Genomic DNA, 85573 nt, shown 5'->3' on the forward strand with positions numbered 1-85573 from the left:
GGGAGTGTCAGTCGACATCTTTGTCGCCTGACACACCGCTTTCGCGAGCAAGCCCGCTCCCACAGGAGTTGTGTGAGCAAATGCTGAGCGATCAGCTATGAACCCGGATGCACCGGCAACACCACCAACGCCTCCAACCCACCCGTCGACCGATTGCGCAGTGTCAGTACACCTCCGTGTTCCAGCACAATCGCCCGCGCCGCCGACAACCCCAAACCAACGCCCCCGGTGCTTTTGTTCCGCGAGCCTTCCAACCGGAAGAACGGCACGAACACTTGTTCAAGGCTGGCATCCGCAATCCCCGGGCCACGATCCAGCACGTTGATCCGCACCTCGCCAGCTCCGGGGATCAGTTCAATCGCCGGCTCACTGCCGTACTTGATCGCGTTATCCAGCAGATTGGTCATCACCCGCTTAAGCCCCAACGGTCGCCCGAAATACACCCACCGCAGCGGCCCACTGAAAGCAATCTCGACGCCCTGATCCCGATAATCATCCAGCAACGTTTGCAGCAGTTCCGCCAGATCAAACTGGGTCGCCGGCTCAAGCCGCGCATCATCGCGGAAGAACTCCAGCGCCGAGTTGATCATCGCCTGCATTTCATCCACGTCACGAAACAAGCGCTGCTGTTGCTCGCTGTCTTCAATGAATTCCCCCCGCAAGCGCATCCGCGTCAGGGGCGCGCGCAGGTCGTGGGAGATGGCGGCGAGCATTTGCGTGCGGTCGCGGATGAAGTGCTGCAACTGGGCCTGCATGGCATTGAACGCGAGAATCGCCTGGCGGATTTCGTGGGGGCCGAGCGGTTCGATCGGCGGTGCGCGGAAGTCCACACCGAAGCGCCGAGCGCCTTCGGCGAAGTGCTGCAAAGGCGTGGCGAGGCGCCGGGTGGCGATCAGCGCGACCAGTGCGGTGGAGATCAGCACCAGCAGGATCACGATCAGGTAGCGTGGCGTTTCGTCGAGCCCCCAACTGCGCGAGGGCGCGGAGAACATCAGCCATGTCGAATCCGATAGCTCGATCAGCAGCGCGTAATGCGCGTCCGCCGTGTGTTCCGTCCAGTCGGCCGGTTCATAGGCTTCGATGCGCCGGTCAGGGGTTTTGAGCATGGGCTGCAGAATGGTCGAGCCGATGCCGGACTTCGGATCTTCCACGGCTGGCAAATTGAGATCGTGCCTATCAGGATGCCAACTGACGGTGAAGCCGTTCTCGCTGGCGGCTTGCGCCAATGAGTTGCGCAGGGGCGCCGGGGCGGCCTCGACGACACGGGTGATGGCAGCGGCTTTTTCCAGCAAGCCGGTTTCGGTCAGCGGCGGACGCGCCCACACGCCGGCCAGTTGGATAAACAGCCCATTGAGCGCCAGTGAAATGAGCATGGCCAGGATGATCGTCAACGCGATCCAGCGCGCCACCGTATCTTGCGGCCAGTCTCGGGCGCGTATCCGCTTCAACCCGATCATCGCCGCGTCACGCTGGGCGTGAACAGGTAACCGCCATTGCGCACGGTACGAATCATCGCCGGCCGTTTGGTGTCGGACTCGAGTTTGCGCCGCAGGCGGCTGACTTGAACGTCGATGCTGCGATCGAATGCCTCATGACAATGCCCACGCGCCAGGTCCAGCAATTGCTCGCGGGTGAGGATGCGCTGGGGGTGTTCGACGAAGACCAGCAGCAAGTCAAACTCACCGGCCGACAGCGGAATCATCACGTTGTCCGGCGAGCGCAGTTCACGTCGCGTGACGTCCAGGTGCCAGTCGGCGAAGTCGATCAGCGGCCGTGGCCGTTCCTGCAATACCGGACGGCGCTCGTCCACGCGGCGCAGCACGGCGCGCACTCGCGCCAGCAGCTCACGGGCGTCGAAGGGTTTGGTCAAGTAATCGTCGGCACCCAGTTCCAGGCCGACCACCCGATCACTGAGTTCACCCATGGCGGTGAGCATGATCACCGGTATTGCGTATCGAATCCGCAGTTGCTGGCACAGGATCAGCCCGCTGTCCCCCGGCAACATCACATCAAGAATGATCAGGTCTGGCAGCTGTCGCTCGATGGCCGCCCACAGCGATGCGCCGTCGGTGGCGACTTCGACGCTGTAGCCGTGCTGCACAAAGAATTTTTTCAGTAGATCGAGAACCTCAAGGTCGTCGTCCACAATTAAAAGGCTGTTCACCGAAGGTCACTTAAGGGGCGAATGGAACCGCCATCTAAAACCATTCACGGCTGCGCGTCATTTATTTCAATCCTGCAATAAAGCGTCAGCGACGCAATAAACCAGACATCTTTGCGCAAGGCTTGGGGCCCAGCATCTCGGCGAATTCCTCCCGAGAATCGCGTCCATGTTGCCTTTCAATTGTGCTCCCTGGCTGACCCGCAACACCTCGATTGCCGTGCTGGCCGCCGGGTTGGCGGGTTGCAGCAGTCAGCCGCCGTCCACCGATGTGAGTTGCGCCGACATCGCCTATTCGGTGAACGACCCCGCCGAACCGTTCAATCGCGGGGTCTTCGCGTTCAATCAGGTGGTCGATGACTATGCCCTGGCGCCGGTCGCTCGCGGCTATCGCTACTCGCCAGATTTTTTCCAGACCGGTGTGCATAACTTTGTGGCGAACTTCGGCGAGCCCAAGGTGTTCATCAATGACCTGCTGCAAGGCAACCCGATGCGCTCGGCCAATACGCTGGGGCGTTTCGTGCTGAACACCACGGTCGGTGTAGTGGGCTTGATCGACGTCTCCGGCATGGCCGGCATCCCGCGTCACGACGCGGACTTCGGCCAGACGTTCGGCGTGTGGGGCATCGGCAACGGGCCGATCGTCGAACTGCCTTTGCTCGGCACTTCCAACAGCCGCGACGCCGTCGGCCGCGTGCTCGGTTTTGTGGTCGATCCGTTTGGCAGCAACAGCGACACCGTGGACACCTTGGCCACGATCAGCACGGTCGGCGGCTTCGTCGATGGCCGCGCAGAAGCCTTACCGCTGACCGATAGCCTGCAAAAACTGCCGGACTACTACAGCGCGTTACGCAACGTGGTCGCCGAGCATCGTGCCGCTTACGTCGCCGATGGCAAACAAGGCTCGGCGCAGACAACCAAACATCAATGCACAGGAGCACCGGCCGATGGTTTCTGAAGGCAATAGCCTGACGCTGCAACAACGGGTCATCCAGCACGACCCGGCCACTCTGCACTGTCGGGAAATTACCCTGCGCCTGTCAGAGGACTGTCGCCATCTGGTGCTCAGCCGCTACACCGAACACTATGGCCCGGCGCTGGTGCGATGGATCGAGCGTAGCCACACGGTGTCCGTGACAGACTTGTTTCGCTGGCTTGTGGCCAATGGCGAGACCGATGTAATGACGGCGGGCAGCGAGCAGTTGCCTTGACTGTCAGATTCGAGCCCGTTGCCATTCATTGACGTCAGCTGCGTTATCATCGCGCGCTTCTCTGTTTCAGAAACCCGGATGTCCATGTCTTTGCCGCTGCCTGACGATCACCAATCCCTGCCACCTGTCCTGGTCGGGCCGCTGTTGCGGCGTCTGGAGCCCACGCGGCTGGTGATGTGGCTGGTGGGGTCGCGGGCGTTGTCGCTGACGTTGCGTCTGCAAGATCGCGACGCGATCCACCTCGACGCGATTCAGTGCACAGTCATTGCGGTGGGCACCCAGGCTTTTGTTCATTTGATCGATGTGTCGCTGGACGCCGCCCTGCCCTGCGACACGTTAATCGAATACGACCTGCTGATTGACGACGCAGGCACAGGCATCGCCGATTGGGCCCCGCACTTGCTGTACGGAGACGCCCGTTGCCCCAACTTCGTCCTGCGTAAAAAGGCCGATCATCTGCTGCACGGTTCTTGCCGCAAACCTCACCACCCAGCCCCGGACGGTTTGCTGTGCGTCGATCGTTTGCTGGAAGCCGAGCCGGATGCACACAAACGCCCGGCGCTGTTGATGATGAGCGGCGATCAGGTGTATGCCGACGATGTCGCGGGGCCGATGCTGCGAGCCATCCATGCCTTGATCAAACGCTTGGGGCTGTTCGAAGAGCACCTCGAAGGCGCGGTAGTCAGCGACAGCGCCAAGCTCTACGAGCACCCCGCCAGCTACTACCATCGTGCGGATTTGTTACCGGCGCTGGAGAGCAACGAAACCCTGCGCGAGCGATTTTTCGGTGGGGCGCGTAAGCCGATTTTCACCAGCAGCAGTGCCGACAACCATCTGGTGACGTTCGCCGAAGTCATGGCCATGTACCTGCTGGTCTGGTCGCCGACACCCTGGACATTGATCGCCCCGCAACCGCCGGCGCTGACACCTGCAAGACGCGAGCGTTATACCCTTGAGCAGACGCGCATCGATGGCTTCAAGGCCGGTCTCGGAGGCGTCGCCCGAGCACTCGCGCACCTGCCGTGCCTGATGATTTTCGACGATCACGATATTACCGATGACTGGAATCTTTCCGCGCAATGGGAGGAAACGGCCTACGGCCATCCGTTCTCCAGGCGCATCATCGGCAACGCACTGCTTGCTTATATGCTGTGCCAAGGCTGGGGCAACAACCCGGATGCGTTCGGCGCGATGCTGAAGAAGGCTGTCGGATTGAGCGCCACCGGGCATGACCGCTACCTCGACAGTGACATTCAGGACGAGCTGATTGACGAACTGCTGAGATTTCAGAACTGGCATTACGTGCTGCCCACCAGCCCGGCCATCGTCGTACTCGACACCCGCACCCGGCGCTGGCGCAGCGAGATGAACCTCAAGCAGCCTTCGGGTTTGCTGGACTGGGAAGCCCTCAGCGAACTGCAACAGGAACTGCTCGATCACCCCTCGGCCATCATCGTTTCACCGGCGCCGATCTTCGGCGTCAAACTGATCGAAACCGTGCAGCGCGTCTTCAGCTGGTGCGGTTATCCCCTGCTGGTGGACGCCGAAAACTGGATGGCCCATCGCGGTGCGGCCCAGGTGATCCTGAACATTTTCCGACACTCGCGCACGCCCGGTAACTACGTGGTGCTGTCGGGCGATGTGCATTATTCCTTCGTCTACGAAGTACTGATCCGACACCGCAAGGCCGGCCCGCGCATCTGGCAGATCACCAGCAGCGGCATCAAAAACGAATTCCCGCCCGCGCTGCTGGAGTGGTTCGACCGCCTCAACCGCTGGCTCTACTCGCCGCGCTCGCCGCTGAACTGGCTGACCAAACGCCGACGTATGCGCATTGTTCCCCATGTCCCGGAACATGCTGAAGCAGGTGAACGGCTGTGGAATTCGGCGGGGATCGGGCAAGTGTTCTTTAATGAAAAAGGACAGCCGCAGGAGATCTATCAGCACAACTCAAACGGCTCGCCGAAGACGCGGATGGTTGCGCCTGACAGCGAAGACTGAACGCTGAAGGCTGATCGTTGATCGTTCCCACGCTCTGGTGGGAACGATCGGTTAACGGCCCCCTTACGTGATCGGTGTCGCTCATGAACCTCACCCGAACCCTGATCATCGGCAACTCCGGTTCCGGCAAAAGCTGGCTGGCCGAACGACTGGCCAAGCACCTGCAAGTGCCGTGGGTCGATCTCGATTCGATTCACTGGTTGTCCGACGAACACAGCATCGCCCGCCCCCGTGCCGAGGCGCTGGGCATGGCACGAGTGATGGCCAGTGAAGAGCGCTGGGTGATCGAAGGCGTTTACGGCTGGATCATCAGCGAACTCTTGCCTCGGGCGACAGCACTGATCTGGCTGTGCGTTGAAGATGAGGAATGTGTTGCCAATGTTCGTCAGCGAGAGGCGCAGCGAGACAAGAATGACGAGTTGTTGATTGCGTTGCTCGACTGGGCCGGCAGCTATCGTATGCGCGAAGATTCCAGTGGATTTGCCGCGCATGAGCAACTGTTCGAAAGGTTTGGCGGTTCGAAACTCAAGCTCAGGGATCGAACCGAAATCACAACTTTCGCGAACACCGTGTTGCAAGCCAGCTAACTCACAGTGTTTCGATCGTTCCCACGCTCCGCGTGGGAATGCCTCTTGTGACGCTCTGCGTCACGCTTTTTGGGACGCGGAGCGTCCCGGGCTGCATTCCCACGCGGAGCGTGGGAACGATCAACCACTATTGAGATAAGTCTTAGGCCGCGCTCACCGCCCGGCAAACCCCTCTGACAATCATCTCCACTTCCCGCTCATCAATCGTCAGCGGCGGCAGCAAGCGAATGGTTTTGCCCCTTGTCACGTTGATCAGCAAGCCGTGGTCCCGTGCAGCGATCAGGGTCAGGTCGCGAATCGGCTGTTTGAGTTCGATTCCAATCATTAAACCCTGGCCGCGGATCTCCAGGATGTTCGGGTCGTCCGCCAATTCGATGCGCAATCTGGCGAGCAAACGCTCGCCCTGAAGTTTGGCGTTTTCCAGCAGCCCTTGTTCTTCGATGATCTCCAGCACCGTGCAACCCACGCGGCAGGCCAGTGGATTGCCGCCGAAGGTGCTGCCGTGACTGCCGGGGGTAAAGAGATCGGCGGCTTTGCCCCGGGCCAAACAGGCGCCGATGGGAATACCGTTGCCCAGGCCTTTGGCCAAGGTCATGACGTCTGGAACGATGCCTTCGTGCTGAAAGGCAAACCACTGGCCGGTGCGGCCGATGCCGGTCTGGATTTCGTCGAGCATCAGCAGCCACGCGTGCCGCGTGCAGCGTTCGCGAATGGCTTTCAGGTAACCGGGTGGGGCCATTTGGACTCCGCTTTCACCCTGAATCGGCTCCATCAGGATCGCCACGATGCGCGGGCCGTGGGCTTGCTGCACCTTGTCCAGCGCCTTGAGGTCGCCGAATGGCACCTTGACAAAGTCCCCCGGCAACTCGTTGAAGCCCAGGCGCACGGCCGGGCCATCACTGGCGGACAAGGTGCCCAGAGTGCGGCCATGAAAGGCGTTCTCCATGACCACCACCAGCGGTTGTTCGATGCCTTTGTGCCAACCGTACAACCGAGCAAGTTTCAGCGCGGTCTCGTTGGCTTCGGCACCGGAGTTGTTGAAGAAGGCTCGCTCCATGCCCGCCAATTGCGTCAGTTTCTGCGCCAGTCGCTGTTGCCAATCGATGCTGTAGAGGTTGGAAGTGTGCAACAGCAGCCCGGCCTGTTCACTGATGGCCGAGACTATTTTCGGATGGGAGTGACCGACGTTAGTCACTGCCACGCCCGCCACCGCGTCCAGGTATTCACGACCGGCCTGATCCCACAGGCGTGTGCCCAGGCCCTTGCTGAAACTCAAGGCCAAAGGTTGGTAAGTGGTCATCAGGCAGGCGGCGGTCATGACATCAAGCTCCATCAATAGTCGGTGTTTTTGCAGTATGGTTAGCCACCTGAGCTGGATAAACGCTGCAACACTTCAATCATTTTAAAGCTGGGCTTGATAATGGATTTATTCCAGGCAATGACCGTTTACGTCAGGGTGGTGGAAACCGGCAGCATGACCGCTGCCGCTTTGCAGTGCGAAATGTCCACCACCATGGTCGGCAATCACCTGCGAGCCCTGGAGCAACGCCTGGGTGTGCGCCTGCTCAACCGTACAACGCGACGCCAGCGGTTAACGGAATTCGGCACCGCTTATTACCAGCGTTGCCTCGAAGTGCTGGGGCTGGTGGCCGATTCCGAACGGTTGGCCGAGCAGGCCCTCGACGAGCCGAGTGGAACCCTGCGCATCACCGCGCCGCTGACGTTCGGCAGCGAAAAACTGGCACCGGCCCTGAGTGAATTCGCCCTGCTGTGTCCACGCGTCAAATTGGATGTGGTCCTCACCAACCGCCGTCCGGCCCTGCTCGAAAACGGTTTCGACGTGGCGTTTCGCCTGGGCAATACCGAGGAGACCCACCTGATCGCCCGTCCACTCCTCGACTACAGCCTGACCATGTGTGCATCACCGGAGTATTTGGCGCGCAAAGGCACACCGGAAAAACCTGATGATCTGCAACACCATGATTGCCTGTCCTTTGCCTATCCGGCCGGGGATGACTGGCAGTCGGTGGAAAAGCACTGGCGCCTGACCGGTCCCGAGGGAGAAGTGGCGGTAGCGGTCAATGGGCCGATGTTGATCAACAGTTCGGCAGGACTGCATCAAGCGGCGCGAACCGGCATGGGCATCGTGGTGCTGCCTGATGCGTTGATGGAGCAGGATCTCAAGGACGGAAAACTAGTGGCATTGATGCAGAATTACTTGCCGCCAAGCCGACCGATGAACCTGATGTATGCCCAGGATCGTTACCGTTTGCCAAAACTGCGTAGTTTCGTCGACTTTGCCTTGCAGAGATGGGGCAAGCACTAGCCGACCGAATACCCCATCGACTAATCTCCTCGACGTGCGGGTCACGTAGCTATCAGGGCGACAGGGAGTGCGAAGATGGGTGAGGCGTCGAATATCGAGCCGTTGAAGTTCAATCTGTCGGATTTGAATGAAGACATGCTGCACACCATTCTGGAACTGGTCAGCGACGGCATCTGGGACTGGAACGCCAACACAGGGTTCGTCTATCGCAACCCCCGGTGGTACGAGATGCTCGGCTACCCGCCTCATTCCCTGAATAACAACGTGTTGACCTGGGAAAACGTGATCCATCCCGACGATTACCCGCAGGTCATGGCGCTGTTCGATGACTACCTGAATCAGCGCGCCCCTGGCTATCAGGCCGAGTATCGCTGCCGCATGCAGGATGGCAGCTATACCTGGATCGAAGACCGTGGCTACGTATTGGCACGCAATGCCGACGGCTCGGTGGCGCGGATGGTCGGCGCGCACCGCAGCATCGACGACAAGAAGCGCCTGTACGAAGCGCTTGAGCGACGCAACCAATCCCTTGAAGCGATCGTTGAAGAACGCACCCGAGAGTTGTCTCGCGTCAATCAGCAACTGCAAATCCAACTCGAAGAAAACCGCAAACTGGCGGAAACCGACGCTCTGACCTCAATCGCCAATCGCTATCTTCTGGAGAAAGCCCTGCCTCAGGAATGCGACCGCGCCGAACGCTTTCGACAACCGCTGTCGTTGATCGCCATGGACATCGACGACTTCAAGAACATCAACGATCACTATGGCCATGCGCTGGGCGATGCGGCATTGGTGCAGGTGGTCGAGAGCGTGAAGCACTGCGTACGCGAGGGCGATCTGCTCGCTCGTTGGGGTGGCGACGAGTTCATCCTGATCCTGCCCAATACACCACTCGCCGACGCCCGGACCCTCGCTGAACGTATCCGCCATGGCCTCGCAAGCCTGCTACCAGTGGGGGACTTTCAAGTGACCATGAGTTTTGGCGTGGTTCAGCGCTTTGAAGAAGAACAAAAGACCGGATTGCTGGCCAGGGCCGATCAGGCGCTGTATCGGTCGAAGATCGCGGGCAAGAATGTGATTTCGGGGTAAGGGCTATGCCCTTCCATTCTCACATCCCCGCCTTCACCAACACCGGTTTCTCCTGATACCGATCCGGATATAGCTTTTTCAGCTGCGCGACCTTCGGTAAATCGTTGATCACAATGTACGGATAGGTCGGGTGCTCGGTCAGAAAGTCCTGATGTTCCTCCTCGGCCGGGTAGAAACCGTTGTAGGTTTCCAGCTTGGTGACAATGGGTTTATTGAACGAATGGGCGGCGCCGAGCTGGGCGATGTAGGCCTGGGCGATGCGTTGCTGATCGCTGTTTTCCGGGAAAAGCGCCGAGCGATACTGAGTGCCGCTGTCAGGTCCCTGACGGTTGAGTTCGGTAGGGTTGTGAGCCACCGAGAAGTAGATTTGCAGCAAGGTGCCGTAGCTGACCTGACGGGGGTCGAAGGTGACTTCGACGGATTCCGCATGACCGGTATCACCACTGCTGACCCGCTCGTACTGAGCAGTGTTGGCTGCACCGCCGGCGTAACCGGAGACCGCTTTCTTCACCCCTTTGACATGCTGGAACACACCCTGGACGCCCCAGAAACAACCGCCGGCAAAGACCGCCCTTTCGCTGTCGGCCTGGGTGGTTTCGTCGAGGGTGGGGGGAGGAATGATGACCGCGTCTTCTGCCGCACCGAAGGAGAATGCCAGGCATTGGCCGATGACGCCGGCAGCGGCCAGGCTCAACAGGGTGCGACGCCAGGTGAATAGGGTTTTCATGAGGCTGATTCCTGAATGAATGGAATGACGATCAACCGAACGTAAACGCATACGCCGACACTCCGGGATCGAGAAACTCGATGCTGAAGGTCCGATCCGTTACGCCGCCGGTTTGGCGCACCAATTGGTACAAGCGTTGTTCAGTCACACTGCCGCTGCCGTCGGGCGCCACGTCAGTGCCGTGGGCATCGCCAGGGGCTTTTCCGTCAACCAACACTTTGAAGCGCACCGGTTTATGGTCAGCGCCAGGCCCCAGCACCAGGTGCAGATCGCGGGCATGGAAGCGGTAGACGATGCGACTGGCCGGCGCGCCTGAAGTCGCCCGTTCCGGGCCGACATTCCATTGACCGTCCAGGCTCCAGTCGTTGAGCGCTAATTTCGATGGAGCGCTATAGGCCGACACCTTGTCCGGCACCAGGCTGGTTTCAGGCACGAAATGCTCGGCACGCTGGTAGCCGACATAGGTTTCCGGTGATTGCACTTCGTTCATGTCCGGGGCCAGTTGAACACCCTCGGCGCTGGCATTGATCAGACCGTCCGCGACCTTCGCGGCACCTGCTTCATGCAGCAGTTGCTGGATCACCCGTTCCGATTCGGCGTACTCGCCCTCACCAAAATGGTGATAACGGATGCGACCTTGAGCGTCGGCAAAATAGTGGGCCGGCCAGTATTGGTTGTTGAAAGCTCGCCAGACCTTGAAGTCATTATCGATGGCCACCGGGTAGTTGATGCCCAGGTCCTTCATCGCTTTGGTGACATTGCCTACGTCTCGCTCGAAAGCAAACTCGGGCGCATGGACACCAATCACCACCAATCCCTGATCGCGGTACTTCTCGGCCCAAGCCTTCACATAAGGCAGCGAGCGCAGGCAGTTGATGCAGGAGTAAGTCCAGAAATCCACCAGCACGACTTTGCCTTTCAAGGCCTGCGCGGTGAGGGGTGGCGAGTTGAGCCATTGCACCGCGCCATCCAGCGGTGGAAGGTTGCCTTCAATCGGCAGTGCGCCCGGCGCTTTGTCAGCCGCTTTCATTGCACTTCCAGAGGCTGGAATCTGCGCCATCATCGCCCCGCTAACGTTCGGTGATTGGCCGGCCAGCCGTCCCACCAAAGCCTGCTCGATACCACCGGTGGACGCCGTCGAAATCCGCGCCAGAATCCCGGTGTCGAGCCCCAGGGCGATCGCCGCGACGCCGGCCAGCATTGCGGCGCCCAGACCTCGACGCAGCCACTCGCCAGCGCCGATGGAACGCTTCATCGCCGCGAAGACTTTACCGCCCAGCAGCAGCGCCACCGCGAGGGAAGTTGCGGCACCCGCGGCGTAGGCCAGCAACAACAAGGTGGTTGCGATGCTTGCCCCTTGCAACGCGGCGCCAGTCAGCAACAGCCCCAGAATCGGCCCGGCGCACGGAGCCCAGAGCAGGCCCGTGGCGACGCCGATCAGGAACGAAGCGCCGGGACGCGGCCGTGCATCGGCGCCCGCGACTTCCGATAACCGGCTGCCAGCCGCCACCAGTGGTCGGGTCAGACGCTCCGCCAATTGAGGCAGCAACAGCGTCAGCCCGAACAGTGCAACGAACAGCAACGCGAGCCAGCGACCATACTGATTGACTTGCACCACCCAACCGCCGCCCACCGCTGCCAGCGAAGCGACAAGCGCAAAGGTCAGCGCCATGCCCGCCAATAGCGGCAACCCGCTCTTCATGAACGGCTGCCCGGTGCGAGCGAAGACAAAGGGCAGCACCGGCAGGATGCACGGGCTGACAATCGTCAGCACACCACCGAGATAAGCGAGGACCAGAAGCCACATAACATCGACCTGCAAAAGTGAGTAAAAGGGAGTACCCGCGGATCAAGTCGCCTGCGGCACAAAAGTCATCGCCAGGCCGTTCATGCAGTAGCGCAAGCCGGTGGGTTTGGGCCCATCGTCGAAAACATGGCCCAAATGACCGCCACAACGCCGGCAGTGGACTTCTTCACGCAGCACCCCGAAGGAGCGGTCCTGACGAGTGGCCACAGCCTTGTCCAGCGGTGCCCAGAAGCTCGGCCAACCGGTGCGGCTGTCGAACTTGGTCGCGGAAGAAAACAGCGGCAGGTCGCAACCGGCACAGGCAAACGTACCGTCACGGTGCTCGTTGTTCAGCGGGCTGCTGTAGGCCCGTTCGGTGCCCTCTTCGCGCAGGATTTCGTACTGCTCGGCGCTGAGCATGGCGCGCCATTCGCTATCGCTGTGAGTCACCTCGAACACCTCCGCCGCGCTGGCGTCACTGACCAGCGCAGAACTGGCGGCAAATTTTGGCAATACACCGATGACCAGAGCTGCAGCGCCTAGCCCGCCGCTTGCTACGAGAAACTGTCGCCGTGAAAACATGGTCGTCTCCGAAAATTCCAGGTGCCTGTCATGGAACACAGCCTAGGCTTGGGTTGATCGCCAAATCCTCACGAGAAGTTAAACAATTCGTGATAACTCAGGCCCCGGAAAACCCGCACAATGCGCTCATTGCGCCGAAGGATTGAGCTTGATGGAACAGACCAAACGCGTCCTCGTGGTCGAGGACGACCTGCATATCGCCGACCTTATCTGCCTGCATCTACGCGATGAGCAGTTCGAGGTGGTGCACTGCGCCGACGGCGATGAAGGCATGCGCCTGCTGCAGCAAGGAAGCTGGGACGCACTGATCCTCGACCTGATGTTGCCCGGCGTCGACGGCCTGGAAATCTGCCGCCGCGCCCGCGCCATGGCCCGCTACACACCGATCATCATTACCAGTGCGCGCTCCAGCGAAGTGCACCGGATTCTCGGGCTCGAACTCGGCGCCGACGATTACCTGGCCAAACCCTTTTCGATGCTCGAACTGGTGGCCCGGGTCAAAGCGTTGTTGCGACGGGTCGACGCCATGGCCCGCAACCTGAAAATGGACGCTGGCAGCCTGATCATGGACGGCCTCTCCATCGACCCGATCACGCGTGATGTGTCCCTTGACGGCCGCCGCCTCGACCTCACCCCACGGGAGTTCGACCTGTTGTATTTCTTCGCCCGTCAGCCCGGCAAAGTGTTCTCGCGCATGGACCTGCTCAACGCCGTCTGGGGCTACAGCCATGAAGGCTACGAGCACACGGTCAACACTCACATCAACCGCCTGCGGGCAAAGATCGAAGCCGATCCGGCGCAACCGACGCGCATCCTCACGGTGTGGGGACGCGGCTACAAGTTCGCGGCCAGGGAGGTGCAACCGTGAGACTGACCCTGACTCAGCGCCTGTCGCTGGTGTTCGCCGTGTTGCTGCTGGTGTGCTGCGGCACGTCGGCCTGGATGCAGGTGCGGTCCAACAAGATGCATGAGCTGGAAGTGGTGCAAGGGTTGTCGCGGGACCTGGCCCGGCACATCGCCCATGACACCGTGCTGATGGACGCCAAAGGCCTGATGCCCGACGCCGTGCGCGACCTGTTCAGCCAACTGATGCTGGTCAATCCCAGTGTCGAGGTCTATCTGCTCGACCCCGAGGGCCGGATTGTCGGCAGTGCTGCGCCCGAGGGTCGGATACGCCGGGAGCGGGTCGATCTGGCGCCGATCCAGCGTCTGCTCAAGGGCGATGCCCTGCCGGTTCTTGGCGACGATCCGCGCAGCCTCGATGGCCGCAAAGTGTTCAGCGCCGCGCCACTGCAGGTCAATGGCAAACAGGTGGGATATCTCTATGTGGTGCTGCTGAGCGAAGAGCACGACCGCTTCGCTGAACGCGGCGCCACCAGCGCCGCCCTGAATACCGCGCTGTTGTCCATCGGGCTGGTGGCGTTGCTGTGCCTGATTGCCGGTCTCACCGCATTCGCCCTCATCACCCGACCTTTGCGCCGTTTGACCGAAACCGTCAGCCGGTTCGACATTGATGGTGCTCCGGTAACGCCGCCGGCATCCGTCCCGGTGGAAAAAGCCGCCAGCCACGATGAAATTGCCATACTCGACGCGACCTTCCGGCAGATGCAGGCGCGCCTCGGTGAGCAATGGCGTTCATTGACCCGCCAGGATCAGGAACGCCGCGAACTGGTGGCCAATATCTCCCACGACCTGCGCACACCTCTGGCCTCGCTGCACGGTTACCTGGAAACCTTGTCGCTCAAGGACACCACGTTGTCACCCGCCGACCGCCGCCGTTACCTGGGCATCGCGCTGGATCAAAGCCGCAAGGTGGGTGGTCTGGCGCAATCGCTGCTGGAACTGGTGCGCCTGGAACATGGTTTTGTGCAACCGGTGCTGGAGCGTTTCTCGCTGACCGATCTGGTGCAGGATATTTTCCAGAAATTCGAACTGACGGCCGAGGCGCGCCAGGTCGAACTGAAAGCCACCTTTGCCCCCAATGTTTCGGCGGCCTGCGCCGACCTTGGATTGATCGAGCGGGTGCTCACCAACCTGTTCGACAACGCCCTGCGCCACACCCCGCCAGGAGGAGAAATCGAGCTCGCCCTGCGTCCTCAAGGACCGTTTATCGAAGTCACCGTCAGCGACACCGGCCCCGGCATTGCCGCCGAACTGCGCGAAGGTCTGTTCCTGCGCCCATTCAACATTGGCGGCGCACGGCGTGATGGCGGACTGGGGTTGCGGATCGTGCACCGGATCCTGCAATTGCACGGCCGCGAGATCCAGCTGATTGACGTTCCCGGACGCGGCGCGACCTTCCGCTTTTCGTTGCCGGTGGATCAGCAAACGGCTGAGCAATTGGCGGTTCGGTCGATGAATCTGAATTCGCTGGGAAAATAGTCGACTGCCTGGGCCACAACAACGGCTAATATCCCGGTTCCCATTTCGGCAAGGATGCTGCGCGATGCTCAATACCCTGCAAAACACCCCATTGTGGGTTTACGCGATATTTCTGCTGCTGTGCTACTACGGCATCAAAGCCCTGTCCCCGACCCGTGAAAGCAAAACTTCATTGCTCGTCACAGCGCCGATCTTGCTGGGCTGGTCCCTGTATTCGCTGAATCTGACGCTGAATCCGCAGCTATCGGTCAGTTGCTGGTTGGCCGCCGTCATCCTGGGCAGCCTCGCGGCGTTGCTGATTTTCCCACGCAAGGGCATCGAGCTGGATGATCCGCAAACCGGCCTGATCGTGCCGGGCACAGCAAAAACACTGGTGCTGTATCTGCTGTTTTTTGCGGTGAACTATTACTTCGGCTACCAGGATGACGTTCACCCGGAAATGGCCGCCACCCTTGAGATGTCGCTGCTCAAGGCGTCGGCTTCCGGCTTTGTCTGTGGACTGATCAGCGGTCGGGCATTGAAACTTTATCGGCTGCTGCTGACACTTCAGGCAAAACGCCCCCCAATAGCCGCCAGTTAAAAGCCGCTGTGCCAAAAATGATGACCAGCCGCCTGTTCATCCGTGACAACGCCGCCTCGGTCCAATAGATTAGGCGGCCTGAAAAGGCCCAGAGCTTTCTCGCCTCCACCCAAGTTAAAAGAAGTAGTGAAATTTCAATGTCCGATTCCAATACCGCTGAATCCGTAGTCACCTTGTCGTCCAAAGCGGAATACGAAAACTCCATCAATCTTTCACAGCACGTGCCCCAGGCCAAGACCATCAGCGAGATGGTCCTGGACGCTTTCCAGTCCACCCGGGAAAGCGACCAGATTCGCGAGCTGCGCGCCGCGATTCGCCAGGCTCACGACAGCTTCGACGACGATAAAGCCTACGAATTGATGGGCGAACTCAAGCAGCTCAAGGACGCCGAGGCTGCCGACATTGCAGCCTTGGAAGACTTGAGCAGCAAATTCCCGATCAGCCGGATTCTCTCCAGCTTCAAGGACGACCCGGCATTTCAGGAATTGGTCTATGGACTCGCACTCAAAGTGCTGAACCAGACCCACCAGGCCATCAGCAACCCAAGCAGTGGCAAAAGCAAAGCGGCTCGCGCCAAGAAAGATGTCGAAGTGTTCACCATCAGCAAAGACGGCATCAGCGTGACGTTGCCGCTGCGCACCCCGCGTTCGCGACTGAACGTTGACCGTGAAGCGCTGGAGTTCCTGGGCTTCACCTTCGTCGGCGAAGGCGAAGAAGCGGAGCTGGAAAGCGAGACCTTCCTGGACAATGCAGGGGCCGAACAAGCGGTTAATCGCAAGAACATCATCACCGCACTTCAGCAGCAAACCGCGTTCGATGGCTACAGCATCGCCGCGCAGTAATACACGCCATCGATGACTGAAAGGTCCGCACTGAGATTCAGCGCGGGCCTTTCTATTACCTGCTGGTTCATCGCTAGAGCGCTGATGGCCGTATCGCCACGATCATGTCAACTTCAATGGCTGCATCTTTGGGCAGTTGATAAACGCCGATCGTAGTTCGTGTATGTTTACCGGCATCGCCCAGTACATGACTGAAAACGTCCGACGCACCGTTGGCCACTTCGCTCAAATCGACAAAATCCGCGGTGGACTTTATGTATACCGTGACGCGCAATAGCGACTTGATTTTGTCCAGCGAACCGATGGAATCAACAATCAATGCCAGACCGCGCAACGCACTGATGCGGGCAGCGTTCTGTGCATCTGTCAGCGTCAGATCCAGGCCTACCCTGCCCGGATACTGAATTTCACCATTCATCCGCGGCACCAGACCGCTGATGTAAAGCTGATCGTGATGCCGCACCAACAGCGCGTAATGCCCGCCGGCCGTATTCTCACCGTAGATGTCGTAACCGACCTCTTTTGCCAGCGCGATGAATCGTTCATCACAGGTCATGTGTTCAGTCATCTCTCCCCCCTCGATCAAAAATTGGATCCATTTTTTTTGACAGATTAGCCCAAAGATCGCGATTCCGGGGCTGGCCTATGAAAATCAGTTTGGATCAAATTGATGTCCCTTGGATTCAGCAAAGCGCCGGACGCTAGCCACTTCCTGCGTTTCAACGTGGCGCACAGCGATAACAGCCAGGTGCGTGAGCGGTTTTTCCGGTTGCTTGATAGCTGAGTTTTCCTGATAGACCGAGTTGCCCTATTCGCGAGCAAGCCCGCTCCCACACTGGATAAGTGATGCCGCCAATTTCGAGCACGACACTGCCCCCTTGTGGGAGCGGGCTTGCTCGCGAATGGGGCAACTCGGTCCACCAGAGCACACCCAATAAAAAGCCCCGCGCTTCTCTCGAAGGCGGGGCTTTTCTTTGCAGCTCTAAACCTTAAGGCGCGTACGTCAGCAACAGCTCGCTCGGCACTTTAAAGTCCAGCGACATCATCACGCTCAACGCGGTAATGGTGAAGATCGAGAACACGAACAGCTTGCGTGCCCAGACCGTGTCGTCCACTGCCTTGTAACCGGTCCAGGCCATGTACAACCAGTACATGCCCATGGCCGCGGCGACGGCGAGGTAGCTCATGCCGGCGTAGCCGCTGAAGGTCAGCATCAAGGTCGCCACGAGGAACGCCAGGATGTAGAGCAGGATGTGCTTCTTCGCCACTTCAATCCCGCGCTTCACCGGCAGCACCGGAATCGATGCAGCCAGATAATCGTTGAAGCGGAAGATCGCGATGGCGTAGGAATGCGGCATCTGCCACAGGCTGAACATCACCAGCAACGTCAGTGCGGCCATGTCGAAGCTGTTCGTCACAGCGACGTAGCCAATCACCGGCGGCATGGCGCCCGACAGACTGCCCACCAACGTGCCGTGAACCGACTTGCGCTTGAGGTACAGGCTGTAGAAGCCGACGTAGATGACGAAACCGATCACCGCGAACAACGCGGCCAACGGGTTGGCCACTTTGTACAACAGTGCAACGCCAAAAACACCCAGGACGGTCGCAAACGCCAGGGCCAGTTTCAGGGAGATCAAGCCCTGAACCAGCGCCCGGTTTTTGGTGCGTTCCATCTTCAGGTCGATGTCGCGGTCAATGCAGTTGTTGAACACGCAACCGGAAGCCACCACCAGCGACGTGCCGATCATGGCGGCCAGGAAAATGGCCAGATCGACATGCCCTTTCGAGGCCAGGAAAAATCCGCCTGCCACAGAAAGCACGTTACCGAAAATGATCCCCGGTTTGGTGATTTGGATAAAGTGCTTAAAGGACATCCGGACTTTCCTCAGTGCGCCATCATGTTGTTGTGGATGCTGAACATGATCCACAGCGACAGGCCTACCAACAGGACAATGACCAGTGCAGCGAAGACAAACGCGATCACGTTGTTACGCTGGGCAGCGGAGCGGTCCAAGTGGAGGAAGTACACCAGGTGCACCAGCACCTGGATCACTGCGAAGGCCAGTACGATCCACAGGGTCAAGGCTTTTGGCAGCGATGGGTACATCACCAGGCCGAAAGGAATGACGGTCAGGATCACCGACAGGATGAAACCGATAGCGTAAGACTTGACGCTGCCGTGGCTGGCGTCGTGGCTATCGTGGGAATGAGCGTTAGCCATTTACATAGTCCCCATCAGATAAACAACGGTGAATACGCAGATCCACACCACGTCCAGGAAGTGCCAGAACAGACTCAGGCAGCTCAGACGGGTCTTGTTGGTCGCCGTCAGGCCGTTTTTCTGCACCTGGTACATCATGATCGCCATCCAGATCAGACCGCTGGTCACGTGCAGACCGTGGGTGCCGACCAGGGTGAAGAACCCGGACAGGAAGCCGCTGCGGTTAGGACCGAAGCCCTCGGAGATCAGCATGTGGAACTCGTTGATCTCCATGCCGATGAAGCCGGCGCCGAACAGGAAGGTCATGCCCAGCCAGCCCAGTACCTGGCTCTTCTTGCCCTTGAACAACGCCAGCATGGCGAAGCCGTAGGTGATCGAACTGAACAGCAGCAGAGCGGTTTCGCCCAGTACGTACGGCAGTTCGAAGATGTCGTGGCCCGACGGGCCACCCGCTACGTTGTTAACCAGTACCGCGTACGCTGCGAAGATCGACGCAAACAGAATGCAGTCGGTCATCAGGTAGAGCCAGAAACCGAATACGGTCATCTCGCCCGAGTCGTGGTGATGGTCGTCGTGCCCATGGTCCGTGCCATGGGCGTGTCCAGCAGTGGTCACTAAGTTCGACATGGTTTAAGCCTGTTCCAACGAGGTTTCAACACGGGTGGCGGTGGCTGGAACTTTCCCGGCCGCTACCAGACGCTTGTGCTGCTCGGCTTCGATGCGCTCGATCACGTCGACCGGCACCATATAGCCCTGATCATCGCGGGCAGCGTGGATCACGAAGTAGCCCACGGTGCCAACCAGGCCAACGATGGCCAACCACCAGATGTGCCAGATCATCGCGAAACCGAACACGGTCAACAGAGCACCCATGACCACACCGGTCGCGGTGTTGTTTGGCATGTGGATCGGCTCGTACTTGGCCGGAGCCTTGTACGCGGTGCCGTTTTCCTTGGCTTCGGTGAACGGGTCGATGCCTTCTGCTTTTGGCAGTACGGCAAAGTTGTAGAACGGTGGTGGCGAGGAGGTCGACCATTCCAGGGTGTGGGCATTCCACGGGTCGCCGTGCTCGCACATGTTCTGCGGCAGCTTGCGGTCACGGATACTCACGTAGAGCTGGATCAGCTGGCAGGCGATACCCGCAGCGATCATCACCGCACCGAACATGGCAACGTACAGGTACGGTACCCACTCAGGGTTGGTGGTGGCGTTCAGACGACGGGTCATGCCCATGAAGCCCAGTGCATAGAGCGGCATGAACGCGACGAAGAAGCCCGAGATCCAGAACCAGAACGCTGCCTTGCCCCAACCTTCGTGCAGCTTGAAGCCGAACGCTTTAGGGAAGTAGAAGCCAAAGCCTGCGATGTAGCCGAATACCGCGCCGCCGATGATCACGTTGTGGAAGTGAGCGATCACGAACAGGCTGTTGTGCAGGACGAAGTCCGCACCCGGGATGGCCAGCAGTACGCCGGTCATGCCGCCGATGGCGAAAGTCACCATGAAGCCCAGGGTCCACAGAACCTGGCTGGTGAAGCGCAGACGCCCTTGGTAAATGGTGAACAGCCAGTTGAATAGCTTCACCCCCGTCGGGATCGAAATCAGCATCGTCGCCAGACCGAAGAAGGCGTTGACGCTGGCACCCGAACCCATGGTGAAGAAGTGGTGCAGCCAGACCATGAAGCCCAGGATCGAGATCGCGCCCGATGCGTAGACCATCGAGTGGTGGCCGAACAGACGCTTGCCGGTGAAGGTCGAGATGACTTCGGAGAAGATCCCGAACGCCGGCAGAATCAGGATGTAAACCTCGGGGTGACCCCAGGCCCAGAACAGGTTGACGTACATCATCGGATTGCCACCAAGTTCATTGGTGAAAATGTGGAAATCCATGTAACGGTCAAGCGTCAGCAGTGCCAGGGTAGCGGTCAGGATCGGGAACGAGGCCACGATCAGGACGTTGGCCCAGGTGCAGGTCCAGGTGAAGATCGGCATGTCCATCAGCTTCATGCCCGGGGTACGCATTTTCAGCACGGTGGCCAGGAAGTTGACCCCCGTCAGCGTCGTACCCAACCCGGATAGCTGTAGCGCCCAGATGTAGTAATCCATCCCCACGCCCGGGCTGTATTGCAGGCCCGACAGCGGCGGATAGGCAACCCAACCGGTCTTGGCGAATTCGCCGACGCCCAGGGACAGGTTGATCAGCACCACGCCCGACACCAGCAGCCAGAAGCTCAGGGAGTTCAGGAACGGGAAGGCAACGTCACGTGCGCCGATCTGCAGCGGCACTGCAAGGTTCATCAGGCCGGTGAAGAATGGCATCGCCATGAAGATGATCATGATCACACCGTGAGCGGTGAAGATCTGGTCATAGTGTTCAGGCGGCAGGTAGCCAGGCGAACCCTCGGTGGCCATGGCCAACTGGGTACGCATCATGATGGCGTCGGCAAAGCCACGCAGCAGCATGACCATGGCAACGACGATGTACATCACGCCGATTTTCTTGTGGTCGACCGAGGTCAGCCACTCGGACCACAGGTAGGTCCACTTCTTGAAATAGGTGATTGCAGCGAACAGCGCCAGACCACCGATCGCGATCATGGCGATGGTTATCATCACGATCGGTTCGTGGAACGGGACCGCTTCCCAACTTAATTTACCAAACATCGTTTACTCCTCTGCCCCGGCAGCTGAATGCGAACTCATGTCCATCCCTTCCATGGCGGCCATTTCGTGCTCTTTCTTCTCGTGGTGCATCGGCTTGCCCGGATTCATACCTTCGTACTTGTCGACGATGATCTGGAACAGGTTCGGCGTGACCGAGGAGTAGAGCTCGACTGGGTTGTTCTGGCTTGGCTTGGAAAGGGCTTCGTATTCAGCTTTTTCAAGCTGTTTAGGTGCCTTTTTGACTTCGCTGACCCAGGCGTCGAAATCTTCCTGAGAGGTGGCGATAGCTTTGAATTTCATGCCGGTGAAACCAGCGCCGCTGTAGTTGGCGGAGATACCGTCCATTTCAGCGTTCTGGTTGGCGATCAGGTGCAGTTTGGTCTGCATGCCGGCCATTGCGTAGATCTGGCCGCCCAGGGCCGGGATGAAGAACGAGTTCATCACGGAGTCGGAAGTGATCTTGAAGTTGATCGGCGTGTGCGCCGGGAACACGATCTTGTTGACGGTGGCGATGCCTTGCTCCGGATAGATGAACATCCACTTCCAGTCCAGCGCGACGACTTCAATGGTGATCGGCTTGACGTCGGATTCCAGCGGCTTGTAAGGATCCAGCGCGTGGGTCGACTTGTAGGTGACATAACCCAGGGCAATGATGATCAGCACGGGAACAGCCCACACCGCGATTTCGATCTTGGTGGAGTGCGACCATTTCGGCGTGTAGACGGCGTCGGTGTTGGACGCGCGGTATTTCCAGGCGAACAGGAAGGTCATGATGATGACCGGAACCACGACCAACAGCATCAGCAGCGTTGCGGTGATGATCAGGTTTCGCTCGTCCAGGCCGACCTGGCCCTTGGGATCGAGCAAGGTCATGTTGCAGCCTGACAGCAGCAACGTGCCGATCAGCGGCAATAAGCCTAGTAGTCTGGGGTACCTGTTTTTACTCATCTCACGACCTCTAAAGCAGCTTGCGCAATGCAGTTGGGTTTTGATCGCCAACACTTCACCCTGCCAAGGGTTGGCATTTTTCTTGGATTGAATAAGTGGCTGCCCGTCGCGCGTCAGACGCTGTTCGACAAATCCTGGGCCAGCGTTGAGTTCTTATTCGAATTCGTGGTCAAAGGCCTTGTTACAGACCAATTCCATTTGGTGCGGATAGTTGGAAGGCACCGACACCTGGGAGTCGCATGAAGCCAAAGAGCCTCTCGACGCCCTATTCCTGCTCAGGGATGAGCAGTGCCGGGAATTCAGTGCGGGCGATTGTAGATATGTAACGTTTTATAAACCATGTCTCATCCCGAAATAATTTTTATCCATTCCAGCAACAATCATTAACGGTATTTGCAAAAGTCCGCCATGGTATCGAAATTCATTCTCAACAAAAACACCAAAAACTGTAGGTCTACCTTAGGCAGTTCAGACAGTATCGAAGGCTTTGCGCCCTCCTTCGACCCTGCCAAAGCCCCCATGTGACAAGGGCTTCGCCAATTCGCCAGGGCCTGTTAAAACTGCCTGTTCGGGATTTTTGAGACTGAAGTTTCCGGACACTGAACCAGGCCGATTTTGTTGCGTAGTCATGTACCAATTCGGCGCCCTGAAATGCCTTGCGACACTCCTGCTGTGACAACATGTCGCACACGTGCCGCACCCATACTTGTCGCGCATCAAGGTCATTTCACCCGCGCCCTGAAATGCAAAACGCCCCGGCCCCCTCAACGAGGGCCGGGGCGTTTTTTTGTGTGGCAGCGATGCGTCGGATGACTTCAGCGCAGCGCTTTACGGTTACGCAACGTGAGCAGCGGCACCAGCACCACGACCAGCACAAAGGCTAGCAGCGCCCACTGTGCAAGCGACAGACCGAGAATCGGCGGGTACGGAGTGGAGCAAAAGCCGTCGACCTGGAAGCCCAGCGGGAAGATCTTCGCCAGTGGCAAATCGTCGACAATCGGTTGCAGTACATCGATGCCGCAGCTGACCGCCGGATAGAACTGGGTATAGACGTGATGCCCGGCCACCCCGACGCCTGCCAGGGCGCAGATCACCACCAGGGTTTCAAATACCGTGATGCTGCGGCGGGTGCGCATGGCCGCACCGATGAACGCGAAGAGCGCGATCAGCAGCAACGCATAACGTTGCAGGATGCACAGCGGGCATGGCGCTTCACCCAGAACAATTTGCATGTACAGCGCGCCACCGATCAGCGCCAGGCAGATGATGCCCAGCAACACCAGATATCGCCGCTCACGGCCCAACCGCATCGTTTCCTCGCTCATTGCGTTTCCCTTCTAAATATCGATTGCCCAGAAGTCTACACGCTGGCCCTGACCTTTGAGAGTCCGGCGCGCGCAGCGGGGTATCGGGGAATAGACGACGAGCCGGTTAAGAAGGGATTAAATTCGGCTTATTTCCAGAGATTGCATGATTCCGCGACCGTATCGCCAGCAGGCTGGCTCCCACTTTGGAATGCATTCACAGGCTGGCCCATTTTGGAATGCATTCACGGGCTGGCCCACTTTGGAATGCATTCAACTGTGGGAGCCAGCCTGCTGGCGATGCGATTGATCAGTCGCCGTAGATATCAGACTTGAAGTACTTCTCTGAAATCTTCTGGTACTCGCCGCTGGCGCGAATACCGTCGATGGCCGTGTTCAGCTCGGAGACCAACTCGGTGTTGCCCTTGCGCACCGCAATCCCGGCGCCCTCGCCCACGTATTTCGGATCCTTGAGCTCCGGCCCGACAAAGGCATACCCCTTGCCTCGCGGCATCGTCAGGAAGTCATTCAGTGGGATGGTGTCGGCAAAAATGGCGTCGAGGCGACCGGCCGCCAGATCCATATAGATCTCTTCGTTGTTGCCGTAGCGCTTGACGTTGATACCTTTCGGTTCAAAAACCTCAGTGGCGTAACGGTCAGTGGTGGTTGCGCGCTGCACGCCGACCGTCTTGCCCTTGAGGCTGGCGTACTGATCATCCACGACCGCGCCGTCCTTCATCACCAGTCGCGATGAGGTGAAATAGTACTTGTGGGTGAAATCCACCGACTTCTTACGGTCTTCGTTGATGGTCATGGACGACAGCGCCATGTCGATTTTCTTCACTTTAAGGGAAGGAATCAGACCGTCGAACTCACCTTCGACCCAGACGCACTTGACCTTCATCTGCGCGCACAGGGCATTGCCGATGTCATAGTCGAACCCGACAATCTCACCTTTATCGGTTTTGGACGCGAACGGTGGATAAGCCGCTTCGATGCCGATGCGCAGGGTTTTATCGGCGGCGAACAGGGAACTGCACGCCAACAGGCTCAGAGCCAGACCGGTGATGAGGGGGAATTTCTTCATATTCGTTCTCTCGCGGGTTGTTGTTGGTTTGGCAAGACAGAAGAAAGAGCAGAAACGGGGGAAACGCTTTTTTGTACTTATAAATCCATACTGGACTTTTATGTATAAGCCGTCAATCAGGGCGATCGAGGATGTGTGGGCCGGTGGTCGGGCGGTGGGTCATGAGGATTTTTGGTGTTGCTGATGACCTCTTCGCGAGCAGGCTCGCTCCCACAGGGAATCTATGTCGTACACAGCATTTGTGTACATGGAGATCAAATGTGGGAGCGGGCTTGCTCGCGAAGGCGGACGGACAGTCAATGAAGAACTGACTGGCTGTTTACTGCTTCCAGCGATCCGCCGCCGCATGATCGCTGTCCCGCCCTTCAACCCAACGCGACCCGTCAGGGGTGTTTTCTTTCTTCCAGAACGGAGCGCGGGTTTTCAGGTAGTCCATGACAAAGGCGCAGGCGTCGAACGCGGCCTGTCGGTGGGCGCTGGCGGCGCCGACAAACACAATCGGCTCACCCGGTTCCAGCGCGCCGATGCGATGCAGCACTTCAAGCTTGAGCAGAGGCCAGCGCTGCTCGGCCTCTGTGGATATCTTGGCGAGGGCTTTTTCGGTCATGCCCGGGTAGTGCTCAAGGAACATCCCGGCGACGTCGAGTCCGTCATTGAAGTCGCGAACATAGCCGACAAAACTCACCACCGCACCAACGCCCACATTGGCGGCGTGCATGGCATTGACTTCAGCACCCGGATCGAACGCCGTGGATTGCACGCGAATCGCCATGGCTCAGCCTCCGGTCACGGTCGGGAAAAATGCCACTTCATCGCCCTCTCTCACCGGCTCATCGAGCTGACACAGGTCTTCGTTGCGGGCGCACATCAAGTTTTGCTCGCTCAACACTTCGGCACCGTCACGCTGGGCCAGCAGCGCACGCACATCGTCGACCGTAGCGAAATCACCTTCAACCTTCACCGAGTCCACGCCGAGCGCCTCACGGTAACGGGCAAAAAACTTCACGGTGACGTTCATGGTTGATCCGCCTGGAAATGGCCGCTCTTGCCGCCGAGCTTCTCAAGCAGGCGCACGCTTTCAATGGTCATGCCGCGATCCACGGCTTTGCACATGTCGTAGATAGTCAGCGCCGCGACGCTGGCGGCGGTCAGGGCTTCCATCTCTACACCGGTCTGCCCGGACAACTTGCAGCGCGCGACAATGCGCACGGTGTCATCGCCTTCGGCACTGAGCTCGACCTTGACGCCGGTGAGCAGCAACGGATGGCACAGAGGGATCAGATCGCTGGTTTTCTTCGCCGCCTGAATGCCGGCGATACGCGCCACGGCGAACACATCACCCTTGGGGTGACCGCCGCTGACGATCATCTGCAGGGTTTCGGGCAGCATGCGCACAAGCGCTTGGGCCGTTGCTTCACGGAACGTCACGGCTTTTTCAGTGACGTCGACCATATGGGCGCGACCTTGGGAATCGAGATGAGTCAGCACAGGGATACTCCTGATCAGAAGCCCCGATTGTAAACCTGTGGGTCAAAATTCCGCACGTTTGATTATCGGATCAACACAACCCCTTGTGGGAGCGGGCTTGCTCGCGAAAGCGGAGTGTCAGCCACATCAATATTGACTGAAACGACGCCTTCGCGAGCAAGCCCGCTCCCACAAGGGATTTGTGTGGGCATAAAAAACCGGGCGACTTTGAGGTCGCCCGGTTCTTGGGTGAAGGGTTTACAAATGCGATTCGGCGTATTCGGCCAGAATCGAACGCGGCACCCCTTGCAGGGTGATGTGCACACCGTTGGGGAAATCCTTGAAGCGCTCTGTCAGGTACGTCAGCCCGGAACTGGTCGCGGACAGGTAAGGGGTGTCGATCTGCGCCAGGTTACCCAGGCACACCACTTTGGAACCGGCGCCGGCACGGGTGATGATGGTTTTCATCTGGTGCGGCGTTAGGTTCTGGCATTCATCGATCAGGATCAGACTCTGCTGGAAGCTGCGGCCTCGAATGTAGTTGAGGGATTTGAACTGCAACGGCACTTTGCTGAGGATGTAATCGACACTGCCATGGGTGTTTTCGTCATCCATGTGCAAGGCTTCGAGGTTATCGGTGATGGCGCCCAGCCAAGGCTCCATTTTTTCCGCTTCAGTGCCGGGCAGGAAGCCGATCTCCTGGTCCAGGCCCTGCACGCTACGGGTCGCGATGATCCGGCGATAACGTTTGCTGACCATGGTCTGCTCGATCGCCGCCGCCAGTGCGAGGATGGTTTTACCGGAACCTGCTGCTCCGGTCAGATTGACCAGGTGGATATCCGGGTCGAGCAAGGCGTACAGCGCCAGGCTTTGATAGATGTCACGTGGTTTCAGGCCCCAGGCTTCCTGGTGCAACAGGGGTTCCTGATGCAGGTCGAGAATCAGCAGCTTGTCTTCCTCGATCTCCTTGATCCAGCCGACAAAGCCCTGTTCATCGATGATGAACTCGTTGACGTGTACTGCTGGCAGGTTGTCGATCAGCTGCACCTGGTGCCAGGTGCGGCCATGGTCCTGACGGGTATCGACATTCCTCACGCGGTCCCAGAAGGAGCCGGTCATGTTGTGATAACCGTTGGGCAGCAGCGACACGTCGTCGACCAGCTGGTCGGTGCTGTAGTCCTCGGCCGCGATCCCGCAAGCCCGGGCCTTGAGGCGCATGTTGATGTCTTTGGTGACCAGCACCACGGGCAGCTTTGGTTCGCGTGCGTGCAGGTCGATCAACTGGTTGATGATGATGTTGTCGTTCAGGTGCTCGGGCAGAATGAGGTTCGGTTCTGCACGCTTGCTCATCAGAATTGACAGCAAACCCTTCGGTCCGCTTTTGCCACGCTGGATCGGGACGCCGAGCTCGACGTCTTCAGGACTGGCATCGCCCAGGGTCTTGTCGATCAGACGAATCGCCTGACGGCATTCCGCAGCCACGCTGTGATGCCCGCTCTTGAGCTTGTCGAGCTCTTCAAGCACGGTCATCGGGATGGCGACGTGGTGTTCTTCGAAGTTAAGCAGGGCGTTTGGATCGTGAATCAATACGTTGGTATCGAGTACATAAAGGATTGGCTGGTTGGAGGAAGAATTACGTCCGTGATCATCCATACTCGGTCACCTTTGTGGGAGCCAGTCGACGCAATACCGTTACAGTGCTGCGCCTCGAAGTGGCCACCGAATTCACCTGCGAGGAGTCAAGTGAACTGCACACAAATTGGGGTCTTGGAAGACGCCACCTGTCTGCAGGTTTCGGCGGTCTGTCTTCGTAATACTCCAAAACCTGTGACAGAAAAAAGTACTTTGACGTTTTTTTGAAGTTTATTTTTCAGAGTGACCAATAGCACTAGGCGGATTGCCATCACCCCGTTAAAGTCGGAAGTCCGCCTGCACCGAATTCTCGTCCAAAACCACCCCTCCCCCAATGTTTACGGCCTTTCGTCGTTTTCAGCGAAACGCGTCCTGACAGTCTTCCCAGCCGATTCCGCTTTGCGCCGTTTGCGTGATGAGCCAGGGCATCGCCGTTTTCAGCGCATCCTGCTTCACGTTGAAGTTGATCACCCCGTGGCGCCACAACAACATCAGGCTCAACACCCGTTGCGCGCTCTGATTGGCTTTCAGCTTGCCCGCGCCGTCCTGGGCATCGATATCCCACAGCGCCACCTGCAAACCCTGGGATTTGAAGAATCCTTCAGCATCGGACCGACGCTGACCGTCGGGCGGCCGAAACAACGGCACGTAGTTCTCGGGCAGTTTGTTTTTGACCAGTTCGGCGCTGCGTCGCACCGAATCCTGCCAGTCCTGCCAGTGGCTGTGTGAGCGAAATTCCCAACCTTGCACGCCAATGCACTGCTTCGAGTACGTCGCTTGCAGGCTGGCTACCGAACGATCGGCCAGACGGGCCTGGATGTCCTTGCCGAGAACGAAGAACGTGCCACTCATGTTCGACTTGCGCAGGTATTCCGTGGCCCAGGCTGTGTTATCCGGCGCGGTATTGGCGGCGCTGTCGAAGGTCAGCAAAAACAGCCGGTCATGCATTTGATCGCCGTTGCGCTCATAGTCGCCAAAACGATCGACTTCGCTGCTGGTTTGCGGAAACAGCGCTGCCTTGCGCAATTGCTCGTCCAGGTACTGGGCGTGGAACAGTCGGCTCGGCTCGGCCCACTTTATGTAGTAGCTCTCATCGCTGACCTGAAACTTGGCGGCTTGCTGGCGCAGGGTGTCCATGTCCTCGACCAGGAAACAGAAGGAAGCATCCTGATCGCAGCTCTGCTGGGCGTAGTTGTAGTTGGTCAGCAGCCTCTGCCACATGCGCTGGCGCAGATTGTTGATCGATTCCAGATTGACCGTACGCAACCCCAGGCGCTGGGCCAGGCTCACTTCATCCAGGGATTCGCTGGCCAACAGGACGCGAGAAAACATGAGGATCTCGGCCCGTGACGCCACATCAAACAGGGTCGGGCTGTTGAGCTGTTCAGGCCAGGTGCTGCGATCAAGCGTCGCCACATCGCCCGACGCCGCCATGGCACCAAAGCTCAACAGCCAGGCCGAGAATAGAAAAACGATACGCAATGGGATGTCTCCATAACAAAACCCGCGCGGCACTATAGCTGATCGCAGCCACATTCCCGCAGCACCGCGACCCACTGTGGGAGCAGGCTTGGTCCGGGCGGCGTTCCGACGAAAGCGGTGGGTCAGGCGCCATCGATGTTGAATGTGCCGCCGCCTTCGCGAGCAAGCCCGCTCCCACAGGGATTGCCGATTACCGCCGATCATCACCTATGGACTTGATAGCTGGAGTCAACAAGGACAACCCCCTAGAATCGCCCCCACGATTAAAGGAGACGACTTCATGCTGATGGTGATTTCCCCCGCCAAGACCCTCGATTACGAAACACCGCCGGCGACCCAGCGCTTCACCCAGCCACAATATCTCGACCATTCCCAGGAGCTGATCCTGCAATTGCGCGAGCTGGCCCCAGCGCAGATCAGCGAGTTGATGCACGTCTCCGACAAGATCGGCGGGCTCAACGCCGCGCGTTTCGGCAGCTGGACGCCCGCGTTCACTGCGCAAAACGCCAAGCAGGCGCTGCTTGCCTTCAAGGGCGACGTCTACACCGGGTTGAATGCTCAAACCTTCAGCGAGGCCGATTTCGATTACGCCCAGCAGCACTTGCGCATGTTGTCCGGCCTGTACGGCCTGCTGCGCCCACTGGACCTGATGCAGCCGTATCGACTGGAGATGGGCACCAAACTGGCGAATGCCCGTGGCAAGGACTTGTATGCCTTCTGGGGCACACGGATCAGCGAATGGTTGAATGAAGCCCTGGCCGATCAAGGCGATGACGTGCTGCTGAACCTGGCCTCCAACGAGTACTTCTCGGCAGTCAAACGCAACGCCCTGAACGCGCGCATCATCAATACCGAATTCAAGGACCTGAAGAACGGCCAGTACAAGATCATCAGCTTCTACGCGAAAAAGGCCCGCGGCATGATGAGTCGTTTCGTCATTGAAGAGCGCATCAACGACCCGCAAGCCCTCAAGCAGTTCGATGCCCAAGGTTATCGCTACAGCGCCGAGCAGTCGAAACCGGACAATCTGGTGTTCCTGCGCGATCACGCCCCCGAGTAAGCACCCGGTTGGCGCACGCCTCATCAACGGGTCGTGCGCCACGTCCATCGTCCAACAATTCCCCGCCCCATTCGTCACCTTACTGACGTCAAAAATCCATCACCCGATTTTCTAACTTTAGTTTCACTCGACTTTGTTGAAATTTTTCAGTAGTGGCACTGAAATTTTTTATCGGTAGTGGCACATAACTATCTAACCCGACAATAAGCCTATATATCAAGGGCGAAACGGGTGCTGCTATCAATATGGAAGCAGTGCCATCTTTTTCTATATTTCAAGAAATTTCAGAATTCGCGATGGGCGGACCGGAACTATGTCCAAATGCGTCGCTCATACCACCGGTAACCATTCTCTCTGAGCTTGTACGAGATGACTTACGCAGAGAAGAGATTCACATAGCAAAGTTGTCACATTAACTTCTGCTTACTGATCCCTGATTTGGGCAACACATGAAGGACAGGAGATAAACATCAGAAATATCCCCTACAAGGCCAAGGCTGCGCCCCTATAAACGTGCTCACCTGAGCACCCAACCGCTTGATTTACGGGCTTCTGGCCTGGCATTGAGCGCGCAAGACCTTTGCACGAATGTCTTCTGATTAGAAGACCTGCTGCATAACAGGGCACGCCATAACAATAAAAGCCTAGTTGCGCACATCTTGAGTGCACTTATTTAGACACTCGGAACTTATATGCCTGCACGCGGCATTGTGACGCCTTTAAGGCGCACTTCCGAGTGCACTTCGACCGCTGAACACCATTAACTCCGGCCATGTAATGGCTTGATAAACACAGAGGTAATTGCGATGCGCATCAGCATATTTGGTTTGGGTTACGTCGGCGCAGTATGTGCCGGTTGCCTGTCTGCACGGGGCCATGACGTCGTTGGCGTCGATGTTGCCAAAGACAAAATCGATATGATCAACGCCGGTAAATCGCCGATCGTTGAACCGGGTCTGGGCGAGCTTCTGCAGAAGGGTATCGAGACGGGCAAATTGCGCGGCACGACCAACTTCGCCGAGGCGATTCGCGACACCGACCTGTCGATGATCTGCGTCGGCACGCCGAGCAAGAAGAACGGCGACCTGGAACTGAACTACATCGAAGCTGTGTGCCGCGAGATCGGTTTTGTCCTGCGTGACAAGACCACCCGTCACACCATCGTGGTTCGCAGCACCGTACTGCCAGGCACTGTGGCAAACGTAGTGATCCCGATCCTCGAAGACTGCTCCGGCAAGAAGGCCGGCGTCGACTTCGGCGTTGCAGTGAACCCTGAGTTCCTGCGTGAAAGCACCGCGATCGCCGACTACGACCTGCCGCCAATGACCGTCATCGGCGAGTTCGACAAGGCTTCGGGTGACGTTCTGCAATCGCTGTACGAAGAACTCGACGCTCCGATCATCCGCAAGGACATCGCAGTGGCCGAGATGATCAAGTACACCTGCAACGTGTGGCACGCCACCAAGGTGACCTTCGCCAACGAGATCGGCAACATCGCCAAGGCTGTCGGCGTCGATGGTCGCGAAGTGATGGAAGTGGTTTGCCAGGACAAGACGCTGAACCTGTCCCAGTACTACATGCGCCCTGGTTTCGCATTCGGCGGTTCCTGCCTGCCGAAGGACGTTCGCGCCCTGACCTACCGCGCCGGTTCCCTGGACGTGGAAGCACCACTGCTCAACTCGCTGATGCGCAGTAACGAGTCCCAGGTGCAGAACGCTTTCGACATCGTCTCCAGCCACGGCAAACGCAAAGTCGCCCTGCTGGGTCTGAGCTTCAAGGCCGGTACTGACGACCTGCGCGAAAGCCCGCTGGTTGATCTGGCGGAAATGCTGATCGGCAAGGGTTACGACCTGAGCATCTACGACACCAACGTCGAATACGCCCGTGTCCACGGTGCGAACAAGGATTACATCGAGTCGAAGATCCCTCACGTCTCGTCCTTGCTCAACTCCGATTTCGACGACGTGATCAACAACTCCGACGTGATCATCCTTGGCAACCGTGACGAGAAATTCCGCGCCCTGGCGCAGAACGCTCCACACGGCAAGCAAGTGATCGACCTGGTCGGCTTCATGTCCCAGGCCACCAGCGTAAGTGGCCGGACCGAAGGCATCTGCTGGTAATGCGGTCGTAGGAGCTGTCGAGTGAAACGAGGCTGCGATCTTTCCAGGTCCACTTGAGTTTCAAGCGAAAGATCAAAAGATCGCAGGCTTCGCCAGCTCCTACAGGATTTCTGGCGTCATCCAGACCGGATGTCGCCAGTTTTCGTAAGCCTGCCTTAACCCCATCGGGCCACCCCACAGGCTCGCCCGAGATAGAGACGGATGCAGATTATGCACAGGCTAAAGCACGGCCTACTTCAGGCCGCCGGTTGGCTGTTTTACTTAAGTATTTTGATGGGCATCGCCATGGCGTTGCCTGCGTCCACGTTCGACTCCGAGTCGAAGGACTTCATCTTCCTGATCGGTATCGTCGGTATCTGGCGCTACTCGATGGGTGCCACGCACTTTTTGCGCGGCATGCTGTTTCTGTACGTGGTCTACCCGCACCTGCGGCGCAAAGTGCGCAAGCTGGGTAAAGCGGCAGACCCGTCCCATGTGTTTCTGATGGTCACCAGTTTTCGTATCGACGCGCTGACCACCGCCCAGGTCTACGCCTCGGTAATTCGCGAAGCGATCGACTGCGGACTGCCAACCACCATGGTCTGCTCCATCGTGGAAATGTCCGATGAGAAGCTGGTGAAAAGCCTTTGGGTCAAAATGAACCCACCGGCTCGCGTCAAGCTCGACTTCGTGCGCATTCCCGGCACCGGCAAGCGTGATGGCCTGGCCTACGGTTTCCGCGCCATCTCCCGCCACCTGCCGGACGACCGCGCAGTGGTTGCAGTGATCGATGGCGACACCGTGCTCGCCGAAGGCGTCGTGCTCAAGACCGTGCCGTGGTTCCAGCTGTTCGGCAATGTCGGCGGCCTGACTACCAACGAGTTCTGCGAAGTGCGCGGCGGCTACATCATGAGCGAGTGGCACAAACTGCGATTCGCCCAGCGCCACATCAACATGTGCTCGATGGCCCTGTCCAAGCGCGTGCTGACCATGACCGGGCGGATGTCGGTATTCCGCGCCACTGTGGTGACCAACCCGGAATTCATCGCCGACGTGGAAAGCGACTCGCTGCAACACTGGCGCCTGGGTCGCTTCAAGTTCCTCACCGGTGATGACAAGTCGAGCTGGTTCAGCTTGATGCGCATGGGCTACGACACGTTTTATGTGCCGGACGCCGCCATTCATACCGTGGAACACCCGCCGGAAAAAAGCTTCATCAAGGCCAGCCGCAAACTGATGTTCCGCTGGTACGGCAACAACCTGCGGCAGAACTCCCGCGCCTTGGGCCTGGGGATGAAACGTCTCGGCCTGTTCACCTCGGTGGTGCTGTTTGACCAGCGTGTGTCGATGTGGACGTCGCTGCTGGGCCTGACCGTCGCGCTCATCGCCAGCTTCAAGTACGGCATCGCGTTCATCCTGGTTTACCTGCTGTGGATCGGCATTACCCGCCTGATCCTGACCGTGCTGCTGTCTTTGTCCGGTCACACGATCGGCCCGGCCTACCCGGTGATTCTCTATTACAACCAGATCATCGGCGCGCTGGTGAAGATCTACGTGTTCTTCCGCCTCGACCGACAGTCCTGGAGTCGCCAGCCCACTTCCCTGACCCGTGATCTCGCCAGCTTTCAAGGTTGGTTCAACACTTGGTCGTCTCGGACCATGACCTTCTCAGCCGGCAGCATTTTTGTTGCTGTGCTGCTGATGATGGTCTGACCGAACTCGCCTGAATTAACTAGGAAATCGCCCATATGAATACCGCCGTCAACGCCAACGTAGTGCATGAATCAGAAGCCCAGCGCCAACACGCCCGAGTAAAAATTCCGGCCAAGCTGCGTTTCTTCGGTCCTGACCGGACCCCGGTCGAAGCTCGGGTCATCGACCTCTCCGCTGGCGGCCTGGCTTTCAACGCCGGTCAGCTGCCACTGAAGATCGGCGACGTGTACAAGGCTCGCCTGCAGTTCGTCATCGATAACCTCGGCCTGGCCATGGACGTCGAGTTACTGGTGCGCTCCCACGACCGCGAAACCGGCCGTACCGGTTGCCAGTTCCAGAACCTCGAATCCCAGGACATTTCCACCCTGCGCCACCTGATCACTTCTCACCTGGCCGGCGACATCGTCACCATGGGTGAAGTGCTGGCCACCCTGCAACGCGACAACTTCACCAAGGCGCGCAAGACCAAGGATGGCGGCCACGGCATGACCCCGTTCGGTCGTCTGCGTGCAGTGACCTTCAGCTTGGCGATCTTCCTCGTCGGTCTGACGGCATTCGGCTTCATCTTCAAGTCGGTGTACGGCATGTACTTCATCAGCCACGCCCAGGCCGGTCTGGTCAGCGTGGCGGGCATGAACATCACCATGCCGCGCGATGGCACGGTGCAGAGCCTGATCAAGCCCGACGGCGTTGCCGCCAAGGGCGCGCCGCTCGCGACCTTCAGCACCAGCATGCTCGATGTGCTCAAGGGCCATCTTGACGACAATCAATTGCAACCAGCCAAGGTTGAAGAACTGTTCGGCAAGCAAATGACCGGCACCCTGACGTCGCCGTGCGATTGCACCGTAGCGCAGCAAATGGTCGCCAACGGTCAGTACGCCAGCAAAGGTGACGTGATCTTCCAACTGGTGCCGCGTAACAGCGAAGCCAACGTTGAAGCGCGCTTCTCCTATCGCCAGTTCGCCGACGTGTTGCCAGGCAGCTCGGTCAGCTTCCAGATCGCCGGCGAAGACAAAACCCGCTCCGGCACGATCGTCAGCAGCACCAGCCTGAAAAGCGCCGACCTGTCGTCCGACATCCGCGTGATGATCAAGCCTGACGAGCCGCTGGACAGCAAATTCGCCGGTCGCCCGGTTGAAGTCAACGCCACCCGTGGTCCGAACCTGAACTGGCTGATCGACAAAGCCATGGCCGCCGGTCGTTAAAAACAAGAGGACATGCCCGTGACTAGCCCACTCAGAATCCTGCCAGTCCCGCTGACTCTGGCCATGGCAATCGCCCTGGCCGGATGCGCCGGCCTGCCCGACCAGCGTCTGGCCAACGAAGCCCTCAAGCGCGGTGATACCACGCTGGCGGCGCAGAATTACCAGCAACTGGCAGACCTGGGCTACAGCGAAGCACAGGTTGGCCTCGCCGATATCCAGGTCGACAGCCATGACCCGGCGCAGATCAAGAAAGCCGAGGCGACTTATCGCGCCGCGGCCAGCGTCTCGCCGCGAGCTCAGGCTCGCCTGGGTCGTCTGCTGGTGGCCAAACCCGGCTCCACCGAAGCCGAACAGCACGAAGCCGAAGGCCTGTTGAAAAAAGCCTCGGCCAATGGTGAAGGCAACACCCTGATCCCGCTGGCGATGCTGTACCTGCAATACCCGCACAGTTTCCCGAACGTCAATGCACAACAGCAGATCAGCCAATGGCGCGCCGAAGGCAAGCCGGAAGCGGGCCTGGCCCAAGTGCTGCTCTATCGCACCCAGGGCACTTACGACCAGCACCTGGACGAAGTGGAATCGATCTGCAAAGCCGCGTTGAACACCACCGACATCTGCTACGTCGAACTGGCCACGGTCTATCAGAAAAAAGCCCAGCCAGAGAAACAGGCCGAGCTGATCAAGCAAATGCAAGCCGCTCAGGCTCGCGGCGCGGTTTCCGCCCAGCGGGTGGACAGCGTGGCTCGCGTACTGGGCGATGCATCCCTGGGCACGACCGACGAGAAAACCGCCCAGTCGCTGCTCGAAGGCATCGCACCCGGCTACCCCGCTTCCTGGGTCAGCCTGGCGCAATTGCTCTACGACTTCCCGGAACTGGGTGACGTCGACACGATGATGAAGTACCTGGACAACGGCCGCGCCGCCGACCAGCCGCGCGCGGAACTGCTGCTGGGCAAGCTCTACTACGAAGGCAAAATGGTGCCGGCCGACGCGAAGGTCGCCGAAGAACACTTCAAGAAAGCCGTCGACAGAGAAGTGGCCGCCGATTACTACCTCGGCCAGATCTACCGTCGCGGTTACCTGGGCAAGGTCTATCCGCAAAAAGCGCTGGATCACCTGCTCAAGGCTGCGCGTAACGGCCAGAACAGCGCCGACTTCGCCATTGCCCAACTGTTCTCCCAAGGCAAGGGCACCCGGCCCGACCCACTTAACGCTTATGTCTTCAGCCAATTGGCCAAGGCCCAGAACACCCCGCAAGCCACCGAGCTTGCGCAAACACTCGAAACCCAACTGCCGCCTGCCCAGCTCGCCGAGGCCCAACGCCTGTTGAAACAAGAACAGGCCGTTCGTGGTGCCTTGAGTCAGAACACGCTGGAACTGCATGCCCTGGAAGAAGAAGACGGCGAGGAATCCCTATGAAGTTGAATCCATTCGTTAAGGCCGGTATTGGCCTGTCATTCGCCCTGCTGTGGTCGTGCCCGACCCTGGCGGCCCTGACTGAAAGCAAGAACTACGGCCTTGACGTGAAAGTCACTGCCCAGTCCGAAGACGACACTGACCTCGGTACGGCGAGCGGCGGCGACGTCAACGGCGTCGGCCTCGACCTGCGTCCATGGGTCTACGGCGAGAGCGGCGCGTGGAGCGGCTATGCCATGGGGCAGGCGGTGACGTCCACCGACATCATCGAGACGGACACCTTGCAACAGTCCGACAGCGACGGCACCCAGAGCACCGACAGCGGTGGTCGCAAGAGCAAGAAAAACTACCTGGCGATGCGTGAGTTCTGGGTCGGCTACAGAGGCCTGACGCCGTACCCCGGCGAGATGCTCAAGCTCGGTCGCCAGCGCCTGCACAATGACGATGGCCAATGGCGCGACACCAACATCGAAGCCCTGAACTGGACCTTCGACACCACCCTGTTGCGCGCCAACGCCGGTGTTGCCGAACGCTTCAGCGAGTACCGCACCGACCTCACAGAACTCGCGCCCAAGGACAAGGATCGCCTGCACGCTTTCGCCGATGCGGCGTACCAGTGGACCCCGGGCAACTGGGTCGGCATTCGCGGTCATCACACCCACGATGACGGCAAGCTCGACTACGCGCAGCCGGGTGTTCCCACCGATTCCCTGGACAAAAAACAGAATGGCGACATCAGCTGGATAGGCCTTACCGCCGACAGCGATGCCTACAACTGGCGCAACACCAACACCGTCAACTACTGGGGCAGCGTGACCGGTATGAGCGGCGACCGCGACAAGGTCAACCCGCTCAACGCCGATGGCACCGCTCCAGCACAAGCCAAAACCAGTGGCAATGTAGATGGCTGGGCCACTGACCTGGGCGTGCGTCTGCGCCTCGATCCGCAATGGCAAGTCGGTGCAGCCTATGCCCGTGCCAGCGCCGAATACGAACAGAACGGCCTGGAAAGCAACCGCTCGAACTACACCGGTACTCGCTCGCGGGTTCACCGTTTCGGCGAAGCCTTCCGTGGCGAAATGCAAAACATGCAGACCGCCACTCTGTTCGGTTCGTGGATGCTCAACGACGAATACGACGCCAGCGTGATCTACCACAAATTCTGGCGCGTAGACGGCAACAAGCCTGTCGGCAGCAACGGCATCAACGCCGTCGAGAACAACACCGACGACGCGACCGGCGCAATTCTGTCCAGCACGTCCCTGCCGCTGGAAGATGGCAACAAAGACCTCGGTCAGGAAATGGACGTGGTCGTCACCAAGTACTTCAAGCAAGGCCTGCTGCCCGCCTCCTTGAGCCAGTCGATCGATGAGCCTTCGGCCCTGGTGCGGTTGCGTGGCGGTGTGTTCAAGCCCGGCGATGCGTATGGCAAAGGCGTCGACTCCTACATGCACCGTGCGTTTATCGACGTGATCTGGCGCTTCTGATGCGAACCGCTAAGGGAGTTCCTGACATGAACAGTCCGAAGAGAGGCTCGATAACCTTGCTGGCCGGCGCGATGTTGCTGGCCAGCACGGCAGCCTTCGCCACAGTGGAGCCGGCCTCGCCCGTTCAAAAAGGGCAACCGGCGACCATTGCAAAAGGGTTGCAACAAGCCAAGACCTACACCGTCAGCAGCGCCCCGACCGCGCCGCTGGAGCTGGCCAAGCCGAAACTGCCGGACACCTCCGGCTATACCGCCGAAGCCATCGCCGCGAAAGTCGTGCGCACCAAGCCCGGCAAAATCAGCATGCGCCGGATGATGCAGGAAAACGCCCTGAAGGACTTCATTGGCGGCGATAACAAGATGGCCGAATGGGTCGTGCGCCAGCACGGTATCCCGCAGGCGATTTTCATCGACGACGGCTACATGAACCTCAAGGATCTGGTCAAGAAAGTACCCAAGCAGTACTTCAGCGAAACCTCGCCGGGTGTATTCCTGGCGAAGCTGCCGATCGTGGTGGGTGAGAAAGGCATCCTGGAAATCGACAAGCAGACCCAGGAACTGCGCCTGTCCCAAGAGAGCGGTTCGTTCCTGGTCAACGACGGCCAGCTATTCGTGCGCGATACCAAAATCACTGGCTGGAGCGAGAAGGCAAACGGCCCGTCGGCCTTCAAGTCGCCGAAGGAATTCCGTCCGTTCCTGCTGTCCTGGGGCGGCACCCAGACCTACATCGCCAACAGCAAGATCGCCAGTTTCGGCTACGCCAACAGTAAGTCCTACGGCGTGAGTATTTCCCAGTACACGCCGAACATGGCCAAGGTGCTCAAGCGCCCTGAACCGAGCGGCTGGATCGTCGGTTCCGAGTTCTCGGACATGTGGTACGGCTTCTACTGCTACGAAACCCGCGACTTCGTGGTCAAGGGCAACACCTACAAAGACAACATCGTCTACGGCATTGACCCGCATGACCGTTCCCACGGTCTGATCATTGCCGACAACACGGTGTTCGGTACCAAGAAGAAGCACGGGATCATTATTTCCCGTGAAGTGAACGACAGCTTCATCTTCAACAACCGCAGCTACGACAACAAGTTGTCGGGCCTGGTGATCGACCGTAACAGCGTCAACAACCTGATCGCCTACAACGAGATCTACAAGAACCACACTGACGGCATCACCCTCTACGAGAGTGCCGACAACCTGATCTACGGCAACAAGGTGATCAGCAACCAACGCCACGGCATCCGGATTCGTAACAGCGTGAACATCCGCCTCTACGAAAACCTGTCCATGGCCAACGGCCTGACCGGCATCTACGGGCACATCAAGGACCTGAGCGACACCGACCGGGACATCAAGCTCGACCCGTTCGATGCCGAGGTGTCCCTGATCGTGGTCGGCGGCGAACTGGCCGGCAACGGCAGCGGCCCGCTGTCCATCGACTCGCCGTTGAGCGTGGAGTTGTATCGCGTGTCCATGCTCGCGCCGACCAAATCCAGCGGCATCAGCTTCTCGGGGATTCTCGGCGAACGCCAGGATGAAATTCTCGACCTACTGGTGCGCCAGCAGAAAGCCGTGCTGATCGACCCTGTCGAACGCCAGACCAAAGTACGGGACTGAGGATAATTTTATGCACCCACACTTGATCAAATTACTCAGCCTGTCGGCCCTGACCGCCGGCATTCTCGCGGCCAGCGCTGGCGCTCGTGCCGATGAAGCCAAAGCACCAACCTTCAACGCCGAACCGTGCTGCAACCTGTGTCCGGAAGCCCACGACGCGAAGAACTACACCACGCGTTACCAGCAAAACTTCACCACGCTGGTGCAGGCTCAGGGCGATTGGCTGTTCCGTACGCAAGAAGACTTGCGCACCGAATTCGACACCACGCCCGCCGGCTACAAGCGCATGAAAGAACTGCACGATGCGTTCAAGAGCAAAGGCATTGAACTGGTCATCGTTTACCAGCCGACCCGTGGTCTGGTGAACCGCAACAAGCTCAACCCGGAAGAGAAGGCCAAGTACGATTTCGACAAGGCCTTGAGGAACTACAAGGCCATGCTCGGGCGTTTCGCCGCCATGGGCTACACCGTGCCGGACCTGTCGCCGCTGACCAACGAGTCGCTGCCTGAAACTCTGCCGGCCCACGATTTCTACTTCCAGGGCGACCAACACTGGACGCCGTATGGCGCCCAGCGCACGGCGAAAATCGTCGGTGAGCAAATCAAGAAAATGCCGGCCTTTGCCGACGTGCCGAAACGCGAATTCGAGAGCCATAAGTCGGGTCGCATGGGCAAGAACGGAACGTTGCACAAGATGGCCGGTCAACTCTGTGGCACCAGCTACGCGATCCAGTACATGGATCAGTTCACCACCGAGCCCAAGGGTGAAGCAGGCGATGGCGATCTGTTCAGTGATTCCGGTAATCCGGAGATCACCCTGGTCGGCACCAGCCACAGTGGCAAGAACTACAACTTCGCCGGTTTCCTCGAAGAGGCCATCGGCGCCGACATCCTCAACGTAGCGTTCCCCGGCGGTGGCCTGGAAGGTTCGATGCTGCAGTACCTGGGCAGCGAAGAGTTCCAGAAGAAGCCACCGAAGATTCTGATCTGGGAATTCTCGCCGCTCTATCGCCTCGACCAGGAGACCATCTACCGCCAGATGATGGCGCTGCTGGACAACGGTTGCGAAGGAAAGGATGCACAGATGACCGGCAGCACCACGTTGAAACCGGGCAAGAACGAATTGATGGTCAACAGCAAGAACCTGAACCTGCAGAACAGCGGTCACCAGGTTGATATCCGCTTCGCCGATCCGTCGGTGAAAACTCTGCAAGCCACCCTCTGGTACATGAACGGCCGCCACGAGGACATCAAGATCGAAAAACCGGAAACCTCCGACACTGACGGGCGTTTCGCCTTTGAGTTGCGCACGGACGAAGACTGGGCCTCGCAGAATCTGCTGGCCGTCGAAGTCCAGGGCCCTGAAGCAGGTGCCGCGGGACAGAAAGTCGAAGCGAAAATCTGCAAACGCAACGTGTTCCCTGGCACTGGGCAGCGTACCGCTCAGGCCGGGCAGTGAGGCAATCTCTTATGACATGCATGCAAACCCGAACTTTGAAAAGATTGATCGCACCGTCCCTGTTGAGCCTGGCCATGTTTGCCGGTGCGACTCAGGCCGCCGCGCCACTGCGCCCGCCACAGGGGTACTTCGCGCCGATTGAAAAAGTCAAAACCGGCGACAAGAGCGAAGGCTGTGATGCGATGCCGACGCCGTACACCGGCTCGCTGCAATTTCGCAGCAAATACGAAGGTTCCGACAAGGCCCGTTCGACCCTGAACGAGGTCTCGGAAAAAGCCTTTCGCGACAGCACCGCCGACATCACCAAACTGGAACGCGGCACCAGCAAGCGCGTGATGCAGTTCATGCGTGACGGTCGTCCGGAACAACTTGAATGCACGCTGAACTGGTTGACCGCCTGGGCCAAGGCCGATGCGTTAATGTCCAAGGACTTCAACCACACCGGCAAGTCGATGCGCAAATGGGCCTTGGGCAGCATGGCGTCTTCGTACATTCGCCTGAAGTTTTCCGACTCCCATCCGTTGGCGAATCATCCGCAAGAATCGCAGTTGATTGAAGCCTGGTTCAACAAGTTGGCCGATCAGGTAGTCAGCGACTGGGACAACTTGCCGCTGGAACAAACCAACAACCATTCGTACTGGGCCGCCTGGTCGGTGATGGCAACGTCCATCGCCACCAACCGTCGCGACCTGTTCGACTGGTCGGTGAAGGAATTCAAGGTCGGCGCCAATCAAATCGACGCCCAGGGTTATCTGCCCAACGAACTCAAGCGCCAGCAACGCGCCCTCGCCTACCACAACTACGCCCTGCCGCCGCTCGCGATGATCGCCAGTTTCGCTCAGGTCAACGGTGTGGACTTGCGTCAGGAAAACAACGGCGCATTGAAACGCCTGGGTGATCGAGTGCTCGCGGGCGTCAAAGACCCGGACGAATTCGAGCAGAAGAACGGTAAGGAACAGGACATGACCGACCTGAAGGTCGACTCGAAATTCGCCTGGCTCGAACCGTTCTGCTCGCTCTACACCTGCTCGCCGGATGTGCTCGAGAAAAAGCACGAAATGCAGCCATTCAAGACTTTCCGCCTCGGGGGTGACCTGACCAAGGTCTACGACCCGGCGAATGAGAAGGGCAAAAAAGGTTCCTAGAGCCAAACGCAACCCCCCTGTGGGAGCGGGCTTGCTCGCGAATGCGGTCTGACATTCACCATTGATGTCGACTGACACTCCGCTTTCGCGAGCAAGCCCGCTCCCACAGGGTCAGTGCAAGACATGAGTTTTTATGTGATGTGTCCCCCGGTTTTTCGATGGGGGGTTTGGGGGGGCTGCGGCCCTTGACTGTTGGTTAAACATGGAGAGACCGGGATGGTATTTTCATCCAACGTGTTCCTGTTTTTGTTCTTGCCGATCTTTCTCGGCATGTACTACTTAAGCGGAATACGCTATCGCAACCTGCTGCTGCTGATCGCCAGCTACGTGTTCTATGCCTGGTGGCGTGTGGACTTCCTTGCGCTGTTCGCAGCCGTCACGCTGTGGAACTACTGGATCGGCCTCAAAGTCGGTGCCGCAGGCGTTCGGACCAAACCGGCACAACGCTGGTTGCTCCTGGGCGTGGCCGTCGACCTGTGCATTCTCGGCTACTTCAAGTACGCCAACTTCGGCGTCGACAGCATCAACGCGATGATGACCTCCGTCGGTCTGTCGCCGTTCATCCTGACCCACGTACTGTTGCCGATCGGGATCTCGTTCTACATCTTCGAGTCCATCAGCTACATCATCGACGTCTACCGTGGTGACACGCCGGCGACCCGCAACCTGATCGACTTTGCCGCTTTCGTGGCGATCTTCCCGCACCTGATCGCCGGTCCGGTGTTGCGCTTCCGCGATCTCGCCGACCAGTTCAACAACCGCACCCACACCCTCGACAAATTCTCCGAAGGCTGCACGCGGTTCATGCAGGGCTTCATCAAGAAGGTCTTCATCGCCGACACCCTGGCGGTCGTGGCCGACCATTGCTTCGCCTTGCAGAACCCGACCACGGGCGATGCCTGGCTCGGCGCGCTGGCCTACACCGCGCAGCTGTATTTCGACTTCTCCGGTTACAGCGACATGGCCATCGGTCTGGGCTTGATGATGGGTTTCCGCTTCATGGAAAACTTCAAACAGCCGTACATCAGCCAGTCGATCACCGAGTTCTGGCGTCGCTGGCACATCAGCCTGTCGACCTGGTTGCGTGACTACCTGTACATCACGCTGGGCGGTAACCGTAAAGGTACGCTGATGACCTATCGCAACCTGTTCCTGACCATGCTGCTCGGTGGTCTGTGGCACGGCGCGAACATCACCTACATCGTCTGGGGCGCCTGGCACGGCATGTGGCTGGCGATCGAAAAAGCCCTGGGCCTGAACACCTCGCCGCGCAGCATCAACCCGATCCGCTGGGCGCTGACCTTCCTGCTCGTGGTCATGGGCTGGGTGATCTTCCGCTCGGAAAACCTGCACGTCGCCGCTCGTATGTACGGCGCGATGTTCAGCTTCGGCGAATGGTCACTGTCGGAACTCAACGCGGCCAGCCTCACCGGCCTGCAAGTAGCGACTCTGGTGGTGGCTTACATGACCCTGGCGTTCTTCGGCATTCGTGACTTCTACACCAACCTGCCGCCTGAGAAGACCAAGCCTGTTGTGAACGTCGAGGCCGATGGCCCGGCTGCCGCGACCCCTGGAATGATCAAAGCCGTACCGGGCGACAACCCGGGCAGCATCCACCAGCCTGGCTACACCGTCGGCGTTGAAGCGACTGTGCAACCGGCCTACTGGACTGCCGACTGGCCTCGTTACGTGATGCGCACGCTGGTACTGGTGCTGTTCATCGCCTCGATTTTCAAACTCTCGGCGCAAAGCTTCTCGCCGTTCCTTTACTTCCAGTTCTGAGGGATCTGACTATGACCCGCTCATTACGCATCCTCTACATCGGCCTGTTCATGGTGACGCTGTTAGTCCTGGGCCTGTGGTCCACGCGCAGTTTCTTCGGCTTCAGCACCTCGGCCGAAACGACGGTGCTCAACGGCCGCTGGACCAAAGCCGTGGAGACGCACTACGACGACGAGTTCCCGATCAAGCGCCTGGGTACCAACCTTTGGGCTGCGCTGGATTTCAAACTGTTCAACGAAGGTCGTCCGGGCGTCGTGCTCGGCCGCGATCAATGGTTGTACAGCGATGAGGAATTCAACCCGATCGTCAACGAAGAGCTGAACCTGCAAGGCAACTACGCGCTGGTTGAAGGCGTGCGCCAGGAGCTGAAAGCCAAAGGCGTGAAACTGGTCATGGCGATCGTGCCGGCCAAGACTCGCCTGTACCCGGAACACCTGGGTGAAGTGAAGCCTTCGAGCATCCACGCCAACCTCTATGAGGACTTCCACGCTCATGTGGCGGCCAACAAGATCCTCGCTCCCGACCTGTTCGGCCCGATGCTGAAGGCCAAGCTGGACGGTCAGCAAGTGTTCCTGCGCACCGACACTCACTGGACCCCGGAAGGCGCGCAAATTGCTGCCGAGGCCCTGGCCAAAACCATCGCCGAAAAAGCCCCGCTGAGCGGCGAGCCGCAACACTTCGTCACTGAACCTGCGGAGAAGGTGACTCACAAGGGCGACCTGCGGTTGTTCCTGCCGCTGGACCCGCTGTTCGAAAACCTGATGCCCAAGACTGAGCCGTTGCAGAAGCGCAACACCGTTGCGGCGCAAGACCAGGCTGGCGGTGATGACGCCTTGTTCGCCAACACTGAAGTGCCGGTGGCCCTGATCGGCACCAGCTACAGCGCCAACCCCAACTGGAACTTCGTCGGTGCGCTGAAACAAGCGCTGAACAGCGACGTGGTCAATTACGCCGAAGACGGCCACGGCCCGATTCTGCCGATGCTCAGCTACCTGAAAAGCGATGCTTTCAAGAACAGCCCGCCACAAGTGCTGATCTGGGAGTTTCCTGAACGTTATCTGCCTGTGAACAACGAAATCGGTGACGCCGACCCGCAGTGGGTCGCAGAGCTCAAAGAAGCCGGCGCTCGCCAACAAAACGTAGCCGCAAACACTAAATCCGAGACGCCCGACCGGGCGCAAAACTGAAAGAGAGGTACACCATGACTTTCACTACTACTCCTCGCCGTCTCGCCAAGACCTTCGCACTCGTTGCAGGCATGAGCGTTCTGTCGATGTCCGCCTTCGCTGGCGACGCCGCACTCTACGGCCCGACTGCACCGAAAGGTTCGAGCTTCGTACGTGTCTACAACGCCGGTAACGCTGAAGTCAGCGCCACCGTCGGCACCACCAACCTGGCCGAAGTCGCGCCGCTGTCCAGCACTGACTTCAGCTTCATGCCGGGCGGCGACTACAGCGCCAAGATCGGTAGCCAGTCCCTGCCGGTGAAACTGGCCGGTGATCACTATTACACCCTGGTCAACAACGCCAGCGGCGCACCGCAACTGATCGAAGAACCGCCGTTCAAGAACAAGCAGAAATCCCTGGTTCGCGTGCAGAACCTCAGCGACAAGGCCCTGACCCTGAAAACCGCTGACGGCAAGACCGAAGTGGTCCCGACCGTGGCCGCCAAGGGCCGTGGCGAACGTGAAATCAACCCGGTCAAGGTCAGCCTGGCGCTATACGATGGCGACAAGAAAGTCGGCGACGTGAAACCGGTTGCCCTGGAACGCGGTGAAGCCGCCGTGCTGTATGTGACCGGCAGCGGCAGCAGCCTGGCGCCAGTCTGGGTAAAACGCCCGGTTTCGACGCGCTAACACATTTGCCCGGTTGACCCACATCCCTGTGGGAGCCGGGCTTGCTCGCGAAGACGGTTTCACATTCAACGATAAAGTTGGCTGACCCACCGCTTTCGCGAGCAAGCCCGCTCCCACAAGGAACCGAGGCGTCAATTGGGACACGGAATAAGAACAAGAGTGAAACGACAGAACGCAGTAGCTCTGACCCATACGATTTTCAAGGAGTAACAACATGATTCCGGTGATCTTGTCAGGTGGTAGTGGCTCACGTCTTTGGCCGCTTTCGCGTAAGCAATTCCCTAAGCAATTCCTCGCCCTGACCGGCGAACAAACACTGTTCCAGCAAACCCTGGAACGCCTGGTGTTCGAAGGCATGGACACCCCCATCGTGGTCTGCAACAAGGAACACCGTTTCATCGTCAACGAGCAACTGGCCGCCCGTAAACTGGACGTGCAGCGCGTCCTGATGGAACCGTTCGGCCGCAACACCGCGCCAGCCGTGGCCTTGACCGCGATGATGCTGGTCAACGAAGGTCGCGACGAGTTGATGCTGGTGCTGCCAGCCGACCACGTGCTGGAAGACCAGAAAGCCCTGCAACGTGCGCTGGCCCTGGCCACGGTCGCTGCAGAAAACGGCGAAATGGTGCTGTTCGGTGTACCGGCCACCAAACCGGAAACCGGCTACGGCTACATCAAGTCGGCCAATGATTCGCTGCTGCCGGAAGGCGTCAGCCGCGTTTCGCACTTCGTTGAAAAACCGGACGTGAAGCGCGCCACCGAGTTCGTCGAGTCCGGCGGTTACTTCTGGAACAGCGGCATGTTCCTGTTCCGTGCCAGCCGTTTCCTCGAAGAGCTGAAAAAGCACGATCCGGACATCTACGACACCTGCCTGCTGACCCTGGAACGTAGCGAGCAGGATGCCGACACCGTCGACATCGACTCCGCCACCTTCGCTTGCTGCCCGGACAATTCCATCGACTACTCGGTGATGGAAAAAACCCAGCGCGCCTGCGTAGTGCCGCTGACCGCGGGCTGGAGCGATGTCGGTTGCTGGGCGTCGTTGTGGGAAGTGAATGAAAAAGACGCCAACGGCAACGTCACCAAAGGCGATGTGGTCATCCAGGACAGCAAAAACTGCATGATCCACGGCAACGGTAAACTGGTGTCGGTGATCGGCCTGGAAAACATCGTGGTCGTCGAAACCAAGGACGCCATGATGATCGCCCACAAGGACAAGGTCCAAGGCGTGAAACAGATGGTCAACACCCTCAACGAGCTGGGCCGCAGTGAAACCCAGACGCACTGCGAAGTCTATCGTCCGTGGGGTTCCTACGACTCGGTGGACATGGGCGGCCGCTTCCAGGTCAAGCGCATCTCGGTCAAACCGGGCGCGTGCCTGTCGCTGCAAATGCACCACCACCGCGCCGAACACTGGATCGTGGTTAGCGGCACTGCTGAAGTGACCTGCGACGAAAACGTGTTCCTGCTCACTGAAAACCAGTCGACCTACATCCCGATCGCCTCGGTCCACCGCTTGCGCAATCCGGGCAAGATCTCGCTGGAAATCATCGAAGTGCAATCGGGCAGCTACCTGGGTGAAGACGATATCGAGCGGTTTGAAGATATCTACGGTCGCTCCAACCCGATCGAACGCGGCGTGTCGGTGAAAACCATCGCGCAGTAAGCGTTCAGCAAAACAAGAAGCCCTCATCCAGCCCGCTGCGTTTTCCCTATCCGCAGCGGGTTGGGTGGGGGCTTTTTTATCCCGTCCATTTGGCGCCCGATCTCGAGGCAATGGCCGCTGATCGTGGGTTGATCGCTAGAGTAGATATTTTTACCACCTTGCTGGTCTTGTTTATCCTGTTCAAAGACTTGAGTGTCAGAAAGTTGCCCACGCCTCGCACATTTGAGATGTTTTTCGATATCACCCCGGCGTCCACAGCCATTTTCAGTTCGTCTGGCTTCAGCTGAGAGGCGGGGTTTGCCACCAAAAACTCCACCTTTGCCTCAGTATCATTACTGGCCGCCCCCTTATTCATCGTGGTGGAAATCGCGGCGATTGCGTAGGTTTGCCTGGCTCCGGCAGATTTCAGCTTGTCCTCTTTTTTCAGAATCGCAAAGAACCTGTACTCGAGTATTTTTTTTGGCCCGTCACTTCTTGAGTCCGGCTCGATAATCCGAGGCTTCTGAAAATCCGACTGCGCCAAGTTCAGCATCGTAGATGAGATCGACTCTCCAAGCTCAAGATTCATCTGGGCCTCTCCCGATTTGCCCGGAAACATCCTCGATACATGTTTGAACACGCGTTTGTACTCCTGCAAGCTACGTTTCAGCTCATCTTTGCCAACGGAGTACTTAATGTCCACGCCCACTTCCACCGCTTTGAATTCGGAGCTGGTTTTAAACGCCTTGGTTTTATCGTCAAACACCGCGACTTTTGCGACCATTGACTTGGCCTTCAATCCCATCCGCTGAAGCGTCCCGATATTGATTTCGTAGTCCCCTACTTCATCATGTTGCAAGCCGGATGGATCAATGAACGTCATCGGGTTGTTCAGCACCATCGAGAACAGATTCAATCCATCAATATCCCCCGCAGGATCGGGATTCAACCAACGCTGCAACCACGGTAGGTAGTACCGAAACCCGTAGTAATAAAGCCCCGTCGCATCCCGTTCCTTGCCCGAATAGCGAACGGTTTTGTAATCCCCATCGGTGTCGCTCGGGCCGGCAGACCAGGCGGTTGTACCAAACGGATGATACGTTTCCCGACTGATGACTCGTGCATCATCGGCGAGCTCCAGCGTGCAGGAACTCAGATGATCCACCAGGCTGTAACGGTACTGATCGTTGGTCACGCCGGACGGCGGATCGGTTTCCCAATGCAATACCCGAACACTGTTGAGCCCGGCCTGCGCGGTGATGACCTGTAGCACCTTCCCAGTGCCGCTGTCGGTGCGCAATTCAAGTCCCGGCAAGTAACGCACTTCAGCCACCACGGTTCGGGCATTGGTGTTCAGTGAGCGGATTTTGCGCACGCGCTGGCTACCGCCATCGTAGACATAGGACTCTTGATCATTGCGCCCCGACTCTCGTTCCACCGGGCTGATCGATTGCAACTGGTTCCGCAGGTCCCACCTCAGGAACCTTCCCTGATCCAGCTCCAGACAATTGCCCTTGGCATCGAACGCAGCAGCGATTTCCTCTTCGGTGGGCGGCACGCCGTTGCGCCAGGGCAGGCAGCGGTTGCTGTATCGCGCCGCCTTCAGTTCTCGCCCCATACTTTGCGCTCCGACGTGCGTCAGCTTCAGCAGGTTGCCGCTTTCGTCATAACTGTAGGTCTGGCGGTAGTTGCTGACCGCCGCCGGATCAGCCCGCCCCTCGGATTCCGGTCCCTGGTTGGGGCCGCCCGCCTCCCAGCCAGAAGCCTCGATCAATTGGTAAAGGCTGTCGTAGCGAAAGCGACTGATGGGCTCGATACGCTGGTTAGCGAAGTAACGCACCGGCAGTGCCTTGTCCTCAATGCTGAGGACATTGCCTGTCCGGTCATAGTCGTAGATCAAGTGCTGCAACCACCGGGCACTCGCGTCCTGTGCCCGGCGCTCCCTCAACAAGCCATCTTCAGCGCGGTAAAGGAGGGTAGTTTCTACACCGTTACCGGCGGTTTCATGCGTCACGTGCCCCTCGGCGCTGTACTGGATATCGCTGACCAGCGTTTGCCAGATGCTCATCCCCTGAAGTTGCAGACGCGTCTCGCGCAAGCGACCGTCAAGGGTCAGGCGGAAGACCTGGCGGTTGCCCTTGGCATCAACCTGTTCCAGCACATCATTCAGCGGGCCGAAGCTCCACGTCGAAACGGCACCCTCCCCCGGCTCAAGCAGCCGCTGGCGATCGCCTTCCAGCTCCGGCCAATCAGGTGCAACAGGGTCCAGGGTGAAGTGACGGACTTGCTTCACGCGGTGACCGGTGATTGAAAACGCCTCGAACAGCACCGTCCCTGCGGGGTCGTCATGACGGATCAACTGCCCGCATTGATTCCAGACGTCATGATCGGGACCGCCATAAGTCATGCGCTCAACCGCCTTTCGCGGCTCGGTCGTGCCCTGTTCGAACACCACCAACGGACGAAGCAAGTCATCGTATTCGACCTCACGTCCGGCACCTCGGCTGTCCCACCCCTGCAACACTTCATTGCCCAGACCTGGCAGGTCGAGCTGCCAACCGGCATCGACGCTGTCAGTGAACAGCGCGTTACCCGCCAGCGAAAACACCGTCGTGAGGTTGGCGCGTCGCAATGGATCTTCTTCTGGCAGCGCCCAAAGCCGAGGATCCCACTGTTCAACGGCACGGCCTGCGGCATCGTGAAAGGTGCGATTGATGCGTGCCTGAGTGGGAAAACCTTCGACCTCGCGCCAATAATCAACCGAACGGATCGGCAGACCACGCGGGTCGACAACGGACAATCCGGGTGTTTTGTGGTGCATTCCCATCGTCGAGGCCTGCATGCCGGTCGCGTCCCTGTTTGCCAGCAGTCATCTAACCGCTCGTGGGCAGGTCAGGCTACTGTCAGAAATTACAGTGCCGACCAACGGCATTAATTGCATACGTCCTCTGCGCCAACGAGCGCGGCGTGTCTGCGAAAAACATCGCGCAGTGATTGATCTGTAACACAAGAAGCTCCCTCCCGACCCGCTGCGTTTTCCCTATCGCAGAGGGTCGGACGAGGGGCTTTTTACATCTGGATCATCATAAAAAAGGTTTCCATTGAGTACTCTTCGCCTCCCTGACGGCAACGATGTAGGCATTCGGAATCGGGGTAATGAAGGTCATTTCCACTGTCACAGGTGGAATAATCGCCACGAATTCGGCCCCATCAAGCGTGTCATCACTCATCAAAAGTCTGGTGTCTAATCGTCCTTTGGGAGTGAATTCGAAGGGCGCCCCGAGCCCCAGCGTCTGATCATTGATGTCTCGCTCTTTCAATCCCGGAATTTCCATCCGGTACTGGTAGGCTCTTGTGTCACCGACCCCCCCTGAAACTTCATCCATGCCGGTAGATACGTACCCAGGAAACGGGCTTCTAACGTGTTCCTGGGCCAGGGTGTTAATCCCATTGGACACTACTGCCCGCCTGAACTCATCCTTGATTTTGGGCCCTCTATTATCTCTAGGGAAAAAACCACCCGCTTTACGGATTGTTTTGGGGGAACGATTGTCCGCCCTCGTGGCTATGACGGAACCCGATGTAGCAAGCATCAATTGGTGTGAGCCCACAGTCATTGAACCGCCAGCATAGGAAGGAAGCGCTTCATTTGACTTATCCGCCGTTGGCAACGATATAGGAGGCGGTCTTCGAGGCGCGACCACCGAGGCTTTCGAGGGCTGAACCGTTTGCTCCGCGTTCGGCCGAGGTGCAATAGCGGCTGGCGCAAGTGAAGCCGGTCTTGCCGGGACCAACGGACGTACTGGTGCCGGTTGAGGAGACGTACTGAGTCCGCTAAACATTCCTCTGAGTCTTGAAACTGCATTGCCCTGACCGTCCTTTGGATCAGGTGCGAGCCCATCTACATCAACCAACCCTACCGGGTTGTTGCGGACCATTCGATAAAGATTGAGACCATCGATTGCCCCGGCAGGATCGGGATTCAACCAACGCTGCAACCACGGTAGGTAGTACCGAAATCCATAGTAATAAAGCCCCGTCGCATCCCGTTCCTTGCCCGAATAGCGAACGGTTTTGTAATCCCCATCGGTGTCGTTCGGGGCAGCAGACCAGGCGGTTGTACCAAACGGATGATAAGTTTCCCGGCTGATGATGCGCGCATCATCGGCGAGTTCTAGCGTGCAGGAGTTCAGATGATCCACCAGGCTGTAACGGTACTGATCGTTGGTCACGCCAGGCGGCAGATCGGTTTCCCAATGCAATACCCGAACACTGTTGAGCCCGGCCTGCGCGGTGATGACCTGTAGCGCCTTCCCAGTGCCGCTGTCGGTGCGCAATTCAAGTCCCGGCAGATACCGCACTTCAGCCACCACGGTTCGGGCATTGGTGTTCAGCGAGCGGATTTTGCGCACGCGCTGGCCACCGCCATCGTAGACATAGGACTCTTGATCATTGCGCCCCGACTCTCGTTCCACCGGGCTGATCGATTGCAACTGGTTCCGCAGATCCCACCTCAGGAACCTTCCCTGATCCAGCTCCAGCAAATTGCCCTTGGCATCGAACGCAGCAGCGATTGTTTCTTCGGTGGGCGGTTCGCCGTTGCGCCAGGGCAGGCAGCGGTTGCTGTAGCGCGCCGCCTTCAGTTCTCGCCCCATACTTTGCGCTCCGACGTGCGTCAGCTTCAGCAGGTTGCCGCTTTCGTCATAACTGTAGGTCTGGCGGTAGTTGCTGACCGCCGCCGGATCAGCCCGCCCCACGGATTCCGGTCCCTGATTGGCGCTGCCCGCTTCCCAGCCGAACGCCTCGATCAATTGGTAAAGGCTGTCGTAGATAAAGCGGCTAATGGGCTCGATACGCTGGTTAGCGAAGTAACGCACCGGCAGTGCCTTGTCCTCAATGCTGAGGACATTGCCTGTCCGGTCATAGTCGTAGATCAAGTGCTGCAACCACCGGGCACTCGCATCCTGTTCCCGGCGTTCCCTCAACAAGCCATCTTCAGCGCTATAAACAAGGGTTGTTTGTACATGGTTGCCGGCGGTTTCATGCGTCACGTGCCCCTCGGCGCTGTACTGGATATCGCTGACCAGCGTTTGCCAGATGCTCATCCCCTGAAGTTGCAGACGCGTCTCGCGCAAGCGACCGTCAAGGGTCAGGCGGAAGACCTGGCGGTTGCCCTTGGCATCAACCTGTTCCAGCACATCATTCAGCGGGCCGAAGCTCCACGTCGAAACGGCACCCTCCCCCGGCTCAAGCAGCCGCTGGCGATCGCCTTCCAGCTCCGGCCAATCAGGTGCAACAGGGTCCAGGGTGAAGTGACGGACTTGCTTCACGCGGTGACCGGTGATTGAAAACGCCTCGAACAGCACCGTCCCTGCGGGGTCGTCATGACGGATCAACTGCCCGCATTGATTCCGGACGCCACGATCGGGACCACCATAGGCCATGCGTTCAACCGCCCTTCGCGGCTCGGTCGTGCCCTGTTCGAACACCACCAACGGACGAAGCAAGTCATCGTATTCGACCTCACGTCCGGCACCTCGGCTGTCCCACCCCTGCAACACTTCATTGCCCAGACCTGGCAGGTCGAGCTGCCAACCGGCATCGACGCCGTCAGTGAACAGCGCGTTACCCGCCAGCGAAAACACCGTCATGAGGTTGGCGCGCCGCAACGGATCCTCTTTTGGCAGCGCCCAAAGCCGTGGGTCCCACTGTTCAACCGCATGTCCTGCGGCATCATAAAAGGTGCGGCTGATGCGTGCCTGAGTGGGGTCACCTTCGACCTCACGCCAATAATCAACCGAACGGATCGGCAGGCCACGCGGGTCGACAACGGACAATCCGGGTGTTTTGTGGTGCATTCCCATCGTCGAGGCCTGCATGCCGGTCGCGTCCCTGTTTGCCAGCAGTCATCTAACCGCTCGTGGGCAGGCCAGGCTACTGTCAGAAATTACAGTGCCGACCAACGGCAACAGACCTTGATCGACGAATGTCCATTCCTTCAGCCCTTCGGTAGGATGGTGGTCATGAGTTCAAGGAGCGTTCAAACATGTTCATCGGCGTCCTGCTGGTCATCACCTGGCTGATTTTGTTGCTACGTTACCCGACCAAGGCGTTGCCGGTCTCTGTGGCGGCGGCCATCGGATTGGGTGTGGTGGCAACGTGGGTGATCTGGATGGACAGCCGCGAGGTCAAGCAACTGGCGCGCCTTGAGTTGCGCATCACTTACGCACCCGAACAGTGCCCGGTGGACCGGCCGTTGCATCTGACAATGAACAACGGCAACGACGTTCCGCTGACCGAGCTACGCTGGCGCGTCGCCGCGTATGCGCCGGGCGATACGGTCAACCTGGCCGACAATCAATACGCCGCCCCGCGCTATCGCGGCCCCGGCGAATTGCAGGCCGGCGCGAACTGGGAAGACTGTTTGCCGCTGCCGCCGTTGCGCCCCGGTTATCGCCCGCAAACACTGGAGTTTCGCGCCGAGCATTTGCAGGGTAGTTTCTCCGATTAATCCCCTTCCTCTTTTTGCACAAGGACCGCGCCATGCCCGTTGCGTTGATTACCGGTTGTTCCAGCGGCATTGGCCGCGCCCTCGCAGATGTTTTCAAAAATGCCGGATACGACGTCTGGGCCAGCGCTCGCAAGGCTGAAGACGTGGCGGCGCTGGCCGCTGCCGGTTTCACCGCCGTGCAACTGGACGTCAACGACGGCGCGGCACTCGAACACTTGAGCGAGCGCATCAACCAGCAACACGGCGGCCTCGACGTGCTGATCAATAACGCAGGTTACGGCGCCATGGGGCCGTTGCTCGATGGCGGGGTGCCGGCCATGCAGCGGCAATTCGAAACCAATGTGTTCGCCATCGTCGGCGTCACCCGCGCCCTGTTCCCGGTGCTGCGTCGTGCCAAGGGCCTGGTGGTGAACATCGGCAGCGTGTCCGGGGTTTTGGTCACGCCATTCGCCGGCGCCTACTGCGCCTCGAAAGCGGCAGTGCATGCCTTGACCGATGCGTTGCGCATGGAACTGGCGCCGTTTGGCGTGCGGGTCATGGAAGTCCAGCCGGGCGCCATCGCCTCGAGTTTTGCCAAGAATGCCGGCCATGAGGCGGAGCAGCTGATTACCGAACAATCGCCGTGGTTTCCGCTGCGTGAAGGCATTCGCGCACGGGCCAAGGCCTCCCAGGACAACCCGACCCCGGCCAGCGAATTTGCCGCCGGTTTGCTCAAGGCCGTGCAGCAGAGCAAACCACCGCGCCTGATTCGTTTGGGCAATGGCAGTCGGGCGTTACCGTTGCTGGCGGGGGTATTGCCTAAAGGGCTGCTGGAGGCGGGGTTGATGAAGCGGTTCGGGCTGCGCGGGCAACTCTGAGACCGAGTCGACGCCATCGCGAGCAGGCTCGCTCCCACAGGGATCTTTGGTGTGAATGCAATTTATGCCACGCAGCAGAACCCTGCGGGAGCGAGCCTGCTCGCGATGGCGTCAGAACTAACGCAGAAAATTTCAGGAAACACTTCCATGACCGACTACACCGAATACTTTGACGAAGTGATCCAGGCCCACGTCGCCATCGAGCAATGGTTGGCCGAGGAACAGGACGAGCCGGCGCTTGAACAGTTGCTGACGCGTTTTTCGCCGCAGTTTTCCATGGTCTCGCCGTTGGGCCGGGTGCTGGATTTCGACGCGTTGAGCGAATTGTTTTTGATGGCGGGCGGGAAGAAGCTCGGATTCAGAATTGAGCTCAGCGAGTTGCGTGGCATTGCTCTGTACGATGGTGGAGCAACGGTGAGTTATCGCGAGCAGCAGACCGATGCGACAGGGCTGCACTCTGATCGGCGTTCGACCGTGGTGTTTGAGAAGCGGGCCGATGGCAAGCTCATTTGGCGGCATTTGCATGAGACGTTTTGCAAGGGCTGAACCTTTGTCTTATGTCTGACAGACCGAGTCGCGGCCTTCGCGAGCAAGCCCGCTCCCACACTTGATCTGCGTCGTTCACAAAATCTGCATTCGAACTCGGCCCTATGTGGGAGCGGGCTTGCTCGCGAAGGCCGCGACTCGGTCTAATGGCTAATTAACCACAACGGTGCACGTAATCCCCGCCGCCAACAACACACCCTCCGGCACTTCATCAATGTGAATCCGCACCGGCACCCGTTGCGCCAGACGCACCCAGTTAAAGGTCGGGTTCACATCGGCAATCAGCTCGCGACTTTCCGGGTTATCACGGTCGTAGATACCGCGAGAAATGCTTTCCACATGCCCCTTCAACACTTCCCCGCTCATGAGTTGCATGTCGGCTTTATCGCCGACCCGCACGTGGGGCAATTTGGTTTCTTCAAAGAAGCCGTAGACCCAGAACGAGTTCATGTCGACCACGGCCATTTTCGCTTCGCCAATACGCGCGTAATCGCCGCGATGCACATTGAGGTTGGTCACATAACCGTCCACCGCTGCGCGGACCTCGGTGCGTTTCAGGTTCAGTTCGGCGGCTTCGAGCTGTGCCTGAGCATGCTGGTAATCGGCCAGGGCCGAGTCGGCGATGTTGCTCGCGTCGTCGCGGTTTTCCCTGGAGATCACCAGGTTGTCCATGTCGGCGCGGCGGTGGGCGTTGACCTTGCGCATCTCCCATGTGGCCTTGCGTGAGGCCACCAGCGACTGTGCCTGTTTGACCGCAATGCGGTAGTGCTCGGGGTCGATCCGCATCAGCAAATCACCCTTCTTCACCTGTTGATTGTCGCGCACCGGCACGTCCACCACTTCCCCGGTGACGTCAGCGGCGACGTTGATGATGTCGGCGCGCACCCGGCCGTCGCGGGTCCACGGCGTGTCCATGTAATGCACCCACAGGGTCCGGCCGATCCACATCGCAAGGGCCAGCACCAATAGCGTGGCGAGCAGGCTGAAAAGCTTTTTCATCAGGGCCTCAACGGTAAACAGTCAGCGCCAGAGCGCCGAACAGACAGGTAAACAGACTCAGGCGCAGCAGCGCCGGGTGCCAGAAGAAGCGGTACAGATCGAACCCGGACAGGAACCGGTCAAGTGCCCAGGCCAGCGCCGCCGCGATGAAAAACATCAGGGTCATAGTCGGCATGTACACGCCGTGGAAGGCGATTTCACGAGGCATGTTCGAGTCCTTTGGCATAAGCGGCGAGCGGTGATTGCGGGTCCAGTAATGAGGTGCGGATGAAGTGCAAATAGCTCTTCACCCGACGCAGGGCCGAGGTGTCGAAGTGCGGCGCGAAAGGTTCGTCGGTGGCTTGCACGCGGCTGATCGCGTGATCGACGGCGATCAGGCCACGCTCCAGATTGCTCTGGCTCGGTTGCAGAAACAGCCGCACCAGCGAGCGCCCCATCACCCGGATCGCCTGACGCCACGGCTGCGATTCGGCATAGGCCGGATGCACCGGCAGGATCGCCTGTTCCTTGCGCAACTCGATGATCGCGTGGCCGACTTCCAGCACCACGAACATCCAGCGCAGCAAGTCCCGTTGCACCTGCGGCTGCCCTGCCGCGAGACCGTAGGCCTGATGCAGCAAGTCCCGCGTACGGCTTTCGAAACTCGACGCCAAACCCTTGAGTTTGCCGCTGATGGCGTACACCACTTGCCCGCGTAAATCCTGCTCCAGCCGACGCCACAACCAGCGGCTGTTGGGCGGCAGAATGATCGCCCCGGCCGCCGCGCACACCAGCATGCCGAGCACCATGGCGATGTAGTCGTTGATAAAGGCGTAAGGGTTGTAAACGGTGAGGTTGTCCGGCACCGAACCCGTGCTGAAGAAGATCAGCAAACCGAGACCGACACCGGCGTATTGCGGCCTTGATGTGAGGAACGAACCGAGCACGATCACCGGCGCGAGCATCACGCAGAGCAACGGAAAGCCGTCGATCCAGGGGAAGATGAAAAACATCTCGACGAAGCCGATCAGCGCTCCGAGGAGCGTCCCGCAAGCCATCTGAAAGGCCATGCGTTTTGGATTCGGTGTCGCCGCCGAGAGGCCCACGGTAGCAGCGGCAATCAGCGTCATCGTCGCCCCGCTCGGCCACGCGGTGGCGACCCAATAGCTGCCCAGAACCACCAGAATGAACGCCGCGCGAATCCCCGAGGCGGCCGACGCCATCCAGTTGGTTTGCGGGGTGAATGGCTCATCCCATTGCTCGCGCGCATGGCTGTGATCAGCCAGAGACGCGTGGGTCTGTGCATAACTGTACAAATCGTCGACGAAGCGATAAAGCAGCTCGTACGCGGTATGAAAATCCAGCTGCTCGGCGTCGCTCGGATTGCTCTCCTGAAAAGTCGCGCGCAAGCTGCGAACCCGCGCCGGCAGACCTTCTTTATAGGCGGTCAGCGCAATGACCAGACGGCCCGCATCGGCGTTGGTCAGGGCACGGCCGCTGAAGCCGTCGAGCAGTTCGGCCAGGTCCTGCAAACCCGGTTTGATCGCCGCGACCACGTGATCGACGCCGCTGCTGCGCAAGCGTTCGAGCAACTGGTGCAAGGCGTTGAAGCGGGTGGTGATGCCCATGAATTCGCTGTTCAAGCGGCTGAGCCGACCGCTGCGCCGACGCATGTGTGGGTCTTCAAACACAGTGACGCTGCGCAGTCCTTCCAATCCGACAGCCTCGGCGATGAAGCGCACGTTGCTTGCCTCGAAAGCGTCCCGTTTGCTGCGACCGCGCAAGCCATCCGTGACGAATAGCGCGAACACGCCGAAGCGCTGATACAAGGCGTTGCGCATCGCGGCACTGGCGGATTGCGGCAGGATTGCGGCGCTGACCAGCGTGGAGCAAATAATCCCCAGGGAGATTTCCAGCACCCGCCACACGGCGGCCATGAACGCGCCATCCGGGTGCGCCAGTGCGGGCAAACCAACCATCGCGGCGGTGTACCCGGCGAGCACGAAACCATAGGCGCGGAAGTTGCGATAGCGCGCCGCGCCCGCCGAACAGATGCCGACCCAGATCGCCAGCGAGCCGAGGAACAGCTCGGTGTTCTGTGCAAACAAGGCAATCAACGCGACCATCACCGCCGAGCCGGCCAATGTCCCAAGGAAGCGATAGAAACTCTTGGCCAACACGTGACCGCTTTGCGGCTGCATGACGATGAACACAGTGATCATCGCCGTGCGCGGCTGCGGCAACTCCAGGCGCATGGCCAGCCACAGCGTCAGAACCGCGGCGAACAGCACCTTGAAAATGTAGACCCAGGTCACGCCATCGCTGCGCGCCCAGTCGAAGAAACCCCGACGCCATTCAAGGGAATACAGCCAGCGCAAAGGTGCGGGCAAGGGAGTCATGAAATCCTGCTCATTGATCGGAAGTTGTGCGGCGAGAACTTGGTCCCTGTGGGAGCGAGCTTGCTCGCGAATGCGAACTGGCATTCAGCATTAATGTCGTCTGATACACCGCATTCGCGAGCAAGCCCGCTCCCACAGGGTCCGTGTTCAATTTGAGATGCCCTTAAGGATGGCCGGGGTTTTCGGCGCCTGGGTCTGGCTGTCTTTCGGCACGTCGTCACCCGCGCCCAATCCGCCGCCGAGTGCCGTCACCAATTCCGCATGAGCACTCAGTCGCGCCGCCTGCACCTGCTGCTGAACCTGCTGCTGTTTGAACAACAGCGTCTGGGCGTTGAGCACGTTGAGGTAGTCAGTAAGGCCGCGCTGGTAGGCGATCATCGCGATGTCGTAAGTCTTCTGGGCCGTAGCCACCGACTCGGCGGCGAAAGTTTGCTGCTTGTCCATGGATTCGCGGCGGATCAACTGGTCGGAGATATTTTTCAGCGCGTTGACCAGCGTCTGGTTGTACTTGGCCACGGCGATGTCGTAACCCGCCGAGGCTTCGCCCAGCTCCGAGCGCAACCGGCCGCCGTCGAAGATCGGCAACGAGATCGCCGGGCCGACGCTGTAGTTGAGCTTCTTGCCGGTCAAAAACTCCAGCGCTCCACCGCCGGTGGCCATGTAGCCGAGGCTGCCGACCAGGTCGACGTTGGGGTAGAAACCAGCGTGAGCGACATCGATACCCCGTGCCTGGGCCGCCACTTGCCAGCGACTGGCGACCACGTCCGGGCGTTGACCGAGCAACTGCGCGGGCAACGACGACGGCAGTTTCAGCGCGGCGCCTAACGACAACGTTGGCCGCTGCAACTGCGCGCCCTCCCCCGGCCCTTTGCCGGCAAGGGCCGCGAGCTGGTTGCGGCTGAGGGCGATTTCTTCGTCCAGTGCATCGATCTGACGGTGAGTTTCCGGCAGCGGCGTTTCAGCCTGACTGACTTCGAAATGGGTGCCGATGCCACCGTTCAGACGCTTCTGCGCGAGGTCGAGAATTTGCTGCTGCTGTTTCAAGGTCGCCTCGACGATGTCCCGTTGCGCGTAATGCAACGACAGCTCGATGTAGGCGCGCACGATGTTGTTCTGCAATTCGAGCTGGGCCAGACGCGCTTCGGCGGCGCTCATGTGAGCCATGTCGACGGCGCGCTCGGTGGCGTTGCTTTCGCGCCCCCAAAGGTCGAGGGCGTAGCTGAAGCCCAATGCGGCGTTGTTGTCCCAGGTCGTCGTGTTGGCCAATTCGCCCGGCCCGTAGAACTGATCGGTGGGCCAGTTATGGCGTTTGAGGGTGGATTGGCCATTGATCTGCAGCGACTCGGCGGACTCGGCGATCCCGGCCATGGATTTGGCCTGACGCACTCGCGCCGCCGCCATGGCCATGGTCGGGCTGCCTTGCAGGGCGAGGTCGATCCAGCGGTTCAATTGCGGGTCGCCATAGGCCTGCCACCATTGCGCGGTGGGCCAGTGAGCGTCCTGTGCAGCGTTCTGGATGGCTTCGTCGGTGGCCAATGAATCGGCCTCCAGCGCCTTGCCCTGCGGGGCAATACCTCCGGTACCGATGCAGCCGCTGATTGCCAGGGTTAAAGCCAAAACACTGAGCGTCTGAAGCGCTCTGTTGATGCGACGCGGCACTGCTGCGATTTCCTGAGGTGGGGAGTTGTTCCTGAGGTGGGCAATTCTAGGGGTCGGCTTTGTTGGCGATAAGCTGGGAATCCTGTGAATCTTTGTTACCGTTAACGCGATAATCCGTTAGTCGGGGTCTCAGACCCTGAAACTTCGTGTCACAATTTGCCATCGCCTCCGAGAGCACCCCATGGACACTTTGCAAAACATGCGCGCCTTCAGTTACGTGGCCGAGGCTGGCAGCTTCACCGCCGCCGCCGTGCAACTCGACACCACGACGGCTAACGTTTCGCGCGCGGTCTCCAACCTGGAAGCCCACCTGCAAACCCGCCTGCTCAACCGCACCACCCGACGCATCGCCCTGACCGAGGCCGGCAAGCGCTATCTATTGCGCTGCGAGCAGATCCTGGCTTACGTCGAAGAAGCCGAAGCCGAAGCCAGCGACGCCCACGCCCGCCCGGCCGGGCAGCTCAAGGTGCACACCATGACCGGCATCGGTCAGCATTTCGTGATCGACGCCATCGCCCGCTATCGCAAAACCCACCCCGACGTCACCTTCGACCTGACCATGGCCAACCGCGTCCCGGACTTGCTGGACGAGGGCTACGACGTGTCCATCGTGCTCGCCAGCGAACTGCCGGACTCAGGCTTCGTCTCCCAGCGTTTGGGCATCACCTACAGCATCGTTTGCGCCTCGCCGGCCTATGTGAAAGCCAACGGCTGCGCGCAGAAGCCCAGCGATTTGCTGAACCACGCATGCCTGCGTCTGGTAAGCCCAGTGATTCCGCTGGAGAAATGGACCTTCGACGGCCCCGAAGGCCAGGAAATGGTGACGATTAATAGCTCACCGTTTCTGGTGAACTCCGCCGATGCGATGAAGACGGCGATCACCAGTGGCATGGGGGTTGGGGTTTTGCCGGTGTATGCAGCGATTGAAGGGTTGCGCAACGGCACGCTGGTGCGGGTGATGCCGAACTACCGGTCGCAGGAATTGAATCTGTATGCGATCTACCCGTCGCGGCAGTATCTGGACGCGAAGATTAAAACGTGGGTCGAGTATTTGCGCGGGTCCTTGCCGGAGATATTGGCGGCGCATCAGGCGGAATTGGTGGCGTATGAATTGAGTGGGAGCATGGGTGGGGTTCGGGTGGCGAATTGATCGGCCGGCTGATAGACCGCCTTCGCGAGCAAGTCGAATCGTCGCACCGCCGCTCCCACAGGGGAATGGTGTACACCTGCGGGTGATCGGTCGGCTGTCAGGCCGCCATCGCGAGCAGGCTCGCTCCCACAGGAGATCGGCGTACGCCTTTCGCCTTTCGCCCCTCACCACTCATCAGGCCGAGCGTTAGCTCGTCTGCAGCTCTTGATCTTGATCCACCCGCCCCTTCGGCAGGCTGAGTGGAGGTGTTCATCTGGGGGGCAGGCGCGCAGCGCCGTTCGACGCAGTCGAACACATCGAGAGGAGGTCGAAGCGAAGCCGACCGGAGGCGATGCCCCCAGATGGACGCCGGAGCGAAGGAACGCCGAGCCCAAGCGAGGGGCCGGACGCTGGGGCGAGACTTTTTGGTTCCTTTTGTGGCGTTTGACAAAAGGGACTCGCCGTAAGGGCGAAACCCTAAGCCGCCGTTACCGCAGAAACGGATATGTACACCACCAACAGCAACATGGTCGGCCCAAAGGCCGCCAAGGACAAAAGAGCCCAACAGCCTCGCCCAAATCCAAAGAAGAATGTTAGCGTGCTTGGCATTCACCTGCGCCCGAGAGCCCTCCTCCCATGAAAAAGACCGTCCTCGCCTTCAGCCGCATCACCCCGGAAATGGTCGAACGCCTGAAGCAAGACTTCGACGTTATCGTGCCAAACCCGAAAAACGGCGACATCAACGCCCAATTCAACGAAGCCCTGCCCCACGCCCACGGCCTGATCGGCGTCGGTCGCAAACTCGGTCGTGCACAGTTGGAAAACGCCGCCAAACTGGAAGTCGTCTCCAGCGTCTCGGTCGGCTACGACAACTACGATGTCGCCTACTTCAACGAACGCGGGATCATGCTCACCAACACCCCCGACGTCCTCACCGAAAGCACCGCCGACCTGGCCTTCGCCCTGCTGATGAGCAGCGCCCGCCGCGTCGCCGAACTGGACGCCTGGACCAAGGCAGGCCAATGGCAAGCCACCGTGGGTGCGCCGTTGTTCGGCTGCGATGTACACGGCAAGACCCTGGGCATCGTCGGCATGGGCAACATCGGTGCGGCCATCGCCCGTCGCGGGCGGCTGGGCTTCAACATGCCGATCCTCTACAGCGGCAACAGCCGCAAGACCGAACTGGAGCAAGAACTCGGCGCGCAGATGCGCAGCCTTGATCAACTGCTGACCGAAGCTGATTTCGTCTGCCTGGTGGTGCCGCTCAGCGAAAAAACCAGACACCTGATCAGCCACCGTGAATTGGCATTGATGAAACCCAGCGCGATTCTGGTGAACATTGCCCGCGGTCCGGTGGTGGACGAACCCGCCTTGATCGAAGCCCTGCAAAACAATCGGATTCGTGGCGCCGGGCTGGACGTTTACGAGAAAGAGCCGCTGGCCGAGTCCCCCCTGTTCCAACTGAAAAACGCGGTGACATTGCCGCACATCGGCTCGGCGACTCATGAAACTCGCGAAGCCATGGCCAACCGTGCCTTGGCCAACTTGCGCAGCGCTTTGCTGGGTGAGCGACCACAAGATCTGGTGAACCCCCAAGTGTGGAAAGGCTGATTAAAACGGGCAGATGTTTTTAAACGTCTGCCCACTGGGTTACACAACTTGCAACTCAGTCAATCCACGTAAAACAGTTAAGCGCTATAAACTCCCTGCCACTTATCCGACTCAACGGAAAACAGTGACGGAGAACACAAGCTTGAACAACCTTACAACCGACAAGCTCATCAGATATATAAAAATTCTGCTAATTATTTATATAAGCTTTTTTGGCCTACTAGTGATGTACAGCAACTTCACCGACTACGCATCAAACTATGAGTACGTCGGCCATGTGCTAAGCATGGACACCACCCGGAGTAACCCAAGGCTGAGTTACAGGGCAATCACCTCGCCCATGCTTCACCACCGAATTTACTGGTTAATCATTACCTTGGAAGTTACCTTCACAACCTATTGCCTGATAGGCGCCTTTCATCTTTATCGAAAAATAAACAGGTCTGCGGAAGAGTTTCACGAGGCAAAAAAGTTTTCACTCATTGGTTTAATGATTGGTATTTTTGTCTATTACGTTTGCCTGCAGGTTATCGGAGTCGAATGGTTCAACATGGATACCTCACAAGTATGGAACGCCAAGGACTGGGCTCGGCATATAGTTGATTTCCTACTTCCATTGCTGATATTCGTCGCGCTCAGGACCGAGCGCTGAGCTGCCTCAACGCTCCACCCGAACCTTTACGCGAGTTTGCCGTTGCCCTGCACCATCGGCGCCCTGGGCTTACGAAACACCAGCACATTGCCCAGCATCACCAGTACCAAACCCACCAAGGCGGGCGCGGTCCATTGATAGCCTTCGGCAAACGCCGACACATTCAGCGCCACGACGGGGAACAGTACGGTGCAATAGGCTGCGCGTTCCGGCCCCATCCGCCCGACCAACGTCAGGTAGGCCGTGAAACCGATCACCGAACCCGGAATCACCAGGTACAGCAGCGAGCCGATGTAGCGCGCATTCCATTCCATGTCGAACGGAATGCCTTTGACCAGGCACCACACCGACAGCATGGCCGCGCCATAGGCCATACCCCAGGCATTGGTAGTCAGCGGTTTGAGCCCGGCTTTCTGTTGCAGGCTCGACAGCATGTTGCCCGCCGAGAAGCACAGTGTCCCGAGCAATGCCAGGCCCAACCCGAGCAAGGTTTGCGGGCTCGCGGTGTGGCCCACCACCTCAGGCCAGAACAACAGGCCAAGCCCAAGCAACCCCAGCGCACCGCCCATCAGCACATTGCGAGCGACTTTCTGGCCAAAGAACACGCGAGCATTGAGTGCGTTCCACAACGTGGCGGTGGAAAACACCACCGCGACCAGACCGCTGGGTATCCACTGGCTGGCCGTCAGAAAACACATGAAATTGATGCAGAACAGGCACAACCCCTGCGCCAGACAGATCAGATGCCCGCGACGGTTCATCACTTGCAGGCGGCGACTCAGCAACAGCATCACGAACAGCACCAACGCGGCGAGGCCGAAGCGATAGACGATCGACACCGGAATCGCCACCACGCCCAATTGCCATTTCAAGGCAATCCAGGTGGTGCCCCAGATCAGCACGGTCAGCAGATACAACGAAAGGTTCATGGCAAAGACTCCTGAATAGGTCTTCAGTGTCCTGCGCCAGGGCCTTTCGCACTTGCATAAACTTGCGCTTTTGTCGGGCCACAGGCTGGCAGCCGAACGGCTACGGAGTAGGATGCAAGGCGTCAAAGAGAAGCCATCATGCCTGCACTGGAAACCCTGCAAGTCTTTCAAGCCCTCAACCGCTCGCCCAATGCTCGCCTCGAGCACAGCACCGAGCTCGGTGACGGCATGGCTGCAGCCTTGTGGAGCAATCATCACGACGCCCAGGATTACGAAGCGCCGAGTCATCACACCCTGTCCTGCTACATCGCTGGCGGCACCGGCACTTTTCGCCGCGACCAACCCGGCACCAAGGGCGGCCCGGACAAGCTGTGCATCCTGCCGGCAGAGCATCAATCGGGTTGGGTGATCAACGGCGACATACGCCTGGCCCACGTGTATTTCAGCCCCGAACAATTCGCCCTCGGCTGCGTTACGTTGCTGGACCGCGAACCTCGTGAGCTACAGCTACGCGAAGCCACCTTTCTCGACGACCCGGCGCAAGCCCGGCGCTTTCGGCAAATGCTCACACTCAACTGGGACGAGCCCGGCGAACGCGTGCTCACCAGCAGCCTGGCCCATGAAATGCTCAGCCACGTTTTGCTCGGTCAGGTGGGGATGCGTGAGGGCTTGCGGCTCAAAGGCGGATTGGCAGCGCATCAGCGGCGGCAGTTGGTGGAGTTCATCGACAACCAATTGGCCGAGGCGATTAGCCTGGGGCAGTTGGCGGCGTTGTGTGCGCTATCCGAATACCACTTTGCACGGATGTTTCGCGAGAGTTTTGGCTTGCCGCCGCATCAGTATGTGCTGTCGCGGCGACTGAGCCGGGCGCGGGAGTTGCTGCGTACGACGTCGCAGCCGTTGGGGGATATTGCATTGGCGTGTGGGTTTGCCAGTGCGAGTCATTTCACCAATCGGTTTCGTCAGGCATTGGGGGGAACGCCCGGTGAGTATCGGCAGGCGTTTTTGCGGTAGACCTGAGATTTTCGGTGTTTGGGATGCCGCCTTCGCGAGCAAGCCCGCTCCCACATTTGGAATGCATTCCCCTGTGGGAGCGGGCTTGCTCGCGAAGAACGATGACGCGGTCTGCGATCAGAACTCCAGCGTGCTTGAGAGCGACACCTGCCGCGAATCCCCCATCGACACAAAGAACCGGCTCGCCGCCGAGGTGTAGTAGGTGCGGTCAAACAGGTTCTTCACATTGAGCTGGAACTTGACCTTCTGCCCCTCGACTTTGGTGTCGTAGGTAGCGAACGCATCGGCCACGGTGTAGCTCGGCAGGTCGAAATCGTTCACCGCGTTACCCGCTCGCTCACCGACATACCGCGCCCCTGCGCCGACCCGTAGCTGATCGCCACCGACGATAGTGCCAAAGTCATAAACCGCCGACAGCGAACCACTATTCTTGGCGACGTTTTGCAATTTCTTGCCTTTGTAGATCGGGTCCTCCGTCACTTCAGCGTCGGTGTAGGCATAGCTGCCGATCATGCTCCAGCGATCACTCAACTGACCGCTCAAGTCCACTTCCAGCCCACGGGAACGCACTTCACCGGCGGCGCTGTAGATCGTCACCGGACCTTCGGAGTTGGCCACCAGCACATTGCGCTTCTTGATGTCGAACAGCGCGACGTTACCGGTAACGCGGCCTGGCATGTCGAGCTTGGCGCCGATTTCCCAGGACTTGGCTTCTTCCGGCGCGATGCTGCCGTCCAGCACGGTGCTGCTGCCGCTCAACGGTGCGATGGTCGAGTTGGGTTTGAACGATTCGGTGTAGCTGCCGTAGAACGACAGTTCATCGGTGTAGCGATACACCAGACCGGCGCGAGGCACCCATTTCTGGCCGTTGCTGTCGGTGTTGGCCTTGAACGGCACGCCTTTGCCGGCGTACTGGTCGTATTCCTGGAAGCGCCCGCCGGCCACCAGAATCCATTGATCGGTCAGGTGAATCGAGTCCTGCAAAAACACCGAATCGCTGCGCAGTTCATCGGTCTGCGCGCTGTCGGCCGGGCTGACCGTGGTGCCGGCGACTTCGCGGCCGTAAACCGGGTTGACGTAACTGAAGGTGCTCAAGCTTTTCTGACGGATCAGGTCTTCGCGGTAGATCTTGCGGTATTCATCATCGACGCCGAACACCAGGTCATGTTTCATCCCTGCGAGCTGGACATTGCCTTCCAGGCTGGCGGTGGTGAAGCGGTCGGTGCTGATCGCGTTTTGAGTGCCGTCCATGCTGCGAGTCAACGTGCCCTTGTTGGTGTCGATGGCGGTGATGCGCACCTGGCTGGCGTCGTAGGTTTCGCGGTTCCAGCTGTAGCCGAAGTGGGCTTTCCAGTTGTCGTTGAGCTCGTGATCGGCCTCGAAGTGATACAGGTCCGAGCGGCCTTCCATGTTGTTGAAGGGTTCGTCGAGGCGACGCTCGCGGGAGATGTCCAGCGGATGGTTGTCACGCGGGTCGATGATTGTGCCGCGGTCGAACGGGGTCAGAAACTCGCGGTGTTCATAGGAGAACAGCAGCTTGGTGCTTTCGCCGAACCAGGCCAGGGACGGTGCTACCAATGTCTCGCGGTGAGTACCGAAGTTGCGCCAGTAATCTTCGTCTTCGTGGTCCAGGACCATGCGATAGGCCAACCCGGAATCACCCAACGCGCCGGTGCTGTCGAGGCCGCCGCCGCTGCCGTTTTTGCCGTCGCCATAGGTCGAGCCACGCAGGGTCAACGCGTTGTACTGCTCAAGCTCGGGTTTCTTGCTGACCATGTTGACCACGCCGCCCGGGTCTTGAATGCCATAAAGAAGCGAGGCCGGGCCCTTGAGCACTTCGACCCGGTCCACGGTCGCATTCATGCCACGGCCCTGCACGATCGGCATGCCGTCGCGCATGATCGAGCCGTTGCGGTTGTCGCCGAAACCGCGAGTCATCACCGAATCCTGAGTGCTCGCCAGTGTGTTGCCTTGAGTAATACCGCTGACGTTGGCCAGCGCGTCGTCCAGATTGCGCGGCGCCTGATCGCGAATGACCTGCGCCGGAACCACGTTGACAGTCTGGGGGATTTCCTGGATCAAGGCCGAAGAGCGCATCACCGAACTGGTGGGCGGTGGCTGATAGCTCATGGACTGATCGGCCACCGAGGTGATGGTGGTCGCGCCCAGATTCAAGGCGCCATCGGTAGGCAACGGCTCCAGCAGCAAGGTGTGACCGTCAGTGCGACGGAAGGTGAACCCCGAACCGCTGAGCAAACGCTGCATCGCCTGCTCGGCACTCATCTGCCCGCTGAGCGCTGGAGCGTTGATGCCGTACGGCGCCTCATCGGTGTAGACCACGCTGATGCCAGTGATCCGGCTGAAGTCGCTCAAGGCCTGGGGCAGCGGTTTGGCAGCCATTGCGAAGCTGAACGGCGCACTCTGCCGGGCACTGCCAGCCTCAGCCGCCACCGCCACACTCAACGGCAGCAATGCCAGCGCCGAAAAGCTCAAGGCACACGTACCCAACCACTGTTTGACCGAACCCGATTTTGCCCTGGACTTCATTGCTCATGACCTGTGTAGAACCGTTACGGATGCGAATGACTCGCAGTTTCAGTCACTACACGGATGGCGTCTGGGTTTACCTCACCAGAAAATTGAAAATATTTTCATTGGAATGATGTGGTGTTTGATCTGACGCCTTCGTCGGAACGCCGCCCGGAGCAAGCACGCTCCCACAGGTTCAGCGCAATCCAATGTGGGAGCGAGCCTGCTCGCGATGGGGCCAGCAGCCTCAACGCAAAATAATCAAACGCCCCAAAACCTTGTGCTGCTCAAACCCCAACACCCCTTGCAACGAACTCAGCACCGCTTGCGGATCCTTACTCGGAAAGCTGCCACTGACCCGCCGTCCCGCGAGTTCACCGTTGAGCAGCACAATCCGTCCCGGGTAATAACGCCCAAGGTCTTGCACCACGTCGGCGAGTGTCGCCTTGTAGTAATTGAGCCATCCCTGACGCCACGCCAATTGCGCTTCGCTGTCGACTGCATGGAGTTTTTCCGCCGCTCCCTCGCCATAGGCCACTTGCTGGCCAGCGATGAGGATTTGTTGCTCGGCGTACTTGTCCGCCGTCACACCGACCCGCCCGGACAACACCGTGACCTGCGCACCGTGCGGTTGCAGACGCACTTCGAACTGAGTCCCCAGCACCCGCGCCTGGCCTTTTTCAGCGTCCACCACGAACGGCTCGCCGGTATGGGTCACGCTGAAAAATCCGGCGCCGCGCCGCAGCTGAACGTGCCGCTCGCCACGACTGAAATCCACGGCGATTGCACTGTCCGCGTCCAAGGTGACTTGCGACTGATCCGACAGCGTGACAGTGCGAATCTCCCCCGGCGCCGACACATAGTCCGCGCCCAGATCATCGACCCAGCGCGACGGTTGCCAGCCAGCACCGACGCCGATCAGCACTACCATGCACGCCGCCATCGCCAACGCCCCGGACCAACGCCGAACGCGGGTACGGCGCGAGCAATTCATCGCAGTGAGATAACCCTGCAAGGCAAACGCGTCTTCACTGGCCAACGTTCGGGCCGGAGTTTCGGTCAACTCCCACACCACTTGCGCCTGGGCGTAAGCCTCGGCATGGGCGGGGGCGGCCTGTAACCAATGGCTGAAGGTGGCCTGATCGCCGCTGCTGGGCTGGTCATGCAACAGACTCAGCCAGGCGAAGGCCGCCTGTTCCTGAGCAAGCGTCGGGATGATGCGTTCGGCGTTGTTCACAGTGCTTTCCCTGGCGTGCGCGGTTCGGGTTCCCGCAGGCTGGCCTTGCAAGCCTCGAGGGCGCGCATCATATGTTTTTCAACGGCGCTTTGGGACAACCCCATGGCCTTGGCGATCTCGGCGTATTTGCGCCCGTGAATACGGTTGAGCAAAAAGATCTGCCGCGTGCGCTCGGGCAGCGCGCGCAACGCCGCTTCGACGTGACGCAAGTCGTTGCCTGCCTCCAGCGCCGCTTGCGGTTCACTGCCGTGGCTGTCGGGTTGATCCGGCATCCAGCCCTCATTGACCCGCACCCGCGTGCCTTCGCTGCGCAAATGGTCGATGGCGATGTTGCCGGCGCAGCGCAACAGGTAAGTGCTGAGCTCTTCAACCTGCACCAGCGGCCGACGCCAGAAACGCAGGAACAAATCCTGCACCAGGTCCGCGGCGGTCGCCCGACAACCGACACGACGGCTCACCAGCGCTTCCATTTGCGAACGCTGGGAAAGGAACACCTGCAGGAAATGCGCACGCGCACTACGATGTTCGTCGTCATGGGATTCCGGGGGGCTGGTGATCATCAGGTCAGCCCTTTGCAAACACGGCGACGGGGCTGGCAAGCAAACTCAAACCGGCCAACGCCAAGGCCAGGCGCGGGCGATACGGCATCAACCACACCAGCAGCAAAGCGCTGAGCATCAACACCGCAAACCACTCCACCAATCCAAGTCCCCACCCCGTCGACGACACCGCAGCCCACAGCGATAACGCCAGCAACAACCAGCCACTGAGTTTCATTGCTTGGCGGCGACGGGCCGAGGGCTTGCGCCCCAGCAGTTCGGCGTGATGCCGATCCATCGATAAACACAGCGCGGTGAAACCGCCGTAGCACAGCAACAAGGCCAGGAACATTCAGTGCGCCTCTTGCTCAAGCAGCATCGGTTTCGCCCGTGGTCGGGTGACGATTCCAGCCTGCCCCGCGCGCTGCATTCTCCACGCAGCCCACGCAAAAAACAGACCGCTGCCCAGACACGTCAGATCGAAACCGGCCATGGCCCAATCGCCCTGCATCAGGGTGACGCCCAAGTGATAAGGCGTAGTCAACGCGTTCAGCAACGGCAGCGCACAGAACAGCAACGCCGTCAGCGCCAACTGTTCGACCCACGCGGCGCGACCACGGCGGACCATGGCGTGCAACACACTCAGGCCCCAGACGATGAAGAAGCTGTTCACCTCCCAATCCGCCCGCCCGGCCATTGCGACCGGCAACAATCGATTGGCCCAGAAGAACGCCGCCACCGCGACCATCAACCCCGACAGGCTGGCGATGTTCAGCACTTCCACCAGCCGCAACTCAAACGGCATCACACCGCTCTTCGCATGTTTGAGCTGACGCTTGCCGAGCCAGATCACCAGTCCGGTGCCGATCATCGCAGTGCCCGCCAACCCACATATGAAGTACAGCCAGCGCAACACCGGACCGGCGAAATGGCCCATGTGCAAGCCATAGAAACTGCCGGCAATCGCCATGGGCAATGCTTGCTTCGGCGTTGCGCTGACCAACTGTCCGGTCACACCGTTGAATGTCACCGCGCTGCCAAAGTCGTGGACTACTCGGTCGGCGCCGTCACGCGCAAGAATGACCGAGGCATTCGCATCGCCCGGATTGTTCACCGTCAGCGACCCTGTTCTCCCGCCCGACCACAGCTCGCTGGCCCGTTCCAGCAGCGGAGCCAAGGGTGCCAACTGGCCCGGTTTGCCTGCCATGTCGGGCGTATTGGACGCCGGAAACACCTCATCGTAAAACGCCTCGGCATCACCTTTGTACGCGGCAAGGATGCTCGCCGGCATCACCATCGACATGAAAATCACCAGGCTGCTGTAAGTGATCATCAGATGAAACGGCAACACCAGAACGCCCACCGCGTTGTGCCCGTCCAGCCAGGAGCGCTGGCCCTTGCGCGGGCGGAAGGTGAAGAAGTCCTTGAAGATTTTCTTGTGGGTGATGATCCCGCTGATCAGCGCGACGAACATCACCATCGCTGCGATCGTCGACAGCCAGCGCCCCCACGGATAGGGCATCTGCAGTTGAAAGTGGAAGCGGTAAAAGAACTCGCCACCGCGTGTGTCCCGGCCCTGCACTTCTGCACCGGTTTGCGGATCGAGGCGTTTTTCGGTGAATTGACCGCGCGTGCCGGGCTTGGCCGGTGCTTGCTGCCACCTCACCGACAGCCCGGGTTCGCGAGCATCCGGCAAATCGATGAGCCATCGCGAGGCACCCGCTGCGTGCTGCTCAAGGTAGTGCTGGGCCAGGGTCAGACTGGCTTCTGAGGACAGCGAACGGGCGGGAATTTCCGGCTGCATCCAGTGGCTGATCTCATCCTTGAAATAGGCGAGCGTGCCGGTCAGGAAAATCGCGAACAGCAGCCAGCCGAAGATCAACCCGGCCCAGGTGTGCAGCCAGGCCATGGCCTGCCGAAAGCCCTCTTTCATCAGTGGCCCAACCAGTACGCCAGCCCCGCCACCGCCGCCAAAACCACGCTTGGCACGATCAATCCGAACCAGGCTTGCCACGCACTTCGACAGGCAAAGCACCAAAGCACAGCGACCAGATACACCAAAAACGAGGTCATCATCCCGGTGACCACCGCTTCGCCACGAGCCAAAGGCAGCCACATCGTCAGGCTGACACTGGCCAATGCCGCGACGAGGTAACCCCCCAGCACGGCGGCCAGCACTCGGGAAGTGACGGCCAGTCGGTAGGAAACGGGGAGCGCGGTGATTTTGCCTTTCATGTTTCGACCTTGAAACGGGTGAGGCCTCGTGAATGTCACGGAGCCAACAAGGCCGCAATATTAATGATAAATATTCTCATGTGCAAAATAGAATACGACGGGATCGTTGTTACACCAGTCAGCGGTCAGTCAGCACAAACAAAAACGGGCCTGCATAAGCAGACCCGTTTGTCAGTGGTGGAAGGTAAAAACCTAATCAGATATCAGCCGTTTTGCGCAGCCTGTTCGTTCTCGAGAAACTCGTCTTCCAGCAGCGCATCGGCTGCAACTCTCTCAAACGGCACTATAGCGGCACGTGGTTTGCCCCGCAGTTTGCCGAACAGGTGCTCAAGCGCATGTTCAAGTTTTTCGGCCGCACCGTCGATCGCCAGTTCCAGGTTTGCGGCTTTATGGGTGACAGAAATCGGTTGGTGGCCTTTTGGCCGCGCTTCCAGCTGACAGCGCATGTCATGGGGACCTGGCTTGTCGCCGTTCTCGTCCCGCAGATGAACCTCGACGCGTGTCAGGTCCTCTTCATAACGTTCGAGCGTGCTCTCAATGGTAGTACGTACCCACTCCTCCAGTCGGATGCTGCTTTGAATATGGTTATCGCTGTTGACTTGGATTTGCATAGTTCATCCCTTATTTCAGCTAGCTCGCGAGAGGCACATCGGCTGGCCCTTGGGCGTCGTCACCGTGACCTCTTACTTACACAATCGGTCGGCTCGCAGAACAATTCAACCCCTAAAAAAAGATAAATTTTCATACGCAAAAAAAGCCAGACAAGGAGCAAAAGCGCTGTTAAGGTCGGGAGTTGGGTCGCCTGACTCTTTTGTCACAATTGCTCACATCTGCCGCTCCGCCAGCGGATGCAGGCTTCGAAATATCCCCGCCTCTTCCACCAGCCAGTCATGCACCGCACGCACGCCCGGATGGCTCAGCGCCCCAGGCGCATAGAGCAGCACGTAACGCTTGTGATTGGGTACCGCCAAGCCAAACGGCACGATCAACGTCCCCCGCTCCAACTCATCATTGAGCAAGGTTCGCCGCGCAATCGCCACGCCCATCCCGGCAATCGCCGCTTCGATGGTCAGGTGATTGCGATTGAAGGTGTGCCCGCGCCGCACGTCCGCACCTTCGAAGCCGATGGCGTTGAGGTAAAACTCCCATTCTGCGTACTCGTAACTGCCGCGCCAGGCGGTAATGTCGTGCAGCAACGGGAAATGCATCAGGTCCGCCGGGCCATGCAGCGGCGGCCGACCGCGCAGCAGGCTTGGGGCACAGACCGGGAAGATCTGTTCGTCGAGCAAGGTTGTGGATAACAAACCGGGATAGCTGCCGTCATTCAGGTCGATGGCCAAGTCAAAGTCGCCTTCGTGCAATGGCACGCTGCTGTCCTCGGCCACCAGACGCAATTGAATGTCCGGAAAGCGCTGCTGCAAGCGCGGCAACCTTGGGGTCAACCACTTGCTCAGGAACGATGGAATCGAGCGCACCCGCAAAATCCCACTGATCATTCCGGCATCCAGTCGTCGCAATTCCGCATCGATGCTGCCGTAGGCCTCGTTGACCGTGATGGCCAGTCGCTGGCCTTCAGCGCTCAATTCCACGCCGCGAGCGCGACGATGAAACAGGCGAAAACCCAGTCGCTCTTCCAGCTGTCGGATTTGCTGACTGACCGCACCCGGCGTGATGTGCAGTTCTTCGGCGCAACGGGTGAACGACAAGTGCCGCGCGGCACAGGAAAACACGTGCAGCCAGACGTAAGTCTGGGCGTGCAATTGGCGACTCATTGTTTAGTCCTGCTAAAGGCTGTCTTAGGAAGTTTCGTTGGTCACGTAGGACCGAGGTAGGCAGTATCGCCGATATTGCGCTTGTCCTACAAAAATGGCAGCGATTTCTCTTCCATTGCTTGTATAGGCTTTAGCATGGCTATCAGTGTTTTCGATCTCTTCAAAGTCGGCATCGGTCCGTCCAGTTCCCATACCGTCGGCCCGATGCGCGCCGCCGCGACCTTCGCCCAAGCCCTGATTGACCAACAATTGCTGGCCGACGTACGGCGGGTAGAAATCCGGCTTTATGGCTCGCTGTCGGCGACCGGCGTCGGTCACGCCACCGACCGTGCCTGCGTCATGGGCCTGATGGGCGAGTGGCCGGACAGCATCGATCCCACGTCCATCGACAGCCGAATCCAGACCCTGCGCGAAACCGGCGAACTGTTTCTGGCAGGCAAAACCACCATCGCCTTCAACTGGCAACGCGACCTCCTGCTGCTGGACGAGAGCCTGCCCTACCACCCCAATGCCATGTCGCTGACAGCCTTTGGCGAAACCGGAGAGCTGGCAGAGCAAACGTACTACTCGATCGGTGGCGGTTTCATCATCGAAGCGGCCGAAGCCGAGTCCGGCATCGCGCCCACCAGCGATGTGGTGCTGCCCTACGATTTTTCCAGTGCCGCCGAACTACTCAAGCTCTGCAACCTGCATGGTCTGCGCGTTTCCGAGTTGATGATGGCCAATGAATTGGCTTGGCGCAGCGAAGCCGAAATCCGTCAGGGACTACTGCACATTTGGTCGGTGATGCGCGAATGCGTCGAGCAAGGGCTGCACCATGAAGGCATCCTGCCCGGCGGTCTGAATGTTCCCCGTCGCGCGGCGAAACTGCACCGCAGCCTGTTGGAAATCGGCAAGCCGAATGTCATCACCTCCACGCTATCGGCCATGGAGTGGGTGAACCTGTTTGCCCTCGCCGTGAACGAGGAAAACGCAGCGGGCGGGCGCATGGTCACGGCGCCGACCAACGGCGCGGCGGGGATCATTCCGGCGGTGCTGCATTACTACATGAAATTCAACCCGGACGCGTCGGACGATGACGTCGTCGCGTTCTTCTTGGGCGCTGCGGCCGTAGGAATCCTCTGCAAGAAAAACGCGTCTATCTCCGGCGCCGAAGTTGGCTGCCAGGGCGAAGTCGGCTCCGCCTGCGCCATGGCCGCCGCCGGGTTGGCGGACGTGCTCGGCGCCACGCCAGAGCAACTGGAAAACGCTGCCGAAATCGGCCTGGAACACAACCTCGGCCTGACCTGCGACCCGGTCGGCGGCCTGGTGCAAGTGCCATGCATCGAGCGCAACGCCATCGCCGCCGTGAAGGCGATCAACGCTACGCAAATGGCGCTACGCGGTGACGGCAAACACTTCATTTCCCTGGACCGGGTGATTCGCACCATGCGCGATACCGGCGCCGACATGCATGACAAATACAAAGAGACTTCACGGGGCGGCCTGGCTGTCAGCTGGGTGGAGTGCTGAGGAGCATTTCCGACGCCTGTAACACGTGAGCCCGAGCAAGAACAATAACGAGGCCAAACGATGACCGATGTACGTACACCTGCTGCCGATAATCCTGCTGTAGACCTGACACGCAATAGCGAAATAACCCACAAAGGCTGGAGTAAACACGACACCACCTGGATGCTTGGCCTTTATGGCACCGCCATCGGCGCCGGCACGCTGTTCCTGCCGATCAACGCCGGCGTAGGCGGTTTCTGGCCGCTGCTGATCCTGGCAGTGCTGGCCTTCCCGATGACCTTCTTCGCCCACCGCGGCCTGACCCGCTTCGTGTTGTCCGGGCGTTCCGGGGACATCACCGAAGTGGTGGAAGAACACTTCGGCATCGGGGCTGGCAAGCTGATCACGCTGCTGTATTTCTTTGCGATCTTCCCGATTCTGCTGGTGTACAGCGTGGCGCTGACCAATACCTTGAGCAGCTTCATGGAGCATCAGTTGCACATCGCCCCGCCACCACGGGCGATTCTGTCACTGGTGCTGATCCTCGGTCTGATGGCCATCGTCCGTTGCGGTCAGGGCGTCATCGTCAAATGCATGAGCGTGCTGGTTTATCCGTTCGTGGCGGCGTTGCTGCTGCTCGGTTTGAGCCTGATCCCGAACTGGAACGGCGCATTCTTCGCCACCGCCAGTGAAGGCATGCCGATGCCGCTGTTCTTCAAGACGTTGTGGCTGGCGATCCCGGTGATGGTGTTTTCGTTCAACCATTCGCCAATCATCTCCGCCTTCTCCGTCGATCAGAAACAGCGTTACGGCGAACAGGCCGAACGCAAAAGCAGCGGCATCCTCGCCATCGCCCACGCGATGATGGTGGTGACGGTGATGTTCTTCTGCTTCAGCTGCGTGCTGGCCTTGTCACCGGCGGATTTGGCGGCTGCCAAGGCGCAGAACATCTCGATCCTGTCGTACCTGGCCAACCACTTCCAGACACCGGTCATCGCTTACGCGGCGCCGCTGATTGCGCTGGTGGCGATCACCAAGTCCTTCCTCGGCCATTACATCGGCGCCAGCGAAGGCTTTCAGGGACTGATTGTGAAAAGCCTGCGCGGTCGTGGCCGGGTGATGTCAGCGAGCTGGCTGAACCGCGTGACCGCACTGTTCATGATCCTCAGTTGCTGGGCCGTGGCGACCTTCAACCCGAGCATCCTCGGCATGATCGAAACCCTCGGCGGGCCGATCATCGCGTGCCTTTTGTTCCTGATGCCGATGTACGCCATCCGTCGAGTGCCAGCCTTGCGCCAGTATTCGGGTCAGGCCTCGAACGTGTTCGTGGTACTGATCGGTTTGATTGCACTGTCTGCGATCATCTACTCATTCATGCCCTGAAACGGGCAGGCAAAAAGAAGGCGGGCTGTAGTGCCCGCCTTCTTTTTTGCCGTGTCTATTGTTCGACAATTTTTCCGGCATGCCCCTTGCTACGTTACCTGTGAGGCAAAAGGACTGTTGAAAACCTCAGCGAGCGACGTGCCGGTGGTCTGGTGTTGCGAACTAATCCCGATCACGGCGGGTCAACAACTGCACGTTCAATCAGGCGGTAACGCATCATGGACAACCCTTTTCAGCTCATTACCGATGCTTTTGCAGCGGATTATCAGATCAACCTGAGCATTCAGGGCCTGGATGGCAGCATCATGCTGACCCTGTCCAACAGCGGTCACGTGGTCGCCAAACGGATGATCAGCGCCGAACAACGCAATGACCCCCAGCGCCTCAAACGCCTGGTACAAAGCATTCAGTTCGGCATCGCCATCGAACAGGGCCATAGCGCCGTGGCCATCCTCGAAGCCATGACCGACGGCGACAATCACAACCTGCCGCCGCCGCGCGTCAAGGGCCACAGCCGGCCAGCCATGCGGCTTTAAAGCTCGCCCTTCTCGACTTCGGGATGCTCACCGGAACCCGCACCGATCTTGCGTTGCGGGTGTTCGATCTTCACCGAAGGGAATTGCGACGAAGCGTAACGCACCACCAGAATCGAGAACGCCAGCAGCAGAATCCCGCCGCACAGGTAGATGATGCCGATATCCGGCGGGTTGTGGTGCGAGACGTTGGAGATCAGCAGTCGCGTCAGCGCGGTGATCGCCACGTAGATCAGGAAACGCACCGGCATGTGGTTGGTCTTGAAGTAAATCCCGACCATCGCCCCCAGTTCCAGGTAGATGAACAGCAGCAAGATGTCATCGATCTTGATGTGCCCCGCCTCGATCATCTGCAAAAACTCCATCACCGCCGCCCACGCGGTGACTGCACCGATGGCAAACAGCGCCATGTAATGGAAGGTCTCGACGAACAGGTTGCCCAGGGACTCGGCCAGTTGATGCACGTTCTGCCGCAGGTTCTCGGCCCAGTTGATTTTCACGATGATTCTTCCTTAGCTCGGTTCGAGCGGATGATGCGGGTTTGACGTGACGGTTGTCTTGCATGCAGAAAAAAGGCCAGAGGCTGTTGGGTGAGATGGCGATGGGCTGCTACTGGACACTTTTGTACTGGATTCGAGGGCCTCATCGCGAGCAAGCTCGGCTCCCACAGGTTTTGCGCAGACCACCTGAATTCGGTCTACATTAAAAAGCCACTACCCAAAGCGCAGGGATTCGCTTATCCTTTTCGCTGTATATAAATACAGTGGTCGAATAAGACAACTTAATGTGAAGGCATGTGAGGTGGTGAATGGCCGTCGAAGTGGTATACCGCAGCAGCCGAGATCTGGAGCGCTTGTTCATGGATAAAGCCGAAGCTGACCGTCATGACAAAATGCTCGAACTGGCCGAGTTGCTGGCCGAAGTGTTGCAAAAAGCCGTTCCGTCCCTGACCGAACAGCAAGTGGAAGAAGCCGGGATCTACATGGCGAAGAACCGCGATGTGTTCGCCAAGGCGTTCAAGAGCCAACCGGACGCGCTGTCCGAATTGCTGAATGCGCCTGCTGAAGTCGTTGAAAAGGCTGCCCCCGTTGAGGCACCTGCACCTGCTGAAGTCGCTGAGCCGACCAAGCCTGCTAAAGCGCCCAAGGCTGCCAAGTAAGCAACGCCCGAATTGAATAGGCCCTGAGTCAAATGACTCAGGGCCTTTTTCATGCCTGCGATAAACCTAAGCTTCGGGTTGTTCCAGCGAAAGCGGCTGGCTAATACGCCTATACATTGCTTTCACGTCAATTCACGTTCTCTGCATTAGCCTCTCAAATCCCTGTCGGCAAGAGGGCTGATTATTTTTTGGGGAGCGATGCGATCATTTGATCAAAGGCCGCTACCGAGTATCTTTCATCAAGGTTTTCTACGGTGGGCATTTTTGAAGGGAACCCGAATCGCACTCTGCCGGGAAGCGCTTCATTCATAGCTGAGTACCAGGTCAGCAGAGCTTGTTGGAGGCGCACGTGTAGCTCGAATCTACTCCGTCGGCGGGTGGTGTCTGCTTTGGCTCGTTCGCGCGCGAGCTGAGGATCTATGCGGCCAACAATGTAACAGTCAGCAAAGCCAATACGTCCTTGTGCGATCGTTTCTCTTGTAGCGTCCAACTCTATTCGCCAGTCGTGTTCGCTCGCCTCGCCGATCTGCCAAAGACTCCAAATGTAGTGGAGCTTGAGAGGGTCACTGTCACACAAAGCCCACGAAGAAATGTCTTCCATGGCCAGCGCCGTTTGCCAGCGATCCACGTTTCTCTCTGCCCAAAAAGTTGCCGCTCCGACCGGATCCTTTATCCGATCTGGCTCGTTTTCAAAACGGCCGTTTTCAGGAATGACATGTTGCCCTCCATGCTTATCGCACCAAGTGGTTTTCCCACTGGCGCTGATACCCTCAACAACCAATATCATCGTGATGACTACTCCGTTAATTGCGCCATGATCTCACTTGCTCGCTGTGTCGGCAGCCGCATCAGCACATTTTTAAGATAGGCATACGGGCCATACCCATTCATGCGCGCCGACTGGATCAGGCTCATGATCGCCGCCGCCCGTTTTCCGCTGCATAACGACCCGGCAAACAATCAGTTCGAGCGCGCAAGTGCCCACGGTCGGACTCAGCTGTTCCGGAGTCATCTGGTCGTGAGGACGTCATGCCGCTGATTGTGCCAGACAGGCGATCAGCGGCGATAAACCGATGGGCTACCGGACGGTGTCAAAGCACTGTGATCGATCCGACCGCACCGCCTCGCTGCCTTGGACAGCCCCAGCACAAAGCCTGAAGCTGCTCGCTATCCACTATGACTTCCGGGGCATGCCGAATGCTGCTGGCTGACCCCGGTGGAGCGGCATCCACTTGCGAATGACGTTGGCATTGATGCCGTGGCTGATGGCAACGCTGGAGATGATTGCTCCGGGTTGCAGGCAATCCTGAACAACCTGGGCCTTGAACGATTTGGGATAAGAGCTTCGTAGGCGCATGAAAACCCTGGCGATAAGGGTGATCGCGCCCGCTTAAAATACGCGGACACCATCGTCCTTAAAGCTGGAGTTCGGAAGGTGATTTGGCCGGATGCTAACGTTCCAGCGCCTCGACCAGCGCCTTGAAGAAACGCGCCGCCTCGCCCCCCGTGACCACACGATGATCGAAAGTCAGGGACAGCGGCAAAACCGGATGCACCACCACCGCGCCATCGACCGCGACCGGTTCGTCACGGATCGCGCCAGCGGCGAGGATCGCGACTTGCGGCGGCACCACCACCGGGTTGGCGTAGCGACCGAACAAGGTGCCGAAATTCGACAGCGTCAGGGTTGCACCCATCATTTCCTTGGGCGGAATCGATCGCGCCTGCACATCGGCTCTTAATCGCATGACGCCTTCCTTCAAATCAGCCGGGGTGCGGTGACCGACATCGCGCAGCACTGGCACGAACAAGCCGTCCGGGGTGTCCACGGCGATGCCCAGGTCGAGCCGTTCGTGTTGCTTGAGCGACAGGCTTTTGCCATCGAAGGCGCTGTTGAGCACCGGCTCCACGGCGCACGCGGCGGCCATCGCTTTGGCGAGACGAATCAGCGGTTCGCGCGCCTGACCCCAGCGATGCAGGTCGGCATCACCGAAAATCGTCACCGGCACGACTTCGGCATGGGACCGGGCCATGTTCAGCGCCATGCTGCGCCGCACACCGCGCAACCGTTCGCCGCCGAAGCGATCCAGTTCAGTTTGAGCCGCGTTTTCCACATCCGTCCGGGTGATCAGCCCCTCGTGGCCAGAGCCCGTCACACCGCTCAACTCCACGCCAAGTTGCCGGGCCAATTGCCGCACGGCCGGCGTGGCGCGAGTCGCCAGGTGCTCTCGGGTCGAGGGGGCCGCTCCGATGAAAAACGAGTCCTCCTGACTGCTGCCGCCACCTTCGAGTCGCCCCACTACGGTGCCCGCATCGGCTTCGCCTTCGTAGCCGAGCAAGGGTTCTCCGACGTGAACGATGTCGCCCTCGCCGCCGTAAAGTTTTGCCACCACGCCGTCATAGGGCGCGGGAATATCCACCAGGGCTTTGGCGGTTTCTACCGACACCAGCAGTTGATCGGCCTTGACGTTATCGCCGACCGCGACGTGCCAGCGGACGATTTCCGCCTCCTGCAAACCTTCGCCCAGATCCGGCAGTTTGAAGTATTTCATCGCAGCCTCCTTGGGTTCAGGCAAAGTGAAGAACGTTATCGCAGGCCTGAAGAATGTCCTCGACGTTGGGCATGTACAGCGACTCAAGTCGATACAGCGGCGGCGGAATGTCCGGCGCCGTAACGCGCTGGATCGGTGCCTGCAATTCCAGCAACACCCGCTCATAGAGGCTCGCGGCGATTTCCGCACCGACGCCACAGGAGCGCGGCGCTTCATGAACGATCACGCAACGGCCGGTCTTGCGCACCGAGGCTTCCATCGTGTCGAGGTCCAGCGGCTTGATACTCGCGACATCGATCACTTCCGCCGAGACGCCCCGCTCGGCCAATGCGGTGGCAGCTTGCAGGGTTTCCATCACACTGGCACCCCAGCTGATCAGCGTGATGTCGCTGCCTTCACGCAGGGTGAAACAGCTGTCCAGTGGCAGGCGTTTACCGTCATCCAACAGAGGTTGCGGGTTCATGCGATAGAGCCGGGTCGGTTCGAGAAACACCACCGGGTCCGGGTCATCGATGGCCGCCAGCAACAAGCCATAGGCCCGGGCCGGCGATGACGGAATCACCACCCGCAGACCTGGAATGTGCGCGAACAATGCTTCTGTGCTTTCGCTGTGATGTTCCGGCGCGCGAATCCCTGCGCCCATCGGCGTGCGCATCACCATCGGGCACGTGATCCGCCCGCGAGTGCGATTACGCATGCGGCTGGCGTGGGACACCAGGTGTTCCATGGCCGCGTAGATGAAACCCATGAACTGGATTTCCACCACTGGTTTCAAGCCCTGAGCGGCCATGCCGACCACCAGTCCGCCGAGCATGGTTTCGGCCAGCGGCGAGTCGATGACTCGCTTGAAGCCAAAGCCGTCGCGCAGCCCTTGGGTAGCGCGAAACACGCCGCCGTTCACCCCGACGTCTTCACCGAGGACGATGACGTTTTCGTCTTCGCTCATGGCCCGATGCAACGCGAGATTCACCGCTTCCAGCAACGTGACTTTGCCGTTACTCATGGCTCGCATCTCCCGCGCGGCGCGCCGCCCGTTCGAGCAATTCTTCACGCTGCCCGGCGAGGGACGCCGGCCATTGGGCGTAGACGTGATCCATGATCGATTCGGGCGCCTGAATACCCGCCGCTTCGAAGTTATCCACAGCACGTTGAACCAAGCCCTGACATTCGCTGATCAGCGCCTGTTCGCGGCCTTCGTCCCACACGCCCTGGTCAACCATGAAACGTTGCAAGCGTTTGACCGGCTCTTCGAGCCAGGCCTGCTTGACCTCGTCCGCCGACCGGTAGCGTGTGGCATCGTCGGCTGTCGTGTGGTCGCCGAGGCGGTAGCTCAGGCACTCGAGCAACACCGGGCCTTTACCGTGACGCGCCCTGTCGAGGGCCACGTGTACCCGGTCATAAACCGCGAGCATGTCATTGCCGTCGACCTGCTCACCGTGGAACCCGGCACCGATCGCTTTCTGTGCCAGGGTCGGGGCGCCGCACTGAATCCGTCGTGGCACCGAGATCGCCCATTGGTTGTTATTGACCACGAACACCACCGGCAGCTGCCAGGCTCCGGCGACGTTGAGGGCTTCGAGGAAATCGCCCTTGCTGGTGGCGCCGTCGCCGCAGGTGGTGACGGCGACCCGATGTTCGCCGCGGATTTTGAATGCACTGGCAACGCCGCAGGCATGCAAGGCCTGGGTGGCAATCGGCACACAGATCGGAAAGTCCTGGGCCGCCGCCGGTTCGGCAAAATCGCTGCCGCGCTCGTCACCGCCCCAGTACAGGAGGATTTCTTCCATGCGCACCCCGCGCATCAACTGCACGGCGGTGTCACGGTAATACGGAATCAGCACGTCTTCGGCGTGCATCACGCTGCCGACGGCGACGCCAATGGCTTCCTGGCCCAATGTCGGCGCATAAGTGCCAATGCGCCCGGTGCGTTGCAGGGCGACGGCTTTCTGATCGAAAAGGCGGGTCAGGACCATCTGCCGATAAAGGCGCGTGAGCAAATTGAAATCGTCGGCCCAGGCAGGAAGTTCGCCGAGCAATTGGCCGTCAGGGGATAAAAATCGGGTGTAAGGCAGCTCAACCTTGTGAAGCATCACAGGGGCTCCTGTCACGCCGCGTCAGCGTGCGTCAGTCAAGCCTGACGCTTGTGGCGCCAGGCCTTGGGAGCAAGTCTGCCGGATAGGCCCTCACTCCTTCATCGGTTCACTTCATCGATACAGCACTTTCTCCGCCAACTCGTCCGCTACCCGGGCCGGCGAGCGTTTTTCCGCTTGGGCATGGGCGAAGACTTCGGTCAGCCGGGAGCTGATTTTCGACAGGTGTGCGGTGATGGTCGATAGCTCTTCGCCGCGGTGCTTGAGCGAAACGTAGATCAGCCCGCCGGAATTGATCACGTAATCCGGCGCATACAGAATGCCCCGCCGCTCCAGTTGATCAGCGACTTCCAGATGGGTCAGTTGGTTGTTCGCCGAACCGGCCACCGCCGCGCAACGCAATTGCGTCACGCTGTGGCTGTTGAGCACGCCACCGAGGCCGCAGGGCGCGAGAATGTCGCAAGGGGTGCTGAGCAGCGCGTCGTTGGCGATGGGGTGAGCGCCGAGTTGCTCCATCGCCAATTGCACTTTGCCGTGATCGATGTCGCTGACCAGCAATTCGGCTCCGGCGGCGTGCAGCTGTTCGGCGAGGGCATAGCCAACGTTGCCGAGCCCTTGAATCGCTACTCGCAGGCCTTCGAGGTTATCGCTGCCCAGCCGGGCCATGGCGGTGGCACGAATACCGGTGAACACGCCCATCGCCGCGTGCGGTGCCGGGTCGCCCGCCGCGGTGGTGCTGGTGACGTGCTGGGTCTGTTGGGCGATGCAATCCATGTCCGCCACCGAAGTGCCACTGTCGATGGCGGTGATGTAGCGGCCGTCGAGCTGATTGATGCAACGCCCGAAGGCTTCGAATAGCGCGGCGCGGTTTTCCACATGAACCGGGCGAACAATCACCGCCACGCCGCCGCCCTGAGCCAGGCCGGCCAGCGCCGCCTTGTAACTCATGCCTTGGGCGAGGCGCACCGCATCCTCGACGGCGGACTCGTCGCTGGGATAGGCAAGGTAACGACACCCGCCCAGGGCAGGCCCCAGACGGCTGTTATGAATGGCAATGACCGCCTTCAACCCGGTGACCGAGTCGACGCTCAGATGCAGGGATTCAAGGCGAGTGCTTTGCATGAGAGCGAACATCGTAGGGCTCCCGAATCACTTCTTGTAGTGGCCAGTATAGGCTTGCGCCCAAAAATTGCAGAAGCGCACCGGAATAAGCGACGCCGCCATGCAGACTTTCGGACATAACCTGCAACCGCCTATGTTCGGCACTGGACGAATGCCGGAGACGGGGCTAAAACGAGGCATTAGCCGGAGATTTTGATGACCCCCCGCCAACGTTTTTTCGACTGTCTGCAACGTTCACCGCCCGCGCTGTTCGAGGCGGCGCTGTGGATTGCCGCCGAACACGACAGTGAGGTCAATCCCGAGGCCGTGCTGCAAGGTTTCAAGGACCTGCAACAACGGGTCAGTTGTGGCTTGCCGATGTTGCCGGTGAGCGAGCTGGCCCAGCCGTTGTTACGGCGTATGAATGACTTGGGATTCGCTCAGGACGACTCCACGCCATTGCGTCCGCAAGTCGCGCTGGTCAATAAAGTGCTGGAACGCAGACGCGGGCAGCCACTGAGCCTGGGATTGATTGCTCTGGAACTGGCCAAAGGTCTGGAAATCCCCATGGTTGGAGTCAACTTCCCCGGGCATTTCCTGCTGCGGGTACCGGGCGCCGATCACCTGCTCGACCCGTGCGGCGGGCGTCGTTTGTACCCCAACGATTGCCGGGAATTGCTGCAACGCCAGTACGGCCCGAACATGCAGCTTGGCGCCGAGCATTTGCTCACCGCCGAGCCGGTGCAAATGCTGCAGCGGCTGTCGCGTAACCTGCGTCAGTTACACCTTTCCAACGATGACTACATCGGCGCCCTGATCGACGCCGAACGCGTGCTGGAACTGGGCAACGCCAGTGCCTCCGACTACCTGGCCCGGGCCAGCCTCTATCAACGGCTGGATTGCCCGAACGCCGAGCGCTTTGACCTGGAGCATGCCCTGCTGCTCAGTGACGACCCGATTCAGCGGATTCGCCTGACTGAACGGTTGGGACATTTGCCGCCTAACTCCATCGTCCATTAACCACACATCCCCTGTGGGAGCGGGCTTGCTCGCGAAGAGGGTGTGTCAGCTACATTCATGTTGACTGACACGCCCTCTTCGCG

75 protein-coding genes and 2 pseudogenes are annotated in these 85573 nt (G+C 59.3%); 35 read left to right on the forward strand and 42 right to left on the reverse strand.

Features of this window, described 5'->3' with window-relative positions:
• Positions 1-95: 95 nt before the first annotated feature.
• Entirely contained in the window at positions 96-1457 is a 1362-nt protein-coding gene (locus tag KGB03_RS10905; RefSeq protein ID WP_223527070.1) for an ATP-binding protein, read from the reverse strand.
• On the reverse strand, positions 1454-2164 hold the full coding sequence (locus KGB03_RS10910; protein WP_218538159.1) for a response regulator: 711 nt from the start codon (positions 2162-2164) through the stop codon (positions 1454-1456). Before KGB03_RS10910 ends, KGB03_RS10905 begins: the two co-directional genes overlap by 4 nt.
• A gap of 166 nt (positions 2165-2330) precedes the next feature.
• Between KGB03_RS10910 and KGB03_RS10915 the strand changes: the two genes are divergently transcribed.
• The 4 genes from KGB03_RS10915 (at position 2331) to KGB03_RS10930 (ending at position 5960) form a co-directional block, all read left to right on the forward strand.
• The gene (locus KGB03_RS10915) at positions 2331-3119 is read left to right on the forward strand and encodes a VacJ family lipoprotein (RefSeq protein WP_223527071.1); all 789 of its coding nucleotides are present in this window, start codon (positions 2331-2333) and stop codon (positions 3117-3119) included.
• Positions 3109-3372: a hypothetical protein gene (locus KGB03_RS10920; RefSeq protein WP_192410225.1), complete on the forward strand. Its 264-nt coding sequence runs from the start codon at positions 3109-3111 to the stop codon at positions 3370-3372. The genes KGB03_RS10915 and KGB03_RS10920 overlap by 11 nt, the downstream gene beginning before the upstream one ends.
• Before the next feature lie 78 nt (positions 3373-3450).
• Positions 3451-5373 (forward strand): alkaline phosphatase D family protein, encoded by a 1923-nt coding sequence (locus KGB03_RS10925; protein ID WP_223527072.1) that lies wholly within the window; start codon positions 3451-3453, stop codon positions 5371-5373.
• An 83-nt stretch (positions 5374-5456) separates the two neighbouring features.
• Positions 5457-5960 (forward strand): adenylate kinase, encoded by a 504-nt coding sequence (locus KGB03_RS10930; RefSeq protein ID WP_218538155.1) that lies wholly within the window; start codon positions 5457-5459, stop codon positions 5958-5960.
• 142 nt (positions 5961-6102) lie between these two features.
• Here KGB03_RS10930 and KGB03_RS10935 read toward each other — a convergent pair whose 3' ends face one another.
• Positions 6103-7278, reverse strand: coding sequence for an aspartate aminotransferase family protein (locus KGB03_RS10935; protein WP_218538154.1), 1176 nt, complete (start codon positions 7276-7278; stop codon positions 6103-6105).
• A gap of 102 nt (positions 7279-7380) precedes the next feature.
• Here KGB03_RS10935 and KGB03_RS10940 point away from each other — a divergent pair, with 102 nt between their 5' ends.
• On the forward strand, positions 7381-8286 hold the full coding sequence (locus tag KGB03_RS10940) for a LysR family transcriptional regulator (protein ID WP_111450307.1): 906 nt from the start codon (positions 7381-7383) through the stop codon (positions 8284-8286).
• 75 nt (positions 8287-8361) lie between these two features.
• On the forward strand, positions 8362-9375 hold the full coding sequence (locus tag KGB03_RS10945; RefSeq protein WP_111450308.1) for a sensor domain-containing diguanylate cyclase: 1014 nt from the start codon (positions 8362-8364) through the stop codon (positions 9373-9375).
• A gap of 19 nt (positions 9376-9394) precedes the next feature.
• Here KGB03_RS10945 and msrA read toward each other — a convergent pair whose 3' ends face one another.
• The 3 genes from msrA to msrB are packed head-to-tail and all read right to left on the reverse strand — an operon-like array spanning position 9395 to position 12470.
• The gene (msrA, locus tag KGB03_RS10950) at positions 9395-10102 is read right to left on the reverse strand and encodes a peptide-methionine (S)-S-oxide reductase MsrA (protein ID WP_218538153.1); all 708 of its coding nucleotides are present in this window, start codon (positions 10100-10102) and stop codon (positions 9395-9397) included.
• Positions 10103-10133: 31 nt separating this feature from the next.
• The gene (locus KGB03_RS10955; RefSeq protein ID WP_218538152.1) at positions 10134-11909 is read right to left on the reverse strand and encodes a cytochrome c biogenesis protein DipZ; all 1776 of its coding nucleotides are present in this window, start codon (positions 11907-11909) and stop codon (positions 10134-10136) included.
• 42 nt (positions 11910-11951) lie between these two features.
• Positions 11952-12470 carry a peptide-methionine (R)-S-oxide reductase MsrB gene (msrB, locus tag KGB03_RS10960; RefSeq protein WP_192410214.1) on the reverse strand — a complete coding sequence of 173 codons (519 nt, stop codon included), beginning with the start codon at positions 12468-12470 and terminating at the stop codon, positions 11952-11954.
• A 151-nt stretch (positions 12471-12621) separates the two neighbouring features.
• Between msrB and KGB03_RS10965 the strand changes: the two genes are divergently transcribed.
• From KGB03_RS10965 to KGB03_RS10980, 4 genes are all read left to right on the forward strand, one after another.
• Positions 12622-13338 (forward strand): response regulator transcription factor, encoded by a 717-nt coding sequence (locus KGB03_RS10965; protein ID WP_218538151.1) that lies wholly within the window; start codon positions 12622-12624, stop codon positions 13336-13338.
• The gene (locus KGB03_RS10970; RefSeq protein WP_218538150.1) at positions 13335-14852 is read left to right on the forward strand and encodes a sensor histidine kinase; all 1518 of its coding nucleotides are present in this window, start codon (positions 13335-13337) and stop codon (positions 14850-14852) included. The genes KGB03_RS10965 and KGB03_RS10970 overlap by 4 nt, the downstream gene beginning before the upstream one ends.
• 64 nt (positions 14853-14916) lie before the next feature.
• A complete protein-coding gene (locus KGB03_RS10975; RefSeq protein WP_192410212.1) occupies positions 14917-15432 on the forward strand; it encodes a hypothetical protein in 516 nt (171 codons plus the stop codon).
• Positions 15433-15569: 137 nt separating this feature from the next.
• Positions 15570-16274, forward strand: coding sequence for a hypothetical protein (locus KGB03_RS10980; RefSeq protein ID WP_076028557.1), 705 nt, complete (start codon positions 15570-15572; stop codon positions 16272-16274).
• 73 nt (positions 16275-16347) lie between these two features.
• Here KGB03_RS10980 and KGB03_RS10985 read toward each other — a convergent pair whose 3' ends face one another.
• The 13 genes from KGB03_RS10985 to KGB03_RS11045 all read right to left on the reverse strand — a co-directional run bounded on the left by KGB03_RS10985 (position 16348) and on the right by KGB03_RS11045 (position 29079).
• Entirely contained in the window at positions 16348-16842 is a 495-nt protein-coding gene (locus tag KGB03_RS10985) for a RidA family protein (protein WP_218538149.1), read from the reverse strand.
• A gap of 421 nt (positions 16843-17263) precedes the next feature.
• Positions 17264-18151: a heme o synthase gene (gene cyoE / locus KGB03_RS10990; protein ID WP_008147631.1), complete on the reverse strand. Its 888-nt coding sequence runs from the start codon at positions 18149-18151 to the stop codon at positions 17264-17266.
• A gap of 11 nt (positions 18152-18162) precedes the next feature.
• Positions 18163-18498 carry a cytochrome o ubiquinol oxidase subunit IV gene (gene cyoD / locus KGB03_RS10995; protein ID WP_046045955.1) on the reverse strand — a complete coding sequence of 112 codons (336 nt, stop codon included), beginning with the start codon at positions 18496-18498 and terminating at the stop codon, positions 18163-18165.
• The gene (locus KGB03_RS11000) at positions 18499-19125 is read right to left on the reverse strand and encodes a cytochrome o ubiquinol oxidase subunit III (protein WP_111450316.1); all 627 of its coding nucleotides are present in this window, start codon (positions 19123-19125) and stop codon (positions 18499-18501) included.
• A 3-nt stretch (positions 19126-19128) separates the two neighbouring features.
• Positions 19129-21159 (reverse strand): cytochrome o ubiquinol oxidase subunit I, encoded by a 2031-nt coding sequence (gene cyoB, locus KGB03_RS11005; protein ID WP_111450317.1) that lies wholly within the window; start codon positions 21157-21159, stop codon positions 19129-19131.
• 3 nt (positions 21160-21162) lie between these two features.
• On the reverse strand, positions 21163-22107 hold the full coding sequence (cyoA, locus tag KGB03_RS11010; protein WP_111450318.1) for a ubiquinol oxidase subunit II: 945 nt from the start codon (positions 22105-22107) through the stop codon (positions 21163-21165).
• Between the two features lie 815 nt (positions 22108-22922).
• The gene (locus KGB03_RS11015) at positions 22923-23432 is read right to left on the reverse strand and encodes a disulfide bond formation protein B (RefSeq protein ID WP_223527073.1); all 510 of its coding nucleotides are present in this window, start codon (positions 23430-23432) and stop codon (positions 22923-22925) included.
• A 289-nt stretch (positions 23433-23721) separates the two neighbouring features.
• Positions 23722-24498, reverse strand: a complete 777-nt coding sequence (locus KGB03_RS11020; protein WP_123365366.1) for an ABC transporter substrate-binding protein — start codon at positions 24496-24498, stop codon at positions 23722-23724.
• A gap of 319 nt (positions 24499-24817) precedes the next feature.
• The gene (gene moaE, locus KGB03_RS11025) at positions 24818-25270 is read right to left on the reverse strand and encodes a molybdopterin synthase catalytic subunit MoaE (RefSeq protein ID WP_111450321.1); all 453 of its coding nucleotides are present in this window, start codon (positions 25268-25270) and stop codon (positions 24818-24820) included.
• Positions 25271-25273: 3 nt separating this feature from the next.
• Positions 25274-25516, reverse strand: coding sequence for a molybdopterin converting factor subunit 1 (gene moaD, locus KGB03_RS11030; protein WP_218538147.1), 243 nt, complete (start codon positions 25514-25516; stop codon positions 25274-25276).
• A complete protein-coding gene (gene moaC / locus KGB03_RS11035; protein ID WP_095132959.1) occupies positions 25513-25986 on the reverse strand; it encodes a cyclic pyranopterin monophosphate synthase MoaC in 474 nt (157 codons plus the stop codon). Before moaC ends, moaD begins: the two co-directional genes overlap by 4 nt.
• Positions 25987-26223: 237 nt before the next feature.
• Positions 26224-27618, reverse strand: coding sequence for a PhoH family protein (locus tag KGB03_RS11040; protein ID WP_111450322.1), 1395 nt, complete (start codon positions 27616-27618; stop codon positions 26224-26226).
• A 336-nt stretch (positions 27619-27954) separates the two neighbouring features.
• Positions 27955-29079, reverse strand: a complete 1125-nt coding sequence (locus tag KGB03_RS11045; protein WP_218538146.1) for a polysaccharide deacetylase family protein — start codon at positions 29077-29079, stop codon at positions 27955-27957.
• A gap of 280 nt (positions 29080-29359) precedes the next feature.
• On the opposite strand from KGB03_RS11045, the gene yaaA reads away from it, so the two are divergent.
• From yaaA to KGB03_RS11110, 13 genes are all read left to right on the forward strand, one after another.
• On the forward strand, positions 29360-30139 hold the full coding sequence (gene yaaA / locus KGB03_RS11050) for a peroxide stress protein YaaA (protein ID WP_218538145.1): 780 nt from the start codon (positions 29360-29362) through the stop codon (positions 30137-30139).
• Positions 30140-30945: 806 nt separating this feature from the next.
• On the forward strand, positions 30946-32262 hold the full coding sequence (locus tag KGB03_RS11055; RefSeq protein WP_008153478.1) for a nucleotide sugar dehydrogenase: 1317 nt from the start codon (positions 30946-30948) through the stop codon (positions 32260-32262).
• Positions 32263-32472: 210 nt separating this feature from the next.
• Positions 32473-33954 (forward strand): mannuronan synthase, encoded by a 1482-nt coding sequence (alg8, locus tag KGB03_RS11060; protein WP_375154729.1) that lies wholly within the window; start codon positions 32473-32475, stop codon positions 33952-33954.
• Positions 33955-33989: 35 nt separating this feature from the next.
• On the forward strand, positions 33990-35159 hold the full coding sequence (locus tag KGB03_RS11065) for an alginate biosynthesis protein Alg44 (protein WP_111450328.1): 1170 nt from the start codon (positions 33990-33992) through the stop codon (positions 35157-35159).
• Positions 35160-35171: 12 nt separating this feature from the next.
• A complete protein-coding gene (algK, locus tag KGB03_RS11070) occupies positions 35172-36578 on the forward strand; it encodes an alginate biosynthesis TPR repeat lipoprotein AlgK (protein ID WP_223527074.1) in 1407 nt (468 codons plus the stop codon).
• Entirely contained in the window at positions 36575-38062 is a 1488-nt protein-coding gene (locus KGB03_RS11075; RefSeq protein ID WP_223527075.1) for an alginate export family protein, read from the forward strand. The genes algK and KGB03_RS11075 overlap by 4 nt, the downstream gene beginning before the upstream one ends.
• A 26-nt stretch (positions 38063-38088) precedes the next feature.
• A complete protein-coding gene (gene algG, locus KGB03_RS11080) occupies positions 38089-39678 on the forward strand; it encodes a mannuronan 5-epimerase AlgG (protein WP_223527076.1) in 1590 nt (529 codons plus the stop codon).
• 10 nt (positions 39679-39688) lie between these two features.
• Entirely contained in the window at positions 39689-41137 is a 1449-nt protein-coding gene (locus KGB03_RS11085) for an alginate O-acetyltransferase (RefSeq protein WP_218538142.1), read from the forward strand.
• 11 nt (positions 41138-41148) lie between these two features.
• Complete coding sequence (locus KGB03_RS11090) at positions 41149-42282, forward strand: mannuronate-specific alginate lyase (protein WP_305729603.1); 1134 nt, start codon at positions 41149-41151, stop codon at positions 42280-42282.
• 216 nt (positions 42283-42498) lie between these two features.
• Complete coding sequence (locus tag KGB03_RS11095) at positions 42499-44064, forward strand: MBOAT family O-acyltransferase (protein ID WP_218538140.1); 1566 nt, start codon at positions 42499-42501, stop codon at positions 44062-44064.
• 11 nt (positions 44065-44075) lie between these two features.
• A complete protein-coding gene (locus tag KGB03_RS11100) occupies positions 44076-45251 on the forward strand; it encodes an alginate O-acetyltransferase (RefSeq protein WP_223527077.1) in 1176 nt (391 codons plus the stop codon).
• 14 nt (positions 45252-45265) lie between these two features.
• Positions 45266-45919 (forward strand): alginate O-acetyltransferase AlgF, encoded by a 654-nt coding sequence (locus KGB03_RS11105; protein ID WP_111450336.1) that lies wholly within the window; start codon positions 45266-45268, stop codon positions 45917-45919.
• Between the two features lie 214 nt (positions 45920-46133).
• Entirely contained in the window at positions 46134-47585 is a 1452-nt protein-coding gene (locus tag KGB03_RS11110) for a mannose-1-phosphate guanylyltransferase/mannose-6-phosphate isomerase (protein WP_218538137.1), read from the forward strand.
• A 76-nt stretch (positions 47586-47661) separates the two neighbouring features.
• On the opposite strand, the gene KGB03_RS11115 is transcribed toward KGB03_RS11110, so the two are convergent.
• Both KGB03_RS11115 and KGB03_RS11120 read right to left on the reverse strand, forming a co-directional pair.
• Positions 47662-50391 carry an RHS repeat domain-containing protein gene (locus KGB03_RS11115; protein WP_223527091.1) on the reverse strand — a complete coding sequence of 910 codons (2730 nt, stop codon included), beginning with the start codon at positions 50389-50391 and terminating at the stop codon, positions 47662-47664.
• A 256-nt stretch (positions 50392-50647) separates the two neighbouring features.
• The gene (locus KGB03_RS11120; protein WP_223527092.1) at positions 50648-53428 is read right to left on the reverse strand and encodes an RHS repeat-associated core domain-containing protein; all 2781 of its coding nucleotides are present in this window, start codon (positions 53426-53428) and stop codon (positions 50648-50650) included.
• 182 nt (positions 53429-53610) lie between these two features.
• Between KGB03_RS11120 and KGB03_RS11125 the strand changes: the two genes are divergently transcribed.
• From KGB03_RS11125 to KGB03_RS11135, 3 genes are all read left to right on the forward strand, one after another.
• Complete coding sequence (locus KGB03_RS11125; RefSeq protein WP_192410201.1) at positions 53611-54075, forward strand: multidrug transporter; 465 nt, start codon at positions 53611-53613, stop codon at positions 54073-54075.
• A 32-nt stretch (positions 54076-54107) separates the two neighbouring features.
• Complete coding sequence (locus KGB03_RS11130; RefSeq protein WP_192410200.1) at positions 54108-54932, forward strand: SDR family oxidoreductase; 825 nt, start codon at positions 54108-54110, stop codon at positions 54930-54932.
• Between the two features lie 147 nt (positions 54933-55079).
• Positions 55080-55478, forward strand: a complete 399-nt coding sequence (locus tag KGB03_RS11135) for a DUF4440 domain-containing protein (protein WP_111450340.1) — start codon at positions 55080-55082, stop codon at positions 55476-55478.
• 150 nt (positions 55479-55628) lie between these two features.
• Here KGB03_RS11135 and KGB03_RS11140 read toward each other — a convergent pair whose 3' ends face one another.
• The 4 genes from KGB03_RS11140 to KGB03_RS11155 form a co-directional block, all read right to left on the reverse strand.
• Positions 55629-56477: an HlyD family secretion protein gene (locus KGB03_RS11140; protein ID WP_218538134.1), complete on the reverse strand. Its 849-nt coding sequence runs from the start codon at positions 56475-56477 to the stop codon at positions 55629-55631.
• 7 nt (positions 56478-56484) lie between these two features.
• The gene (locus KGB03_RS11145) at positions 56485-56685 is read right to left on the reverse strand and encodes a DUF1656 domain-containing protein (RefSeq protein WP_007896379.1); all 201 of its coding nucleotides are present in this window, start codon (positions 56683-56685) and stop codon (positions 56485-56487) included.
• Positions 56675-58855, reverse strand: coding sequence for an FUSC family protein (locus tag KGB03_RS11150; protein ID WP_223527078.1), 2181 nt, complete (start codon positions 58853-58855; stop codon positions 56675-56677). The genes KGB03_RS11145 and KGB03_RS11150 overlap by 11 nt, the downstream gene beginning before the upstream one ends.
• A 147-nt stretch (positions 58856-59002) precedes the next feature.
• Entirely contained in the window at positions 59003-60514 is a 1512-nt protein-coding gene (locus tag KGB03_RS11155; RefSeq protein ID WP_218538132.1) for an efflux transporter outer membrane subunit, read from the reverse strand.
• Between the two features lie 181 nt (positions 60515-60695).
• On the opposite strand from KGB03_RS11155, the gene KGB03_RS11160 reads away from it, so the two are divergent.
• The 3 genes from KGB03_RS11160 (at position 60696) to KGB03_RS11170 (ending at position 63906) form a co-directional block, all read left to right on the forward strand.
• Positions 60696-61664: a LysR family transcriptional regulator gene (locus tag KGB03_RS11160; protein WP_008150590.1), complete on the forward strand. Its 969-nt coding sequence runs from the start codon at positions 60696-60698 to the stop codon at positions 61662-61664.
• A gap of 615 nt (positions 61665-62279) precedes the next feature.
• Entirely contained in the window at positions 62280-63254 is a 975-nt protein-coding gene (locus KGB03_RS11165) for a 2-hydroxyacid dehydrogenase (protein WP_223527079.1), read from the forward strand.
• A gap of 142 nt (positions 63255-63396) precedes the next feature.
• Entirely contained in the window at positions 63397-63906 is a 510-nt protein-coding gene (locus KGB03_RS11170; RefSeq protein WP_218538130.1) for a DUF2165 domain-containing protein, read from the forward strand.
• A 26-nt stretch (positions 63907-63932) separates the two neighbouring features.
• Here KGB03_RS11170 and KGB03_RS11175 read toward each other — a convergent pair whose 3' ends face one another.
• On the reverse strand, positions 63933-64835 hold the full coding sequence (locus KGB03_RS11175) for a DMT family transporter (RefSeq protein WP_192410195.1): 903 nt from the start codon (positions 64833-64835) through the stop codon (positions 63933-63935).
• Between the two features lie 138 nt (positions 64836-64973).
• Between KGB03_RS11175 and KGB03_RS11180 the strand changes: the two genes are divergently transcribed.
• Positions 64974-65849, forward strand: coding sequence for a helix-turn-helix domain-containing protein (locus KGB03_RS11180; RefSeq protein WP_223527080.1), 876 nt, complete (start codon positions 64974-64976; stop codon positions 65847-65849).
• 117 nt (positions 65850-65966) lie between these two features.
• Here the strand turns inward: KGB03_RS11180 and KGB03_RS11185 are convergent, their stop codons facing one another.
• From KGB03_RS11185 to KGB03_RS11220, 8 genes are all read right to left on the reverse strand, one after another.
• Complete coding sequence (locus tag KGB03_RS11185; RefSeq protein ID WP_223527081.1) at positions 65967-68396, reverse strand: TonB-dependent siderophore receptor; 2430 nt, start codon at positions 68394-68396, stop codon at positions 65967-65969.
• Between the two features lie 229 nt (positions 68397-68625).
• Positions 68626-69615 (reverse strand): FecR family protein, encoded by a 990-nt coding sequence (locus KGB03_RS11190; RefSeq protein WP_223527082.1) that lies wholly within the window; start codon positions 69613-69615, stop codon positions 68626-68628.
• On the reverse strand, positions 69612-70175 hold the full coding sequence (locus KGB03_RS11195) for an RNA polymerase sigma factor (protein ID WP_218538126.1): 564 nt from the start codon (positions 70173-70175) through the stop codon (positions 69612-69614). The genes KGB03_RS11190 and KGB03_RS11195 overlap by 4 nt, the downstream gene beginning before the upstream one ends.
• Positions 70176-70179: 4 nt before the next feature.
• On the reverse strand, positions 70180-70506 hold the full coding sequence (locus tag KGB03_RS11200; RefSeq protein WP_223527083.1) for a DUF3325 domain-containing protein: 327 nt from the start codon (positions 70504-70506) through the stop codon (positions 70180-70182).
• On the reverse strand, positions 70507-72087 hold the full coding sequence (locus KGB03_RS11205) for a PepSY-associated TM helix domain-containing protein (RefSeq protein ID WP_223527084.1): 1581 nt from the start codon (positions 72085-72087) through the stop codon (positions 70507-70509).
• Positions 72087-72389: a DUF3649 domain-containing protein gene (locus KGB03_RS11210; protein ID WP_218538123.1), complete on the reverse strand. Its 303-nt coding sequence runs from the start codon at positions 72387-72389 to the stop codon at positions 72087-72089. Before KGB03_RS11210 ends, KGB03_RS11205 begins: the two co-directional genes overlap by 1 nt.
• Positions 72390-72592: 203 nt before the next feature.
• Positions 72593-73000 carry an HPF/RaiA family ribosome-associated protein gene (locus KGB03_RS11215; protein WP_111450355.1) on the reverse strand — a complete coding sequence of 136 codons (408 nt, stop codon included), beginning with the start codon at positions 72998-73000 and terminating at the stop codon, positions 72593-72595.
• A 213-nt stretch (positions 73001-73213) separates the two neighbouring features.
• Positions 73214-74161, reverse strand: a complete 948-nt coding sequence (locus KGB03_RS11220; protein ID WP_008150625.1) for a LysR substrate-binding domain-containing protein — start codon at positions 74159-74161, stop codon at positions 73214-73216.
• 135 nt (positions 74162-74296) lie between these two features.
• On the opposite strand from KGB03_RS11220, the gene KGB03_RS11225 reads away from it, so the two are divergent.
• The 3 genes from KGB03_RS11225 to KGB03_RS11235 all read left to right on the forward strand — a co-directional run bounded on the left by KGB03_RS11225 (position 74297) and on the right by KGB03_RS11235 (position 77571).
• Entirely contained in the window at positions 74297-75673 is a 1377-nt protein-coding gene (locus KGB03_RS11225) for an L-serine ammonia-lyase (protein ID WP_223527085.1), read from the forward strand.
• A gap of 60 nt (positions 75674-75733) precedes the next feature.
• Positions 75734-77035: a serine/threonine transporter gene (locus KGB03_RS11230; protein WP_192410188.1), complete on the forward strand. Its 1302-nt coding sequence runs from the start codon at positions 75734-75736 to the stop codon at positions 77033-77035.
• A gap of 218 nt (positions 77036-77253) precedes the next feature.
• Entirely contained in the window at positions 77254-77571 is a 318-nt protein-coding gene (locus KGB03_RS11235) for a DUF3509 domain-containing protein (RefSeq protein WP_008150633.1), read from the forward strand.
• Here KGB03_RS11235 and KGB03_RS11240 read toward each other — a convergent pair.
• The gene (locus KGB03_RS11240) at positions 77568-78068 is read right to left on the reverse strand and encodes a phosphate-starvation-inducible protein PsiE (RefSeq protein WP_192410187.1); all 501 of its coding nucleotides are present in this window, start codon (positions 78066-78068) and stop codon (positions 77568-77570) included. The genes KGB03_RS11235 and KGB03_RS11240 overlap by 4 nt on opposite strands.
• A 308-nt stretch (positions 78069-78376) precedes the next feature.
• On the opposite strand from KGB03_RS11240, the pseudogene KGB03_RS11245 reads away from it, so the two are divergent.
• A pseudogene (locus tag KGB03_RS11245) lies at positions 78377-78631 on the forward strand (YebG family protein); the annotation flags it as partial.
• A gap of 277 nt (positions 78632-78908) precedes the next feature.
• Here the strand turns inward: KGB03_RS11245 and KGB03_RS11250 are convergent.
• The 7 genes and pseudogenes from KGB03_RS11250 to KGB03_RS11280 all read right to left on the reverse strand — a co-directional run bounded on the left by KGB03_RS11250 (position 78909) and on the right by KGB03_RS11280 (position 84503).
• Complete coding sequence (locus tag KGB03_RS11250; protein ID WP_223527086.1) at positions 78909-79514, reverse strand: hypothetical protein; 606 nt, start codon at positions 79512-79514, stop codon at positions 78909-78911.
• Positions 79515-79522: 8 nt separating this feature from the next.
• A pseudogene (locus tag KGB03_RS11255) lies at positions 79523-79720 on the reverse strand (transposase domain-containing protein); the annotation flags it as partial.
• Between the two features lie 181 nt (positions 79721-79901).
• Complete coding sequence (locus tag KGB03_RS31335) at positions 79902-80084, reverse strand: transposase (RefSeq protein WP_223527087.1); 183 nt, start codon at positions 80082-80084, stop codon at positions 79902-79904.
• Positions 80085-80178: 94 nt separating this feature from the next.
• Entirely contained in the window at positions 80179-81279 is a 1101-nt protein-coding gene (locus KGB03_RS11265; RefSeq protein WP_223527088.1) for a dihydrolipoamide acetyltransferase family protein, read from the reverse strand.
• 16 nt (positions 81280-81295) lie between these two features.
• On the reverse strand, positions 81296-82282 hold the full coding sequence (locus KGB03_RS11270; protein WP_223527089.1) for an alpha-ketoacid dehydrogenase subunit beta: 987 nt from the start codon (positions 82280-82282) through the stop codon (positions 81296-81298).
• Positions 82275-83369 (reverse strand): pyruvate dehydrogenase (acetyl-transferring) E1 component subunit alpha, encoded by a 1095-nt coding sequence (gene pdhA / locus KGB03_RS11275; protein WP_223527090.1) that lies wholly within the window; start codon positions 83367-83369, stop codon positions 82275-82277. Before pdhA ends, KGB03_RS11270 begins: the two co-directional genes overlap by 8 nt.
• Positions 83370-83483: 114 nt before the next feature.
• Positions 83484-84503, reverse strand: coding sequence for a Glu/Leu/Phe/Val dehydrogenase family protein (locus tag KGB03_RS11280; RefSeq protein WP_223429829.1), 1020 nt, complete (start codon positions 84501-84503; stop codon positions 83484-83486).
• Positions 84504-84686: 183 nt separating this feature from the next.
• Here KGB03_RS11280 and KGB03_RS11285 point away from each other — a divergent pair, with 183 nt between their 5' ends.
• A complete protein-coding gene (locus KGB03_RS11285) occupies positions 84687-85490 on the forward strand; it encodes a SirB1 family protein (protein WP_218538117.1) in 804 nt (267 codons plus the stop codon).
• The last annotated feature ends 83 nt before the right edge of the window (positions 85491-85573 follow it).

The sequence above is a fragment of the Pseudomonas sp. BF-B-26 genome (assembly GCF_019956495.1).
Taxonomy (GTDB): domain Bacteria; phylum Pseudomonadota; class Gammaproteobacteria; order Pseudomonadales; family Pseudomonadaceae; genus Aquipseudomonas.

What these genes read in the sequence shown, in the direction of transcription:
- KGB03_RS10905 (WP_223527070.1), bottom strand. Translation starts at nt 1,457, where the DNA reads ATGATCGGGTTGAAGCGGATACGCGCCCGAGACTGGCCGCAAGATACG.
- KGB03_RS10915 (WP_223527071.1), top strand. Translation starts at nt 2,331, where the DNA reads ATGTTGCCTTTCAATTGTGCTCCCTGGCTGACCCGCAACACCTCGATT.
- KGB03_RS10920 (WP_192410225.1), top strand. Translation starts at nt 3,109, where the DNA reads ATGGTTTCTGAAGGCAATAGCCTGACGCTGCAACAACGGGTCATCCAG.
- KGB03_RS10925 (WP_223527072.1), top strand. Translation starts at nt 3,451, where the DNA reads ATGTCCATGTCTTTGCCGCTGCCTGACGATCACCAATCCCTGCCACCT.
- KGB03_RS10930 (WP_218538155.1), top strand. Translation starts at nt 5,457, where the DNA reads ATGAACCTCACCCGAACCCTGATCATCGGCAACTCCGGTTCCGGCAAA.
- KGB03_RS10935 (WP_218538154.1), bottom strand. Translation starts at nt 7,278, where the DNA reads ATGACCGCCGCCTGCCTGATGACCACTTACCAACCTTTGGCCTTGAGT.
- KGB03_RS10940 (WP_111450307.1), top strand. Translation starts at nt 7,381, where the DNA reads ATGGATTTATTCCAGGCAATGACCGTTTACGTCAGGGTGGTGGAAACC.
- KGB03_RS10945 (WP_111450308.1), top strand. Translation starts at nt 8,362, where the DNA reads ATGGGTGAGGCGTCGAATATCGAGCCGTTGAAGTTCAATCTGTCGGAT.
- msrA (WP_218538153.1), bottom strand. Translation starts at nt 10,102, where the DNA reads ATGAAAACCCTATTCACCTGGCGTCGCACCCTGTTGAGCCTGGCCGCT.
- KGB03_RS10955 (WP_218538152.1), bottom strand. Translation starts at nt 11,909, where the DNA reads ATGTGGCTTCTGGTCCTCGCTTATCTCGGTGGTGTGCTGACGATTGTC.
- msrB (WP_192410214.1), bottom strand. Translation starts at nt 12,470, where the DNA reads ATGTTTTCACGGCGACAGTTTCTCGTAGCAAGCGGCGGGCTAGGCGCT.
- KGB03_RS10965 (WP_218538151.1), top strand. Translation starts at nt 12,622, where the DNA reads ATGGAACAGACCAAACGCGTCCTCGTGGTCGAGGACGACCTGCATATC.
- KGB03_RS10975 (WP_192410212.1), top strand. Translation starts at nt 14,917, where the DNA reads ATGCTCAATACCCTGCAAAACACCCCATTGTGGGTTTACGCGATATTT.
- KGB03_RS10980 (WP_076028557.1), top strand. Translation starts at nt 15,570, where the DNA reads ATGTCCGATTCCAATACCGCTGAATCCGTAGTCACCTTGTCGTCCAAA.
- KGB03_RS10985 (WP_218538149.1), bottom strand. Translation starts at nt 16,842, where the DNA reads ATGACTGAACACATGACCTGTGATGAACGATTCATCGCGCTGGCAAAA.
- cyoE (WP_008147631.1), bottom strand. Translation starts at nt 18,151, where the DNA reads ATGTCCTTTAAGCACTTTATCCAAATCACCAAACCGGGGATCATTTTC.
- cyoD (WP_046045955.1), bottom strand. Translation starts at nt 18,498, where the DNA reads ATGGCTAACGCTCATTCCCACGATAGCCACGACGCCAGCCACGGCAGC.
- KGB03_RS11000 (WP_111450316.1), bottom strand. Translation starts at nt 19,125, where the DNA reads ATGTCGAACTTAGTGACCACTGCTGGACACGCCCATGGCACGGACCAT.
- cyoB (WP_111450317.1), bottom strand. Translation starts at nt 21,159, where the DNA reads ATGTTTGGTAAATTAAGTTGGGAAGCGGTCCCGTTCCACGAACCGATC.
- cyoA (WP_111450318.1), bottom strand. Translation starts at nt 22,107, where the DNA reads ATGAGTAAAAACAGGTACCCCAGACTACTAGGCTTATTGCCGCTGATC.
- KGB03_RS11015 (WP_223527073.1), bottom strand. Translation starts at nt 23,432, where the DNA reads ATGAGCGAGGAAACGATGCGGTTGGGCCGTGAGCGGCGATATCTGGTG.
- KGB03_RS11020 (WP_123365366.1), bottom strand. Translation starts at nt 24,498, where the DNA reads ATGAAGAAATTCCCCCTCATCACCGGTCTGGCTCTGAGCCTGTTGGCG.
- moaE (WP_111450321.1), bottom strand. Translation starts at nt 25,270, where the DNA reads ATGGCGATTCGCGTGCAATCCACGGCGTTCGATCCGGGTGCTGAAGTC.
- moaD (WP_218538147.1), bottom strand. Translation starts at nt 25,516, where the DNA reads ATGAACGTCACCGTGAAGTTTTTTGCCCGTTACCGTGAGGCGCTCGGC.
- KGB03_RS11040 (WP_111450322.1), bottom strand. Translation starts at nt 27,618, where the DNA reads ATGGATGATCACGGACGTAATTCTTCCTCCAACCAGCCAATCCTTTAT.
- yaaA (WP_218538145.1), top strand. Translation starts at nt 29,360, where the DNA reads ATGCTGATGGTGATTTCCCCCGCCAAGACCCTCGATTACGAAACACCG.
- KGB03_RS11055 (WP_008153478.1), top strand. Translation starts at nt 30,946, where the DNA reads ATGCGCATCAGCATATTTGGTTTGGGTTACGTCGGCGCAGTATGTGCC.
- alg8 (WP_375154729.1), top strand. Translation starts at nt 32,473, where the DNA reads ATGCACAGGCTAAAGCACGGCCTACTTCAGGCCGCCGGTTGGCTGTTT.
- KGB03_RS11065 (WP_111450328.1), top strand. Translation starts at nt 33,990, where the DNA reads ATGAATACCGCCGTCAACGCCAACGTAGTGCATGAATCAGAAGCCCAG.
- algK (WP_223527074.1), top strand. Translation starts at nt 35,172, where the DNA reads ATGCCCGTGACTAGCCCACTCAGAATCCTGCCAGTCCCGCTGACTCTG.
- KGB03_RS11075 (WP_223527075.1), top strand. Translation starts at nt 36,575, where the DNA reads ATGAAGTTGAATCCATTCGTTAAGGCCGGTATTGGCCTGTCATTCGCC.
- algG (WP_223527076.1), top strand. Translation starts at nt 38,089, where the DNA reads ATGAACAGTCCGAAGAGAGGCTCGATAACCTTGCTGGCCGGCGCGATG.
- KGB03_RS11085 (WP_218538142.1), top strand. Translation starts at nt 39,689, where the DNA reads ATGCACCCACACTTGATCAAATTACTCAGCCTGTCGGCCCTGACCGCC.
- KGB03_RS11090 (WP_305729603.1), top strand. Translation starts at nt 41,149, where the DNA reads ATGACATGCATGCAAACCCGAACTTTGAAAAGATTGATCGCACCGTCC.
- KGB03_RS11095 (WP_218538140.1), top strand. Translation starts at nt 42,499, where the DNA reads ATGGTATTTTCATCCAACGTGTTCCTGTTTTTGTTCTTGCCGATCTTT.
- KGB03_RS11100 (WP_223527077.1), top strand. Translation starts at nt 44,076, where the DNA reads ATGACCCGCTCATTACGCATCCTCTACATCGGCCTGTTCATGGTGACG.
- KGB03_RS11105 (WP_111450336.1), top strand. Translation starts at nt 45,266, where the DNA reads ATGACTTTCACTACTACTCCTCGCCGTCTCGCCAAGACCTTCGCACTC.
- KGB03_RS11110 (WP_218538137.1), top strand. Translation starts at nt 46,134, where the DNA reads ATGATTCCGGTGATCTTGTCAGGTGGTAGTGGCTCACGTCTTTGGCCG.
- KGB03_RS11115 (WP_223527091.1), bottom strand. Translation starts at nt 50,391, where the DNA reads ATGGGAATGCACCACAAAACACCCGGATTGTCCGTTGTCGACCCGCGT.
- KGB03_RS11120 (WP_223527092.1), bottom strand. Translation starts at nt 53,428, where the DNA reads ATGGGAATGCACCACAAAACACCCGGATTGTCCGTTGTCGACCCGCGT.
- KGB03_RS11125 (WP_192410201.1), top strand. Translation starts at nt 53,611, where the DNA reads ATGTTCATCGGCGTCCTGCTGGTCATCACCTGGCTGATTTTGTTGCTA.
- KGB03_RS11130 (WP_192410200.1), top strand. Translation starts at nt 54,108, where the DNA reads ATGCCCGTTGCGTTGATTACCGGTTGTTCCAGCGGCATTGGCCGCGCC.
- KGB03_RS11135 (WP_111450340.1), top strand. Translation starts at nt 55,080, where the DNA reads ATGACCGACTACACCGAATACTTTGACGAAGTGATCCAGGCCCACGTC.
- KGB03_RS11140 (WP_218538134.1), bottom strand. Translation starts at nt 56,477, where the DNA reads ATGAAAAAGCTTTTCAGCCTGCTCGCCACGCTATTGGTGCTGGCCCTT.
- KGB03_RS11145 (WP_007896379.1), bottom strand. Translation starts at nt 56,685, where the DNA reads ATGCCTCGTGAAATCGCCTTCCACGGCGTGTACATGCCGACTATGACC.
- KGB03_RS11150 (WP_223527078.1), bottom strand. Translation starts at nt 58,855, where the DNA reads ATGACTCCCTTGCCCGCACCTTTGCGCTGGCTGTATTCCCTTGAATGG.
- KGB03_RS11160 (WP_008150590.1), top strand. Translation starts at nt 60,696, where the DNA reads ATGGACACTTTGCAAAACATGCGCGCCTTCAGTTACGTGGCCGAGGCT.
- KGB03_RS11165 (WP_223527079.1), top strand. Translation starts at nt 62,280, where the DNA reads ATGAAAAAGACCGTCCTCGCCTTCAGCCGCATCACCCCGGAAATGGTC.
- KGB03_RS11175 (WP_192410195.1), bottom strand. Translation starts at nt 64,835, where the DNA reads ATGAACCTTTCGTTGTATCTGCTGACCGTGCTGATCTGGGGCACCACC.
- KGB03_RS11180 (WP_223527080.1), top strand. Translation starts at nt 64,974, where the DNA reads ATGCCTGCACTGGAAACCCTGCAAGTCTTTCAAGCCCTCAACCGCTCG.
- KGB03_RS11185 (WP_223527081.1), bottom strand. Translation starts at nt 68,396, where the DNA reads ATGAAGTCCAGGGCAAAATCGGGTTCGGTCAAACAGTGGTTGGGTACG.
- KGB03_RS11195 (WP_218538126.1), bottom strand. Translation starts at nt 70,175, where the DNA reads ATGATCACCAGCCCCCCGGAATCCCATGACGACGAACATCGTAGTGCG.
- KGB03_RS11200 (WP_223527083.1), bottom strand. Translation starts at nt 70,506, where the DNA reads ATGTTCCTGGCCTTGTTGCTGTGCTACGGCGGTTTCACCGCGCTGTGT.
- KGB03_RS11205 (WP_223527084.1), bottom strand. Translation starts at nt 72,087, where the DNA reads ATGAAAGAGGGCTTTCGGCAGGCCATGGCCTGGCTGCACACCTGGGCC.
- KGB03_RS11210 (WP_218538123.1), bottom strand. Translation starts at nt 72,389, where the DNA reads ATGAAAGGCAAAATCACCGCGCTCCCCGTTTCCTACCGACTGGCCGTC.
- KGB03_RS11215 (WP_111450355.1), bottom strand. Translation starts at nt 73,000, where the DNA reads ATGCAAATCCAAGTCAACAGCGATAACCATATTCAAAGCAGCATCCGA.
- KGB03_RS11220 (WP_008150625.1), bottom strand. Translation starts at nt 74,161, where the DNA reads ATGAGTCGCCAATTGCACGCCCAGACTTACGTCTGGCTGCACGTGTTT.
- KGB03_RS11225 (WP_223527085.1), top strand. Translation starts at nt 74,297, where the DNA reads ATGGCTATCAGTGTTTTCGATCTCTTCAAAGTCGGCATCGGTCCGTCC.
- KGB03_RS11230 (WP_192410188.1), top strand. Translation starts at nt 75,734, where the DNA reads ATGACCGATGTACGTACACCTGCTGCCGATAATCCTGCTGTAGACCTG.
- KGB03_RS11235 (WP_008150633.1), top strand. Translation starts at nt 77,254, where the DNA reads ATGGACAACCCTTTTCAGCTCATTACCGATGCTTTTGCAGCGGATTAT.
- KGB03_RS11250 (WP_223527086.1), bottom strand. Translation starts at nt 79,514, where the DNA reads ATGATATTGGTTGTTGAGGGTATCAGCGCCAGTGGGAAAACCACTTGG.
- KGB03_RS31335 (WP_223527087.1), bottom strand. Translation starts at nt 80,084, where the DNA reads ATGCGCCTACGAAGCTCTTATCCCAAATCGTTCAAGGCCCAGGTTGTT.
- KGB03_RS11265 (WP_223527088.1), bottom strand. Translation starts at nt 81,279, where the DNA reads ATGAAATACTTCAAACTGCCGGATCTGGGCGAAGGTTTGCAGGAGGCG.
- KGB03_RS11270 (WP_223527089.1), bottom strand. Translation starts at nt 82,282, where the DNA reads ATGAGTAACGGCAAAGTCACGTTGCTGGAAGCGGTGAATCTCGCGTTG.
- pdhA (WP_223527090.1), bottom strand. Translation starts at nt 83,369, where the DNA reads ATGCTTCACAAGGTTGAGCTGCCTTACACCCGATTTTTATCCCCTGAC.
- KGB03_RS11280 (WP_223429829.1), bottom strand. Translation starts at nt 84,503, where the DNA reads ATGTTCGCTCTCATGCAAAGCACTCGCCTTGAATCCCTGCATCTGAGC.
- KGB03_RS11285 (WP_218538117.1), top strand. Translation starts at nt 84,687, where the DNA reads ATGACCCCCCGCCAACGTTTTTTCGACTGTCTGCAACGTTCACCGCCC.